Origin of the sequence: Methylobacterium sp. Leaf123, assembly GCF_001423405.1 — a bacterium.
Lineage (GTDB): Bacteria > Pseudomonadota > Alphaproteobacteria > Rhizobiales > Beijerinckiaceae > Methylobacterium.
Genome location: NZ_LMNS01000004.1, coordinates 1 through 110,339, shown reverse-complemented (window position 1 = coordinate 110,339; position 110,339 = coordinate 1). Strand labels below are relative to the sequence as shown.

Below are 110,339 nucleotides of genomic sequence, written 5' to 3'. Positions count from 1 at the left end.
GGGCGCGACGAAGCCGTTGGCGGATTTGACGATGCGGATGCGCTCGCCGTCGCTCTCGATCAGCGCCACGTCGATCCCGTCGAGAGACGTGCCGCTCATCAGGCCGATCGCGCGCTTCATCGCCATGGCCGCCCCTATCCCCAAAAATCCGGGCTCGTGCCTTTCGCGGCCTGCCCTGCTAAGAGCCCGCGCGAGCGCTTCCCCTCACGGGATAGCATTCCGGCCGCGCCCCTGTCGCGCCGCCAAACCATCCGAGACCGATCACGATGACCGCCGAGAGCTTCGCGCCGAAATCCGACTTCATCCGGGTGCTGCAGGAGCGCGGCTATATCCATCAGGCCTCGGACCTCGCCGGCATTGATGCGCTGGCGGCGGAAGGGGGGCTGACGACCTATACCGGCTACGATTGCACGGCGGCCTCGCTCCATGTCGGCCACCTGCTCTCGATCATGATGCTGCACTGGCTTCAGAAGACCGGCGGCAAGCCGGTCGTGCTGATGGGCGGCGGCACCACCCGCGTCGGCGACCCGTCCGGCCGCGACGAGGCGCGCAAGATCCTGACGCTGGAGCAGATCGAGGCCAACAAGGAAGGCATCAAGCAAACCTTCTCGCGCTTCCTTTCCTTCGATGAAGGCGGAAACGGCGCGGTGATGGTCGACAACGCCGAGTGGCTGACGAAGCTCAACTACATCGAGATGCTGCGCGACATCGGCCGGCATTTCTCGGTCAACCGCATGATGTCGATGGACAGCGTGCGGATGCGGCTGGAGCGCGACCAGGAACTCTCGTTCCTGGAATTCAACTACATGATCCTGCAGTCCTACGACTTCGTGGAGCTGAATCGCCGCCTCGGCACCCGCCTGCAGATGGGCGGCTCGGACCAATGGGGCAACATCGTCAACGGCATCGATCTCGGCCGCCGCATGGGCACGCCGCAGCTCTACGCCCTGACCTGCCCGCTCCTGACCACGTCGTCGGGCGCCAAGATGGGCAAGACCGCGGCCGGGGCCGTCTGGCTCGATGCCGGGATGCTCTCGCCGTACGATTACTGGCAGTTCTGGCGCAACACCGAGGACGCCGATGTCGGCCGCTTCCTCAAGCTGTTCACGCTGCTGCCGCTGCCCGAGATCGCGCGCCTCGCCGCACTTCAGGGGGCCGAGATCAACGAGGCCAAGACGATCCTCGCCACCGAGGCGACGGCGCTGATGCACGGCGCGGAGGCCGCGTCGGCCGCCGCCGAGACCGCCCGCAAAACCTTCGTCGAGGGCACGCTGGCGCAATCCCTGCCGACGATTCCCGTGCCGTCCGCGGTGCTGGAAGCGGGCCTCGGCGTGCTCACCGCCTTCGGGCCGGACTACGCCAAGCTCGTCCCCTCGACCAGCGAGGCGCGCCGCCAGATCAAGGGCGGCGGCCTGCGGGTCAACGACGTGCAGGTGAGCGACGAGAAGGCGGTGCTCCGCTCGTCCGACCTGACGGCGGAGGGCGTGATCAAGCTCTCCTTCGGACGCAAGAAGCACGTGCTGCTGCGGCCGGAATAGCCGTTCCACCCGGCCGGTCAGGGGGCTGCGTCGCTCGCGGCCCCCGATCGCTCCGCGTCACGGATCGGCAATTCGGATCACGCTCACGCATGTCCGAGCTGCCGACCGCGTCCCGCGCGCCTCAGGCGGCCTGAAGCCCGCGCACGCGTGCGAAGCCGACCATCTTGCGGGCCTCTTCGTCCCAGAGCGCCAGCTTCAGGCAGCGCAGGCTGTCGCGCAGGGTCAGGCGGCCCACCCGCCCGAGAACCTCGTGGCCGTCGAGGCATTCCTGCAAGCGGTAATTCGGGATGCGGCTGTTGAGGTGGTGGACGTGGTGCAAGCCGACATTGCCGGTGAACCACTGAAGCACCCGTGGCAGCGCGTAGTAGGAACTGCCGCCGAGCGCTACGCGGTGGAAGTCCCAGGCTTCGGCCTCCTCCCAGACGGTCTCCTCGTACTGGTGCTGGACATAGAATAACCAGCCGCCGACCCAGGCGGCGACGGCGATCACCGGCAGGAACACCCAGAGCACCGGCCCGATGCCGCCGACGGCCAGCGCCAGTACCGCAAAGGCCGCAAGGAGCACGGCGTCGAGCGCCAGCACATCGCGCCATGCCGTCCGCCACGGCAGCCCGACGCCGTTGGGCAGGCGCTGCAGGATGAGGAAGTTGATCGGCGAGCCAAGCACAATCAGGATGAGCGGATTGCGGTAGAGGCGGTAGCGCAGCCGGCCCCAGCGCGGCAGCGCGAGGTATTCGCGCACGGTCAAGGTGTGGACGTCGCCCGTGCCGCGGCGGCTGAGATCGCCGGTCGTGGCGTGATGCAGGGCATGCGCGCGCTTCCAGCTGTCGTAGGGCGTCACCGTCAGCAGACTGAGGGCGCGGCCGAGCCCATCGTTGCCCCGGCGTGACGGCAGGAACGAGCCGTGCCCGCAATCGTGCTGGATGATGAAGAGCCTCACAAGGAGGCCGCCCGCGGGCACCGCCAGCGGCAGGGCGAGAAGCGCGTAGCCGTTCGCCGCCGCGACGAGCATCACCGTGCAGAGGATCAGGTAGGGCAGCAGCGTGTCGGCCACCTGCCGAAGGGCCAGCCGGGGAATCGGTTCGCGGAACGCGGCGCAGTGCCGGGCCACTTCCCGCGCCAGCCGCGCGTCGTCGGTTCGGGAGGCCTCGTCCGCGAGCCGGCCCGTCGCGGTCGGATTCGATGGTGTGGCGATCACGTTGGCCGGCAATCCTGTTCGTCGGGCGCCTTGCGAGGCGGGATAGGCGTCAAAAGGAGCCGTTCGCGTGATGCGACCGGGCCGCTGCCGTCGGTCCCGCTTTTACGGGTCGAACGGGTCTTCATTGAGGTGAAGGCCAAGCCGGTTCGAGGGTGCGACCCGCTCAGCCGCGCCGTGACCATGCAAGGATTTGCGTCGGAAAGATCGCTTCCCGCCCTTCGATGTCGCTGCGATGAGCGCCAAGCTCGGACGCGGGAGCGGTCAACGGTCAGGCTATTCAAACCGGTTGGCCTCAAGGCCGTATGCGAAAGGCCGATCCTTGGAAAGGCGCGACTTGAAGCACCGTCCCGACGCCGATCCGCCCCGTGCGGGTTTTCGATATGGGCTCCTTGCGGGCTCTTGCGCATGCATCATGAGGCTCAACGCGTTCACCATGCACGCGGCCCCGTCCAGCGCTGTTGTGCCGCGTCGCGCCCGATCAAAGCCGGCCCCCGGCGCAGTCCGGATGTCGTCCGCCCCCACCCCGACCAGTCCCTCCATAGGGTTGGAGGGCTTGCGTTCTGAACCCTACCGCTCCGGTCCGTCCTGCGTGGTGCCAGTGGCGAAGGCGTCGCCGCTGCCGGCGCCGAAGAGCTTGCGCAGGAAGCCGGGGGCGACCGCCGAGAGCGGGTTCACATTGACCGTCGGTTTGGCGATCGGCCCCGAGACGTTGAAGTTCACCGCGAACAGGCCCTCGTTGCTGCCGCCCGCCAGCAGCGGCCCGAACAACGGCACCTGCGCCACCACGTTGTTGAGCCCGTAGAGCGGCACGAAGGTGCCGTCGATCTGCGTGCGCTCCCTGGCCGTGTCGAGCCAGCCGCTGGCCGTGAAGCCCATCGCCGCGTTCGAGATCGCCGCGTCGGAGAAGCTCACCCGCGGGCCGTTGCGGGTGAAGTTCGCGCGCATCTTGTCGAAGCCGACATCGTTGGCGTTCGGGGCCGCGCGCCGTCCGTCCGAGGGCGGCGGCGCCTGGGCGACGATGCTCGACAGGGCGGGCTCGTTGCGCAGGGCAAAGTCCTTGATCTGGACCACGCCGGCCTGCGGGCCGTCGTTGAGATAGATGTTGAGCCCGAGCCGCCCGCCATACATCCGCTTGTAGATGTCGAGGAAGCGCAGGGTCGCGCCGGAATCGGCGGAGTCGAGGGTGAGCAGCGGTGCACCGCGCTCGCTCCGGACCACGGCGCTGACCGGGGCGCCGCCGAAACGGCCCTTGAACTGGGCGGCGCGCAGGTCGCCGCCCTTGAAGCTCGCCTTCAGCGCCGCGTTGGTGAGCGATTCGCCGTTGAAGCCCGAGACGATGTTGGCGGTGACATCCGCCTCGATGTCCTTGCCGGGATCCTTGCTGCCCTTGTCGTCGCCGCTCGTCATGCCCTTGAGGAAGGGCCGGGCATCGACGACGGCGCCCTTCACCGCGACCTTGTAGGTCGAGCCGGACCGGTCGAGGCTGACGCGCATGTCGTCGCCCGGCGAGAGCTTGAGCGCGGTCAGGTCCGCCCGTTCCAGATTGCCCTCCGCCGAGATCGTGGCGCTGCCGCGGGCGAGCGCGGGGGCGGCGTCGAGGGCGATGTCGCGCAGCTCCATCCCGCCGCCCGCCGCCTCCACCAGGGTGAAGCTGAGCCGCCCGGCCTTGCCCGCGGGCTTGCTCCAGCCGGGTACCAGACCGTTGATCGAAGCGCGGGTCAGATCCGCCTCGACCCGGGCCGGCGGCTTGCCGGCGGAGGCGGGGCGCCCCACTGGCAAGACGATGCGGGCCGGGATGACGCCGCCGAGCTGCGGCGCGGTCGGCAGGCCGCGCTTAGCCCGGAAGGCGTCGTCGAGGCTCAGGCTCACCACCGCCTCGCCGGGGGCGCCGGGCTTGGGTTGCTTCAGATCGATGGCGACGGCGGCGCCGAGCACCCGCCCGTCGCCCTTGAGGGCGAAGCCGCTGCGGTCGAAGGAGAGCGTGAAGCGGCCCGCCTCGAAGCGGTCCTTGCCGACCGCCTTCTCCATGCTGAACTCGGTGATCGAGCCCGTGAGCGTCACCGGCATCTCGGCGAGATCGGGCACGTGTTTGAGGTTGATCGGCACGTCGAGGCGCAGGTCCGCCTTGCCCTTCAGTATGGTCGGGTCGATGTCGACGCCGGTGAACCCCTTGAACATCGGGGTTTCGAGGAGCGCGGCCAGCGAATCGACGGAGCCGGACAGGCGCAGGCCAAGCTGGGCGACGATCTTGTCCGGCTGCGGATCGCGGATCAGGAAGGAGGCGTCCGAGATCGTCAGGGCCCGCGTGTCGGAGAGGCGGATCTCGGCGGTGGCGTTCTGGATCGTCGTGCTGCGGCCGGTGATCGTGCCGGTGACCCGGCCATGGCTCAGCGGCGGCGCGTCCGGGGAGATGGTCAGGCCGGCATCCGAGACCGCGAAGGTCACGTTGAGCGCGGCATCCGGCATCGGGTCGCCATGGGTCGCGGCGGCGAGTTCCGAGCCGCTCATGTCGATCTTGATGTCCGCCTGATCGAGCCGGCCGCCGCGCAGCTCGTCCACGAGGTAGTTGCGCACGCCGGGCGCGATGTTCTCGGGCCAGAGCCGCATGGCCTTGCGGCCGTCGGTGTCGCTGGCGACGATATGCAGGGTGATGCCCTCGTCGTCGGCTCGCGTGCCCACCGTGCCGCTCAGGCGGCCATTCAGGCCGTCGCCGGTGAGCGCGAGCGACTCGATGTTCACACCCCCGGCCCGGCCGGTGATCCTCCCACTGATCTCGCCGATGCGGAAGGACGGGTCGCTGCGGGCGGCGCCGCGCAGGAGCGCGTCCTTGCCGGCAAAATCGAGGGTCCAGGCATCCTCGGCACCGGGCGGGCCGATGGCGAAGGCGCCGGTCAGATGCGCGTCGTTGCCGCCGCCCTTGTAGTCGATGGCGGAGATGGCCAGCGCCCGCCGCGCCTCGTCCCAGCTCGCCTCGGCGCGCAGCTCGTCGATGACGACCGGGTTGAAGTCCTTCTCGTCGATGAGGAGCGTGCCGCCGCCGGTCTTCACCTCGGCCTTCATCGTCTCGATGCGGCCGCCCGACAGCGCCACGTCGGCCCGGGCCGAGAGCTTGAGGTCGGTCTCCACCGGCATCTTCGAATGGCCGGACAGCAGCAGGAGATCGGTGACGGGAAGGTCGTCCAGGGTGATGACGCCCGCGCGCCGCCCCTCCCCCACCTCGTGGACGCGCCCGCCGAAGCGCCACTCGCCGTGGGGCCCGTCGATGCGCAGCTCGAACACCCGCGAATCGTCGCTGGTGCCGCGGCGGAACAGGCCGTTCACCCGCTCGAAGGTCGCCTGATGCCGGGCGTCGTCGACGAGGTTCAGGCGTCCGTTGGTGATCCGCGCCCGGTCGAGGGCGCCGATGACGCCGGCTGGATCGAGCACCACGCCGAAGATCGAGGCGACCGCCGCCGAGACCGGCGAGACGGTGCCGCGGGCCGCATCCACGCTCGGCAGGGTGTGAGGCTTGGCCGCCTCACCTTGTGTCGGCGAGGAGGCCGCGAAGGCGATGGAGCCGTCGTCATGGACGAGGGCGGTCATCTCGATGTCGCGGAACTCGATGGAGCGCGGCTGGACCGAGAGCCGCAGCAGGCTCCACGTATCGAGGCTGACCACCGCGAGCGGGGCGCGCACCACCAGCGCGCCCTCCGGGTTGAAGATGTCGAGCCCGCCGACCCGGAGGGCCAGCGAAGATTCGCTGTCGAGTTCGAGCGCGCTGTCGCGCAGCGCCACGCGCCAGCCCGGCCCGAAGCGGCCCGCCACCGCCTCGGCGACCTGATTCGTCAGCCCGTCGATGCGCAGCGGCCCCTGCGACAGCCGCAGGGCGACGAGCCCGCCGCCGAGCCCGAGCAGGAAGACGAGGAGCAGCGCGCACCAGAGAACCGGCCGCCGCCGACGGCGGCGCGCCTTGCGCGGCGCAGGCGCCTCGACCGCCTCCTGGAGCAGGGTCCTGGCCGTTTCCTGATCCATCACTCGTTCGCTGCTGCACCCGTAGGTTCGGGCGAAGGTCGGTTTGCCGCGGCGGCTTTCCTCAGGATTCAAGCCACTCCGGCATGGCGTCCCGCGAGGTCTGCGTGCATGGGGTCAGGCACACCATCAATCGGCCGAAAGGAAGGCGAGATGCCGCTAGAGACCGGCAATGCCGCGCCCCTGTTCTCGTTACCCGGAGCGGGCGGCGAGACCATCTCTCTCGAAAGCCTGCGCGGTCACAAGATCGTGCTCTATTTCTACCCCAAGGATGACACGAGCGGTTGCACCCTCGAGGCGCAGAACTTCAACGCTCAGAGCGAGGCGTTGGCCGCCGCCGGGGCGAAGGTGGTCGGGGTCTCGCCGGATTCAGTCAAGAGCCACGATAAGTTCAGGACGAAGTACGGCCTGACCTTTCCACTCGCCTCCGACGAAGCGAAGACGATGCTGGAAGCTTACGGCGTCTGGGTCGAGAAGAGCATGTACGGACGCAAATACATGGGCGTCGAGCGCACGACCCTGCTCATCGACCGCGAGGGACGGATCGCGCGGATCTGGCACAAGGTGAAGGTGCCGGGCCATGTCGAGGAGGTTCTGGACGCCGTGAAGGCGCTGGACTGACGACGGATCACTTGCCGGCATCATCCCGAAAGACTCTGATTTCGGGATGATGCGATGTCGAGAGGTCGCGTCCCGTGTCTCGATGCAGGCGCAGGATCGCTAACAAACGCTAGGCTTCCTTAACCTTAATCGTCTGTGATCGGGCCCGTCTCCGAACGTCCGACGTGCCATGCCATCGACTGCTCAGGCCCGCCGCAAAGCCGGCCTTTCCCCTCTCTCCCAGCGCCGTCTCGTCCGGGCGCTCGGCATCGGGCTCGCCGTCTCGACGCTCTGGGCGGCCGCCGCGAGCTACTATCTCGTCTTCCACGACGAGATGCTGGCCCGCTTCGTCTCGCGCCAGAGCGCGATGCAGTTCACCTACGAGGAGCGGATCGGCACCCTCCAGCGCGCCCTCGACCGCGCGGCGGCCGAGCGCAATGCCGAGCGCGGCAGCGTCGAGAACCGGCTCTCCGCCCTGACCGAGCGGCAGTCCCTGATCGAGAAGCGCCAGGGGCTGCTTTCCGGTCTGGGTGGCGCCGCCGCGCCCATCGATATGCCACCGCCCGCGCCGATCCCGGTCGCGGAGCCCGCCGCGCGTGTCCAGAAGCCGTTCCCGACGCCGGAACTGCGCATGGGTGGCGAGGACCGGGCCGAGGCCGCCGGCGGCGCCTCTTCCACGCGCCTGTCGCGCCTGGAGGAGGCGCTCCATCGCGTCGCCGAGGCGCAGTCGCGCGCCGCGGCCGGCATCGCCCAACAGGCCGGGCGCAGCGCCGAGCGCTTCCGCGACCTGATCGCCCGCACGGGTCTCTCCCCGGCCCGGTTCGATCCACCTCCCGGCGGCGTCGGCGGTCCCCTCGTTCCGCTCGGGCTCGATGCCTTCGAGCAGGCGCTGGCCGAGGCCCGCCGCCAGATCGAGGAGGAGACGCATCTGCGCCGAGTCACCGCCGCCCTCCCCTTCCGCCAGCCGCTTCCGGGCGAGCTTGCCTTCACCAGCAGCTTCGGCGCCCGGCTCGATCCGTTCACCCGCGGCTACGCGCTCCATACGGGCGTGGATATGCGGGCCGAGACCGGCGCTCCGGTCCGTGCCACCGCGGCCGGGCGGATCACGGCGGCCGAGTATGCCGGCGGCTACGGCAACATGGTCGAGGTCGATCACGGCCGTGGGCTCGTCACCCGCTACGCGCACCTCTCCGGCACGGCAGTCTCGGTCGGCCAGCGGGTCGAGGCGGGGAATGTGGTCGGGTTTGCCGGCTCGACCGGCCGCTCCACCGGCAGCCACCTGCATTACGAGACCCGCATCGACGGCGAGCCGGTCGATCCGCAGCGGTTCCTGCGGGCCGGGGCGCAGCTCGTCTTCGCCGATTGAGGCCGGATGTCCCCTCCCCGCGCGGGGAGGAGACTAGAGCATCGTCCCGAAAGGTGGTTGCCGGCTTTCGGAAAAGATGATGCAAAAACAAGTACTTAGAGCATTGTCCTGGATCTGATGTCCAGGACGATGCTCTAAGGGGCGTCAGTCGATGTCGGCGACGTCTTCGCTGCCGCCGAACACGCGTTGGGCCAGCGAGGCTTCCATGAACGGGTCGAGGGCACCGTCGAGCACCTCGTCCGGATCGGTCGATTGCGTGCCGGTGCGCAGGTCCTTCACGAGCTGATACGGCTGAAGCACGTAGGATCGGATCTGGTGGCCCCAGCCGATATCGGTCTTCGAGGCCGCCTCGGCGTTGGCCTTCTCCTCGCGCTTCTTCAGCTCGGCCTCGTAGAGGCGGGCGCGCAGCATGTTCCAGGCGGTGGCCCGGTTCTTGTGCTGTGAACGCTCCTGCTGACAGGCCACGACGATGCCGGTCGGGTTGTGCGTGATGCGCACCGCCGAATCGGTCGTGTTGACGTGCTGGCCGCCCGCGCCCGACGACCGGTAGGTGTCGATGCGGCAGTCCGATTCCTTGATCTCGATCTCGATCCGGTCATCGACGACCGGATAGACCCAGACGCTCGCGAAGCTGGTATGCCGCCGCGCGTTCGAGTCGTAGGGCGAGATCCGCACGAGGCGGTGCACGCCGGATTCGGTCTTGAGCCAGCCATAGGCGTTGTGGCCCTTGATCAGGAGCGTGGCGCCCTTGATCCCGGCCTCTTCGCCGTCGGTCATCTCGACGATCTCGACCTTGAACTTCCGGCGCTCGGCCCAGCGGGCATACATGCGCTGAAGCATGTTGGCCCAGTCCTGGCTCTCGGTGCCGCCCGCGCCCGCATGGACTTCGAGATAGGTGTCGAAGCCGTCGGCCTCGCCCGAGAGGAGGGTCTCGACCTGCCGGCTTGCGGCCTCCTTCTCGACCGCCTTGATCGTGGCTTCGCCCTCGTTGATGGAGGCTTGGTCGCCCTCCATCTCGCCGAGTTCGATCAGCGTCGCGCCATCGTCGAGATCGCGTTCGAGCTTCTTGATCGCGGTGACGGCCTCGTCGAGCTCCTGGCGCTCGCGCATGACCTTCTGTGCGGCCTCCGGATCGTTCCAGAGGTCGGGGTTCTCGGACGCTGCGTTCAGCTCCGCGAGACGTTTATCGACGGTGTCCCAGTCAAAGATGCCTCCTCAGCAGCCCTATAGACTGCTTGGCGGCATCCGAGGCCTGTTCGATCTCGGCGCGCATCTGGTGTGAAACTCGTATGTCGGTGTGGCCCGGGGTGATACCGGGCGCCTCCCGCCCTGTAAACCGCCGCGATGCCGAGCCCTCGATCCCGCCGCCCCTACCTCTTCACCGCCATCGTCGCCGTGATCGCCGCGGGCGTCGGCCTGCGCCTGGTGCCGCTCGGCCTGCCGAAGGCGGTCGTGAAGTATGGAGGCTCGGTCCTGTGGGGCGCGATGGTCTACGGGCTCGTCGCCTTCCCCCGCCCGAAGGCCGCGACCGGCCGGCTGGCCGCCGTGGCCTTGGCCCTCGCGGTGCTGGTCGAGCTGTTTCGCCTCGTCCACACGCCGGGGCTCGATGCGTTCCGCCTGACGCTGGCGGGGCAGTTGCTGCTGGGCCGCGTCTTCTCACCGTGGAACGTCGTGGCCTACGCCGTCGGCATCGGGCTGGCGGCGGCACTCGACAGGTGGACGTGGAAGGGATGACGGGCCTCGCCGGACACGTCCCTTTCGCGGGACATGACAAGCCATCATGCAAGGAACGGTTGTTTCCGTCGCGGCAATGTAGTAACTAACCTACAAACCGCTCCATCATTCTTCCGGTGTCCTCATGACCCATACGACCCTGACGAGTCGGGAGCTGAATCAGGACGTCACCCGAGCCAAGCGGGCGGCCGAAGACGGCCCCGTCTTCATCACCGACCGCGGCAAGCCGGCTCATGTCCTGCTGAGCATCGAGGCGTATCGGCGCCTCACCGGGCAGCGGCGGAACATCGCCGAGGCCCTGGCAATGCCGGGTGCGGCGGAGATCGATTTCGAGCCCCCGCGCGTGGACGTCGGAATTCGGCCCGTCGATTTCTCCTGATGTACCTCCTCGACACCTGCCTCGTGTCCGAACTGCGCAAGGCGAGTTTCGGCCGGGCCGATCCCGGCGTCATCGCATTCGCCGATACCATGGATGCCTCTGACCTGTTCATCTCGGCGGTGACGGTCTTGGAACTCGAAGTCGGCATCCTGTCGCTCGAACGAAGGGACGCGGCGCAAGGGGCCACGCTTCGCGCTTGGCTCGAACGGTCCGTCCTGCCCGAATTCTCCGGCCGCACGTTGGCCGTTGACACCGCTGTGGCCCGCCGTTGCGCCCGGCTGCACGTTCCCGACAAACGCAGCGAGCGCGACGCTTTGATCGCCGCCACGGCGCTCGTGCACGGAATGGCGGTCGTGACCCGCAACGCCGCCGACTTCGCGCCGACCGGCGTGTCCGTCGTCAATCCCTGGAAGGGGTAGGGTCCGAGCACCCGTGAAGGTGCGGCTCAGTGCCCGGAGATCGCCCGCACCACCGCCCGTTTCGGTGCGATGTAGCGCTGGAAATACGTCTTCCCCCGCGCTTGCGCTTCCTGGATCTGTGCGCTGTCCAGCATGCCCGCCGCCTGGATCGCGTTGGCCATGGCGGAGGGGTCCATGATCGAGGCGTGGGTCGCCGGGTAGATCCAGGCCATGCCCTCGACGGGGTCGCGCGGCACGCCCTTGCCTTCGAGGGTGAGGAGACCGAGTTCGTTGCCCGCCTTGTAATGGCCGCCCTTGGCCGCCTGCTCGTACCAGCGCGCGGCCTGCGCCGGGTCGGCGGCAACGCCCTGGCCCTTGCGATAGGCTTGGCCCAGGTTGAAGGCGGCGAGCACGCTGCCGCCCTCTGCCGCCTGCCGGTAATAAGCGAGGGCGCGGGCCGGGTCGGCCGGCACGGCGCGCCCTTCGGCATAGGCGACACCGAGATTGTAGAGGGCTTGGGGCTCGCCCTTCGCCGCACCCGCCTCGAAGGCGCGCATCGCCGCCGGAAAATCGCCCCGCGCATAGGCCTTGATGCCTTGCGCGACCTGCGCCGAGGCCGAAGTGCCGAACAGGGCGGCGAGAAGGCCGAGTAGGCCTGCCACCGCCCTCATTCTCCGTATCTGCCCCGTCCCCGGCTCACGCCGCCGCAGCCTTGCGGCTCTCGAGGAAAGCCGCGTGCTCGGCCACCAGCGCGCCGCTCAGCGCCTTCTCGATCAGTGCCCGCGTGCCCGCCACGCCGTAGAGCGCGATGAACGAGCCGAAGCGCGGGCCCTGCGCCTCGCCGAACAGCACGTTGTAGATCGAGGCGAACCACGTCTTCGAGACGCCGGGCCGACCGTCCGGGCTCTTGGCCTTGCCCGACAGGTCGGGGAAGTGACGCCGGCCGACCTCGTAGACGATGGCCTGCAACGCCTCGGGGTCGGTCGAGTTCTCGTGTTCGGCGAGGGTGTCCGCGAGGTCGCGCAGGGCCGCGGCCTCTTCCTCGGTCGGGGCGCGGTACTGCTTTTCCGGGCGCACGAAGTCCCGGTAATAGGCGAGCGCCCGCGTCACGAGGCCGGCCAGCCGCGGATGCGTCTCCGGTCCGACATTCGGCGCGTAGCGGCGGATGAAGCCCCACAAAACCGCCTCGTCCTCGGCATTGGCCACCGCCACGAGGTTCAAGAGCATGCCGAAGGAAAGCGTGGTGCCGGCCTCGTCGATGGTCTCGACGGCCGGCGGCGCGCCCGCGTGCAGGTGCCAGACCGGGTTGCCGAGGCGGTGCTTGGCTTCCTGGCCGGCAAAGCGGCCGAGGAAGTTGTCGTACTCATCGACGTTGCGCGGAATCACGTCGAAGAACAGGCGCTTGGCCTCGCGCGGCTTGTTGTACATGAACAAAGCCAGCGACTCAGGGGGCGCGTAGGTCAGCCACTCGTCGATCGTCAGGCCGTTGCCCTTCGACTTCGAGATCTTCTGGCCCTTCTCGTCGAGGAAGAGTTCGTAGTTGAACCCTTCGGGCGGCTCCGCGCCGAGCGCGCGCGCGATCTGGCCCGAGAGCTTGACCGAATCGATCAGATCCTTGCCGGCCATCTCGTAATCGACGCCGAGCGCGACCCAGCGCATCGCCCAATCGGGCTTCCACTGCAGCTTGACGTGGCCGCCGGTCACCGGGGTCTCGTAGGCTTCGTTCGTCGCCGGGTCGCGCCAGACGATGGTGCCGGCGCTCGGGCGCACCTCGTCGATCGACACCTGCATCACATGGCCGGTGACGGGGTGGATCGGCAGGAACGGCGAGTAGCTTGCCGAGCGCTCGGCCCGCAGCGAGGGCAGCATGATCGCCATCACCGCCTCGTAGCGCTCCAGCACGAGGCGGAGCGTGTCGTCGAAGAGGCCGGCCTTGTAGCACTCGGTGGCCGAGCGGAACTCGTAGTCGAAGCCGAAGGCGTCGAGGAAGCGGCGCAGCTCGGCGTTGTTGTGCGCGCCGAAGCTGTCATGCGTGCCGAAGGGATCGGGTACCTGGGTCAGCGGCAGGTTGAGCGCGTCGCGCAGCCGCTCGCGGTTCGGCACGTTGTCCGGAACCTTGCGCAGGCCGTCCATGTCGTCGGAGAAGGCGATCAGCCGGGTCGGCACCGTGTCCTTGGTCAGCACGCGGAAGGCGTGGCGCACCATGGAGGTGCGGGCGACTTCGCCGAAGGTGCCGATATGCGGCAGGCCCGAGGGACCGTAGCCGGTCTCGAACAGCACCTCGCTCTTGGGCTTGCGCTCCAGCCGCGCCACGAGCTTGCGCGCCTCCTCGAACGGCCAGGCGGCGGCGGAGGCAGCGGCCTCCAGAATGTCGGGGTCGAGACGGAGGGGCGCGGACATCACAAGCAAGCTTTTCGGGGTCTGGACAAGCGCCGCACCGGCCGAGCGGGCCGGGGCGCAAGAGCCGGCAACCTATGGAGCGAGGGGGCCGGGGTCAACGCAGCCATCCTGTCCGAGGCTGCGAGATCTGGCCTGAGAGCGGGTTCCTCTCCACCGCCCTCATCCTGCGCTGCGCTCCGGCACCTCAGGATGAGGGCGAGAGTGGGACTGCGCAAAGTCCGAAACGCTATCCGCGCCCGAGCAGCATCAACCAGCCCACCGTCGTGGCGGTCGCGGCCAGCGTCGAGACCAGCACGGCGGCAGCGACCAAGCCCTGCTCGCTCTTGTAGCGCACGGCCAGCAGGTAGGCGTTGATGCCCACCGGCATCGCCGCGAACAGCACCGCGACCCCGGCATAGGCCGGCGGCATGGTGAAGACGTGGAAGGCGAGAACGTAGACCGCGAGCGGGTGCAGGCCGAGCTTCAAGGCGGCGACGATGCTGGCGCCGCGCAGGTCGTGCAGCACCTTGTAGCGGGTGAGGCCGGCGCCCAGCGCGATCAGCGCACAGGTCGAGGCGGTGCCGGCCAGCGAATCGACCAGCGCCTTGGGAATGCCCGAGAAGGACAGGCCCGCGGCCTTCATCGCCATGCCGACGGCGAGCGCCAGGAAGATTGGATTCTTGCCCAGCGCGAGGCCCAGCGCCTTCAGCCGCTGGCCCATGGGGCGCCCGCCCTCCGATTCGATCAGGAAGGTCGCGGCGCCCATCATCAGCGGCAGGTGGACGGCGAGCAGCATGAACAGTGGGAAGGCGCCCGATTCGCCGTAAGCCTGGAGAATCATCGGCACGCCGACGAAGACGGTGTTCGACTGGCTCGCGGCAAAACCGTGCAGCACGGCCCCGCGCCGGTCCACGCCCGCGGTGCGGCGCCCGATCAGCGAGCCGGTGGCCCAGGCGATGGCGGCCCCGCCGAAATAGCTCGCCCAGTAGCCCCAGGCGATCTCGCCCGTCAGGCCCGGCCGCGTCAGCGTCGAGACGATGAGGGCCGGCACCGCCAGCGCGAAGACGTATTCGGACAGGCCGTCGCCGACCCGCTCCGAGATGATCTTGGTGAGCGAGGCGAGCCAGCCGACCAGCACGAGGCCGAAAATCGGGATGATGAGGGTGAGCGCCGTCATCGGCCGGGGTGAGCCTGTCGAACGGAAAAGGCCACCGGGCGCGATTCGCGCATCCGATGGCCTTTGATTCGGTTGGACAGTCGTTCGGGCCGTGAGCCGGCCCGACGCGACTTACGCGGCGACGGGCGTGGCCGGCTCGGCGATCTTCTTCTCGATCTCGCGCTTGAGCAGGCGGGCCGTCTGCGACAGCTCGATCTCGCGGGCCTTCACGAGGAAGGCGTCGAGGCCGCCGCGATGCTCGACCGAGCGGAGCGCGTGGGCGGTCACCCGCAGGCGGACGCGGCGGTTGAGGGTGTCCGACTGCAGCGTGACATTGCAGAGGTTCGGCAGGAACCGGCACTTGGTCTTCCGGTTCGAGTGGCTCACGAGGTGACCGACCTGAACGGCCTTGCCCGTGAGTTCGCAGCGACGCGACATCGTTACAGTCCTGTCAACGTTAGGCCGGGTCTCGGCGCTGAAGCGTTTCGGCAATGCCACACGGCTCTTGCGCCGAGGGCGTCGAACCCTCGCGACAATCGATACCGGCGGAGTCCTATGGAAGTGGCGAGCCTATAGGGGAGATGCGCCGGTTTCGTCAAGGTCGGCGGGCAAAGATGACGGCTTTACTGGATCGACGACCGTGCGAGCTGCCGCCCCGGCGTCGCAGCGGAGGCCTGGGCCGTCTTCGGCGCCGCGCGACGGGCCGCCATGGCGCGCATCTCGCGCATGTTGGCCGCCGCTTCCGCCGGGCCGAGATCCTGGGCCAGCACCTGCTCGGCCTCGTCGTAGCGGCCCTTGAGGCCGAGCACCAGAGCGAGGTTCTGACGCACGCGGGCATCGGCCTTCGGCTGGGCCACGGCGAGGCGCAGGGTGGTCTCGGCCTCGTCGAGCCGGCGGGAGAGTGCGTAGGACAGGCCGAGATTCGACAGGATCCGCGGCTCGTTCGGCGCGATCTTGAGGGCGGTGTCGTAGAGATTCTGTGCCCGAACGTGGTCGCCGGTCTCGTCGGCCACCATCCCCTGCGCCGAGAGCACCCGCCAATCGGGCTGGGCCGGGCTGTGGGCGTTCTGAAGGACCTCGTTGGCCTCCTGGTAGCGGCCGGCATCGGCGAGGCTCTTGCCGTAGGCGGCGAGCACCACCTTGTCCTTCGGGTTGCGCAGGGCGATCTGCTGCAGCACTGCCACGGCCTGTGATTTCTGGTCGGTCGCCCGCAGGGCCGCGGCGTAGCGCATGGCGGAGCGCACGTCGTTCGGGTCCGCGTTGTAGCGCGCTGCCAGGGCATCGACTTCGGCGCGGGGCGAGCGTTCGGGACGGTTCGCGCCGAGCAGGTTGAGGCCGCCGATCGAGCCGGTCGTCTCGGGCGAGCGGCTCTGGCAGCCGGCCAGCCCGAGGCCGACGAGGGCCAAGGCGAGGAGACGGCGTGTCCGGACCATTCCAGGCTGGCTCGGAGCCGCGCTGCCAATGCCGGTCATGGTGTCCTCTCCCCCCAATGCCACGGCCGGCGCTTGCGCCGTACCGATGGCGGGGTGATAGAGCGTTAACCCTAATGGCCGGTTAAGCTTATTTTCCATGTCCGAACCTCAGACCCCGCACGGCCCCTCCCTCCTCGAAGCAGGCGCGGACGCGGTCCCGATCCGCTGCGTGACGCAGGCAGGATGGGACGAAGTCGCGGCCGGATTGCCGCCGCTCCAGCGCAGCTTTGCCGAGGCCACCGGCTTTGCCCCAAAGGCCGGCCGCGTCGCCCTCCTGCCGGGCGAGGACGGGAGGCTCGGCCGCGTGCTGTTCGGCCTGGGCGACGCGAAAGCGGCCGGCCGCGACCGCTTTCTCGCCGGCAAGCTGCCGGGCGCCCTGCCCCCCGGCGATTACCGATTCGAGCCGTGCGATGGTCTCGATGAGCGGGAGGCGGCGCTGGCCTGGCTGCTCGGCAGCTACCGGTTCGAGCGCTACCGCAAGCCGGGCGAGCCGCGTCCGCGCCTCGTCGCCCCGGACGGAACCGACGCGGCGGCGATCGAACGGCTCGCGGCTGCGGTCGCGGCCGGACGCGACCTCATCAACACCCCGGCGAACGATCTCGGACCGGCCGAGGTCGAGACGGCCGTGGGGGCTCTGGGCGAGCGGTTCGGTGCGGCGGTCTCCGTCACCGTCGGCGCGGATCTCGAGAAGGAATTTCCTCTCGTCCATGCCGTGGGCGTCGCCTCGCCGCGGGCGCCCCGCCTCATCGATCTGACCTGGGGGGCCGAGGATGCACCGCGGGTGACGCTGGTCGGCAAGGGTGTCGTGTTCGACACCGGCGGGCTCGACATCAAGCCGGCCTCCAACATGCTGCTGATGAAGAAGGATATGGGCGGCGCCGCCGCGGCCCTGGCGGCGGCCGAGATGATCATGGGCGCCGGCCTGCCCATCCGGCTGCGGCTGATCGTGCCGAGCGTCGAGAACGCCATTGCCGGTGATGCCTTCCGCCCCGGCGACGTGATCCGCTCCCGCGCCGGCCTCACCGTCGAGATCGGCAACACCGATGCGGAGGGGCGGCTGATCCTCGCCGACGCGCTGGCGTTGGCCGATGCCGAGGAGCCGGACCTCCTCCTCGATTTCGCGACGCTGACCGGCGCCGCCCGCGTGGCGCTGGGCCCGGATCTGCCAGCCTTTTTCACCGAGGACGAGGGGCTGGCAACGGCGGTCGCGGAAGCGGGCCTGCGCGTCAACGATCCGGTCTGGCGCCTGCCCCTGCACCCGCCCTATGCCAGCCTGCTCGATTCGAAGGTCGCCGACCTCAACAACGCGCCGGGCGGCGGCTTTGCCGGGGCGATCACGGCCGCCCTGTTCCTGCGCCGCTTCGTGCGCCGGACCCAGGCGCACGTGCATTTCGACCTCTACGGCTGGAATCCCTCGACCAAGCCCGGCCGGCCGGAGGGCGGCGAGGTCCAGACCGCCCGCCTCGCCTATGCCCTGGTGGCCGAGCGCTACGGCCGCGACGTCTGACGGCTTCCCAAGTGGGGCGGCGGCCATCGCCGCTCCGGTCGTGTTCTGCGCTTGCGGGTGATCGCGGCTCAGCGCCGTCCGGTCGGATGCGCGGGGGTCGGCAACTGCCGCTCCTGAACCCGCGCCACGCTCGGCGGGAGCCCCTCCTCCGGCTTGGCCGCGCCCGGTGCCCCCGGCACGGACGGATCCCGGCCGCCGCGCTCGAACGCCCAGCCGGCATTCACGCCCGCGTAGAAGCCGGAGAAATCCTCCGCAGCGGCAGATGCCGTGCACAGGAGGAACAAGCCGAGCGCGCTGGCGCATCGTCCTGGATATCGGATCCACGACGATGCTCCAGCCTCTTGTTCTCGCATCATCTTTTTCCGAAAGCCGGCAACCACCTTTCGGGACGATGCTCTCACGGTCCGACGCATCGTGTTTTCCCTCATCGTCATCGTCGTTGACGGCCAGCCCGACAAACGAAAACGGCGGCCCTGAGGCCGCCGCTTCGTAAGCTTCCGTTCGGGCCGCTGCGCGACCCGCGTCGATTAGTATTCGACGGTGATGCTCGAGGCCTCGCGGCCCTTCTGGCCCTCGACGACTCCGAGGGTGACCTGCTGGCCTTCGGCCAGCGAGTCGAGGCCGGCGCGCGAGAGCGCAGAACGGTGGACGAACACGTCCTTGCCGCCGTCGTTCACCGAGACGAAACCGAAGCCCTTGGCCGGGTCGTACCACTTCACGGTGCCGGTCATCTCGACCGACGGGCCGGAGGCGAAGCGTCCACCGCCGCCGCCAGCACCCGCGCCGCCGAAGCGATCACGGCTGCCGCCACCGAAACGGTCGCCGCCGCCGCCGCCGAAGCGGTCACCACCGCCACCGCCGCCGAAGCGATCACCACCGCCGCCGAAGCGCGGGGCCTCGCGCCGGGGCGGAGCCGCCTCGGCCGTGGAGGTGTCGACGCTGTTCACTGCGGTGACCTGCGGGCCCTTCTGGCCCTGCGCGGTCTGGACCGTCAGGCGTGTGCCGGGAAGGAGGTCGTCGTGACCGGCGGCCTCGACCGCGCGGATGTGGAGGAAGGCATCGCCCGAGCCGTCGCCGAGCTCCACGAAGCCGAAGCCCTTCTCCTTGTTGAACCACTTGACCGTCGCATCACGCTCCGGTCCCGTCGGTGCAGCTGCCGCGCGGGCCGGGCCGCGGTCGAAGCCGCCACCACCGCCGCCGAAACCACCACCGCCGCCGCCGAAGCGGTTGCCGCCGGCGCTACCGCCGCCGCCGAAGCGGTCACCACCGCCCGGGGGCAGTTCGTCGGGCCAACGCGGCTCGGAACCACCCTCGTCGAAGCCGCGCTTCTGCGGCCCCCTGAAATCACGACCACGTCCCATTGAAAGCTCGCAAAAACCGTCCGCCCGCCAAGTCTCGAATACCGCGTGCGCGCTATCTCGAGACAGCCGACGCGCCGCACTATCATCCCCCCGGCTGCGGCTACCGGGAGCGATGCCTCAGGTCTGACGCAATCCCGCCCATACCGCAAGGTTCTTCTAACCGATCCATGCTGCGGGCTCCGCATTTTCGCGGTGAAACGGCGTAGCTACCCCCTTTGGGATACAATCCGTTCCCGATCCCGCATGCACCCAAGGGAAGCGGAGGGGACGATTGTTGCCGATGATTCCCGCGTACCGGGCTGCGCTTTAGGAAAACGCAAACCCAACGGGGCTAGTCTGGCCGCGAAACCGCCCGGATTCGAGCCGGGCGCCGGCTGCCGATGATCGCAACTCCGACCTTCCCGGATCTCTCCGCCCTCGTCGTGGACGAGAGCCTCTACATCCGCCGCATCGTGCGCGACATGCTGATGCGCGTCGGCATCAAGCGCGTGCTGGAGGCGCCCGACGGCGCGGAGGCGCTCGGCGTGCTCGCCGAGAGCAAGCCCGATCTCACGATCATCGATTGGGACTTGGCGATTCTGTCGGGCGAGGAGTTCATCCGGCTCGCCAGAACCCCGGCCACCTCGCCCTCGCCGACGGTGCCGATCATCCTCATGCTGGCCCAGCCGCGCCGCAACGTGGTCGATCGGGCGATCGCGCTGGGCGTCAACGAGATCATCTCCAAGCCGTTCTCGCCCAAGACCCTGTGGTCGCGGCTCGACGAAGTGATCAACCGGCCGCGGCCGTTCTCGCAGGTCAAAAGCCTGCTGCGCCCCCTGCCCCGGGCCAACGGCCTCTCGAAGATGGGCGCGCTCTGACCCGACCGGGTCGGCTCAGATGTGGCGCGGTCGCCGCCGATGGATCAGCCCGATCCGGTCCGCGGGCGGCGTCTCGATGTCGAAGCCCGACAGCTCGCCGATCCCGCCCACCTCGTCGAGGCCGCGCTCGGTCACCGCGATTCGGAAGCCGTTCTCGCCCGGCGTGACCGTGTAGAGGTAGTAGGAGGCGCGCCGGTTGGTGAGCAGGGTGCGCGCCGAGGCCGAAGGCGCGCCGACCACCGGCACCGGCCGCCCGTCGGGCCCGGTGATCTGAGCCACGGTGCCGACATGGTTGTGCCCGTGCAGGATCAGGTCCGCCCCGGCCCGGCCGATCATCGCGGCGAAGGCGGCTGCGTCCTTCAGCTCGCGTCCCGAGGCCGCCCCGCCCGGATGGGGTGGGTGGTGGATCATCACCACGCGGCAGGGCCGATCCGGCGCTGTGGCGAGGTCGCGCAGCACGCGCTCGGCCGCCTCGATCTGCACCGGCCCAAGCCGGCCGCTGGCGACGAACGGCTTGGTCGGGATCGCCGAGGACAGCCCCACCAGGGCGAGCGGCCCGCGCCGCCGCAGATACGGAAACAGGCGGATCTGCCCGTCATCGGCTTCGGTCCAGCCACCGCAGGCGGCGAGCAGCCCCTCCAGCGAGCCGCGGACATAGGCGTCGTGGTTGCCCGGCACGAAGCTCACGCGATCCGCCGGACCCAGCGCTTCGAGAAACACCCGGGCGCTCTCCCACTCGTCCGGAAGGCCGAGATTGCACAGGTCGCCGGTGCAGGCGACGTGGTCGACGCCCTGGCCGTGCAGGTCGGCCACGAGGGCGCCGAGCAGGTCCATGTCGTGGTGGCGTCCGCGGCCCCGGCGCCAGTTCACGTAGCCGGTCGCCCGCTTGCTGAGAAGCTGGCGCAGCCGCGGCCGCGGCAGCGGTCCGACATGGGGATCGGTGAGATGAGCAAGACGGAACATACGCCACCCCGCATCGCGGCAACGCGCGCCGGCGTCAATATCGGGCATCCTGTTCCTCGCCCAGCCTCAAGCGCCGGCGGCCGCGGCCTTGGCTTTACGCTCCGCTCCGTGTTCGAGCGACCGTTCCGGTCCTCGAACCCGCGCCGCGGAGCACTCTTCGCGCCCGGCATGCGGTGCCATCACGCTTCGCGCGATGGCCCTGTTCTGCCGCATCGCGCCCCTGGCGCGGACTTCGCTTCCTGTTTTTGGCCTCCTATCACACAGGTTACGATGTGAGGCCCGCTCCGTTGCGTCCGTCATACGGTCGGGTCTAGACAGCCGCCGACCCCGCATCTCAGCGCGGGAGGCCGACGGTCGGTCGATTGAGCGAATCGGGACAGAGCGGTCGGAACCCATGGGCCTGATCAAGACCATCGGCCGCAAGCCGAGCGTCCAATGGGTGCTCAGCCATCTGGCCTCGGGCTATCTCCGGCTCGTCCGGCGCACCAACCGCTTCACCCTGGAGCCGGCCGACGCCTATGCCCGGCTCGATGCGTACGGCCCCTTCATCGCGGCGATGTGGCATGGCCAGCACATCATGATCTCGTTCATGAGCCGCCCGCAGGACCGTGTCGCCACGATCATCTCCCGCTCGCCCGACGGCAACATCAACTCCATGGCCCTGACGCGGATGGGGGTGCGGGTGATGCGCGCCTCCGGGGCCCGCGGTCGCGCGGTCAAGGACGCCCGCGCCAAGGGCGGCGCCGAGGGCCTGCGGGCCATGGTCAAGGCGCTGAAGGGCGGCGAGACCGTCGCGTTCTCGGCCGACGTGCCCAAGGTCTCGCGGGTTTGCGACGCCGGCATCATCCTGCTAGCGCGCTTTTCCGGCGCGCCCATCGTCCCGGTGGCGGTGGTGACGAGCCGGCACATCCGCTTCAATTCCTGGGACCGGGCCTGCCTCGGCCTGCCCTTCGGCCGCGGCGCCATGGTGTTCGGCGAAGCCACCTTCGTCCCCCGTGAGGTCACGCCCGAGGAGGTCGATGCCCTGCGGCAGCGGGTGCAGGCCGAGCTGAACCGCGTCCATGATCGGGCCTACACCCTCGTCGGCCGGCCGGACCGGGTCGGCGTGTCCGCGCCCGCATCCCAGGGCAGCCCGGCGTGAGGGTCCCGAAGCTTCCCGTCGCCCTGCGCGCCTACCGCTACGGACTCTATCTCGGCGAACCCGCCGTGGCCGGGCTGCTGGCTTGGCGCTCGCGCCGGGGTAAGGAGGATCCGGTCCGGCTCGCCGAGCGCCGCGGCCTGCCCGGCCGGGCGCGGCCGGTGGGCCACCTCGTCTGGATGCACGGGGCGAGCATCGGCGAGGCGCTCTCCCTCGTCGGGCTGATTGAGGGCATGATCGCCCGTGGCTGCTCGGTTCTCGTCACCACCGGCACCCGCAGCGCCGCCGACCTGCTGAGCAAGCGCCTGCCCCCCGGCGCCGTGCATCAATACATGCCGCTCGACGCGCCGCGCTGGATCGAGCGTTTCCTGGCGCATTGGCAGCCCGATCTGGCCATCGTCGCCGAATCCGAGATCTGGCCCAACACCATCGTGTCGCTGCACCGACGGGGCATCCCGCTGGTGCTCGTCAACGGCCGGATGTCGGAGCGCTCGTTCAAGGCCTGGACCCGCTCGCCCGACACCGCGCGGGCGCTGCTGGCGCGGATCGCGGTCTGCCTCGTCCAGACCCGCGAGGACGGCGAGCGCTTCGCCCGGCTCGGCGCCCCGCGCATCAATGTCGTCGGCAATCTCAAATACGATTCGGCCGTGCCACCCGCCGATTCCCAGCAGCTCGCCTATCTCGGCGACATGATCGGGGATCGGCCCGTCTGGGTCGCGGCCAGCACCCATTCCGGTGAGGACGAGGTCGTCGCCCGTGTCCATGCCGGCCTGAAGCAGCGTTTCCCGCGCCTGCTGACGGTGATCGTGCCGCGCCATCCGCGCCGGGGCGAGGAGGTGGCGCGGATCGCCGCCGCCGCCGGCCTGCGGGTGAGCCGGCGCGCCAAGGGCGGACGCCCGCTGCCCTCCATCGACCTCTACGTGGCCGACACGATCGGCGAACTCGGCCTGTTCTACCGGCTTTGTCCGCTCGTCTTCCTCGGCGGCTCGCTGGTGCCGCATGGGGGGCAGAACCCGATCGAGCCGGTGCGCCTGGACAGCGCGATCCTGCACGGGCCGTATATCCACAACTTCCACGAACCCTACGGCGCGCTCGACACCAGGGGCGGCGCGCGCACGGTCACGGACGAGGCCGAGCTTCAGAAGGCCGTCGGCGAATTGGTCGCCGACCCGCGCGCGCTGGCGGCGATGTGGGCCAAGGGGCAGGCCGCACTCCTGCCGTTCGAGGGCGCGGTGGGGCGCACCTTCGCGGTGCTCGAACCCTATGTCGCGCAGATGAAGCTCTCCGCGCGCGAGCGCGACTGAGGCCGCGATGCGCCCGCCCGGCTTCTGGTCCCGGCCGCCCACGCATCCGCTCGCCCGGCTGCTGGCCCCCGCCGGTCGGGTCTATGGCGGGCTGACCGCGAACCGCATGGACAGGCCCGGCGCGGCACCGCCCTGCCCGGTCCTGTGCGTGGGCAACTTCACCCTCGGCGGCGCCGGCAAGACGCCGACGGCCCTCGCCCTCGTCCGCCTGCTGCGCGATCTCGGCCGAACGCCCGCCCTGCTCAGCCGGGGCTATGGCGGGCGGCTCGCCGGGCCGCTGGTCGTCGATCCCGCCCGGCACGGGGCGGCGGAGGTCGGCGACGAACCGCTGCTTCTGGCGCGGGCTGCGCACACCATCATCGCCCGCGACCGCCCGGCCGGCGCTCGCCTCTGCGCCGCCTCCGGCGCCGACGTGATCGTCATGGATGATGGCCTTCAGAATCCGAGCCTGACCAAGACGCTCGCGCTCGCCGTGGTCGATGGTGGTGCCGGTTTCGGCAACGGCCTGCCCTTCCCCGCCGGGCCGCTGCGCGCGCCGCTGGCCCGGCAATGGCCCCATATCGCCGGCCTCGTGCTGGTCGGCGAGGGCGCCCCCGGTGAGGCGACGGCGATAGAGGCGGAGAACCGCGGCCTACCGGTCCACCGCGCCCGTCTCATGCCCGAGGCCGAGCCGGACTGGGCCGGCCGCCGCGTCGTCGCCTTTGCCGGAATCGGCCGTCCGCAAAAATTCTTCGAGACGCTGCGGGGCCTGGGCGCCGAGATCGTAGCGGAACGGGCCTTTGCCGACCATCACCCCTACCGGCCGGGGGATTGGGCGGCTTTGTCGGCGCTCGCCGCGCGCGAGGGCGCCCGCCTCGTCACGACGGAGAAGGACGCGGTGCGCCTGCCGGCCGAGGCCCGCGCGGCGGTGGCGGTGCTGCGGGTCGCCCTCGTTTTCGCAGATGAAACGCGTCTCAGCCGTCAGCTCGCAGCAGCGTTCCCACGCGCCTGAAGCGGGCGCCCCTCAGGGACACGGACCGAAATCGGTCCGACTCCAGCGGTCCACGGTGCGCCGGCCGGCGATGGCCGTGTCGCATTGCGTGTAGCCGCGATCGGTTAGGATGGCCCGCCACGTCATCAGGTACGGGATGGGCAGGAGGAGCATCAGCGGAATGCTGCTGAACGCCGCCATCATGAGACGCCCGTCGCCGCGTGCCGTCCCATTCGGCCGCAGCAGCATGGCCGCGAAGGCGCCGAGCCCGATCGCCCCCGGCAGGGCTGCGGGCGCGTGGCTCGACACCTCGATCCACGCGTCGCCGGCCGAAAGACCGGTGAGGATCGCGCTGAAATCGCTGACGGCGATGAAGAGCAGGCCCGCCGCCCCCGCGAGGAGGCCGAGTCCGACCCAGTCGGTCGAGGTCGGGCATCGGAACGCCCGTCGTGCCCTCAACGCGCCGCGCCGATCTCCTTGAGGCGCTGCATCGCCGCCTCCGGGGTGGCATAGGCCTCCTGGCGATCGACGTTCCAATAGCGCAGGGCGTCGAGGGCGATCGGCTCGCCGGTCACGGCGCAGCGCACATAGGTGCCGGGCTTGACCACCCGCATGGTGCCGTCGCCATACTCGACCTTGGCTTCGCCGCTGGTCGATCCCCGATCGTAGCGTCCGAGCATTGTGTGGGCTCCCGGTGCCGCGCCCGCGCGCTTGGCCTACCTTACTTGGCCTGCCTTAGAAGCCGTGCGCGCCGCTGTCGACCGTTGCCCCCTCGACAGGGCCCCTTTCCTCGGGCCAAACCGCAGGATGCACCGCGAACCGCTCAGGCCCCATCCGTGACCGAGCCCGATTTCGACGCCCTGTTCGCGGCCGCCGCTGCCGTGCGCGCACAGGCGCATGCGCCCTATTCGGGTTTCGCCGTCGGCGCTGCTTTGGTGGACGATGCCGGCCGCCTCCATGCCGGCTGCAACGTCGAGAACGCCGCCTACCCGGTCGGCACCTGCGCCGAGGCCGGTGCCATCGCCGCGATGATCGCGGCCGGCGGCCGGCAGATCCGGGCGATTCTCGTCCTGGCCGACAGTCCCACCCCGGTGACGCCCTGCGGCGCCTGCCGCCAGCGCATCCGGGAATTCGCGCATCCCGACACGCCGATTCTCTCGGCCGGTCTCGACGGCGTGCGGGCGCGCTACACGCTGGAGCAGTTGCTGCCCGCCTCCTTCGGCCCGGAGCATTTCGTCCATGGCGCCTGAAGACGCGGCCATCGCCCATCTGCGCGCGGAAGGCTTCTCCGGCCCCTATGCCCTGACGATCGTCACGGGGACCGGGCTCGGCGCCCTGGTCGAGGCGGTCGAGGATCGTGTCAGCCTCGATTACGGGGCGATTCCCGGCTTTCCCGCGCCCGGCGTCAGCGGCCATGGTGGGCGGCTGCATCGCGGGCGCCTCGCGGGGCGGCCGGTGCTGGTGTTCGAGGGGCGGACCCACGCCTACGAGACCGGCAACGCCGCCGCCATGCGCGTGCCGCTCGCCGCCGCGCGGGCGCTCGGCGCGGCGCGGCTGCTGCTCACCAACGCCGCCGGTTCGCTGCGCCCGGAGATCGGCCCCGGCCGCCTCGTGATGCTGGCGGACCATATCAACCTGTCCGGCCTCAACCCCCTGATCGGCGAGCCGAGCGACGGCCGCTTCGTGCCGATGACGGAGGCCTATGATGCGGGCTTGCGCGCTCACTTGAGCGCGGCGGCCGAGGCGATCGGCCTGCCGCTGCCGTCGGGCGTCTACGCGTGGTTCTCCGGCCCGAGTTTCGAGACGCCGGCCGAGGTGCGCATGGCCGGGATTCTCGGCGCCGACCTCGTCGGCATGTCCACGGTGCCCGAGACGATCCTCGCCCGGTTCCTCGGCCTGCCGGTGGCGGCGATCTCCGTGGTGACGAACCTTGCGGCGGGGATCGCGGGCGGCGACCCGCACCACGCCGAGACCAAAGTGGTGGCCGCTCGCGCCGGGGTGGATCTCGCCCGCCTCGCTGCGGTCTTCGCCGGCCGGCTGCCCGAAGCGTAGGGAACACGGATGACCGCTTCAGCCCCCCTTCCCCCGCAGGATGCGATTCATGTGGCGCGCCGCGCCCTGCCGTTGCTCGATCTCACCGATCTCGGCGACGCCTGCACCGCCGCCGCCATCGAAGACCTGTGCGGCAAGGCCCGCGCGAGCCGGGTCGCGGCCGTCTGCGTCTGGCCGCTTTTTGTTGCCGACTCGGTCCGCGGCCTTCGCGGCAGCGGTGTGCGGGTCGCCACTGTCGTCAACTTCCCCGAAGGTGGCGAGGCGGTGGAGCGCACGGTCGCGGAGACCCGGGCCACGCTCGCGGACGGCGCCGATGAGATCGATCTCGTCCTGCCCTATCGCGCGCTGATGCGCGGCGATGCGGCGAGCGCCCGCGCCATGGTCGAGGCCGTGCGCGCAGCCTGCGTAGGCCTGCTTCTCAAGGTGATCCTGGAGACCGGTGAACTCGGAGACCCGGCGCTGATCGCGCAGGCGAGCCGCCTGTCGCTCGAAGCCGGGGCCGATTTCATCAAGACCTCCACCGGCAAGACGGCGGTCTCCGCGACGCTGCCGGCCGCCGAGATCATGTTGGACGCGATTCGCGCGCATGGGGGCGAGCGGCCGGCAGGGCTCAAGGTCTCGGGCGGCCTGCGCCGGGTTGAGGACGCCGCCGCGTATCTGGCGCTCGCCGACCGGATCATGGGGCCGGACTGGGTAAGCCCGAACACCTTCCGCATCGGAGCCAGCGCGCTCCACGCCGAACTCGTGCGCGCCGAGGAGGCCGCCCGATGAGGCTTCCCCAGGAGATCATCCGCGACAAGCGCGACGGACGCGCCCTGTCGGAGGCCGACATCACCGGCTTTATCGAGGGGCTGACGCGGGATCAGGTCACCGAGGGGCAGGCCGCGGCGTTTGCCATGGCGGTGTTCTTCCGCGGCCTCTCCCTCGACGAGCGCGTGGCGCTGACCCGCGCCATGACGCATTCGGGCACGGTGCTCGCGTGGGATCTGCCCGGCCCCGTCCTCGACAAGCACTCCACCGGCGGCGTCGGCGACACCGTGAGTCTTCCGCTTGCCGCCATGGTCGCGGCCTGCGGCGGCTACGTGCCGATGATCTCCGGGCGCGGCCTCGGGCATACCGGCGGCACGCTGGACAAGCTCGCGAGCATCCCCGGCTACGATGTGACGCCGGGCCTCGACCGCTTCCGCACGGTCACGGCCGAGGTCGGTTGCGCCATCATCGGCCAGACCGCCGACCTCGCACCCGCCGACCGGCGCCTCTACGCGATCCGCGATGTGACCGGGACGGTGGAATCGCTCGACCTCATCACCGCGTCGATCCTGTCGAAGAAGCTCGCGGCGGGGCTCCAGGGTCTCGTCATGGACGTGAAGACCGGCTCCGGCGCCTTCATGGCCCGCCGCGAGGAGGCGCGGGCGCTCGCCGAGAGCATCGTGACGGTCGCCAACGCGGCGGGTCTCCGCACGCGCGCGCTCATCACCGATATGGATGCCCCGCTCGCCTCCTGCGCTGGCAACGCGGTCGAGGTGGCCTATGCCGTCGATTACCTCACCGGTCGCGCCCGCGAACCGCGCTTCCACGCCGTGACCCTGGCGCTGGCCGCCGAGATGTTGGTGATCGGAGGCTTGGCCGCGGATGTCGCGGAGGCCGAGGGGCGGCTGACGGCGGCGCTCGAATCAGGCCGGGCCTGCGAAGCCTTCGCGCGGATGGTGACGGCGCTGGGCGGCCCCGGCGATTTCGTCGAGGCGGCAGACCGGCACCTGCCCCCAGCACCGGTCGTGCGGCCGGTGCCGGCGCAGGAAGCGGGCGTGGTGGGGGCGGTGGAGACCCGCGCCATCGGCCTCGCGGTGATCGCCCTCGGCGGCGGGCGCACCCGGCCGCAGGATGCGATCGACGCCCGCGTCGGCTTCACCGGCCTCGCGCGGCCGGGGGACCGGCTGGCACCGAACGATCCGATCGGCATCGTCCACGCCGCGGACGAGGCGGCCGCCGAGCGGGCCGCGGTATCGCTGCGGGCGGCCTATCGAATCGGCGCAACTCCGGAGCCGCGCGAGGCCGTGCAGGAACGGCTGGGCTGAGCAGTTTCAGCCCAGCTCACGCGCTACCAGTGGTGGCGGTGGCCCCAGTGCCGGCGATGATGGCCCCAGTGGCCGTGATGGTGATGGCGGTGGCCCCAGTGGCGGCGGTGATGCCCCCAATGGCCGTGATGATGGTGGCGGTGGCCCCAATGGCGGGGATGGTGACGGTGGCCGAAATGGTGGTGGTGCCTCTGCACGGTCTCGACCGTCGCGTCCGAGGCGAGGGCCGCTTCCGGCGCCGGTGCGAGCGGGGTGGCTTGGGCGGTGCTGCCGCCGAACAGGCCGCCGGCCATCAGGGCCAGTGCGGCGAAGGCGAAGCGGGTTCGACGCGCCGAGGATGTGTCCGACATCGTGTGACCTCCGTTCATCCGGCCGTTCCAACGGCCTTGAGGACGAAGCTAGGAGCCGGCGGATGAACGGGTACTGAGCACGATCCGAACAATCGGAAACAAGTCCGCTCGAACCCACCGGACACATTTTGAAGGCGAGGCCGCGTCGTCCGGATCGCGCCGGAGATCGCCCGACACCATTCGGGTCAGGTCAGCCGCTGTTCAAAGAAGTTCGGGGGCGGCAGAGCCGGCTGTCCGCGGCTCGGCTTGGCGTTCAGGATCAGACCGTGCCGGCCTTCGGCTCGGGACGCCGATAGACCCAGACGCGGGCCGGGGGCAGGTTGAGCCAGACGCGGTTGGAGCGGCTCGCGGTGTAGCTGCCCGCTTCGCATTTCGCCGGGATCGGCGGGACCACGGCGTAGGTGAACTGCACGAACGGCGCGCCGGGATGCATCAGGTCGTGGGCGCCCTGCAGCAATTCGAAGCGCTGCTCCAGCGGCTTGGTGAACAGGGGCAGGCTGGAGATCGTCGCGGCGCAGGGGCTGCTGAGCCGGTCGCGCAAAGTCTCGCGGATCCGGTAGGCGTCGCCGCAGATCACGGTCACGCCGGGGAAGCGGCGGCGGAGCAGCGTGCAGAAATCGGGATTGAACTCGACGAGGACGAGCCGGTCCTGATCGAAGCCGCGGCGAATCAGGGCTTCGGTCACCGGGCCGGTGCCCGGTCCGAGCTCGATCACGGGGCCGCTGACATTCGGGTCGGCATAGGCGGCCATGGTGCGCGCCAGCATCCGCCCCGAGGGGGTCACCGCGCCCGTGACGAGCGGGCGCTCGAACCAGGAGCGCAGAAAGCGCGCCTCGTCCTCCAAGGGGTCCTTGCGCTCACGGACGACGCGCGCAGCGGAGACGGCTCGGGCACTGGAACGGCGAAGCGGCGGCACGTCCGAAGGTCCTCGGCTCATCATGGATCGAACAGGCTAGACGACGAAAACCCGTAGGCAGTCAAGCTTCGCCGTACGATGCTGGGCGTGGGACCGCAGCTTTAAGCCGCGGTCATAACCGGTGGAACAGGGGGTTTGATCCCGTGCGCCGTGAGCGATCACGCCCGCGTCGCGCCGCTCACGAAGAAGTCACGCACCTTCGAGAAAAACCCGGCGCTTTCCGGGTGATTCTCGTCCGAAGCGCTCTGGTCGAACTCCTGCAACAGCTCGCGCTGGCGTTTGGTGAGATTCTGCGGCGTTTCCACAGAGACCTGGATGTAGAGGTCGCCGACCTCCCGCGAGCGCAGCACCGGCATGCCCTTGCTCTTGATGCGGAACTGCTTGCCCGTCTGGGTGCCCGCTGGGATCCGCACTTGGGTCTGCGAGCCGTCGATCACCGGCACGGTGATTTCGCCCGAAAGCGCCGCCGTCACCATCGAGATCGGCACGCGGCAGAACAGGTCGGCTCCGTCGCGCTGGAAGAACGCGTGCGGCTTGATCGAGAGGAACACGTAGAGGTCGCCCGAAGGCCCGCCACGCATGCCGCTCTCGCCCTCGCCCGCCAAGCGGATGCGCAGCCCGTCATCGACACCGGCCGGGACGTTGATCGACAGCGTGCGCTCGCGGTTGACCCGGCCCGCACCGGAACAGGCCGTGCAGGGATCGTCCACGACCTCGCCGCGGCCGTGGCAGTTCGGGCAGGTCCGCTCGATGGCGAAGAAGCCCTGCGCCGCCCGCACCCGGCCGTAGCCGCCGCAGGTCGAGCAGGTGCGCGGCTTCGAGCCGGCCTTGGCGCCCGTCCCCGAACAGGTCTCGCAGGCGATCGAGGTCGGGATGCGGATGGTCTCGGTCTTGCCCGCAAACGCCTCTTCGAGGCTGATTTCGAGGTTGTAGCGCAGGTCCGAACCGCGCTCGCGGCCCGGCGCACCGCCGCGCCCGCGTCCCGCCGCGCCGCCGGGTGCGGCGCGCCCATCCCCGAAGAAATTCTCGAAGATGTCCGACATGAAGTCGCCGAACTCGTTGCCGAATCCGGGGCCGCCTGCGCCGCCCTGGCTGAAGGCGGCGTGACCGAACCGGTCATAGGCCGCGCGCTTCTGGCCGTCGGAGAGGCACTGATAGGCCTCGTTGACTTCCTTGAACTTGATCTCGGCTTCCTTGTCGCCGGGATTGCGGTCCGGGTGATGCACCATGGCCAGCTTGCGGAAGGCGATCTTCAGCTCGCTCTCCGAGGCCGTCTTCGCGACGCCCAAGACCTCGTAATAGTCCCGCTTCGACATTCCCGGCCTCTGGAGCCTCTCGTTCGCGTCGGCTGCCGGCTCGCTGACCGGCATTCCTGCCGGATTTTGGCCGCGCCGCGATCCGCCTCCCGACTCGAACGGGACTGGCCGGATCGACCTTCGCTTCTATCGGAGCCCGGCATGGTTGATCCCCGAGCCTTGCCCGAGGATCAAGCCGTCCGCGCTAATGACGATGAAAATATTGTCGGGAGCGGCGCTGGCGCACCGCTCCCGAACCGTCCCTGCGGACTTACGCGCGCTTCTTGCGCTCGTTCTCATCCACTTCCTGGAAGTCGGCGTCGATGACGTCGTCCTTCTTCTCATCCGCGGACGCGGCACCTTCGGCGCCGGGCGCACCCTCGGTCTGCGAGGCGGCGTACATCGCCTCGCCGAGCTTCATCGAGGCCTGCATCAGGTCGTTGGTCTTGGCCTTGATGCCCTCGGCGTCCTCACCTTCCAGCGCAGCGCGCAGGGCGGTGATGGCGGACTCGATGGCGCCCTTGTCGGCGGCCGAGACCTTGTCGCCGTATTCCGACACCGATTTCTCGGTGGCGTGGATCAGGCTCTCGCCCTGGTTCTTCACCTCGACCAGCTCACGCCGCTTCTTGTCCGCCTCGGCATTGGCCTCGGCGTCCTTGACCATCTTCTCGATGTCGGCGTCCGACAGGCCGCCGGAGGCCTGAATCCGGATCTGGTGCTCCTTGTTCGTCGCCTTGTCCTTGGCCGTCACGTTGACGATGCCGTTGGCGTCGATGTCGAAGGTCACCTCGATCTGCGGCATGCCGCGGGGCGCCGGCGGGATGCCGACGAGATCGAACTGGCCGAGCAGCTTGTTGTCCGCCGCCATCTCGCGCTCACCCTGGAAGACCCGGATGGTGACCGCGTTCTGGTTGTCCTCGGCCGTGGAGAAGACCTGGGACTTCTTGGTCGGGATCGTGGTGTTGCGGTCGATCAGGCGGGTGAACACGCCGCCCAGCGTCTCGATGCCGAGCGAGAGCGGGGTCACGTCGAGGAGCAGCACGTCCTTCACGTCGCCCTGGAGCACGCCGGCCTGGACCGCGGCGCCGATGGCGACGACCTCATCCGGGTTGACGCCCTTGTGGGGCTCCTTGCCGAAGAACGCCTTCACGACCTCCTGCACCTTGGGCATGCGGGTCTGGCCGCCGACGAGCACGACCTCGTCGATCTCGGAGGCCGAGACGCCGGCATCCTTGAGCGCCTTGCGGCACGGCTCGATCGTGCGCTGCACGAGGTCATCGACCAGCGACTCGAACTTCGCGCGGCTGAGCTTGAGCGCGAGGTGCTTCGGGCCGGAGGCGTCGGCGGTGATGTAGGGCAGGTTGATCTCGGTCTGGGTCGCCGAGGACAGCTCGATCTTCGCCTTCTCGGCGGCCTCCTTGAGGCGCTGGAGGGCGAGCTTGTCCTTGGTCAGGTCGATGCCCTGCTCCTTCTTGAACTCGGCGGTCAGGTATTCGACCACGCGGTTGTCGAAGTCCTCGCCGCCGAGGAAGGTGTCGCCGTTGGTGGACTTCACCTCGAACACGCCGTCGCCGATCTCGAGGATCGACACGTCGAAGGTGCCGCCGCCGAGGTCGTAGACCGCGATGGTGCCGGCCTTCTTCTTGTCGAGACCGTAGGCGAGCGCCGCCGCCGTCGGCTCGTTGATGATGCGCAGCACCTCGAGGCCGGCGATCTTGCCGGCATCCTTGGTGGCCTGACGCTGGGCGTCGTTGAAGTAGGCGGGCACCGTGATGACGGCCTGCGTCACCGGCTGGCCGAGATGCGACTCGGCCGTCTCCTTCATCTTCTGAAGGGTGAAGGCGGAGATCTGCGAGGGCGAGTACTTCTTGCCGTCGGCCTCGACCCAGGCGTCGCCGTTGTCGCCGCGGGCGATCTTGTAGGGCACGAGGCCCTTGTCCTTCTGCGTCAGCGGATCGTCGTAGGTCCGGCCGATCAGACGCTTGATCGCAAAGAACGTGCGCTCAGGATTGGTCACGGCCTGCCGCTTGGCGGGCTGGCCGACGAGGCGCTCCCCGTCATCCGTGAAGGCGACGATGGACGGGGTGGTGCGGGCGCCTTCCGCATTCTCGATGACCCGCGGCTGCGTGCCTTCCATGACGGCCACGCAGGAATTGGTGGTGCCGAGGTCGATACCGATCACTTTACCCATGGTGGGATCCCTCTGTTGGATTTTTCAAGCAGACCGCCGAGCCCCGAAGCAGCTCGACCCATGGCGGTTCAAAACATCAGGTTTGAGAACGGGATGGATCCGAAGCGCATCGCCCTGGCGGGCTGTGCTTCCCAGGCCTCGTCCCGTGTCCCGCCGCATATAAGAAGACGGCTACGCCGCCGCAAGAACGCGTCCGACGCTTGAGCGGCCAGCATCATCCTCCGGCGTGTCGGAGCCGATTTCCGAGGCCGATCCCGAGAGGAAGGCTTGTTTGTTGCCAGGCTGCCACGTCCGCGCCACGGGGGACGTGTTAGGACACCGGCATATGGCCCATGCATACCGCCCGTGAAGTGGCGTCAAACCGGGAGGCCGACCGCCTGATGATCCTGCCCGTCTCTGAGAGGGTTTTCGCGAAGAAGGCTTGCCCGTTGCGCGTCGCGACGGGGGCGTGGCTCGTGCTCGCCGGCCTGGCCGTGGTCCCGGCCACCCCCGCGCGGGCGCAGAACTTCTTCGAGGAGCTGTTCGGCATCGGGCGGGCGGCCCGTCCCCCGCAGCCGCCGCGCAACGTGCCGGTCCAGCCCGCGCCCCAACCGGTGGAGCCGGGCGCTCCGGCGCCGGGCGAAGGCGCGGAGACGCGGCCAAGCGTGCCGGCCCCGCCCCGCCAGCCCGTGGTGCTGCGGGTGCCGGCCGAGGATAATGTCGCGGGGCATGATCTGCTGCTGAACGGGCTGAATGGGTCGCTGAAGATCGAGCGGAGCGGCTCGGCCTACACCGCCCAGATGACGCTGCCGGGCACCAAGATCTCGCAGCCGACCGAGAACTGCACGGTCAAGCTCGATGGCGGCAAGCCGATGCCCCTGAGCGCCGAGGGCCGCGCCCAGGGCGTTTCCCGCTTCACGACGGCGAGCGCCGAATGCCCGCTGCGCTTCGAGATCCTCGACGGAAGCGTGCTCGCCACGCGGCTCGGCTCGGGCTCGGCCTGCACCTTCACGGCGGCGGATTGCGAGACGACACCCTCCGGCCTCTGGGGACCGAACGCCGCCGCGTTGCTGCCGCAGGCAGGCGAGTTCGACACCGCCCGCGGCATCGCCGACAAGGCGGTGCGGGACAATTACAAGATCATGACCCAGCGGGCGCGGGGCGGCGACATCCGCCCGATCGTGCAGGAGCAGGCGGCCTTCTCCTCCGATCGCGAGCAGGCCTGCCGGACCTATGCCCGCGAGGGCGCGCACGGCTATTGCCACCTACGCTTCACCGAGGCGCGGGCGATCGCGCTCGCGACCCGGCTCGGCGCCAACACCGCGACGCCGACAGCGTCGAATGCGCCGGCGCGGCCCCGCCGCAGCCGCGCACCGGTGGAGGGGATGAACCCGGACGCCCAAGGCGCAGAGCCCTTCGCCGACCAATAGACCGCGTGGCGCTTCCCGTAGCACCGTAGGCATCGTCGCACGGGAGGAACCCTGCGTTTGGCGCGACTGTTGGCCGGAGGTTCACGCGCAGCGAGCCCGGCCATGCCCGACGAGAAGATCGAAGCCTATACCGACCCGGCCGGCGGATGGGGCTCGGCCCGGTCGCTCATCGACATCCTGACCCGCGAGGAGATCCCGGCCTCCGGCGCGGCGATGCTGATGAAGCAGAACAAGCCGGGCGGCTTCATGTGCGTGTCCTGCGCATGGTCGAAGCCGGCCAAGCCCGCGACGTTCGAATATTGCGAGAACGGCGCCAAGGCGACCGCCTGGGAGCAGACCCGCAAGCGGATCGGCCCCGACTTCTTCGAGCGCCATTCGGTCACCGAATTGCTGACCTGGCCCGACTACGACCTCGAGGAGAAGGGCCGGCTCACGCACCCGCTGCGCTACGATCCGCAGCGGGACCGCTACGTGTCCGTTTCTTGGGAAGAGGCCTTCGCGGAGATCGGCCACGAGCTGAAGGCGTTGCGCGAGACCGATCCGAAATCGGCGGTGTTCTACTCGTCGGGCCGCGCATCGCTGGAGACGAGCTACATGTACGCGCTGTTCGCGCGGATGTACGGCAACAACAACCTGCCCGACTCCTCGAACATGTGCCACGAATCGACCTCGAAGGCCCTGCCGCAATCGATCGGCGTGCCCGTTGGCACCACGGTCTTGGAGGATTTCGAGACGACCGACCTGATCCTGTTCTTTGGACAGAATGTCGGTTCGAACGCGCCGCGGATGCTCCACCCGCTGCAGGACGCCCGGCGCCGGGGCGTGCCCATCATCACCTTCAACCCCCTGCGGGAGCGCGGGCTGGAGCGCTTCACCAACCCGCAATCACCCGTCGAGATGCTGACCCATTCCTCGACGCAGATCTCGACGCAGTACCATCAGGTGAAGGCCGGCGGCGACATCGCGGCGCTCGGCGGCATCTGCAAGGCACTCTTCGCCATGGACCGGCAGGCGCAAGCCGAAGGGCGCCCGTGCATCCTCGACATCGATTTCATCGCCGAACATACCCACGGCTTCGACAAGTTCGAAAAGTTCTGCGACCGGCTCGAATGGCCGGCGCTGGAGACGAAGTCCGGCCTGCGGCGCGAGGGGATGGAGGCGGCGGCTGCCGTCTATGCCCGCGCGCGGGCGGTGATCGGCATCTACGGGATGGGCCTGACCCAGCACCGTCGCGGCACCGAGACGGTGCAGATGTTCGTCAACCTTCTGCTTCTGCGCGGCAATATCGGCCGGCCCGGCGCCGGCATCTGCCCCGTGCGCGGCCACTCGAACGTGCAGGGCCAGCGCACGGTCGGCATCGCCGACGAGCCGTCGCTGGTGCCGCTCGATAAGCTCAAGGAGATGTACGACTTCGAGCCGCCCCGCGAGAAGGGGATGAACACGATCGAGACCTGCGAGGGCGTTCTCTCCGGCCACGTGAAGGCCTTCGTCGGGCTCGGCGGCAACTTCATCCGCGCGATCCCCGATACGAAGCGGATGGAGGAGGCGTGGCGCTCGCTGCGTCTCACGGTTCAGGTCTCGACCAAGCTCAACCGCTCGCACCTCGTGCATGGTGAGGTCGCCTACATCCTGCCCTGCCTCGGCCGGATCGAGGTGGACGAGCAGGCGAGCGGGCCGCAGGCCGTGTCGATGGAGGATTCGACCTCCTGCTTTCACGGCTCGCGCGGCGTCGCCCGGCCCGTGAGCGACCATGTGCGCTCCGAGCCCTGGATCGTGGCGCAGCTCGCCAAGGCGACGCTGCCGGCCAACCCCAAGGTCGATTGGAACGCCTGGGTCGGCGATTACGCACGGGTGCGCGACGCCATCGAGGCGACCTATCCCGACAAGTTCAAGAACTTCAACGCACGCCTGTTCGAGCCCGGCGGCCAGCACAAGCCGATCGCCGCCCGCGAGCGCAAATGGGAGACGCCGACCGGCAAGGCGAACTTCATCGTGCCGCCGGACGGGCTCGACATGGACCCGGACATGAAGAGCGACCGGCGCGACGTGCTCGACCTCATCACCCTGCGCTCGAACGACCAGTTCAACACCACGATCTACGGCTATCACGACCGCTTCCGCGGGGTGAAAGGCACCCGCCAAGTCCTGTTCATGAACGAGAACGACATCGAGCGGCTGCAACTTGCCGATGGCGAGACCGTCGATGTCGTGACCGAGGCCGCGGACGAGTTCGCCCGTGAGGTGAAAGGCCTGCGGATCGTCAAATACGACATCCCCGCGGGCAATTGCGCCGGCTACTATCCGGAGCTGAACGTGCTGATCCCGCTCTGGCACCACGATGCCCAGGCCAAGGTGCCGGCGGCCAAGGCGATTCCCGTGCGGATCGCCAAGGCAGCGGTGTTGGCTGTGAGGGATTGAGCCGGGGCTCAGCCGGCTCCGGCCGGTAGCCCCGAGCAGTCATACCAATTGTACAACGTGCAAAACATCAATTGCACGCTGTGCAAACAAGGCTCATCCATGAGGGCGTGACGACGCGGTCACGCCCTCGGAGTGATGCCATGTTGACGCTGTTGCGAACCCTCGCCCGCGGCGCTGCCGCCCAAGCCTGCGAGGAGGCCCACGACCGCCACGCCCTCCTCGTGCTCGATCAGCAGATCCGCGAGACCGCCGCCGACCTCGAGCGCGGCCGGCGGATGCTGGCTGCCGCCATGGCCGGGGACAGCGCGGAGGCGCGGCGTCTGGCACAGGTCGAGGCCCGTGCCGCCGACTTGGAGACCCGCGCCGTGGCGGCACTTGCAGCGGGCCGCGAGGATCTGGCCCGTGAAGCCGCCGAGGCGATCACAGGCCTCGAAGCCGAGCGGGACGCCTTTCGCGCCGCACGGGCGACGTTCGCGGCGGAGATGACACGGATGCGCGCCGTGCTCGCCGATGCGACGAGGCGGCAGGCGGCCCTGGAGCGCGGGCGGCGGGTGGCAGCGGCCTCCGAAGCGGTCCGGCGTCTGCGCCGGACGGAGAGCGTGCCGGATCGCGCGACGTTGCGGCAGGCCGAGGCGACGCTGGCCCGCCTTCAGCGGATTCAGGCCGAGGCAACGGATACCGACGACGCGCTGGCCGCGATCGAGACGCCCGAGGAGACCCTTGCCGAGCGTCTGGAACGCGAGGGCTTCGGGCCCCGCACACGCCCCTCCTCCGACGACGTGCTCGCCCGCCTGCGACGCCGCGTCGAGACCGACCGCGCCGCCTCCGCCTGATCCGCCCTCTCTCGTCCCAAGGAATCGCACCATGTCCCAAGACACTGCGCAGCATACCGGCGCCTGGGTCGTCTTCACCCAAGCCTCGTTCGTCGCCTCCGCCGCGCTGGTCGGCTTCGGCATCCTGTTCATGCCCCTCGACTTCTGGATGAAGGGCTATCTCGCCATGGGGACGGTGATGCTGATCCAGTCCTGCATCACCGCCACCAAGACGCTCCGCGACGTCCATGAGGGCCGCCGCATGGTCAACCGCCTGGAGGATGCCCGCACCGAGCGCCTGCTGATGTCGGTCGGCAAGGAGTGACGCGAGGAGACATGTAAGACGGTGGCCTCGGGAGACTCGACGCGCGCCCGCGGCGGTCCATATTCCGTGGTATGGACAGTTCGGACGGAGCTCACGCGCGACGGCAGGCGATCATCGATCGTCTGCTCAGCGACGCCCTGCGCCCGGCCGGCGGGATCGTGCTGCCGAGCCACGATGCCTTGCCGGCCGACATTCGCATGACGGTCGATCGCCTGCTCGCCAAGGCGGATGCGGAGCGCCGGCGCTCGCTGACCTATGACGATCTCGAAGAGGCGTTGCCGCCGCGCGACGTGACCGCCGACGATCTCGAAGCGATCTTCTGGGTGTTGGCGGAATACGGGATCGAGCTCGACGAGGGCGATTAGCCCTCGGCGCCCAGCAGGAGCCGGGCCGCCGCCGCACGCGCCTCGTCGGTGACGGTGGCGCCGGCCAGCATCCGGGCGATCTCTTCCCGGCGTGCATCCGCCGCGAGCCCGACGACGCGCGTCGTGACCCGGTCGGCGCTCTTCTCCCCGCCCTTGGCCGCTTTCCCTTTCGCGCCGTCCTTCACGCTGTCCTTGGCGATGCGGAAATGCGTCACGGCGCGAGCGGCGACCTGCGGTGCGTGAGTCACGGCCACCACCTGAACCTGTTCCGAGAGCCGGCCGAGCCGCGCGCCGATGGCGTCGGCCACGGCGCCGCCGAGGCCGGTATCGATCTCGTCGAAGATCAGCGTCGGTGCCGAGCCCTTGCCGGCGAGCACGACCTTGAGCGCCAGCATGAACCGGGACAGCTCGCCGCCGGAGGCGACTTTCATCATCGGACCGGCGCGGGTGCCGGGATTGGTCTGGGCCCAGAACTCGACCCGCTCGGTGCCGGCGGCATCGCGCGAGGCTTCGTCCACGGTGATCTGCGTGATGAAGCGGGCGCCCTCCAGCTTCAGCGGCGGCAACTCGGCCTGCACCGCCGCATCGAGCGCCTTGGCCGCCTTGCGGCGCCCGTCGCCGAGCCGCTTGGCCGCCTGGGCATAGGCCGTTTCCGCCGCCGCGAGTTCGGCCTCGAGCCCGGCCAGTGCCTGCTCGCCGGCATCGAGGGCGGCCACGTCCGCGTCGTAGCGGCTGCGCAGATCGGCAAGGTCGTCGGCTGGAACCGAATATTTCCGCGAGGCAGCGCGCAGGGCGAATAGGCGCTCCTCGACCCGCTCCAGCTCGCGCGGATCGAACTCGGCGGCGAGCACCGCGGCATCGAGGGCAGCCCGCGCTTCGTCCAGCGCGACGAGGGCCGCATCGAGGGCGGCGATGCTCGGATCGACGAGGGACGGCACCGTGCCGCTGCGCCGCTCGAGGCGGCGCACGGCGGAGGAGAGATGCGGCACGAGCGAGCCGGAGCCGCCGACGAGGTCGAGCGCCTCGTTCAACTCGCGGGCGACCTTCTCGCCCTGCTGCATCAGCGTACGGCGCTCGGCGAGCTTGGCCTCTTCGCCCGCCTGCGGATCGAGGGTGCCGAGTTCTTCCACCGCGTGGCGGAGGAAATCGGCCTCCTTCTGCGCGGCCTCGACCCGCTCGCGCTGCTCGGCGAGCGTCGAGCGGGCGGCGCGCACGCGTTTGGCGGCGGACGCCACCTGCGCAAGCGGGCCCTGAAGTCCGCCGAACGCGTCGAGGATGCTGCGATGGGTGGTGGGGTCAGCCAACGCCCGGTCGTCGTGCTGGCCGTGGATCTCGACGAGTGCCGTGCCGATCGCCCGCATGGTCTGCACGCCGACGGGCTGATCGTTGACGAAGGCGCGGGTGCGCCCGTCGGCGAACTGCGTGCGGCGCAGGATCAGGTCGCCGTCGGTGTCGATCTCGGCCGCGGCCGCGACGGCGCGGGCGGGGTGGTCGAGGGCCACGTCGAACACGGCGGTGACGCCGCCCTGCGCCTCCCCCTGCCGCACGAGACCGCCATCGCCGCGCCCCCCGAGCGCCAGGGCGAACGCGTCAAGCAGGATCGATTTGCCCGCACCGGTCTCGCCCGTGAGAACGGTGAGCCCCCCGGAGAAGGTCAATTCGAGCTTGTCGATCAGAACGATGTCGCGGATCGCGAGCTGGACGAGCATGAAGCGGCGCCAGAGCCCCTTTTGGATTGTGCGCGGGTGTAGCCGCAAGCCACGGAGACTTCACCCGGAAAGTGCGGGGTCCCGGCCGAGGAGGGCACAGAGTCGCCGGTATTCGGCCTCGAACGGCGCGTCGAACGCGCGGATGGCATGGTCCTCCGCTTCGTTGCGGTCGAGCACCTCGAAGCGCGCGAGCGTCTCGTCGCGCCGGCGGCCGGGGTGGCCGTTGGGGAAGTTCGCATCGCCGCGCCGCATCCGCGCCTGGAATTCCGGCAGCGTCTTGCACTGATAGTGGTTGATCTGCACGCCGTCATAGACGACGCGGTCCGACGTTCCGTCCGAGGTGTTGGCAAAGCCCCTTCCGTCCGACAACACCCGCCGGCCGCGATGGTGGCGCACGTCATGGATGCGCACGGCCGAGATGTCTCGGGCGCGGGCCAGCGTCTTGAAGTGATAGTGGTTGCCCCAGCCGTGCGGCGCGCAGCGGGTGAAGGCGCGGGTGATCAACCCGTAGCCCGGTTCCGTATGGCCGGAGGAGCCGAAGCCGCGCCAGTTCACGTGCAGGCTCGATACGTCTTCGGGCAGCGAGCGGATCAGGCCGGCCATGTCGGCATGGCCGAACGGCACGAGGAACTCGTCGAGGTCGAGATACATCACCCAGGGCGTCACGAGACCCGTCAGGGCGTGGTGATAGGCCAGCACCTGTGCCGAATCGTCGAGGGGTGACGGCCAGGGAATACGCCGCAGCCGCAGATCGCGGGGGCCCAGCGCCTTGAAGAGGGCGCGGGTGTCGTCCTGGCTCTCGTTGTCATAGACGACGATGCGGTCGAAGCCGATCGCGAGGTGATGAGCGAGCCACTCGACGAGATAGGGACCCTCGTTGCGGGCAATCGCCACCAGGGTCACCGCGTCGGGCTTCTTGCGCAGGCTATGGTCGGCGAGGGCTCTGCGCCAGCGCAGAAGGGCCTTCATGGCAGGCAGCGAATCCTGAAATCTGCCGACGGGTCGGGGGTGGAAACGGGTGGGGCAGCTTCATCGCAAGCCTGCGAGCCCCCTGCCCTCTCCGTCACGGTGAACTCGCGTTCGAGGCCGCTCATACGGAGTTTGGACGCTCGCTTCGGGTCCCGCCGCGCCGCCGCCGGGAACGCCAGAGCATCGCCCTGGATACAGGATCCGGGACGATGCGCTAGGCTCTGACCTTTGCATCAGCGTTGTCCGAAAGCCGGAAGCGGCCGTTCGGAACGACGCTCCAGCGCCGTCAGTCCGCAGCGGCGGTCTTGCCGATCACGCCGCGATAGACCTTGCTGAGCCAGGAGGACTTCTCCTCGCGCGGCTCCAGGCCGCCCGTCTGCAGGAGCTTGTAGGCATCCTGGTACCAGGGGCTGTCGGGGAAGTTGTGGCCGAGCACGGCCGCGGCGGTCTGCGCCTCGCCGGTGAGGCCGAGCGCCATGTACGCCTCGACCAGACGCTCCAGCGCCTCTTCGGCGTGGCGGGTCGTCTGGTACTTGCTGACCACGTCGCGGAACCGGTTGATCGCCGCCGGGAAGGCGCGCTTCTCGAGGTAGAAGCGGCCGACTTCCATCTCCTTGCCGGCGAGCTGGTCGCGGGTGATCTGGATCTTGGCCTTGGCGTCGGCGGCGTATTCGGAGGTCGGGTACTTCTGCACCAGCTCCTGGAGGGCGATGAGGGCGCGCTCGGAGCGCTCCTGATCGCGGGTCACGTCCGGGATCTGCTTATATTGCGACATCGCCATCAGGTACTGGGCGTAGGCCGCGTCCTTGCTCGCCGGGTGACGCTGGAGGTAGCGCTTCGAGGCGTTGATGGCGTCGTCGTATTTCGCGCCCTCGTAGTTCGCGTAGGCCGTCATCAGCAGCCCTTTCCGCGACCAGTCGGAATAGGTGTACTGCTTGTCGAGCTGATCGAACTGCTTGGCGGCGTTCTCGTAATCCCTGTCTTCCATCTTCGCCAAGCCCTCGCTGTAGAGCTTGTCCGCGGGCGTATCCGGGACCGCCTCGGGCTTGTACTTTTCGGCGAAGAGGTTGGTCGGATCGAGGGCATCGCAGCCGCCGAGCCCGAGGCCCAGGCTGAGGAGCACGGCCGCCATCGCGCCACGGGTCGGGAAGGTCACAGGCATTGCGGTCAATTTCCCTGTCAGGCCCGGCCGCTTGAAGGGCGGCGCGCGACCTACGCGCAGGCTTTTACGGTTGGCGGTCGATTCGGGCGTCAAAACGGCAGGGCGTAGGGAACCTTTAAGATATTCCGCCTGCGACGTGGATCGAGGGCCGATGTGGCGTCCGGGTTACAGGTCGGCGGCGAAGGCGGCGAGCCCCAGGCCGGCCCCGAATTCGGCGCGGGCAGCCTCGCGGCGGGTGCCCTGGCCCTCGACGATGGCGTAGTTCGCGCGGTCCGCGAACAGGGCTTCGAGGATGCCGACATTCATGCGGTGGCCGCCGCAATAGGAGCGGTAGGCGCCCTGAAGCGGCAGGCCGGCCAGCGCCAGATCGCCGACCGCGTCGAGGAACTTGTGCCGGACGAACTCGTCCGAGAAGCGCAGGCCCTCCGGGTTGACGACGGCGGTCTCGCCGACGGCGACCGTGTTGTCGAGGGAGGCGCCCAGCGCGAAGCCCGCCTTCCAGTAGCGCTCGACGTCCTTCATCATGCCGAAGGTGCGGGCGGGGGCGATCTCGCGGCGGTAGGCGGCCGGGGTCAGGTCCATCGCCTTGCGCGAGCGGCCGATCACCGGGGATTCGAAGTCGATCTCCACGTCGAGGCGGAAGCCGCGATCGATCGGGCGGAGTTCGGCGAAGGCGCGGCCGGCCTCGATGCGGACGGGCTGGAGCACCTTGATCCAGCGGCGCGGCGCGCCGCATTGGGCAAGGCCGACGCTGTCGATGGCTTGGACGAAAAGGCGGGCGCTGCCGTCGAGGATCGGCATCTCGGGGCCGTCGATCTCGACCAGAGCGTTATCGACACCGAGCCCGTAGAGGGCCGACATCAGGTGCTCGATGGTGGCGACGGCACCGGTCTCGACGTCACCGATGACGGTGCACAGCTCGGTGGCGGAGACGCAGGCGAAGTGGGCCTTGATGATCCGGTCGTTGCCGGTGGTCGTGCCCGTCCGGAGGAAGGCGATACCGTGGTTGGCTTTGGCGGGATGGAGCGTGATCTCCGCCGGGTTACCGGAGTGGACTCCGATTCCGGTCAGGGTCACGGACGTTTTGAGTGTTGTCTGTTGGTTCGTCCGCATACCTTAGCCCTCGGCCAGGATCCTTCCCGCGCACCCCGTTTCGGGGGGCGGTATGAGAAAGTCCGTCCGCTGCTTGAAGCCCCTGCGAGCGCTGGCAGTCGATCGACCAGCCGCGCCTTCTGTCGTTCCGGAAGCGTGTATAGCTGTGGCAATCAGGCCGGCCAAATCACGGATTCTTACGATCTGTTACAGCCACGGTTTCGCCACGATCTTTGAAAAGCATTTTCTGATCAGTGTCTTAACAAGTAGCTAAACCCGGAACCTTGCGGTTCCGGGTCTGTGGCCGAAATACCCCAGTGAGGGTCGATGGAGGCCAAGTTGCCCCCATCGATCCACAGGCAATCCGTACTTCCGTTCGCGGCCTAGTTCGCTTGGCGGCGAAGGAAGGCCGGGATTTCGAGCTGGTCGTCTTCCATCATCCGGGGCGGCAGGGCACGGCCCTGGGCGTCCAGATTGCCCTGAGCGGGGCGGTACTGCGGAGCCTGGGGCGCGGGCGCCCGCAGGGCCGGCTCGACGCGGGGCGCGGCGACCGGGGCCGGAGCGGCGGCGCGGGGTGCCGGCACCGGAGCGGCCTCGGCTTCCTCGCGGCGACCGCCGAAACCGACCGTGGCGAGCCGGCGCAGCAGGGTCATGCGCTTGGAATCCTGGTTCGCCTCCGGCTGGGGCTCCTCGCCGCGGCTCTTGAGGATCTGCGCCTGGGTGTGGGGCGGCAGGTCCGAGATCTGCGGCATGCGCGGCGGACGGGCGAGCTGCGGACGCGGCGGCACGTAGGGGCCGTTCGCGGCCGGGACGGGCTCCTGGGCCTGGGCGGGGGCCGGCGGCTCGTAGGCCGGGGCGGCGGCGCGGGCCGGCGCCTGGGTCAGCACGACATCGTGGTGGTGCATCGCCGGGGCGGGCTCGGCGCGCATCGGCTCCGGGGCCACCGGCTCCGACAGCATGGCCCGCGGGCCGGCGTTCGGGGCGAGCAGCGGCTCGGGGCCCGGACGGTGCGACGGCTGGTGGCCGCCCTGCTGCGCCGGCTGGTGCGTCGAGGCGGGGCTCAGGGCGGCGGAGGCGCGGGCGCGGGCCTCGGAGCGCAGACGCTCGGCGACCTCGGCGATGCGCTGCTCGGTCTGGGCGATTTCCGGGTTGTTCGGGGAATCGGCCGAGATCAGCGCCGGCTCGATGCCGGTGGCGACCACCGAGACGCGGATGATGCCGTCGAGGCTCTCGTCGAAGGTGGCGCCCAGGATGATGTTGGCATCCGAATCGACCTCCTCGCGGATGCGGGTGGCGGCTTCGTCGAGCTCGTACAGGGTCAGGTCGGAGCCGCCGGTGATCGAGATCAGCAGGCCGCGGGCGCCCTTCATCGACACGTCGTCGAGGAGCGGGTTGGCGATGGCGGCTTCCGCCGCGCGGTTGGCGCGGTTCTCGCCGGACGCCTCGCCGGTGCCCATCATCGCCTTGCCCATGCCGCGCATGATCGCGCGCACGTCGGCGAAGTCGAGGTTGATCAGGCCTTCCTTGACCATGAGGTCGGTGATGCAGGCGACACCGGAGTAGAGCACCTGGTCGGCCATCGCGAAGGCGTCGGCGAAGGTGGTCTTCTCGTTGGCGACCCGGAACAGGTTCTGGTTCGGGATGACGATCAGGGTATCGACCGCCGCCTGAAGCTCCTGGATGCCGGCCTCGGCGGTGCGCATCCGGCGCATGCCCTCGAACTGGAAGGGCTTCGTCACGACGCCGACCGTCAGGATGCCCATGTCACGCGCCGCGCGGGCGATGACCGGAGCCGCGCCGGTGCCGGTGCCGCCGCCCATGCCGGCGGTGATGAAGGCCATGTGCGCGCCCGAGAGCTGATCGCGGATCTCGTCGATCACCTCCTCGGCGGCGGCGGAGCCGACCTCGGGGTGCGAGCCGGCGCCGAGGCCCTGCGTGACGCCGATGCCCATCTGGATCACCCGCTCGGCCTTCGAGGAGGTGAGCGCCTGGGCGTCGGTGTTGGCGACGACGAATTCGCAGCCGAGCAGCCCCGACTCGATCATGTTGTTGACGGCGTTACCGCCCGCGCCGCCGACGCCGAACACCGTGATGCGGGGCTTGAGTTCCCGGATGTCCGGAGCCTGAAGAGAGATGGCCATGTGGTCGAACCCTTCGTGACTTTCGATTGCCTGAACGACGCCTTGTGACGCCTGCCCTGTCTTGCTTGTCCCACGCTGGCCTCGCGGCGGCGCGGGGTCGTTCTTTTGGAGCCGTTCCCCGTCCCGTCAGGTCGGGGACGCCTCCAAGTCGTTGTTTTCTCGCGATGTCTTCACGCGAACCGGAAGCCGGTCGCGCGACATCGCGCTAGAAACTTTCCCGGATCCAGCGACCGACCCGCGAGAAGTAGCCGTCCGTTCCCGTGCCGGCGAAGGCGCCCTGCCCCCGCGGCTCGAAATGCTCCGCATGCGCCACCTGCGGGTAGACCAGCAGGCCGACCGAGGCCGAGAAGGCGGGCCCCTTGGCGGCTTCCGGCAGGCCGCGGATGCCGAGCGGGCGCCCGATCCGGACCTGTCCTTGAAGGATGCGGCGGGCCGTCTCCGGCAGGCCGACGAGCTGGCTCGCGCCGCCCGTGAGCACCACCCGGCGACCGGCCTGGGCGCCGAAGCCCGCGTTGCGCAGGCGGTCGCGCACCAGTTCGAGCACTTCCTCGACCCGCGGCTTGACGATGCGCACGAGCTGGGAGCGCGGCACGTGGCCGGGCGCCTCGCCCTCGTCCTCGCCGACGCCGTGCACGGCGATCATGTCCCGCTCGTCGGAGGCCGTGGCGATGGCCGAGCCGTAGAGGGTCTTCAGACGCTCGGCGACGGAGACCCGGGTCGAGAGCCCGCGGGCGATGTCCATGGTGACGTGGTGGCCGCCGACCGCGACCGCGTCGCAATGGACGAGGTGGCCGCCCATGAAGACGCCGACGCTGGTGGTGCCGCCGCCCATATCCACGACGGCGCAGCCGAGTTCGGCCTCGTCGTCCACCAGCGCCGAGAGGCCGGCGGCGTAGGGCGTGGCGATCACCGCATCGACGCCGAGATGGCAATGCTCGACCGCCAGCATCAGGTTGCGCGCGGCGGCCGCCTCGGCGGTGACGACGTGGAGATCGACGCCGAGCGCGTTGCCGATCATGCCCGACGGGTCGATCACCGCGCCCTGCCCGTCCAGCGCGTAGCCGGTCGGCAGGGCGTGCAGCACGGCCCGGCCGGGGCTGACGCCGTGGGCGCTCGCAGTCTCCAGCACCCGCTCGACATCGGAGCCGGTGACGGTGCCGGAGCGGACATTCACCCGCGCCTCGAAATGCTGTGAGGCGATGCGCCCGCCGGAAATGTTGACGATGACCGACTGGACCTCGGCCTTGGCCATCCGCTCGGCGGCGTGGACCGCCTGACGGATCGCGCCCTCGGCGGCTTCCAGATCGACGATGGCGCCGCCCTTGAGCCCGACCGAGCGCTGGTGGCCGATGCCGATGATGCGGGCGAGATGGGTGCGCCCCCGCAGCGTCGACATCGCCTCGGCCGGCTGCAGCTCGGCGATGAGGCAGACGACCTTGCTGGTGCCGATGTCGAGCACCGACATCGTCGCGCTCCGACGGGCGGAAAGCGGTTTCAGGCGCGGCGTGAGGCCGTGATGGGTCTGCATCGGACGCTACTCGGCGGATACGCGACAGGGCACGGAGGAGAGTGCGGCGGGGTGGAACGCGCTCATGTCGCGGTCCCCTTCTTCGGCTTCTTGCGGCTCTCGGCCCGGGCGGCCGCAGCCTCCTCGGTCAGGCGCACCACGACGCGGTCGGCCATGCGCAGGTCCACCGCGATGATGTCCTTCTCCAGAATCTTGCTCTCCCGCTCGAGCCGCACCAGCCGGGCGAGCGCCTCGGCGGGCTCGGCCTCGGGCAGGCGAATGTCGACGCCGTCGAGTTTGAGCGTCCAGCGCCGGCCGGAGACGTAGGTGCCGGCGCGGATGCGTGATCCGAGCGGACCCGCCGCCTCGATCAGCGCGAGATATTCCTTGAGGCGCTCGTTGGCGCCCGCACCGACGACGAGCGGCAGGTTGACGTAGCGCTCGTCGCGCAGGTCATCGATCACCTTGCCGTCGGCGGCGATCACTTGGATCTCGCCGTTCTGCTGCCAGAGCGCGGCGGGCTCGCGCTCGACCTGATTGATGACGATCTCGTTGGGGTAGAGCTTGCGCACCGAGGCGCTGGCGATCAGCTTCTCGGCGAGCAGACGATCGCGCACGCCATCGACGTCGAGGAACGGCACGGAGGAGCGCCAGTCGATGCCGGCGGTGCTCAGCACCTCGCGCTCATACATCCGCGACAGGCCGGTAATGGTCACCCGCTCGACGCCGAAGCCGGCGATCCGCGCGAGGATGTCGAGCGGCCGGCCATTCTCGGCGACGAAGCTATCGTAGCGCCCGCTCATGACGAAGCCGGTCAGCGCGACGCTGCCGGCAAGCCCGGCGACCAGCGCCGTGCCCGCGAGCCGCGGCACGCGTGCCTCGATCGGCACCGCCGGCCGGAGCCGACGCGCCGACGAGAACCGCCTGAGGATCTTCGGGAGCCGTAAGCCCGCAAAGATCCCGCCGCTGCCGGGGGTACCGGCTGCGTTCAGCGGTTGAGAGAAGCGTCCTCCACCATCCATCGGACGAGTTCACCGAAACTCTGGCCTGCGTGGGCCGCGATCTCCGGCACAAGGCTCGTCTGGGTCATCCCTGGCTGCGTGTTGACCTCGAGGACGACGAGAGCGCCGGTTCCACCCGGCGTGTCGTCGTAACGAAGGTCGGCACGGCTGACGCCACGACATCCCAGTGCTTGATGCGCCGTTAACGCCAACTCTTGGACACGCTGGTAAATATTTAGTTTAAGATCGGCGGGGAGGACGTGGATCGACCCCCCTCCGGCGTACTTCGCATCGAAGTCGTACCACTCCCCCGAAACGGGCTTGATCTCGGTGACGCCCAGCGCCCGATCGCCCAGCACCGCGCAGGTCAGCTCGCGGCCCGCAACGTAAGTCTCTACAAGGACTTCCTCGCCGTAGACCCACGCGTCGGAGGCGAGAATCTGGGGCGGATGCGAGCGCTCGTCGCGCACGATGATGACCCCCATGGAGGAGCCCTCGGCGATCGGCTTCACGACATAGGGAGGGGTTAACGAGTGTGACTTCGCCGCATCATGACGGTTAACGACCCGGCCCTCCGGAACGCTCACACCGGCCGCGCGCATGACCGTTTTGGCACGTTCCTTGTGCATGGCGAGTGCCGAGGCCAGCACGCCGGAATGGGTGTAGGGGATCTTCAGGATCTCCAGGAGGCCCTGAATCGTGCCGTCCTCGCCGGCCGGACCATGCAGGGCGTTGAGCGCCGCGTCGGGCCGCAGCTCGGTCAGCACCGTCGCGATGTCGGGCCCGACATCGACGCGGGTGACGCGATACCCCTCCCCTTCCAGCGCCCCGGCGCAGGCATTGCCGGAGCGAAGCGAGATTTCCCGCTCGGAAGACCAGCCGCCCATCAGGACGGCGACGTGCTTGGACATCGGCTAGAGCCTTTCAGGGCTGATGAGGCGCCACGGGCGCCTGAGGGTGTGGGCGAGACATTCAGGCCTCCTCGCCGAGGAGCCGGTTTCCGCGCATCGCGATGCCGTCCTCGACGGTGATGCCGTGCCGCCGCAGACCGGCGAAGAAGCGCGCGAAGTCGGGGCGGCGGAAGGTGATGCGGCCGGGGCGATCCGGCGCGATCGCGTCGAACAGGACCACCGACGGTTCAGGCGCCGCATCCGCATAGTCGAGGCAGAGCCAGAGATCGGAGCCGTGATTGCTGAGCGCGATCAGGCGATCGATCTCGGGCAGCGCGGTGCGCCAAGAGTCTTCGTCGCTGCCAAAATCGATGCCGTCACTGATCGCGCCGAGGCTCTCCAGCCGCTCCAGGGCGGCCAAATCGAAGCCGGGCAGCACCGTCAACCAGAGGTCGTCGGCCCCGCGTAAAGCTTCGTCGCCCTCGAATTCGAGGGGGGCATCGGGGGAATCCGTGGCGAGAAAGTAATCCGTCACCCCGCCGTTCCGCTGCCGGTAGAGCGCCTTGAGCGTTTCGGGCAGCCTCACCCCGAGGCGGGCTTCCGCCGCCCCGATCGCCGCCTCGGCCCGGCCGGTCCAATCCCCGGCTAACGTCTCCGCTTCAAAGAAGGAATCCACCGTCGGGCCGTCGGGATCGATGACAAGGCGCGGTTCCGGCTGCGGGGTCGAATCCCTCAGGCTGACGAAGCGCTCGGTGAGGCGGGTCTGCGCGGCCTCGCAGCGAAGCCGAAGGGCCGCGTAGGCTTCCGGGGAAAGATGGGCACCGGGCTTCGCGCCGTCCCACGCGCGGTTGAGCCGGTCGCGCAGGCGCAGGATGTCGCCACCCGTCCGGGCCTGATCGGCCCCGGCGGCGATGTCCTCGACGAGCCTGCCGAGATGCTCCGTCAAGGCTGTGGGGTCGGTCGAAGCCATGGGCGATGCGTCCTCCGATCTCGACGCGGGTGGTCTGTCAGGCGGGCGACGCCTCGATGCCGATGCGCTTGATCTCCCAGTGCAGCTCGAAGCCCGAATGGTCGCGCACCCGGCGGCGCACCTCCTCGCCGAGCCCCTCGATGTCGGCCGCTGTGGCGCCGCCGCGGTTGATCAGGAAGTTGCAGTGCATCTCCGAGACCTGGGCCCCACCCCGGATCAATCCGCGGCAGCCGGCGGCGTCGATGAGCTGCCACGCCTTGCCGCCCTCCGGATTCTTGAAGGTCGAGCCGCCGGTGCGCTCGCGGATCGGCTGGGCGGCCTCGCGCGCGGCGGTGACCCGCTCCATCTCCGCCTCGATCTCGGCGCGGTTGCCGGGGCGGCCCCGGAAGGTCGCGCCCGTGAAGATCACGTCGTCCGGCGCCGAGGAGTGGCGATAGCGGAACCCCATCTCGGCATGGGTGAAGCGGCGGACCTCGCCCTTCCGGTCGACGCCGCGGACCTCGAGCAGCACGTCGGTGGTCTCGCCGCCATGGGCCCCGGCATTCATGCGCAGGGCACCGCCGACGGAGCCGGGGATGCCGCGGAAGAAGGCAAGCCCGTCGAGGCTGGCTTCCGCCGCGGCCTTGGCGAGCCGCATGTCGGGCACGGCGGTGCCGGAGCGGATGGTCTCGCCGTCGATCTCGACCGAGCCGAAGGCCTTGCCGCCGAGCCGGATCGTCACGCCGGGAATGCCGCCGTCGCGCACGATCAGGTTTGAGCCAAGCCCGATCACCGTGACCGGCACGGCCGGATCGAGGGCCGCGAGGAAGGCGGACAGATCCGCCTCATCGCCCGGGCTGAACAGCACCTGCGCCGGCCCGCCGACGCGGAACCATGTCAGGTCGGCCAGCGACTGGTTTTCGAGAAGGCGGCCGCGGAGATCGGGCGCGGCGGCGCGGATCGCGTCGATAAGGGAGTGCGCGGTCATGCTAACCTGTCGCTCGTATCTGTCGATTCTGGCGGAGGACCGCGGTGGGACGGAGCTTGGTTTTCACACGCGCCGCCGCTCGCACCTTGAATCGGATGCCGCGGAATACCGAGGAATTGATTCGCGGCAAACTTCGTCAATTCGCTGACGATCCGTCGGCTCTCTCCAACAACGTCAAGGCCCTCAAGGGTGGCGACGACCGATACCGCCTGCGGGTCGGCGATTGGCGGGTGCTCTTCACCATCGAAGCGGATCGGATCATTGTCCACGAGGTCGGACCCAGGGGCTCGATCTACGGGTAGGAGAGGCACCATGACCATCGTGCGGACCCGCACGCCCTCCGGCGAGGCCATCGTGATCCTGCCCGAGGCCGAGTTCGAGCGGCTGAGGGAATTGGCCGAGGACGTGCTCGATACGCGCACGCTCGATAATTCCGAGCGCCGGTTGGCGACCGGCGACGAGGAACTGCTGAGCGAGGACGATTTGGATGCCTTGCGCCGGGCGCCGAGCGCCCTCGCCTTCTGGCGGGGCCGGCGCGGCATTGCCGCCGACGCGCTCGCGCAACTTTGCGCGGTCGAGCCGAGCCTGCTGGCTGGGATCGAGCGGGGTGAGGTCACGGCCGAGCCCGCCCTCTACCAGCGACTCGCGCGCGCCCTCGACGTCGATGTCGAGGATCTGGCACCCGAGTCGGCTGGTGCGTGAGGCGGGCGTACCCGCGTCATCCCTGCAACGCCGCCAGCTCGCCCGGCAGCGCGTAGGCCCACTGGGTGATCGTGCCGGCGCCCAGGCACACCACATAGTCGTTGGCGCCGGCGCGGCCGGCGACGAGGCGGGCCAGATCCTCCGGGCGCTCCAGGGCGACGGCGTCGCGGTGGCCGCGGGCCTTCAGCCCAGCGATCAGCGAATCGCGGTCGATGCCCTCGATCGGTGCTTCGCCCGCCGCGTAGACGGGGGCGACGATCACCGTGTCGGCGTCGTTGAAGCAGGTGCAGAAATCCTCGAACAGCGACTGGAGCCGGGTGTAGCGGTGGGGCTGCACGATCGCGATGACCCGGCCGTCGGTCGAGGCGCGGGCCGCGCGCAGCACCGCCTGGATCTCCACCGGGTGGTGGCCATAATCGTCGAAGATCGTCGCGCCGTTCCACTCGCCCGTGCGGGTGAAGCGGCGCTTGACGCCGCCGAAGCCGGCCAGCGCCTTGCGGATCGCGTCCGACGGCACGCCGAGTTCATGGGCCACCGCCAAAGCCGCGGTAGCGTTGAGCGCGTTGTGGCGGCCGGGCATCGGCAGGACGAGATCCTCGATCTCCATGCGGAAGCCGGGCCGGCGGTCGCGGATCATGACCCGGAAGCGGCTCTGGCCGCCCTTCAGGTCGATGTCGATGAGGCGCACATCGGCCTGCGGGTTCTCGCCGTAGGTGATGATGCGCCGGTCCTCGATATGGCCGACCAGATCCTGCACGATCGGGTGATCGATGCACATCACGGCAAAGCCGTAGAACGGGATGTTGTCGATGAAGCGCCGGAAGGCGTCCTTGATCGCCTCGAACGAGCCGAAATGGTCGAGATGCTCCGGGTCGATGTTGGTGACGATGGCGACATCCGCCGGCAGCTTGAGGAAGGTGCCGTCGGATTCATCGGCCTCCACCACCATCCAGTCGCCGGCGCCCATGCGGGCATTGGTGCCATAGGCGTTGATGATGCCGCCATTGATGACGGTGGGATCGAGGTTGCCGGCATCGAGCAGGGTGGCGACGAGCGAGGTCGTCGTGGTCTTGCCGTGGGTGCCGGCCACCGCGACGCAGGACTTGAAGCGCATCAGCTCGGCCAACATTTCGGCGCGGCGCACCACCGGCAGGCGGCGCTCGCGGGCCTCGATCAACTCCGGGTTGTCGCGGCGAATCGCGGTGGAGACCACCACGAGGGCCGCGTTCTCGACATTCTCGGCCCGGTGGCCGACGAAGGTGCGGATGCCGTTCTCGGCCAGCCGCCGGACGTTGGCGTTGTCGTTCGCGTCTGAGCCCTGCACCGTATAGCCGAGATTGGCCATGACCTCGGCAATGCCGGACATGCCGATGCCGCCGATGCCGATGAAGTGGATGGGGCCGAGCTTTTCGGGCAGCTTCATATCGAAAACCTTTTGAGTCCGGGGCACTGACGAGCCCCGGCCGTCTCGTTCCGGAATCCGACGATCACGGATCGTCGGATTCCGCCCCTGCGAATGCAGGGCGGCCGTCCGCCGAGCGCGGCAAGCCTTTCGGGCTTGCCGCAGATTTCAGGTCGCGGCCGCGGTCTCGGCGACGAGTGCGGCGAGGCGGTCGGCCGCGTCGAGGATGCGGGCGGTTTTGGCCGCAGCGGCGGCCTGGGTCAATTTCCGTGGCGCCTCGAACAGGTCCACGAGTTCGGCGGCGAGCCGATCGGGGGTGAAGGCGGTCTGCGGAATCGAGAGCGCGGCGCCGATCTGGGCCAGGGTCGCGGCGTTGGCCGCCTGATCCTGATCGAGCGCGCCGGGCAGCGGCACGAGGATGGCGGGCCGGCCGATGGCGGCGAGTTCGGAGACCGTCGAGGCGCCGGAGCGGGCCACCACGAGATGGGCGGCGGCCATGCGGCCGGGCAGATCCTTGAAGAACGGCGCCGCCTCGATCCCGCCGAGCCCCATGGCGAGGTAGCGGTTCTGGGTCGCGGTCAGATCCTCGGGCCGCGCCTGCTGCACGAGGTGGAGGCGGGCGCGCAGGTCCTGCGGCAGGCGCTCGATTGCCGCCGGCACCACTTCGCTCATCACGCGGGCGCCCTGGCTGCCGCCGAATACGAGAAGCCGGAGCGGCGCGTCCGCGTCGAGGGAGGGATAGGGCGTCTCGGCTACGGCCAGCACCGCGGGGCGGATCGGGTTGCCGGTATGGACGCGGCGCGCGGTCGCCTTTTCGGGAACGCCGCGCACCTCCTTGAAACCGGTGGCGATGACGCGCGCACCCTTGGCAAGGAAACCGTTGGCCCGGCCCATCACTGCGTTCTGCTCGTGCAGGATGGTCGGCACCCGCAGCAACTGCGCCGCCAGCATCGGTGGCACGGTCGGGTAGCCGCCGAAACCGACGACCGCCGCCGGGTTGAGCCGCCTCACGGCGCGGGCGGCCTGACCGAAGCCGCGCCCGAGCGTGACGACGGCGCCGGCCCGGCGCAGCACCGAGCGGCCCGAGGGCGTGGCCGAGGCGATGGTGACGATCTCTTCCGCCGGGAAATCGCCCGCGATCGAATCGACGCGGGCATCGGTGGCCAGCGCCACGCGGATGCCCCGCGCCTTCAGGGCGTAGGCGAGGCTCTGCGCGGGAAAAAGATGTCCGCCGGTGCCACCGGCGCACACCAGAATCAGGGGCGTGAAAACGGTCACTGCATCAATCCCGGAACGGCCGAGGGCATAGTGCCGGGCGGGCGCTGGTTGACCGCCGTGGTGCGGGGGCGCTTGCGGGTGAGCGCCACGAGGAAGCCCATGCCGAGCGCCAGGGAGATCAGCGACGAGCCGCCATAGGAGACGAACGGCAGGGTCATGCCCTTGGCCGGCATGAGCTGCGTGTTCACCGCCATGTTGATGCAGGCCTGCAGGCCGAAGAGCGTGGTCAGACCGGTGATGGCGAGCCTCGTGAAGGTGTCGTCGGTGCGGCGCGCGAGCTTCAGCCCGCGGATGACGATGTAGGCGAAGAGGGCCACGAGGCCCAGACAGACCAGCACGCCGAATTCCTCGCCGGTCACCGAGAAGATGAAGTCGGTATGCGCGTCGGGCAGGTGGCGCTTGGCCACGCCCTCGCCGGGACCGGTGCCGAACCAGCCGCCGGAATTGAACGATTCGCGCGACCAGACCTCCTGGAAGCTGTCGCCCGATTCGGGATCCATGAAGCGGTTGATGCGCTCGCGGACGTGGTGGAGGAAGGTGTAGGCGGTGAAGACACCGACGATGCCGGCAAATCCGAGACCCGCCACCCAGAACCAGTGCAGCCCGGCGACGAAGAACAGGGTGCACCACACCATCGTGATCAGCATGGTCTGGCCGAAATCCGGCTGAAGGATCAGCGGGACGATGGTCATCGGCAGCAGCATGAACGCGAAGATGACGCCGGGCATGTCGCGGCGGTTGGCGCCCTCCGAGAAGGCCCAGGCGGTGACGACCACGAAGGCGGGCTTCACGAATTCCGAGGGCTGGAGGCCGAAGGAGCCGAACTGGATCCAGCGATGCGCGCCCTTGATCTCGGGGCCGAACTTGCCGGCCAGGATGCAGAGCGTCACGCCGAGCAGCCACGTCACCAGGGCGAAGCGCCGGATGTGGCGCACCGATAAGAACGACACGGCGATGATGAGCAGGATGGTGGGGGCGAGATACATCGCCTGCCGGTTGAGGAAGTAGAAGGTCGGCAGGCCGATGCGCTCGGCCACCGGCGGGCCACCGCCCATCAGGAAGACGAGTCCGGCCACCATCAGGCAGCCGAGGCCTGCAAGCAGGCCGCGATCGACCGTCCACCACCAATCCGCGAGGGGGCTGCGTTCGGCGCGCGACATCATGGCGAGGGGCTCGTCTCCAGCCGGCCGGTCCCGCGAAGAGACGCGGACGGCCAGCCCGGATGGTGGAACGTAAGGGTTAACGGTGTGTTGCCGTTCGCGCCGAGATCGGCCGGGCGTTGCCGATTGCCGGTCAGTCATGCACCGCGAAACGATGCGGCGGCTTTGCGTGTGCCGGGCGCCCATGATACTGGCCCCTGCCAACCCGATCCCGCTGGCCGAGACCTTCCGGCCCGGCGCAACACTCGTCTCCGGAGTTGGTTTCCATGGCCCGTATCAGCGCTGACTCGATCATTGAGGGCCTGACCTTCGACGACGTGCTGCTGCGCCCCGCCGCCTCTTCGGTGATGCCGGGCGAGGTCGACATCGCCAGCCGCCTCACCCGCACGATCCGGCTCAATATGCCGATCATCGCCTCGGCGATGGACACCGTCACCGAAGCGCCGATGGCCATCGCCATGGCGCAGAACGGCGGTCTCGGCGTCATCCACCGCAATCTCGAGCCGGCCGAGCAGGCCGAGCAGGTCCGCCTCGTCAAGAAGTACGAGTCGGGCATGGTGCTCAACCCGATCACCATTCACCCCGACGAGACGTTGGCCGACGCCTTCGAGGTGATGAAGAAGAACCGGATCTCCGGCATCCCGGTGGTCGAGCGCGGCCCCAACGGCTCGCGCGGCAAGCTCGTCGGCATCCTGACCAACCGCGACGTGCGCTTCGCCACCAATGCCGGCCAGCCCGTGGCCGAACTGATGACCCGCGACCGGCTCATCACCGTGCGCGAGGGCGTGACGCAGGACGAGGCCAAGCGGCTCCTGCACCAATTCCGCATCGAGAAGCTGCTCGTGGTCGATGACCACTATCGCTGCATCGGCCTCATCACCGTCAAGGACATCGAGAAGCAGGTCACCTACCCCCACGCCGTCAAGGACGAGCAGGGCCGGCTGCGGGTCGCGGCGGCGACCACCACGGGTGATGCCGGCTTCGAGCGGGCCGAGCGCCTGATCGATGCGGGCTGCGACGTGGTGGTGGTCGATACCGCCCACGGCCATTCCCGCAAGGTGCTCGACAGCGTGGCGCGGGTGAAGCAGCTCTCCAACGCCGTGCAGATCATCGCCGGTAACGTCGCCACCGCCGAGGGCGCCCGAGCCCTGATCGATGCCGGTGCCGACGCGATCAAGGTCGGCATCGGGCCGGGCTCGATCTGCACCACGCGCATCGTCGCCGGTGTCGGCGTGCCCCAACTCACGGCGCTCATGGAAGCAGTCGAGGCGGCGCACGGCGCGGACGTGCCGGTGATCGCCGACGGCGGCATCAAGTTCTCGGGTGATCTCGCCAAGGCGATCGCGGCGGGTGCCTCGGTGGCGATGCTGGGATCGCTTCTGGCGGGCACCGACGAGGCGCCGGGCGAGGTGTTCCTCTACCAGGGCCGCTCCTACAAGAGCTACCGCGGCATGGGTTCGGTCGGCGCGATGGCGCGCGGCTCGGCCGACCGCTACTTCCAGGCCGAGGTCAATGACACCCACAAGCTTGTGCCCGAGGGGATCGAGGGGCAGGTGCCCTACAAGGGCCCGGTCGCGGCAGTGCTGCACCAGCTCGCCGGCGGCCTGCGGGCGGCGATGGGCTATGTCGGCGCCCCGACGGTGCCGGAGTTTCAGGAGCGGGCGCAGTTCGTGCGCATCACCAATGCGGGTCTTCGCGAGAGCCACGTCCACGACGTGACGATCACCCGCGAGAGCCCGAACTATCCCAGTCGCGCCTGAGGACCGGGCCGCGAGGTTCCGTTCGGGAATCTCGCGGCGCCAGTTTCAAAGCGCCTCACGAAACGCCCGCTCACCGATGGTCCCCATTCTGGGCACGGCGGCGAAGCGGGCATGTTTCGAGAGACACTTAGAGCCAGATAAGGCTCGCGATCAGCGTCAAACATTCGAGGAAGACCAGCACACAGAGCGTCGCTGCGACGGCGCGGTCCTGCGCTGCCGTCGGGTCCGGAGAACGGATGCGCCGCATGGTCGGTCTCCGCGAGACGCCAAGCGTAGGGCAATCCAGGGTTTGCCGGTTTAATAAAGATTAGCCTCGGCAGAGAAAGTCACGCTTGCCGCAAAAAGTCTCCGCAGGCCGAGTATGGCCGCGGAGAGAAAGTCTTGGGAGGAATGCAGCCGGCCGCGATGGGGGGTCGACGCTCCGGAACGCGAGCGGTGACTTCGACCGGTGCAGCCAAAGCCTCTCACGACCGGATCTGCACGCTCAATGATGTAGATCAAACCGCGTGAAGACGCTCGGGCAACACGCTACGGTTTCACGGTCGAGACCGAAGGGGCGGCCTCGGCCTGCTGGTCGATCACCGTGGCGAACTCGTCCGGACTCAAGGTGATGAACCGACGCAGCGCCTCCTGAAACTCGGCATCCTTGTCGGCGGTGGGGCAGGTAAAGCCGCGGGATTGCGTGACCTGCGCCCGCATCGCCGCCTCGTAGGGCGCCATTTCGGGCTGGAGCGCGGACATCCTCATATCGACGGCGGCGCGCTGCGCATCGGTTGCCGACACGTCGCAGGTCCGCAGCACCCCCTGCAAGGCGAGCCCGACCGTATAGGTGGCCATCCGTGCCCGAGGCGGCAGCGGCGGTTCGGCCGCGACCGTCGGCCCGTTCGGGGAGGCGGTGGCGCAGCGTCGTAGCGCGGCGACGGCAGCGGCGAGATCGGGCGCCACGAGTACCTTGTCGCCATCGGCAAAGCGCAGGGACAGCGCCCGCGCCGCCAGCAGGGCCGGCACGATCGTCTCCGGAAGCGCCGTGCGCAGGATCTGGCCGTCACCGGTCCAGATCAGCGTCGAGCCGGCCGGCTTCCCGTCGAGGAGAAGCGGCACGCTGAACCGGTCGCCCGCCGCGAAATCCCAGTTCCGGTCGGCGATCGCGAGCGTCAGCCCGCCCCGATCGATCGAGACGATCACGAGGCCGGCGAGTTCGCCCTGCGCATCCTTTTCGCTGCGGGTCATCCGGCAGGCGGGTGAACCGGTTTCGCCGCCCCGGCGCTCCACAGCCCAGCCGCGCACGGTCTCGAACGGCGCGCGATCCGCGGCGGCAAGCGGGCCGCCGAGGAGCGTCGCCAGCATCGCTGCCGTGACGGGTGAGAGGCGCACGCGACATCTCCGCGGAGGACGGCCGGCCCCACCGCCCGCGAAATGCGGGATGGCCAGCCGGTGGGGCAAGCCTAGCCGCAGCCCGCCAGTGCAACCAGCCTCGAAGCGGGCGTCTCTCACAGCGTTTTATAGGCAGAAGTGAAGAAGGGCCTCGCCCGACCCGCGGGTTCGGCCCTCCCTCATCCTGAACCCCGCACCGTATTCGCGGCCGCCAAGCCTCACGCCAAATCCGATTGATCCCTTTGGGACGGCGGATCTGGCTTCGCTCACGGGCTGCGCGGTTCAGTCCCCGGTTCGATCGAGCGGAATCCGCATCACAGCTTCGGATCGGCGGGGGCGTTCGGGGTCTTCTCCAGCGCCGGCTGTTTTTCCAGGGCGGCGACCAGCTCTTCGGGGCTCAGCTCGACGAACTTCCGCATGATCTCCTGGAAGTCCGCCTGCTTGTCCGCCGCCGGGCAGGACTCGCCGTTGCGCTTCAATTCGCTGCGCACCTGGGCTTCGATCGGCGCCATCTCCGGCTGGAGCGCGGCCATCCTGGCTTCGACCCCGGCGCGCTGCTTGCCGGTGGTGGGGATGTCGCACTCCTTCAGAACGCGCTGCACGGACAGGCCGATCACATAGGCCGCGATCCGCTGCTCCGACGGCGCGGGGGGCTGGGCCGGCGTCGGCGCCGCCTGCGGTGCCGCCGCAGCAGCCTTGGCCGGCGTGGCATCGCAGCGCCGCAGGGACTCGTAGCCCGCCGCGAAATCCGGGATCCGGAAATCCGCGTCGCTGTCCTCGAAGCGCAGGATCACGGTCTTGGCCGCGAGCAGATCGGGAACGACGCTGTCCGGCAACTGGGTGCGCAGGGTCTTCCCGTCGCCGATCCAGTTCGTCTTCACCTTGATCGGCTTCTTGTCGAGGAAGAGCGGCACCTTGATCGACTCCTCCTTGTCGAAGTCCCAACCCTGATAGACCAGCACAAGCGCGGCCGAGGAGCCCCGGAGAGCGAAGACGACGGCATTGGTCGCGTTGTTGTCGTCCTTGTCCTCGTAAGCATGGGTCATGATGCAAGGATTGGCACTGGTATCGCCGACCGTCCGCTCGACTTCCCAACCCTTCACGACTTCGAAAGGCTGACGTTCGGCGGCCGAGACCGATTGTGCGACGAGGGCGGGAAGTAGTCCGGCCGCCAGAACGGCGAGGGTCGGCAGGGTGCGCATGGGTGAAATCCGCAAAAGCCAGCAATCGCCGGTGCGGAATGCAGGGGCCGTCTGGTGGATTCAAGCTTTGCCGCGGGAATGTTACGATTCCATCGTGGCGCGCGGCGCGTCCCCGTCTCGAAAATCATCAGCCGCATCACGTTTGCGGCGGGGTGCGGGCGGCGAGGCTTCGGCGTATGGGAGGAAGCAACAGGAAAGGGAGGACGATGCGGATTCTCGTGGTCGGAGCCGGCGCGACGGGCGGCTATTTCGGGGCGCGGCTCGTGGAGGCCGGGCGGGACGTGACGTTTCTGGTGCGCCCGGCGCGTGCCGAGAAGCTGGCGGCGCGGGGCCTCTCGGTTCGTAGCCCGGTTGGCGACATCCGCATCGACGCGCCGAAGACCGTGACGGCGGACGCGCTCGCCGGGGCCGGGCCGTTCGACCTCGTCCTCCTCTCCGCCAAGGCCTACGACCTCGACTCGGTGGTCGCGGACGTGGCGCCCGCCGTCGGCGCCGATACGGCGGTGCTGCCGATCCTCAACGGCCTGCGCCATCTCGACGTGCTGGATCAGGCCTTCGGCGCCGACCGGGTGCTCGGGGGAAGCTGCGCCATCGTCGCGACGCTGACGGGGGACGGCGAGATCCGGCAGATGACCGATCTGCACACCCTCACCTACGGCGAGCGCGACGGGACGCGCTCCGAGCGGATCGCACGCATCGAGGCGCAGATGGAGGGCGTGCGGTTCCAGCCGCGGGCCAGCGACAAGATCCTGCTGGAGATGTGGGAGAAGTGGGTCTTCCTCGCGACGCTCGCGGGATCGACGACCCTGATGCGCTCGGCGCTCGGCGACATCGTCGCCGCACCCGGCGGCCTTGCCTTCATCGAGGCGCTGCACGACGAGTGTCAGGCGGTGGCCGCCGCCAACGGAAACGCCGCCCGCGAGAAGGTCTTTGCCGGTGCCCGCAAGATGCTGACGACGGAAGGCTCGGCGATGACCGCCTCGATGCTGCGTGACATCGAGGGCGGCGCCCGCATCGAGGCCGACCACATCATCGGCGACCTGATCGCGCGCGGACAGTCCAAGGGCGTGGAGACGCCGGTGCTCGCCCGGGTGCTGACGCACCTCAAGGCCTACGAGCACCGGCGCGCCCGCGAGGCGGCCTGAACCGCCCCGCCTACGCTGCCGTCAGTAGCGGCCGGGCGGCGGCGGGGGCGGGTTGCCGTATTCGAGCTGCGTCTTGGCGTCGGGCCGGCGGGCGGGCGGCGGCACCGGATCGAGGCTGGGCGCGGCCGGCGCGGTGGAGCAGGCGGCAAGCGTGAGCGCGAGCAGACTCGCGCCCAACAACGGCTTCAAACGCAGGCGTACGGACGGCATCCCAAGGGTCCTTTCCTCACTTGTCCTTGACGGACAGGGCCATCGTGCCGTTCTGAAGGTCCAAAGCGCCGGAAGCTCGGCCTTATCGTGTCGGGTTGCAGGTCCAAGCGTGGCCGCACGACGGCAAGTTTAACGAAACGTTTCCGGAGCCGACCCTGACCCCCTCCGCCCGCCTCTCCGCCGCCATCGAGATCCTCGACGATATCGCCGAGCGCCGCCGTCCGGCCGCCGACGCCCTCAAAGATTGGGGTCTCGCCCACCGTTACGCCGGCTCCGGCGACCGCGCGGCGATCGCCAGCCTCGTCTATGACGGGCTGCGGCGCCGGGCCTCCGCCGCCTGGATCATGGGCGCGGAGACCGGCCGCGCCATCGTCATCGGCATGCTGCGCCTCCAGCGCGGTCTGGCCGAGCCCAGCATCGCCTCGCTGTTCGACGGCGCGCGCTTCGCACCTCCTCCCCTCACCGCGGACGAGCGCAAGCGGCTGACGGAGGGAAGCCTCGCCGACGCGCCCCCCGAAGTCGCGGGCGATGCGCCGGCCTTCGTGCTGCCCTCGCTCGCCGCGCTGCTCGGCGAGGCATTGCTGCCCGAGCTGCGGGCGCTCGGCCGCCGGGCGCCGCTCGATATCCGCGTCAACACCCTGAAGCAGAGCCGCGACGAGGCTTTCGCGGCTCTGGCCGACCTCTCGCCCGAGACGACGCCGCTCTCCGCTCTCGGCCTGCGTGTCCCGCTCGGCGAGGACGGGCGCGGCCCGGCGCTCCATGTCGATCCGCTGTTCCTGGAGGGCGGGTTCGAGATCCAGGACGAGGGTTCGCAGATCGCGAGCCTGCTTGCCGGGGCCAAGCCGGGCGAGACCATCGTCGATCTCTGCGCGGGCGGGGGCGGCAAGTCGCTGGCGCTCGCCGCGATCACCGGCAACGCCGCCCACATCATCGCCACCGATGCCGATCCGCGCCGGCTCGCGCCGATCCACGAGCGCCTGCGCCGCTCGGGCGCGCAGGTCGAGGTGCGCACGCCCCGCACCGGCAAGGCCCGCTCCGACGTGCTGGCGCCTCTCGACGGCACGGTCGACCGGGTGCTGGTCGATGCGCCCTGCACCGGCACCGGCACATGGCGCCGCAACCCCGACGCCAAGTGGCGGCTGCGGCCCGGCAGCCTATCCGGCCGGATCGCCGAGCAGGCCGAGGTGCTCGACCGGGCCGCCCGTCTGCTGCGCCCCGGTGGAACCCTCGTCTACGTCACCTGCTCGCTCCTGCCGGAGGAGAACGACGCCGCCGTGGACGGATTGCTTCAGCGCAGCCGGGCGATCCGGCCGGTGGCGACCGATCTCACGGCTATTCCCGGTCTCGACGAGAAGGTCCGCAAGACGACCCGCGGCATCCAGATGAGCCCGGCGCTCACCGGCACCGATGGTTTCTATGTCGCGACAATGACACGCAAAAGCTGATCCGAGTCCGGATCGGTTGCGTGCTTGTTCCGTTGTCCACGGAACGGCGCGGGGGATAGGCCGGGGCAGCCGCCACGGACGTGATTCCTGCGCATTGCCGCGGCGGGAGTTTCGATGACGGCGAGGCCGAGACCATGACGTTGCACCGGCGAGCCCTGCTTACGGGGACGGCGGCGGTGCTGACCGGGGCCGAGGCGCGGGCGCAACCGTCGGACGTCCCTCCGGCCGTGCGTCTTCCGGTGCGACCGCAGACCGGTGACGTCGTCCAGCCCCTGCCGAAATCCGCCCCCGGCTCCGACCTCGAAATCATCGATCTGTGGCCGGACCTGCCGCCGGGCGGCGGCGGGCCGTTCCGCTCGGAATACCGGTTCGACGAGACCCTGACCGGCGTCATCACCGGCGTGGTGCGGCCCTGCCTGCTCGTGATCCGGCCGCAGCGCCCGAACGGTGCCGGCGTGCTGATCGCGGCGGGTGGCGGTTATCTGCGCATCGATATCGGCAATGAGGGCCTGCCGGTCGGGCAATGGCTGGCGCGCGCCGGCATCACCGCCTTCGTGCTGGTCTACCGGCTACCGAGCGAGGAATGGCGCGACGGCCCCGACGCGCCGCGCCAGGATGCGCAGCGGGCCATGCGCCTCGTGCGCTGGCGGGCGGAGGAATACGGCCTCGATCCCGACCGGATCGGCGCGCTCGGCTTCTCCGCCGGCGGCCACCTGATGGGCGTGACCGCCACCGATGCCGAGCAGGATCTCTACGACGACACCGACGAGGCGGACGGCCTCAGCGCCCGCCCCTCCTTCGCCGGGCTGATCTACCCGATCGTCACCATGCGGGCGCCGTTCGACCGGACCATGTCGAGCCGCCGGGTGCTCGTCGGCGACGACCCGCCCGATGCGCGGCGGCGGGCCTACTCGGTGGAGGTGCAGGTCAACGAGCGCACGCCGCCCGTCTTCATGGTCCAGGCCGCCGACGACCGGATCGCGGTGACCGACCATCCCCTCCTGATGTACGCGGCCCTGCGGGCGGCGAAGGTGCCCGCCGAGATGCACCTGTTCGAGCGCGGCGGCCACGGCTTCGGGCTCGGCGTGCCGGGCAGTCCCGCGGCGGCATGGCCCGCCCTGTTCATGGCCTGGATGCGCGGCCACGGCCTGCTGAAGTCGTAGCGGCCCGCTGCGATCGCTCCCAAACCGACATCCTTCGGCGCGAGCGCGTCTCAGGCCGCGAACGATTGCCGGATCTTGAGCGTTGAGGGCGATGCTTGCGAAGACACCGAGACATGCGATCCGCGCCCGAGCCACGCGATGGGCCGTTGGCATCGAGGCGGCCGACGTCGCATCCGGCCTCTCGCTCGCGCAGGCGAAGGATCGTCCGGCTATCCAGGCCATGGGATCGGCCAGCGAAATCGGCAGTTGGCAGGCTCTGTTCGCGTTATCGGCGACCGCCCTGGCTCTTGGCATGGTCGCCCGTGACCGCCGTCTCGCGCATGCGGGGCAAAACATGCTCAAGGCGGGCATTCTGGCCAGCCTCGTGAAGACGACGATCAAGCGGACGGTCCACCGCACCCGTCCCAACGTGTTCATGGACGAGGGGCATTACGCCCGCGGTCGGCCTGGGACCGGCTATGGCCCCTGGCAATCCTTCCCTTCGGGGCACGCCGCCCTGAGCGTGGCCGTGGCGCGATCGGTGGCGCGCGCCTATCCTGAGGCTGCGGCCCCGGCCTACTGCGCCGCGGCCGCCATCGCGACCGTCCAAGTGATACGCGGCGCGCATTATCCGGTCGATGTCCTGGCCGGGGCCGTGATCGGGATCGCCGCCGAAGCCGTGAGCCATCACCCCTTCACGGATGAAGCACGGCGACACGGTTGAAGGGACCACGGTTTGTCGGGGCAAAGCCCTGTTCCGCAGCCGCTCTCGGGCTGAAGGGCCGCGTCGGCGACGTCCCGTTTGATGCGGGCCCTCCACATGAAAACGGCCCCCGTCTCCGAGGGCCGCTCATCATGGTCCGTGAGGCGTTGCGATTAGAAGCAGCGACGCTCGCGGGTGATGACCACGCGGCCGAACCGGCCACGACGCTTGGTGACGACGGTCTTGCAGCGCGGGCCGCGGACGACGCGGCGGCTGTACTGAGCCTGCTGGAACAGTCCGTCCGTCAGCGGAGCGGCGCCGGAAAGGGGAAGGGCCTGGGCCGGCGCGGCGGCGCCGAAACCTGCGATCGTGACGGCGATTCCGAAGAGGGCAGCTCTCATGGTCGGATGACTCCTGTCCGTTTCGAGGGGCGTGCCGTGTCGCCCCGAAACCGTGAACGTAAGATTAACGGCAGCGACCTGAGAGCCGCTGCCTGTGCCTCCTAACCCCATGCGCGTTGCGCCGTTCCGAGGCCTCGTCTAACCGGTATCGCAGAAGGCCCGAGGCAGCATGACCATCGATACCTCCCACCACGACAAGATCCTGATCGTCGATTTCGGCTCCCAGGTGACGCAGCTCATCGCCCGCCGCGTGCGCGAGGAGGGCGTCTATTGCGAGATCGTCCCGTTCACGAAGGCGGAATCGGCTTTCGACGCGCACCGGCCCAAGGGCGTGATCCTCTCCGGCGGCCCGGAATCGGTCACGACGGACCTGTCGCCGCGCGCGCCGCAAAAGATCTTCGAATCCGGCGTACCGGTCTTCGGCATCTGCTACGGCCAGCAGACCATGGCGGCCCAGCTCGGCGGCGAGGTCGAGGGCGGGCACCATGCCGAGTTCGGCCGCGCCGAGGTCGAGATCGTGTCAGATTCGCCGCTGTTCCGGGGCGTCTGGAACACGGGTGAGAAATACCCGGTCTGGATGAGCCACGGCGACCGGGTGACGAAGCTGCCGGACGGCTTTGCCACCATCGCGATGTCGCGCAACGCGCCCTTCGCCGCGGTGGCGGATGAGGGCCGCCACTACTACGCCGTCCAGTTCCACCCGGAGGTTCACCACACCCCCCACGGCGCACTGCTGATCCGCAACTTCGTGCGCGACATCGCCGGCTGCTCCGGCGACTGGACCATGGGCACCTACCGCGAGGAGGCGATCGCCAAGATCCGCGAGCAGGTCGGCAAGGAAAAGGTGATCTGCGGCCTCTCCGGCGGCGTCGATTCCTCGGTCGCGGCGGTGCTGATCCACGAGGCGATCGGCGATCAGCTCACCTGCGTCTTCGTCGATCACGGCCTGATGCGCCTCGGCGAGGGCGACGAGGTCGTCCGCCTGTTCCGCGACCACTACAACATCCCCCTGGTCCACGTTCAGGCGCAGGATCTGTTCATCGGCGCGCTCGAGGGCGTCGACGACCCCGAGGTGAAGCGCAAGACGATCGGCCGGCTGTTCATCGACGTGTTCGAGGCCGAGGCCGGCAAGATCGGCGGCGCCGCCTTCCTCGCCCAAGGCACGCTCTATCCGGACGTGATCGAGAGCGTGTCGTTCTCCGGCGGTCCCTCCGTGACGATCAAGAGCCACCACAACGTTGGCGGCCTGCCCGAGCGGATGAACATGAAGCTCGTGGAGCCCCTGCGCGAGCTGTTCAAGGACGAAGTTCGCCTGCTGGGCAAGGAACTCGGCCTGCCCGAGAGCTTCGTCGGCCGCCACCCCTTCCCTGGGCCGGGCCTCGCAATTCGCTGCCCTGGGGTGATCACGCGCGAGAAGCTGGAAGCCCTGCGCAAGGCCGACGCGATCTATCTCGACGAGATCCGGCAGGCCGGCCTCTACGACACGATCTGGCAGGCCTTCGCGGTGATCCTGCCGGTGAAGACGGTGGGCGTGATGGGTGACGGGCGCACCTACGACCACGTCTGCGCCCTGCGCGCCGTGACTTCGGTCGATGGCATGACCGCCGACTTCTACCCCTTCGACATGGCCTTCCTCGGCCGCGTCGCGACGCGGATCATCAACGAGGTGAAGGGCATCAATCGGGTGACCTACGACATCACCTCGAAGCCGCCCGGCACGATCGAGTGGGAGTGAGAACAGACCGCTGAGAGGCTTGGTTCGGGTCGACCGACGCAGGCGGCTTTATGCCAGCAACTGCGTCGGGACGCCGAGAGCCGGGCCGGCTTCGGCGAGGCGGCGGTCGAGCGTGTAGACGGCTGCGCCGTGTATCGACGCGGTTGCGAGATGCAAGGCATCCCCGGCACGAAGCCCGAGCGTGTGCTGATCCACGAAGGCTACCAGAACCTATTCCGCTTCCTCGAGCCGGGGCCCGCGGTCTATGGCGGCGTTCCACTGACCGCGCTCTGAGCCCGTGATGCGGCTGCGATATGCTCTCGCCCTCCTGCTGACCCTTTGGTCTACGCCGCCCTTCGCCGCGGCGATGCCGGCGCGCGTCGTCTCGATGAACCTGTGCGCGGACGAACTGGTCCTGCGGCTCGCCGACCGGGCGCAGGTGGCGGGAATCACCGTTTTCGCGCGTGATCCCCGCGGCTCGCTGGTGGCGGATAGGGCCGAGGGGCTGCCGGTGATCCGCGGCCTCGCGGAGGAGATCGTGGCCTTGCGCCCCAGCCTCGTGGTGGCGGGCGCGTTCACCACGCGGACGACCGTGGCCCTGCTGAAGCGCACCGGTTTTCCCGTGCTCGAACTCGGCGTGCCGGCCGATCTCGACGGCGTGCGCGCGCAGATCCGCACCGTGGCCGCCGCTCTGGGCCATGCGGGGCGCGGCGCGGCGATGGTTGCGGATCTCGATGCGCGGCTTGCTGCGGTCACGCCTTCGCAAAAGCCTCTGCGCGCCCTGGTGATGCGCCCGAACGCCTTCACCGTGGCGCCCGGCGGTCTCGGCGATGCGCTGATCCGCGCCGCCGGGCTCGTCAACGTCGCCGCCGAGATCGGCCGTGACCGTTTCGGGCAGGTGCCGCTGGAGGCGGCGGCGCTGGCGAGCGCGGACATCATCGTTCTGGACGAAGGCGAGCCCGGCACCCCCTCGCTCGCCGACACGCTGCTGCAGCATCCGATTCTCGTGGCGCTCCGGCGCCGGGGCCGCGTCGTCTCGATCTCGAACCGATTGTGGACCTGCCCCGGCCCGCAGGTCGCCGAGGTGGTCGCGCGCCTTGCCGAGGCCGCCCGGCAGAGGGCGGAGCCGCCGTGAACGCGCCCCTCCTCCGCACCGAGCGTGCGGCACGTCCGGCCCCTCTCACGCTTGCCCTCGCGCTCGCGGCGATGCTCCTCACGCTCGCCTCCGTCGCGGTCGGCTACGCGCGGATCGATCTCGTCGCGGCCGTGGGCGACCTGATCGCCGGCCGAGAAACTCTGGCCGCGCTGGTGCTGTGGGAGCTGCGCATCCCCCGCGCTTTGCTCGGCGGTCTCGTCGGCTTCAGCCTCGGCCTGACCGGGGCGGTGATGCAGGGCTTCCTGCGCAATCCGCTGGCCGATCCCGGCATCCTCGGCATCTCCTCGGCGGCGGCCTTCGGCGCGGTGATCGTGTTTTATGGCGGCCTTGCCGGCAGCGTGAGCCTCGCGCTGCCCCTCGGCGGCATTGCCGGGGCGGCCTGCGCCGCGCTTTTGCTGATCGGCCTCGCCGCCCGCGGCGGCGGCACGCTCGGCCTGATCCTCGCCGGCGTGGGGCTTTCCAGCTTTACGGGCGCGCTCACCGCGCTCGCCCTTAACCTGTCGCCGAACCCCTATGCGGCCCTGGAGATCGTGTTCTGGCTGATGGGATCGCTGGCCGACCGCAGCCTCGACCACGTCCTGCTCTGCCTGCCGCTGATGGCGTTGGGCTGGGCGCTGATGCTCTCCACGGCCGCCGCCCTTGACGCCCTGGCGCTCGGCGAGGACACCGCCGCGAGCCTCGGCTTCGATCTCGCCTCGGTCCGGCTGCGGATGATCGCGGGGGCGGCGCTCGCCGTCGGCAGCGGTGTCGCGGTGAGTGGCGCCATCGGGTTCGTCGGGCTCGTGGTCCCGCACCTCGTGCGACCGTGGGTCGGCGGCCGGCCGGGGGCGAGCCTGTGGCCGAGCGGCTTTGCCGGCGCGGTGCTGGTGCTCGAGGCCGATCTCGGCATCCGGCTGCTCGCCACCCGGCCCGAGCTGAAGCTCGGCGTCGTCACCGCCCTCGTCGGTGCGCCGTTCCTAGTCGTCCTGCTGTTGCGGAATCGGGGGCGGCCCGCATGAGCCTTTCCGCCCACGCCATCGATTTGACCGTCGACGGCCGCGCCCTCCTGTCCGGCGTGGACCTCGCGCTCGAACCCGGCCGCCTCGTCGGCCTCGTCGGCCCGAACGGAGCCGGCAAGACGACGCTGCTGCGGGTTTTGGCTGGCCTCCTTCCCCCGACGAAGGGGGGCGTGACCCTCGATGGTGCGCCGCTCGACCGGCTCTCGCGCGAGATCCGCGCCCGCCGGATCGCCGCCCTGTTCCAGGGCGCGGGCGTCGGCTGGCCCATGCGGGTCCGCGAGATCGTGGCACTGGGCCGCCTGCCCCACCGCCGCGCCTTTGCCGGCCCTTCAAGCGCCGACACGGCGGCCGTCGCCCGCGCCATGGCGGCGACCGGGATCGCCGACCTCGCCGAGCGCCTTGAGCCGACCCTCTCCTCCGGCGAGCGGATGCGGGTGCTGCTCGCCCGCGCGGTCGCGGTGGAGGCCGCATGGTTGCTCGCCGACGAGCCGATCACCGCCCTCGACCCGGCCCACCAGCTCGACGCCATGGCCCTGCTTCGCGCCATTGCCCGGAGCGGGACGGGCGTGGTGGCGGTGCTGCACGATCTCACGCTGGCCGCGCGTTGCTGCGATCGGATCGTGGTGATGGAGGCTGGGCAGATCGTCGCCGACGGGCGGCCCGCGGACGCGCTCACCGATGCGCGGCTGGCCGCGACCTTCGGCGTCACGGTCCGGCGCGGACTGGCACCCGATGGCACGCCCTACATCCTGCCCTGGGCCCGCGCGACCGCGATGGAGACGAGAGATGCCGCCGACCCCCGCCCCCGCTGAGGTCGAAGCTCTGCTGCGTGCGGCACTGAACGACGCCGGCACCGCCTGGAGCCTCGGCAGCTTCGGCGCCATCGCCGAGTTCTTGCGCGACGCGGACGAGCCGGTGCGGCCCTTGCCGGACGCGCGGATGGGCCTCGCCACCGATCGCGGCGCTATCGCGCTGACGCTCAGCCCCAGCCTCAGGCCCGTCGCCTACGAGACCGGATTCTCCGGAGGCTACAACCACTCGGTGGCCCTGTGCCTGCCCGACTCCGCCTGCGCCATGAGCGGGCGAACGATCGTTACCGAACTCGGTCCCGACCGGGAGGCGGCACGGGAGCAGGACCGCGCGGCGATCCTGTTCGATCTCGGGCTCGGGCTGCGGGCTGTCGATGCCTGCGTGCGCACGAGCGACCCGGACGTCCTCGCCTGCCTTCGCTCGGGTGTCGGAAAGCCGGCCTTCGCTACCGACAACCCGATCGGCCCGCGCCTCGTGGCGATGAGCCCGCACCGGATCTTCTGCGCCCGCATCGGGCGGATCGAGGTCTTCGCGCCGATCCCCGGTCCCGGCGAAATCAGCCCGGAGGGACCGCACACCCACGTTCTGCCGAAGCTGCTGCGGGCCGGGCGCACCCACGCGGCGACGACGCCGATTCCCGACGGCTTCGTGCCCTGCGGCGGGCTTCACCCGCCCCACCCCTACAAGGACGGGATGGGCCGCCGCATTCCCTTCGATCCCACCCGCCACGCCGCCTTCCAGAGCCTGCTCGAGCGCTGGGGCGACCCCGGCCTCCTGGCGATCAAGCGGGGGCTGGCCCCGCTGGAACCCGTCTCGCCCAGACACGCGCAATCGGTCCGCCGCGCCGCCGATCTCCAGGCGCGCTTCCTGCGCGGCGAGGATGGCGACGCGCAGGCCTGAGGCCGCTCCCGGTTCAGGCCCCGCGCCGGTCGTCGGCCCGTCAGAACGACAGCTTCATCCCCGCCACGAAGGTCCGCGGCGGGCCGGCGAAGATCGAGCCCGTCGTGCCGGCGAGCGTAGCGCGGCCATTCTGGGCGCCCGTTGCCGCGTTGAGCGTGTTCGCCAGCGGGTTGGCCGAGCCGACATAGGTCGTATCGAGCACGTTGCGCAGCTCGCCGTACAGGTCGATCCGCCGGGCGTAGCCGTTCGGCAGCAGGGCCGCGTAGTGGATGTTGAGGTTCAGGATCGCGAAGCCCGGCACCTTCACGAAATTGGCGTTGTCGATGAAGTAGCCGTCCTGGGCCACCACCTCGGCGAAGCCGCCGAGCCCAGCCAACGCGCCGGCCGGCACGTCGTAGCCGATCCGTGCGAGAAGCTGATGCGCCGGCACGCCGGGAATGCGGTTGCCGGCCCGGTCGAAGCGGGCGGTGAGCGCGGCGGCGCTGAGCTGCTCGACGTAATCGGTGTAGACCTGATCGTCGAAGGTGTAGGCCAGCACTCCGCGCCAGCCCGGAGCGAAGGCCCAATCGGCGCCGACCTCAATGCCGCGATGCTCGGAAGCCGGCGCGTTGAAGGTGTAGTTCAACAGGCCCGCCCCCGGTGACTGCGTGACGAACTCGTTGCGGAAGAACTCGTAGAAGCCGGTGAAGCTGAGCCGCATCCCTTCGAAGGGCATGACATCGGTGCCGAGATCGAAGCCGAGATTCTCCTGCGTCTTCAGGTCGGTGTTGTTGCCCGGCAGGCCGGTCGCGTTCACGAACATGCTCGAGAAGGACGGCGTCGCGTAGCCCGTGGCCACCCGGCCGCGCAGGGCCCAGTCGGGATCCGGCCGGTAGACCAGGGCCAACTCCGGCGCGACGTTGAGGAAGCGGCGGTCGGCCTGCGCCAGGTTCGATGCGGTGCCGGCAGCCGTCGTCGCGAAGGTGCGGTTGCGCCCGACGATGCTTGATTCCTCTGCGCCGAGGCCGGCCACCGCCGTCCATTGCGGTGCGAGTTCGAGTTCGAGCCGTGCGCGTCCGCCGAGATTCGATTGCAGCGCCTCCTGCAATCCGATCACGGCGCCGAGGCGGGCGCCGCCAAAGGGCGCACGGTTGTAGACGGATGTCCCGATATCGACCGCGCTGTAGGCGAGCGCCACGCTGCCGACGGCCGGCAGGCCGAACAGCGCGCCGCGGCGGGTCAGGTCGGTCTGCACGAAGTAAGAGGGTAGGCTGCCGCGTCCCGCGGTCGTGTAGAATGGCTGGTTGTAGTTGCGCTCATCGAAGCCGACCTGCACCCGCCACGCGGTCTGCGCGTCGATATCGTGCTCCCAGCGCCCGGCGATGATCGTGCGCCGGTCGTTGCGGCGGAACGCGCCCTCGCTTGCCGTCACCGGCACCCGCGGGCCGAAGGCGCCGTTCGCTAGGAGGCCGAGGGTGGTGCATCCGGGGGCAGCCGTCGCCGCCGCGTCGCAGCCGCGCTGGTACGGGTTGATGCGGAACTGGTCGAGCGAGGACCGGGCGGGAAGGTTGGTCGTGACCTCGTTGTTGATGACCTTGAGGGTGAAGCGGTTGTCGGGGCTTGGCGTATAGCTCGCGAGCAGGTTGATCGTCTGGGTGTCGTAGGAGGAATGGCCCTGATAGCCGTTGGCGCGCACGTCGCTCGCGAACAGGCTGATCTCGAACGGGCCGCTCACGCCGCCGACGCTGAAATAGTTGCTGAGGTAGCCGAAGCTCCCGGCATCGACGCCGATCTCGTAGCCATTGATTTCGCGGCCGGCGCGGGTGCGGAAGGCCAGGGCGCCGCCGGTGGCGAAATTGCCGAACAGGGCCGATTGCGGCCCGCGGAACACGTCGATGTGCGAATAGGCCCGGGGATCGACCAGATCGAAACGCGAGGCGCCGTCCGGCTGGGTGACGGGGAAGCCGTCCTCCAGCACCACCATGTTGCGGGTGACGCCGGTGGCGCGGGCGTTGTTGCCGCGGATCGAGATCACCACGTCGCGTCCGCCATTGCCCTGGCGCAGGGTCACGCCGGGGCTGTCGAGCAGCACCGTGCCGATGGAGGTGGCGGGGCGGTTGGCGATCGTCCCCTCGCGCCCGATGGCGGTGACGACTTGCCCGGTCGGGCGCTCGATGACGAGGGGGGCCGCGCCCGGCGGGCCTGAGACGCCGAAGCCCGACGCACCGGCCCCGGCCGCCGCTTGGTTTTGCGGCGCGCCCTCACCGGTGACGGCGAGTTCCTCCAGGGTGACGGACTCGCCGACGGCCTGGGCCGCGGCCGCCCCCGACAGGGCCAGCGGCGCGGCGGCGAGGAGCCAGGCGGCTCGGCGCGCGGCGGGGTGGGAACGCATGGGGCGGCTCGTGGCGACGAGAGAGCGGGGCGGGCCGCAGGGGCCCGCGACGGGCAGGCGTCAGGTGCGCGCGGCGGAGCGCAGGCCTTGGGTGGCAAGGTCGAGGCCGAGAAGGGCCAGGATTGCGAGGCCGGTCAGGGGAAACAGGGCGCCGAGGCCGAGCATCAGGCCGGTGACGGTGGCGACGACGCGCCGGTCCCGCGGCCAGGGCGGCGTGCCCAGGCGTCCGGCCGGGCGGCGCTTCCACCACATCACCGCGGCGGTGACCGAGAGCAGGATCGTCGCGAGGCAGAAGGCGAGCATGGCGAGCTGGTTCGCCCGCCCCCAGAACTCACCCTTGTGGATGCCGATCCCGTACTGGATCGCCCGCGCCACGGGGCCGAGATCGACGAAGCGCACGTCGAGGATCGGCTGCCCGCTATAGCGGTCCAGGGAGACCATGCGTTGGCTCGTGACGTCGCGGGGATAGGCGGAGGCGGCGTAGACGCCGGTCTCGCCCAGCGGCAGTGCCAGTTCGAAGCCGCCGGGCAGAGCCATGTCGCGCAGGGTCGCGACTGCGCGGTCGATGCCGAGGGTGGGCGTGCCGGATGGGGCCGAGCGCGGCATCTTTGCGTCTTCGAGCGCCCAGCCGGCGCTGTCCAGCCGCGCGCCCATCGGCACGGTGGAGACGGCCTTGCCGGCCCAGAGCTGGGTCGGTTGGCCGAGCCCGGCCCGGTTCGACCACGCCCGCAACTCCTGCCCCCACCAGACCGACCAGGGCAGGCCGGTGAGTGCGAGAAACAGCAGGCCCGCTCCCGCGAACAAGCCGGTGGTGGCGTGAAGATCGCGCCACCAGACCCGGCGTCGCGGCGTCGCGCGCAGGCTCACGGCAGGCGCTTGGCCTCGCGGCCACCAGAGATAGGCGCCGGTCACGACAAGGATGATCGCGAACCCGGCGATGATCTCGATGAGGGCGTTCGCCGCCGTCCCGAACAGGGTGAGGCTGTGCAGGCCGCGCACGATCCCGAAGAACTCGCGATCCGCGGCGACCCGATCGAGAACGTCGCCCGTGTAGGGGTCGAGGTAGACGAGGATCTTGGCCCCGCCCTCGGCCAGGGTGACAAGGGCCGAGGCCGTCGGACCGGCGGGCTCGGTGTAGGAGAGCGGGTTGCCGTCCGGCACCGCCTGCATGGCGTTGAAGATCAGGCGGTCGGGCCCGAGCGGAGGGCGGTCCGAGGGCGCGACCACCATGCGGTGGGCGAACACGTTCGCGTTGATCTCGGTCTTGAACAGGTAGAGCGCGCCGGTGGTCGAGAGCAGGACCAGGAATGGCAGGCAGAGCAGGCCAGCATAGAAGTGCCAGCGCCAGACGGCACGATAGACCGCATCACGCGAGACGCGCAGGGCCGCCGCGGTGAAGCCGGCGGTGCCCGACAGGGTGGGAGGCATGGGTTCGAAATCCGCGTCTGAGGGATCGGGGCGATCGTCTCAGGCGGCGGGCGGACCTCGGGGACTGGTGCCCTGGTCGGGCGGTGCACGGGCGCGAATCGTCCCGGCGGCGCGCCACGGGACGGGGGCGGCGCGCGGCGGCCAGATCGCGAGGGCGGAGGCGGCCTGCGTCGGCGACAGGAGATGGACCGCCTGGACCTGCGTGCAGCAGGCGTGATGGCCGCAAGACGGCTCGTCGTCGGCCGGCGTGCCGGAGGGGGCAAGATGTTCGGCGCAGAGGACGCTGCCGTCAAAGCGCGGCAGGGTGGGCGCGAGAACCGTCAGGAAGGCTTGGAAGACAAGCGCGTAGAGCGCGATCACCCCGATGATCGCACGGCCGTGCACGGATCGGTGCGGGCGCTCGCGCATGGCCATGCTTCTAGAGCATCATCCGGAAAGGTGGCTACCGGCTTTCGAAACGATGATGCTGTCGGCGGTGCCGGCCCGGCCGGTCAACGCGGACGCGCGCGGGTGGCGCGCGTCCAGCGAGGGTGAAATCAGGCCGGCATGCCGGCCGGCTCGAACAGGAAGTCGTCGACGGTGGGGATCGTCACCGCGAGGTTCGCGCCGTAGCTCGCCTTCGACAGACGCCACGGCCGCTCGGAGCGAGCACGGATCGCCTCGGAGGGGCGCAGGCGGCGCAGCGCGCCGTCCTCGCCCATCTCCTCGATCGTCAGGAAGCCGTAGACCTGCAGACGCGAGGCAATGAGCTTGGTCTCGCGGTCGCCCGCCGGAACCCGCAGGCTGCCCGTGGCATAGACCGCATCCATCAGGCTGCGCTGGTCGCTCCTCGACCGGCTGCGGGGAGGCTCGCCCGCTCCGAATGCCGCATTGATGGCGCCCTGCCGTGCGGCCGCAGGCCGACGGAAGGGGATGACGTTGTCCGTTCCCGGAACGCTACGCATACACAGGTACCTTCGTATCGCGGAAAGCTCCCCGACCGGCGCGCTCTCACGGCGCCGTCCGGTCGATGCGAAGCTTTCGACGATCCCGATTAATGCCTGCTTAGCCATGCCCGTCCGAGGGGCGCGGAAGGCGTCCCGAAACGGGCCGCCTTCCCTGCCAGCCCCTGCCGCTCAGTTCAGCGCGACGGTGAATTCCCCTTCGGTCTTGGCGCGGATCTCATCCTCGGTGACGCCGTCGGCGAGTTCGACCAGGGTCATCCCGCCATCGCCCTTCTTGTCGATGGTGAAGACGCCCAGATCGGTGATGACCATGTCGACCACGGCGGTGCCGGTCAGAGGCAGGTCGCAGGCCTTCAGGAGCTTGGGCGACTCCGAACCGTCCTTGCCCTTGGCGACGTGCTCCATCACCACGACGACTTTCTTGACGCCGGCCACGAGGTCCATCGCCCCGCCCATCCCCTTCACCATCTTGCCGGGGATCATCCAGTTGGCGAGGTCGCCGTTCTGGGCCACCTGCATCGCGCCGAGGATCGACAGGTCGATATGCCCGCCGCGGATCATTCCGAACGAGTCGGCCGAGGAGAAGTAGCTCGTGGTCGGCAACGCGGTGATCGTCTGCTTGCCGGCATTGATGAGGTCGGGATCTTCCTCGCCCTCGTAGGGGAACGGCCCCATGCCGAGCATGCCGTTCTCGGATTGCAACTGCACCGACATGCCCTCGGGGATGTAGTTCGACACCAGCGTCGGAATGCCGATGCCGAGATTCACGTAGAAGCCGTCTTCCAGCTCCCGGGCGGCGCGCTCCGCCATCTGCTCACGGGTCCAGGCCATTGTCTTGACGTTCCCTCGTTTGGCGCATCCTCGGAGCGACGATGCGCCGTCCGCCGCAGGGGCGGCGACGCGCCGTCGCGCTCATAGCCTCTCGGCCGATGGTCGAATCAGATCTGGCCGCCGCCGGCCGCCGCCGCGTCCGGCTGCTTGCGCTTGCGCACGGTGCGCTGCTCGATGCGCTTCTCGCGCGCCGGCACGTGGAGGATGCGGCTGATGAAAATGCCCGGCGTGTGGATGTGGTCGGGGTCGATCTCGCCCGGCTCGACGAGGTGCTCGACCTGCGCGACCGTCACCTCCGCGGCGGTGGCCATCATCGGATTGAAGTTACGCGCGGTCTTCCGGTAGACGAGGTTGCCCTCGGTATCGCCCTTCCAGGCATGGACGATGGCCAGATCCGCGAACAGCCCGCGCTCCATCACGTAGCTTTCGCCGTCGAACTCGCGCACTTCTTTGCCCTCGGCGACCTTGGTGCCGACGCCGGTCTTGGTGAAGAAGGCCGGGATGCCGGCGCCGCCGGCGCGGATGCGCTCGGCCAGCGTGCCCTGCGGGTTGAACTCGATCTCGAGTTCGCCGCCAAGATACTGGCGGGCAAATTCCTTGTTCTCGCCGACATAGGACGAGATCATCTTCTTCACCTGACGGGTGTCGAGCAGCTTGCCCAGGCCGACGCCGTCGATGCCGGCATTGTTGGAGATGATGGTCAGGTCCTTCACGCCCGCGGCCTGGATCGCGTCGATCAGCTCGTCCGGGATGCCGCACAGGCCGAAACCGCCGGCCATGATCGTCATGCCGTCGCGCAGGAGGCCGGCGAGCGCCGCCTTCGGATCCGGGTAGACCTTCTTCATCGACAGCGTCCCTTCCTCGTCTTCCGCCAGGGCGGGCCATGATTCGTTGGCCACGATACAATGTCCGAGAATCGGCGGCCGGCCGCGCTCCCGATCGATGGCGATCGGGTGTGCAACGCGAAGCGGGCCCCGTCAAACCGGCGACGCATTTGCGCGCAATGCAAAAACCCCGCGCCGTAACCGCTCGCCCGGCGGGCGAGGCCGCGGCCGATCCCTCATCGCGGGTCGGCCCGCCCCGTCCACTGCATTGCGGGCCGGTCATCCCCCGGTCGCGAGACAGAAGAACGGGAACCGGCTAAGGAGTCGGATCGCACGGCTCGCCACGCCGACGCGGTTCGGCCGAACCCGATCCGCGTCGCCCGCCCACGGAGTGCAATGTCGCTGCGCCGCACCCTTTCCGCCCTCGCACTCGGACTTGTTGCTGCGGGGTTGGTATCTGCCTGCCTGCCGTGGTCGATCGAGGCTCCCGGCGCCGCCCGGTTCGTCAGCCGCGGCTTGCAGCAGGGATGGGGCGTGGCGCTCGCCGCCCGGGGACGCACGGAGGTCGTGCTGCTGCCCCTCCCCCGGATCGTGTTCGAGGATATCCGCCTGACCGAGGGCGATGCCGCCGGGCCGGTGCTGGCCGCAGGCGGGAACCTGTCGCTTCAGCTCGGTCTGGCCGCCCTGCTCACCGGCCGGGTCGAGGTCGATTCCCTGACGCTCGACGGGTCGGAGCTGCTGCTGCCGCAGGAGGCGGGGGATACCCGCTGGTCCGCGGCGGCCGAGCGCCTGACCCACAGCATCGCCGGCGAGGACGATGACCGGCCCCGGCGGATCATTCTCGCCCGCTGCGCGCTCAAGGGCCGCGACCCGCGGGACGGAACGCTGCAGACGGCCCGCGACGTCGATCTCACGATCTCCTGGCCGGCCTGGAGCGAGAGTCTCGCGGTGAATGGGGGACTGCGCTGGGGCGACGGCAGCGCCCGGATCACGCTGGCGGGACTGCGGCCCTACGCGCTCTTCTCCGGCGGCGAGAGCCCGTTCACCGCCGCCCTGACATGGCCGGCGGGTTCACTGAACGCACAAGGCAATGGCAGCCTGCGCGACGGCCTCAAGGCCTCGGGCACCGGCAGCCTCCAGACCCGATCCCTGCACAAGACGCTGGCCCTGACCGGCGGCGGCCTCGCCCTGTCGCCCTTCGTCGAGGATTTCGCCGTGGAGGGCAGCTTCGAGGCGGCCTCCGGCCAGATCCAGTTTCCGAGTGTCACCGTGCGAAGCGACGGGAACGTGCTCGAAGGGGCCGGCTCGGCCACCTTCGGCCCGCAACGCAACGCGGTGCAAGCCACGCTCGCCGCCGAAAACCTCAATCTCTCGCCGCTGCTCGCCGGCCTCCTGCGCCTGACGGGCTTCGATCGCGGGGCCGACGATGCGGCCAAGCACAGCCGGTCCCTCGACCTGCGGCCCTTCACCGGGGGCGACCTCGATCTGCGGATCTCCGCCGGCAATGCCCGGATCGGGCCGGTGCAACTGACGGATCTCGCCTCCAGCGTTCTCGTGCGCGAGGACGGCATCGAGGCGTCGCTCGGCCGTGCCAACGTGCGCGGCGGTATGGTCAAGGGCCGGGTTTCCTTCGCCGCCGACGGGGGCGAGGCGGCCCCCACCCGCGTGAAGGCGCAGGGCAGTTTCGACGGGCTCGATCTCGGTGCCCTGCTCGACGATCTCGGCCAGTCTCGCTGGGTGCTCGGGGCGACGCGGGGCAGTCTCGCGCTGGAGGGAGCCGGCCACGATGTCGATGCCCTGGCCCGTTCTGTATCGGGCCGGGTCGCTCTGGAAAGCGCGGACGGTGCCCTGTCCGGGCTCGACCTCGCCGACGTGGTTCATCGCGGCGGCGCGGTGGCGCCGGGGGCGTTGGCCCGGCGTAACGGCCGGACGCCCTTCGAGCATGCCGCCGTGACCCTGCTGTTCGCCGATGGCGTCGGCGAGATCGTCGAGGGAAGGCTCGCCTCCCGCACCCTCGGCGCGTCCCTGAACGGGCGCGTCGCCCTGGCCGACCGCCGCTTCCAGGCCCGAGCCGAGATCCTGTCGCGGGCGACTGCCTCCGCCGACGGGTCATCGCCGCCGGCGACGCTGTTTGAGATCGCCGGTCCGTGGGATGCCGTGAGCGTTCGGGCCAGCGCCGGCCCGCGTCCGGCCGGGGACGAGGCGCGCCAGCGGGTTGCCCCCGATTCGTTTCAGCGACCCGGCGCGGACCTACCGCTCGGCATCCGCGCCTACGTGCCCGCGACCGCCCCCTGACATCCGGACCGGTGAGGTCCGAGCCAGGGAGACGATCTCAGGAGTTGCCGCTCGCCGCGCCGGCCGTGGAGGTGCTGCCGGAGCCGTTTCCGCCCTTGGCCTTCTCGAAGGCACGGCGGACGAGGTCGGTGCCGACTTCCAACGCCGCATCGAGCGCCCGCTGCGACAGGGTGCCGGCCTCCACCGTCTCCCCGGCATAGACCGGCTGCTCCAGGGCGAGGGTGTCGCCGCGGGTGACGCGTAGGCGGCCGACCTCGCGGCCCTGCGCCACCGGTGCGACGAGCGGCCCCTGATAGACCACCTTGGCCGTCACCCGATCCGAGGTGCCGCGCGGCAGCAGCAGGCGCACCGGCTTGTTGGCCACCACCGGCACCGAGCCCTTCTCGCCGCCGAAGACCGAGACCTCGGCGACCGTCTCGTTCGCGGCGAAGACCTGCCGCGGCTCGAAGGCGCGGAACCCCCATTCCATCATCTTGCGGGCCTCGGCCGCGCGGTCGCGGGCGGTCTTCAGGCCCGAGACCACCATGATCAGCCGCTGGCCGTTCTGCACGGCCGAGCCGGTGAGCGCGTAGCCCGATTCTTCGAGATAGCCGGTCTTCAGGCCGTCGGCACCGATATCGAGGGTCAGGAGCGGGTTGCGGTTCTGCTGCTTGATCTTGTTCCAGGTGAACTCGCGCTCGGAATAGATCTTGTAGAACTCGGGGTAGGTGTCGATCAGGTATTGGGCGATCCGCGCCATGTCGCGGGCGGTCACCTTCTGGTCGGGAGCCGAGTAGCCGGTCGCGTTGCGGAAGGTCGAGCGCGTCAGCCCGATCTCCTTGGCACGCTGGTTCATCATCCCGGCGAAGGCGTCTTCGGTGCCCGCCATGTTCTCGGCAATGGTGATCGCCGCGTCGTTGCCCGACTGCACGATCAGGCCGCGCAGCAGGTCGGAGAGCTTGATGCGGCTGTTGACCTGCGCGAACATCGAGGAGCCGCCGCCCCCGGCCCCGCCGCGGCGCCACGCGTCCTCGGTCACCGTGAATTCGGTGTCCATGGAGAGGCGCCCCTCCTTGATCGAGCGGAACACGATTTCCGCCGTCATCAGCTTGGCCATGCTCGCCGGGGAGAAGGGCTCGTCGGCCGACTTCTCGAACAGCACCGAGCCGGAATCGGCATCGATCAGGATCGCGTGCGCCGCCGCCGTCTGGAACGTCTGGGCGCGCGCGGGCGCCGGAGGGAGGAACGCACTGACGATTGCGGCCAGCATTCCCGCGAGCGCCCAGCGCGCCGCTCGGAACCGTCTTTCACTCATCCTGGCCTCTCCCACGATTCCGTTTGCCGCCCGCCCAGATCAAGCGTGACCTTAGCCCGGATACAATTCGATTTCGAAGGCAAAGTTCGATCCCGCAGCGCGTCATGACCGCGCCGGAGGGTCGTGGATATCCTTGTGGAAAACCAGGGCAAATCCCATATCAAGCCTATGGAATTTCGACGCTTTCACCCCAGCAACGCGCCTTCCTCCCGCACCCGCCGCACACCTGCGCCGGCTTCGGACGAGGGGGTGCAGGGCGCGTGGCGCACGCTGCCGCTCGAAGGCCGCTTCGAGGTCGTCTACGAGGACGCCCGCGGTGCCTGGACGACCCGCACCCTCGACGCGCGCGAGCTGAAGCTCGGGCCCGGCCGCACCCTGCTCGGCGGCACCGACCGGGCGCATGGGCTCTATCGCGGCCTGCGCGCCGACCGCATCCGACGGCTCACCGAGGCCGCCTCGGGCACACGGATCGAGACCGGTATCCTCGACTGGTTACTCGCCCGCGCCGAGGCGCAGCGGAAGGCCCGCAGCCCGCGCATCTCCCGCCGGGCGGCCTGAATCGGCGAAGTTTTCGCCGCGAACCGCAATCGCGTGGGGACAAGAGGCCCCTCGTCGTCTCGCGGTGACGCACGTCCTTCGGTATAGCCGGTTCTATGGAACTGATCTCCGCAACGCAGGCTCTGTCCGAAGCCTGCACCCAGCTCGCCGCGCAGCCGTTCGTGACCGTCGATACGGAGTTCATGCGCGAGACGACCTATTATCCGAAGCTCTGCCTGATTCAGATGGCCGGGCCCGACGGATTCGCCTGCCTCGTCGATCCGCTGGCGAAAGATCTCGATCTCAAGCCGTTCTTCGAGTTGATGGCCGATGAAAGCACCGTGAAGGTGTTCCACTCGGCCCGGCAGGATCTGGAGATCATCTGGCTGCTCGGCGGGCTTCTGCCGCAGCCCTTCTTCGACACGCAGGTCGCGGCCATGGTCTGCGGCTACGGCGACTCGGTCTCCTACGAGCAGTTGGTCAACGATGTCGCCAAGGCGCGCATCGACAAATCCTCCCGCTTCACCGACTGGTCGCGGCGCCCCCTGTCCGAGGCGCAGCTCGCCTACGCCCTGTCGGACGTGACCCATCTCGTGACGATCTATCAGGTGCTCGCCGCCGAGCTGCTGAGCACCGACCGCGGCCTCTGGCTCGACGAGGAGATGGCGGTCCTGACCTCGCCGGAGACCTATCAGGCCGAGCCCGCCCAGGCGTGGCGCCGGCTGTCGGGGCGGATGCGCAAGCCGCGCGAGATCGCCGTCCTGATGGAAGTCGCCGCGTGGCGCGAGGCGGAGGCCCAGAGCCGCAACGTGCCCCGCGGGCGCATCCTCAAGGACGAGGCGGTGATCGACATCGCCACCGCCGGGCCCCGCAGTGTCGAGGCCCTGGGGCGCCTGCGCACCATCCCGGCCGGGTTCGAGCGCTCGCGCACCGGCACCGAGATCCTCGCGGCGGTCGAGCGGGGCTTTGCCCGCGATCCGTCGCAGATCGCCGTGCCCGAGCGCAGCCGTTCCCGCGGCGGTGGCAGCGGCGCCCTGGTCGATCTGCTCAAGGTGCTGCTCAAGGCGGTGGCCGAGGCCGAGGGCGTGGCGCCCAAGATCATCGCCACCGTCGATGACCTCGAAGCCCTCGCTGAGGACGACGCGGCCGATGTGGCCGTGCTTCAGGGCTGGCGCCGCTCCCTGTTCGGCGACAAGGCCCTGGCGCTCAAGCACGGGCGCATGGCGCTCTCGGTCGAGCGCGGCCGGGTCACCGTGCGCGAGCTGCCGTAGCGGTTCACCGCCCCGGCGGGGCGTGCCCGCCCGCGTTCAACCCACCGCCCCGTCTCGGCGCGGCCTGGGAGAAGCGGGGAACTGTCATCGCAGCATCTTGGCGTGGGAACGCAGGTGCCGTAGTTCGGGATTAAGTGGCAAAACCTTTTGCCTCTCATTCCCGGCTGCTGACCCCTCCCCATGTTCGAGCCGAACGAAGTCCTTCAGGTTCTGAGCGGACGCGGTGCCCTGTCCGCTCAGGGGATCGAGCCGGTCGCGGTCCGCTACAAGGTCGTCATCGAGCGCCGTGACGGCCTCGTGGTCGCCCATGGCAGCCTCACCGGCCGGCACGCGGCCCTGCACCCGCTCTGGATCACGCCCGATTCCACGCTTCACCTGAAGGATTCCCGGCGCCTGGCCGTGTCCCTCACCGATCTCGTGGGTGACACGGCGGAGTTCGAGAGCACCGAACCGGTTGCGCCGGGCTGACGCCGGCCCAACAGTGGCGCCGACGTTCTGCCACGCTCATCCACCGGTCTATGACGCGCACCCCTTCGCCTGCGACCCGAGAGGATGGGGCCCGTTTCACGCTGGCCTGCCGCCCGCCCTACGATTGGGCGCATCTCGAACGCTTCTTCGCCGACCATGCGAGCCCCGGCGTCGAAACCTTCACGGCCGGCCGCTATGCCCGCACGTTCGCCCTCGATGGGCGCCGCGGCACCCTCGCCGTCACGCTCGAGGCGGAGGCTCTGTCGGTTCGGATCTGCGGTCTCGGCTCGGAGGACGACCACCAAAACATCCTCGCGCGGGTGCGGGCGATGTTCGATCTCGACGCCGACCCGCGAGCGATCGCCGCCGGCCTCGGCTGCGATCCGTTCACGGCGGCCCTCGTGGCCCATCGGCCGGGTCTGCGGATGCCTGGCGCCTTCGATGGGTTCGAACTCGCTGTTCGGGCAATCCTGGGCCAGCAGGTCTCGGTCGCGGCCGCGACCCGTCTCGCCGGCCGCCTCGTCGCGGGTTTCGGCACGCCCCTCGACGGGGAGACGTGCGGGAACGAGCCCGGCCTCACCCACCTGTTTCCGACGCCAGAGCAGCTCGTGGACGCCGAGATCTCGCTCGTGCTCAACATGCCCCGTGCCCGCGGCCGGGCGATCCAGGGCCTTGCCGCGGCGATGCTCGCCACGCCGGATCTGTTCGCACCCGGCGGCGAGCTCGACGCGACGGTCGCCCGGCTCAAAGCCCTGCCCGGCATCGGGGATTGGACCGCGCATTACATCGCTATGCGCGCCCTGGCGCAGGCCGATGCCTTCCCGTCGGGGGATGTCGGGCTGATGCGCGCCCTCGATACCGGCGCCGGGCGGCCGAGCCGGCTGGCACTTCTCGACCGCGCGGCAGCTTGGCGGCCCTGGCGGGCCTATGCGGCGATCCATCTCTGGGCCGAGGATGCCGCGCGGAGGATGCCATGACGATCCGTGATCCCGCCGCCGAAGACGAGGCCGGATGGCGCCGGCTCTGGGCGGGCTACCTCGCCTTCTACGACGAGACGCTGCCCGACGCGGTCACCGCCGCGACCTGGGCGCGCATTCTCGATCCGGCCTCGTCGGTCTTCGCACGGCTGGCGGAGCGGGACGGGGCGCTCGTCGGCATGACGGTCAACGTCCTGCACGACGGGACGTGGAGCACGGCGCCGATCTGCTACCTGGAGGATCTGTTCGTCGCGCCCGAGGCGCGCGGCGGTGGGATCGGCCGAGCGCTGATCGCCGACCTTGTCGATCGGGGCAAGGCGCGGGGCTGGTCGCGGCTCTACTGCCACACGCGGGCCGGGAACGCGCAGGCCCGGCGACTCTATGAGCGCTTTGTCGCGGCCGACGACTTCTGCCGCTACCGCCTCGTGCTGTAAGCGTTAACGCCGCGTTTACCATGCCGGCGTCACGGTTGGGCTCAGCGGAGAGAGCGATGAACCGACGAGTCGGCCGTACTTTCGATGTCCTCAGCGAGGCGCAGCTCGTAGCCGGGCGCACCGTCGCCCGCCGGGTCGCACCGGACGCCCTGGCGCCCCATGCCGGGCCGCGCCCGATCGCCCAGCTTCTCGACACCATCCAGCACGTCGCGGAAGCGGCGACCGGCGAGCGCAGCTTCCTGCATGTCGGCGCGACCTCGCGTCGGAAGGGCTGAGAGGCGCGCTACACCCTCAGGCGGCAGGCGGTGCGTCGCCGAGTTCGATCAGGACGATTTCCGGCGGCACCCCGACGCGGATGCCGACTTGGCTGACGCCGAGGCCGCCGGAAACGATGAGGTGGCGCCCGTCCTCGACCACATGGCCGTAGGCGAAGCGCTGGCCGTAGCGCGAGGGCAGCACCGGCGAGTAGCCCAGCACGCGGATCTGGCCGCCATGGGTATGGCCTGAGAGCGTGAGCGAGACGCGAGCGGGCACTTTCACGAAGATGTCGGGCTCGTGCGCCATCAGGATCACTGGCGCCGCATCGGTCACTTGTGCCAGCGTGGCCGGAAGGTCGGCGAGGCTCTGGCGGCTGCCGAGCGGGCGGAACGGCTCCTGATCCGCGAGCCCGGCGATCCAGAACGGCTGGCCGTCATGCGTCAGACGAACCGCGTCGTTCTCCAGAACCGGGATGCCGCGGGCTTCGAGCAGGCGCCGGATCTCGACGGGACCCTTGCCCGCCCGCATCGCCTCAAGGTCGTCCCACCAATCGTGATTGCCGAGGACGGCGTAGGTGCCGAGCGGTGCGCGCAGACCCTCGGCGAGCCGCGCGAAATCGGATAGCGGCACCCGGTGCCACGTCACCTTCCGGCCGGCCGGGTAATCGCCGAGCAGGAGGATCAGGTCGGGGGCGAGCGCGTTCGTCGCCTCCACGATCTCCGCCACCCGGTCGAGCGGCATGTAAGGCTCGCAGACATGGATGTCGGCGAGCACCGCGATGCGCAGCCGGTGGCGGGAATCCCACCCCGGCGGCGTCAGGCCGTAGCGGGTGAGCGCGAGCCGGAAACGCGGCTCGACGACGAAGGCGTAGGCCCCCCCGGAGCCGAGCGTCAGCGCCGAGGCGCCGAATCCGCCGAGAACCTTCCTGCGGGTCGGGAGAATGAGCATGCCGCCAGTGCCGATGGCGCGGCGGCAGCGTCAAGCCTCAATCGACGGGCTCGTCCTCGTGGACGAAGCGGACGGCCTTCCGGGCCTCGGCCTTGGCGCGGGCCGCTTTCATGGCGGCGCTGCTGACATGGACCGCGGCGGCGAGCGCCGGCAGGGCGACGGGGCGGAAATTCTCCCGATCCCCGGCCACGGTCACCGAGGGGGCCATGCCCGGCTCGGCCGCGAAGGTCGGGGTTCGGCTGGGGGCGTACATGGATCCTGTCCTGTTAGCGTGTCGGGACGGCCGGTGGGCGTCCGCGGCAGCTCGATCAGTGGCATCGCGACCATCGCGAGGACGACCCTTCAACACTCCGCTCGTGGCGAGATCGCGAAGATGCCGTCCTCCCTTTGATCGACCCGACAACATGAACGGAAGCTTAAGGCTGCGGATGAGCCTGAATTTCGCGCAAGGCGACAAATCGGGCATGGCCTATGGTCGCTTTTCGGCCACGCGATAGTGCATTGCAACGCGGCCCATCTTGCAATGCCCTCCCTGGATTTACACCTGAAGAGCCGGCGACTTGATCCGCCGTTTGGATGCGCTGCTCATGGGGCCGGCATGGGCTCCAGGCCCTCCTGCGCGATCCAGGCTGCGGTGCGATCCAGGGCGCGGCCCAGGCGCTCGAACAAGGTGTCGATCTCGTCGGGCTCGATCACCAGGGGCGGGCAGACGGCGATGCGGTCGCCTGCCAGGAAACGCACGATCAGCCCCTCATCCTGCGCGAAGGCGACACAGCGCGCCGCCACTGCCGCCTTCGGCTCGAACTGCCGCTTGGAGGGCTTGTCGGCCACGATCTCGATGCCGCCGATCAGCCCCATGCCCCGCGCCTCGCCGACGAGGGGATGGTCGGCCAGGCGCGCCAACGCCGCCTGGAAATGCGGCGCGCGCTCCCCGGCGCGCTCGACGATGCGGTCGCGCCGGTAGATGTGCAGCGCGCGGTTGGCGACGGCGCAGGCGACGGGATGCCCGGAATAGGTGGTGCCGTGGCCGAAACCGCCGAGCTTGACGCTCTCCTCGAGCATCGCCCGGTAGAGCGGCTCGTCGATGCTGATGCCGCCGAGGGGCAAGTAGCCGGAGGTCAGCGCCTTGGCGAAGGAGAGGGTGTTCGGGCGCATGCCGAGCGCCTCGCTGCCGAACCACGTCCCAAGCCGGCCGAAGCCGCAGATCACCTCGTCGGCGACGAGGCGCACGTCGTAGCGGTCGAGTACGGCCTGAATCGCCGCGAAATAGCCGGCCGGCGGCACGATGGCCCCGCCCGCCCCCATCACCGGCTCGGCGAAGAAGGCGGCCACCGTGTCGGGATCCTCGGCAAGGATCTGCGCCTCGAGTTCCGCCGCGAGACGCTGCGAATAGGCTTCCTCGGTCTCGCCGGCCTCGGCGCCGCGGTAATGGTGCGGGCAGGCGGCGTGGAGGAAGCCGTCGATCGGCAGGTCCCAGTCGGCGTGGTTGGCGGGCAGACCGGTGAGCGAAGCGGTCGCCACGGTGACGCCGTGATAGCCCTTCTTGCGGGCGATGATCTTCTTCTTGCGCGGGCGCCCGAGCGCATTGTTCATGTACCACAGAAGCTTGACCTGCGCGTCGTTGGCCTCAGAGCCCGACGAGGTGAAGAAGATCTTCGAGGTCGGGACCGGCATCAGCTCCTTGAGCGTCTCGGCCAGCTCGATCGCCGGATCGTGGCTGCGGCCCGAGAACAGATGCGCGAAGGGGAGCCTGCCCATCTGCTCGGCGGCGGCCTCGACCAGCTCCTCGTTGCCGTAGCCCAGGGCCGTGCACCACAGCCCGGCCATGCCTTCGAGATAGGGGCGCCCATCCGTGTCATAGACCCAGACGCCGTGGCCTCGCTCCAGCACCAGCGGGCCCGTTTCCCGGAAGGTGGACAGATTGGTGTAGGGGTGGATCAGGGTCTCGACGTCGCGGGCGGCGATGTTCGACAGCATGATGCGGCAGCCGGAAGTCTTCGCCGACGGGGCGCGCCGGCAACCCCGCCACACTAACGGCCGCAATCTCCCTCAGGAAGGCGCCGTTCGCCTCATCGATAGACACAACCGACCCGCTCGCGATGCTCGATCCGGCCACCATCGTCGCCGTGCCCGCTCCGGGCCGCGCCTGCGGTCCCTGCACCCTGTGCTGCAAGGTCTACGAAGTGCCCGCGGTCGAGAGCCCGGCGGGGCGGTGGTGCCGGCATGTCCGCGCCGGCGGCGGCTGCGGCATCCATGAAGACCGGCCCGACCATTGCCGGGCCTTCCACTGCCTCTGGATGACGGAAACCTGGATCGGCCCGGAATGGCGCCCGGATCGGGCCAAGATGGTGCTCAGCCTCGACCCCGTGACCCGTTTCCTCAACGTTCAGGTCGATCCGGGTCAGGCGGGGGCCTGGAAGCGCGCGCCCTATCACGATCAATTACGCCGCTGGGCTGCGGCCTCGCTGCCGTTGCAGCGTTACGTGCTCGTCCACGTCAACCGGGTGACGACGGTCGTCCTGCCGGATCGGGACGTGGCGCTCGGCACCTTTGCGCCCGGCGACCGGCTGGTTGGCCGGGAGCGGATGGGACCGGCGGGGATGACGGCCGATGTGGAGAAAGTTTCGCAGCCGGCTTGAAGCAGGCCGTAGCGACAACTCCGATCACCGTGCATCGCCGCTACGATTTGGTTTGATCCGCGCGTGACGCGTCAGGTCATGCAGCGGCCGGGCACCATGCGCCGCGCCTCCGGCCCGACGAGCGAGCTGAGGGGAGTCTCGCAGCCCTCCCGCGTCAGGCGGCGGGGCTTGGCCGGCAACTCTTCCTGAGCCGAGCGGGTCGGCATCGATTCCGAACGCGCGGAGGGGCGGGGCGCCGAAGCCACATGGATCGGGGTGAGCGCCGTGGAATAGGGGCGCATGCCCGGCAGGGGCGTGGCCGGCGCCTCGTAGGCGACGCGCGGGGCCGCCGGAGCCCCCATCGCATCCGCTTCCTGCCGAACCACCGGCAGAAGCAGCAGCGTCATGATCGCAGCGGGAACACTCACACCGAGGGCGAAGCCGGTCCGAAGCATCTTTGCGATCTCCGATGGGAGCTTGACAGGTTGTCAGCACAACGCTGGTTTCAGATCTTCGGTTCCTTCACTGTCCCGCTTCGGATCACATCAGTATTTTAAACTTAATCGGCGCGCCCGCTCCCGCGGTGCAGCGGGCAGGTGGAAGCCGAGAGCCCCGAGGGTTCGTGATAAAAAAGCACCTGTGGATGAAAAATCTGTGGGGTTCGGCGCTAGGTTCGGAACCCGGCCAATGGTCATTCGTTAGAGAATCACCCGGCCACTCTGGTCCTCCCCGCATTCCCCTTGTGCATCGGCCGGAACCTCTTCACGGGTCGGACAATGGTCCGGCCCGTTTTTTCGTGCGCGTATCCCTTCGGATAGGCAGCCCGCGGGTGATGCCCTTTGGGCGCCCTCGCCACGCACGAAAAAGGCGCCGACCTTGCCGGCCGGCGCCTTCGATTTCCGCCCTGACGCTCAGAGGTCTAGGCGTTGTGCGCCTCGCGGCGGCGCGCGCTCTGCTGGAAGAACAGCGCCTGGCTAATGACCGCCGACACGTTCGCGGGCTGGAACGGCTTGGCGATGAGGAAGGCCGGCTCAGGGCGCTCGCCGGTGAGGAAGCGCTCGGGATAGGCGGTGATGAAGATCACCGGCACTTCGAAGGTCTTCAGCAGATCGTTGACCGCATCTAGGCCCGAAGACCCGTCGGCGAGCTGGATGTCGGCGAGGATCAGGCCGGGGCGCTTGCTCTCGGAGGCGATCTTCACTGCCTCGGTGCGGGTGCGCGCCACCCCGATGACGTTGTGGCCCAGGCCCTCGACCAGGGCTTCCAGATCCATGGCGATCAGCGGCTCGTCCTCGATGATGAGGATTTCCGTGGCCATGTCGGCGGCGAGCTCACGGCCCGCCTCGTCGACGAGATCGCGCACCTTGGAGACGTCCACGTCGAGGATCACGCCCGCATCTTCCTCCGAGAAGCCTTCGAGGCACGAGAGCAGGAACGCCTGCCGCGGAAGCGGCGTGATCTGACCGAGCCGGACTTCGGCCGGCAGGTCGTGCTGCACCTGATCGCTGTGGCCGTTCACGGACAGCGAGTTCCAGATCCGCGTGAAGACGCGGAAGAGGTCGGCCTTGACGTTCGTGCTGCGGCCGAGGGTCTCGGGCTCGTTGACCAGCGTTTCGAGGGTGGCCGCGACATAGGCGTCGCCCGCCACCTGACTGCCCGTGAGCGCGCGCGCATAACGGCGCAGATACGGAAGGTGCTGCACGACCAGTTGTGCTGTGGACATGAGTTCCCCTGAGCCTCTTCGCTCTTCGTTTGTCGCTGCGCCCCTAACGCGGGGGCTCGACGTCCGTTCCTGGCGCATGCGGAACCCTCGCCGCATGTCGGCGTTGCTGCTGCAGCCATGACTCATGTCAAGCTGCAAGACAATCGCGGCAGATATGGCGCCAAGGGGAACTTGAAAGCATGAACGAGGACGAGCCGGCCGGCGCGTTCCCCTCCAGGGACCGGCCCACTCGAGGGCGTGGCGAGAATGGTTTGAATGACCAGACGCAGAGGCGCATCGGAACTCACCTGCGCACCCTCTACGATTCCGTCGTGCAGCAGCCGATCCCGGATCGCTTTCGGGATCTGATCGCACGTCTTGAGGACGATGCGCCTAAGCCGGAGGATCCGGCGAGCGCTTGAATCGTCATCGTCTTTCGTCCGTGGCGCGAGCCGCCCCCGCTGCCGGGTGCGGCTCGTTTGTCGTGAGTGCGAACGGCTATAAGGTCGACGAACGACCGCGCATCAGACCGATGACGGCCGAGATCGCGAACAGGACGATCGCAACGAAGAAGACGAGCTTTGCGGCCTCCATGGCCGTACCGGCGATGCCGCCGAAGCCCAGCAGGGCCGCGACGAGGGCAACCACCAAGAACGTAACAGCCCACCCGAGCATGTCGAACTTCCTTCCAAAGAACTGGCGCGGCCCGTGCCGTGGCCTCTTGGAAGCAATAACGCCAAGTTTTCGTCGCAGGTTCCTTTTACGTTTCCAAGCCTGTGAACAGTTTGTTACGGTCTGCCTGCGACCGTGCTACGCCCCTGGAACCGACTGGCAAATTCGGCCGTTCGTCACCATCTCAGCCCTAGACGATCAGACGACACTCAGACTTGATGATGTGAAGGAGGCCTCCGGCGTGCCCGCACAGAAAAAGACCCTCGTTCCCGGTATCGCCCAAGCGAAAGCCGTTCTGGAGGCCGCTGCACGGCTGATTTCGGCGCTCGCACCGCAACCGGTGCTCCAGCCCATTCCCGTTCGCGTGAAGTCCAATCACCGCCGTTGAGGCGGCCGGCTTGTCGTCGACCCGCACGCGGTCGCTTTCAGCGCGATCATTCCAAGCGCCGTCCCTTCGGGCGGCGCTTTTTTCATGGCGTCGGGCTGTCCACAGATGCCGTGCCTGCCGGCCTGCGGTAACATTCGCCATACGGATCGAATGATGATGGCGCCGCAATGCTTTGCGATCCGGCGGCATCGGAACTGACCAAGGCGGTCGCTCCTGCGTGGTTTGCCGACATTGTCCTCACTACCAAGGGCCGATCTAGCTGCGTCCCAGGTGAAGTATCCGCCCGGTCTCGTCACGAGGGCTAGGGTGCCGGATCGACGGGGGCGGCAACAATGGGGTTCGGCAAGCGTGCGCCCGGCGCATGGGTGGCCCGGAGCAAGGCCGGTATAGCAGGAGTGCGGCCGCGTCGCGGCCTCGTAGCCACCGCGCTTCTGGGCCTGCTGATCGGCCTCGGAACGATGAGCGCGACGACGATGGTGCGCGCCTCGGAGCGCGGTCTCCTCAACGGGTTGTTCGAGACGATCTTCGGGGCGGCACCCCCTGCGCCCGCGACGATCGCAAAGCCGGCGCCGAGAGCGCCCCGGCGCTACGCGTCACTCCCCGACACACGGCGCCCTGCCGGACCTCGCTTCGTTCAGCGAACGCCGCGCCTCGATGCGCGTTCGACGCCCGTTCGCGCACGAACGAGTGCGGCATCTTCGGCCTCGATCGCAGCCGGGACGCGGACCGTCTGCATGCGCCGCTGCGACGGATACGTCTTTCCCCTCGGCCGCCTGCATGCGCGGGCCGAGCTTCCCGTTCATGCGGCGGCCTGCGCTGCGGCCTGTCCCAACGCAGCGACCGAATTGCTCACCCTGGCACCGGGGCGGGCCGAACTCGATCAGTCCGTCGCCCTCGACGGCCGGCCCTATCGGCGAACGGCCACGGCCAATCTCTACCGCCGCACCCGCGTCGAGAACTGCTCCTGTCAGCCGCCGGGTGCCGCGGCCCTGTTGATGCCCCTGGCCGAGGATCGAACCCTGCGCCCCGGTGACGTCATCGCGTCGGAGGAGGGAGCGGATCTCGTTGCAAGCCTGTCCCGCACGGGGCCGGCGCTCGTCGATTACCGCGTCGCCGCCGTGAGCCGGCACCAGCGCAACGCCATCGAGGAGCGGGTCGGCGCCCTGCGCCGCGATGCGGCGAATGCGGCGTTCCGCGAGGCCCTGCACGCCAAGGGGAATGGATCGCGGCGCCTGCGGGTCGCCGAAGCGCAGATCCCGACGCTATCGACCGACAGGGCGTCGGCCGGTTTTGCGCCGGTCGTTTCGCGCGGCGAAGGGTTCGCGGCAATCCGCCTAGTGTCGCCGTCACCGTTCGGGCATTGATCACCCGGCCCGATGAGTTGGCGAAAGCGCTGGGCTGTCGTAGGCGGGCGGTATCCTCGTCGTATCGAAGCCGTCGTCTATGAGTGAATCGTCCGCGGACGCGCAGGCCCCCGCCCCCGGTTTCGAGAGCACCCTGCCCGTCTCGGGGCGGACGGAGGCGCTGAGCCCCCTCGTGCGGCGGCGGATCTGCCCCAATGGCGGTCCGTTCACCGCGAGCGGAACCTGCTCCTACATCGTCGGGCACGGCCGGGTCGCCGTGATCGATCCGGGACCGGCGGATGCCGGACATGTCGAAGGCCTGTTGGCCTCGCTCGACGGCGAGGAGGTGGCGGCCATCGTCGTCACCCATACCCACCGCGACCACTCTCCGGGTGCGCGTCTGCTGAAGGCGCGGACGGGCGCGCCGATCGTCGGCTGCGGTCCGCACCGGGCCGCGCGGCAGCTTGCCGAGAACGAGCTACCTATCCTCGATGCCAGCGCCGACCGCGAGCACCGGCCCGACCGGGAATTGGCGGATGGGGAGAGCCTGACCGGCGAGGGCTGGACGCTGACCGCCGTCGCGACGCCCGGCCACACCATGAACCATCTCGCCTTCGCCCTGCCCGAAGAGAACGTGCTGTTCTCCGGCGATCACGTCATGGCGTGGTCAACCTCGATCGTCGCCCCGCCCGACGGGTCGATGCGGGCCTATATGGACTCGCTGGAGCGGCTGCGGGAGCGGGGCGAGACGCTGTATTGGCCGGGCCATGGCGGGCCCGTGCGCGATCCGCGCCGCTTCGTCCGTGGCCTCGCCGCCCACCGACGCCAGCGCGAAGCGGCGATCCGTGCCCGGTTGGCCGCGGGCGATCACGACATCGCCGCCATCGTCGGTACGGTCTATCAAGGGCTCGCACCGCAGCTGCGGGGTGCCGCGGCCCTCTCGGTCTTCGCCCATCTCGAGGATCTGGTGGAGCGGGGCCTTGCGGTCACCGACGGCCCGCCCCTGCTCAATGGAACATTCCGCCCCGCCTGAGCCCCGATTCGTCGAAGCGCTACTTCAGGGCGATGGCGAGGTTGGCGACTTCGTCCAGATACGAGCGGATGCGGTCGGCATTGTCGCCGAAGTCGCGGTCGCCGATCCTGGAGGCCGAGCGCACGTCGATGCGCGCGCCGTCGGCCCGCGGATGCACCCGTACGGTGATGTCGGCGGGCAGGTTCAGAATCCGGGTGCGGGCCACCGCTTCGATGCGGCCGTTGCCGATCCGCCCGCCGGGCCGGATCGCCTCGACGATCTGCCACTTGCGGTTCACCGCGGCCTTGCGCGCGAGTTCGAAGGCTTCGTCAGCCTCCACGTCGAGGGTGAGCGGCGCGATCTGCGGATAAGCCGCCCGCTGTGCTTCTCGGGCCGCCGGGCCGGGCTCGGTCGGGTAGCGGCCCTCGCGGGCGGCGAAGGCGAGGCGCGAGCGGGAGAAGGCGGGCGGGCGCTCGGTATCCGTCGTCACATCGGTCAGTGCCGGCAGGCGCACGCCTTTGAGCGCGGCATAGGCCGGATAGGCCAGGACGAGGCTCGCCACGAATAACCCGCCGACGGCGGCGCCGAGCCCGCCCGCCCCTTCCCGCCAGACCCGCGCCATCGCAAACAGGGCGAGCGCCACCGCGATGACCGAGAGCGCGACCCCGCTTCCCAGCACGGCAAGGGCCGCTGTCGGCTCCGCCGAAGGGCTGCGCACGATCAGAATCGCCATGCCGGTGACGATCAGGGAGAACAGGGCGAGCGTTCGCGCGTAGCGGCCGGCCCGGGTCACCGGTTCATCGAGAAGCTGACGGCGCATGGCCCCGGAAATGAATGAGGTGACGAAAGAAGGCGAGGATAACCCGTCGCGTAGTCTACAGGCTGGGGGTGGGGCGCGCCACTCGGCTGTCCGGGGTGCATCCCTCTGCTACAAGCTGGACGGACATGTCCGAGCGTCAAGACCGTCCCGCATCGAACGCCGAACCTGTCGATCCGCTTCGGGTCTGGTTTCGCTTCATCCGTCTCAGCCGGCGCGTGACCGCCGCGGTCGCCGCGGAACTGCGGGAACTCGGCCTGTCGATCCCCCAATTCGATGTGCTGTCGACGTTGAGCGAGCGTGAAGGGCTGACCCAGCAGGACCTGGCTGCCCGGCTTTACGTCACGAAGGGCAACGTCTCCGGATTGATCGACCGCCTCGTCGAGGCCGGTCTCGTCGAGCGCCGTCCGATCCCCGGCGACCGCCGTTCCTACGCCCTTCACCTCACGGAAGCCGGCGCGCAGGTCGCGGCCCGCGGAATCGCGGCGCAAGCCGAATATGTCGCACGCACCCTGGGCGGACTCGGTGCGGACGACCTTCGCACGTTCGAGGATCTCGTCGTCAAATGGCGTGAGCTGGCGCGCGCCGACGCCGCGTCCTGAATGCCCGGCGACCGCACAAAAAAACAGACGCCCTCAGCGCCTGTCGAAGAAGTATAGTTCTTGTTTTGAGAAGGCTGGGCGGTCGGGCGCGGAGTCCGCGCCCGTCACCGCCTCAGCCGGGTTAAGCCTCGCCCGTGCGACCGGTCGACTGACCACCCTTGCGACCGGCCGACGAGGCCAGTTCACGATCTTGCGAGAACGACCGCTTATCCGCCGGGACGGAACGACCGCCCTTACTGGCGATCTCGCGCTGCCGTTCGATATTCATGGAAGCGAAACCTCGCTTCGAGGTGGAATTACCAGATGCCACTAGCGCCTCCTCGGGCTAACTCTTCACATCCCTCTCAACCATCATCCCAATCGATTGTTCCTTGGCTGTATCGACCGCCGCGTCCGGGGAAACCCCTGTTTCGTCCAGACGTTAGCTGGGCTCACGCCAGCGACTTGCGCGGACTCGTGAACAGATCTCCACAGGCCATCCACAGCCGAGAGGAACCGGGATGACGAACCGACATATGGTGAAGCCTTCGCTTGCAGCCAAGTCTGCTGCGGCGTCGGGAAGCGCGGGCTTGCCCGAGCCGAACCGGACGCCGATGCCAGCGATGCCGGCTCCGGAAGACAGCCCGACGCCGACGACCCATGAGGAGCCTGTGGATTCGCCGCAGCCGAACGCGAGCGTAAAACGTGAGGCGCCGGATGCCGGCGAGATCGGGCTTTCGACCCGGCGTTGATCGCGCCTGCGGCATTATGATGCCGATCGCTCGGGACGACAGCGCGGTCGTGCCGGATCTCGTTTCCAAGGACTTCAGAAGGGCAAGCGGACCGTGGCTTTGACACGGTTCGCAGGTGGGTCTACCGGCGGCGCTTTCCGCCTGCCGCCCAGGGGGCGCATCGGAGTAAGTCCATGACCCTCGACACCGAGGTGATGTCCCTACGGCAGGTGCCGTTGTTCCGCGAGGTGGAGCCGTCCCGCCTCAAGCTTCTCGCCTTCACCAGCGAGCGGGTGCATTTCGAGGCGGGGCAGGCCTTCTTCGCGCGCGGCGAGGCGGCCGACGCGGCCTATCTCATCCTCGAAGGGTCGGCTGCGGTCTCCATCGACGGCCCGTTCGGTCCGGTCCGTCTCGCGCTGCTCGGCCCCAACGCCCTTGTCGGTGAGATGGGGATTCTGGCCGATCAGCCGCGCTCGGCGACCGTCACCGCGGATACGGCGACCACGGCTTTGCGGATCGACCGTGACGTGTTCATCGAGTTGCTCGCGCAGTTTCCGCAGATCAGCATCGCCGTGATGCGCGAACTCGCCGTGCGTCTGGAGCAGACCAATCAGCGGCTGGCCGAGCGTGTGGGGAACGCCTGAGGCAATCGAAGACGGGAACTTCCGACGCCGCTGCTCGAGAGAGAGCGGCGCGGGCGTTCAGCGATACTTCCAGCCCCACTGGCCGTAGATCGGATACCCCCGTCGGCGCGCCTCGTACTCCGCGCCCGGATCGTTCGGCCGGTAACCGTTGCGATAGGCGTAGGGGCTCGGCTCGATGTAGCTAGGGTTCTGGAGTTCCTGCCGCAGGTAGCCGTCGCCCTCGCCCGATGACCCGCCGCCGGGTCCGAAGGCCCAGACCGGACCGGCCGAGAGGATCGACGCGGACAGGGCCAGCGTCGTGATCGTCAGGCGTCTCATCGCGCGCTCCATCGTTCCTCGCCGCCCGTCACGACTGTTCAACGATTGGCCGTCGTCGCCGGTTGCGCGATCCTGAGTGCCCCTGACGCGATAGCGGTGCTCTCACGGTGTCGGATAGGTGATGAACTCCATGAGCGAGCCGTCCGGATCCCGGAAATAGACGCTCACGCCCGGCCCCGCCGCGCCGTTGCGCTCTACCGGACCGAGTTCGACCGCAACGCCCTGGGCCGCGAGATGCGCCATCGCGTCCTCGATCGAGCCGGACCAGCGGAAGCACAGGTCGCTGCCTCCGGGCATCACCGGTTCGCGCGCCCGCGGCGAACCGATCTGGCCGGGGCCGTGCACGTTGAGCTGCACGCCGCCGAACCGGAACACGACGCCTTTGCCGAACGGGATCACCTCGGCCCGCAGCACGTCCCGGTAGAAGGCGGTCGAGCGCTCCCAGTCGGAGACGTGGATGACGCAATGGTCGAGATGGATCGCCGGTGCGAGCGTCGTGACGTCGGTGCCCGCGTCCGCAACGAGTTCGGTCTCGGTCTCAGGCATGGTGCCCCTCCTTCTCACGCGATCTTGCGCGGCAATTAGCGCGTCCTGCGGCCGAGGCGAGGCGACCTCACGGCAACGTTCCTCCGCCGATGCGGCCTCGAAGTCACACCCGTTCCGCTCAAGGACGGGTAGTCATGGCGCATGATCCGCAACGCCAACCCGCCCCCGCCGGCGGCGACAGGAGCCGCTATGGCAGCCCCCCGAACCGCCGACAGGACGACGCGCAGCAGCACCCGCCGGGTCCTGCTCGCCGCGTTCTGCCTCATTCCTCTGGCGGCCTGCCAATCCTCGAAGCCGGGCCGGATGGCCGGGGGCGACGACGATGCGGCCTGGTACATCGGCACGATGCCCGACAAGCCGTTCGACGTGCCGCTGGTCGACCGGTCGCGCATCGACCCGAAATACCGCCGCCAGGAAGTCGCCTATAGCGGTCCCGAGGCGCCGGGCACGATCGTCGTCGATATCGACAAGCGTCATCTCGCCCTGGTGCAGGAGGGCGGCACGGCCCTCCAATACGGCGTCGGCGTCGGCAAGGCCGGCTTCTCCTGGAAGGGCGATGCCCGCATCGGCCGCAAGGGCGTTTGGCCGGATTGGAGCCCGACCACGACGATGGTCTCGCTCAATCCCGGCATCGAGCGCTCGCGAAAGGGCGGCATCGACAACCCGCTCGGCGCCCGCGCCCTGTACCTCTACCAGGGCAGCCGCGACACGATGTTCCGCATCCACGGCACCAACGAGCCGTGGAGCATCGGCGAGCAGATGTCCTCGGGCTGCGTGCGCATGCTCAACGAGGACATCGTCGATCTCTACGAGCGCGTCCCCGTCGGCGCCCGCGTGGTGGTGAAGCGCAGCAGCAAGTATCGCAGCTGAGGAAGCCCTCGCGTCGGGGAACTGGTGCTTGCATCCTGCCTAAGCCGGTCGCCCTCCTTGTGGGGAGCGGTCGCTCGGGTGCGGGGCGGCTGATCCGGCGGCGCAACGGAGTCGAACAGCAAGGGGCCGTCGCGTGCTGATCGGTGTGCATTACCCGAAGGCGGGCGGTTCATCCGTGGGAACCGCCCTTACGGAAGCCTATGGCCCGACGCTGTTGCGTGATTACGACGAGGCGCCGCCTCGCGTCGACTCACCGGTTACGTTCGATCCTGTTGGCTATTTCGCACGCGACTTCACGATTCCGCACGGCATCGAGTGCGTTTACGGACATCTTCACATTAACAAATATCGGCGCATCCGTAACGCGCGGCGGTTCGTAATGCTTCGTCATCCCGTCGATGCATTGATTTCGACGTATTTCTATTTTCAATCAGTTTCAGACAATGTCGGCGGCGTACTATTGCAGCATATCAAAAAAAACAAGCTGACTGTGTTGGAAATGGCACGTATTCCGACCTATACGCATTTGATGTCGAGAACGTATTTCGGTGGCGTCGATATGTCCTGCTTCGACGTCATCGGGCGGCACGATCGGAGGGACGTGTTCTTCACATCGCTTTCGGCGCTGGCGGAGCGGCCGATCAGTCCCGACCACAGGGTCAACGTCACGCCGCGATACGACGAGCGATCGGAGATGCTCGACGACCCGCAGTTGTTGTCACGGCTGACCGATATCTTGAGGGACGACGTTCGGTTCTACGAGCGGCACGCCTACAGGGACTGACGGTCGAGATGCGCGGCCCGGAGGGCTGCAATGGCCTGGGTGCGAGCCGTCGAGCACTGTCCCGCCCGATCTTCCAGGCAGGGAACTGGTACCGGGGCCGGAACGTCTTCATGATGCGGTCAAGCTTGGCCGTGGAGTGTGCTCATGACCGTCACCGTGTCGAACCTGCAGCCGATCATCGCGATCCTGGCGGGCATCCTCATCCTGATTGCGCCGCGGCTCCTCAACTATATCGTGGCAATCTACCTGATCGTCGTTGGATTGATCGGCCTGGGCGTCTTGCGTCATTTTTCCTGAATTGCGCACCGCAATGCTCGACGCGGCTCCGACGAGACGCGATACATGGGGCTGTGCGCGTTCGCGCCGGGGCCCTGCCCTTCGCGCTGCGTAGTTTAGTTCCTGACAGCCCCCTCACATCGTCACTCCCTGCCGCGGAGCGACGCGAAGCTAATCCTTGCACTGCGACATGAGATGCGCCACGCCCGCGTGAACGGCGCTACGGTCGCCAAATCCGTCCAGCGGAGAGCCTGATGACGAAATGGGTCTATTCCTTCGGTGACGGCAAGGCCGAAGGTGAGGCAGCGATGCGCAACCTCCTCGGCGGCAAGGGCGCGAACCTCGCCGAGATGTCAAATCTCGGCCTTCCGGTTCCCCCCGGCTTCACCATCACGACCGAAGTCTGCACCTATTACTACCAGCATGGCGAGACCTACCCGGCCGAGCTCAAGGACGCTGTGAAGGAAGCCCTCGACAAGGTCGGCACGCTCACCGGCCGCCGCTTCGGCGATGCGGAAAAGCCGCTGCTCGTCTCGGTCCGCTCCGGCGCGCGGGCCTCGATGCCGGGCATGATGGATACGGTGCTCAACCTCGGCCTCAACGACGCCACCGTCGAGGCCCTGGCCAAGGACGCCGACGACCAGCGCTTCGCCTACGATTCCTACCGCCGCTTCATCACGATGTACTCGAACGTCGTGCTCGGCGTGGAGCACCACGCCTTCGAGGAGGCGCTGGAACACTACAAGGAGCAGAAGGGCCTCACCCTCGACACCGACCTGAAGGCCGACGACTGGAAGCACCTGATCGGCGTCTACAAGAAGATCGTCCGCGACGAGCACGGCTCCGAATTCCCGCAGGGGGCGGAGGACCAGCTCTGGGGCGCGATTGGCGCGGTGTTCGATTCCTGGATGATCCCGCGGGCCAAGAAGTACCGTGAGCTGAACCAGATCCCCGAGAGCTGGGGCACGGCCGTCAACGTCCAGGCCATGGTGTTCGGCAATATGGGCGACACCTCGGCCACCGGGGTCGCCTTCACCCGCAACCCCTCGACCGGCGAGAGCGCGCTCTATGGCGAGTTCCTCATCAACGCCCAGGGCGAAGACGTGGTGGCGGGCATCCGCACCCCGCAGGACATCACCGAGAAGGCCCGCATCGAGGCGAAGTCCGACAAGCCGTCGATGGAAAAGGCGATGCCCGAGAGCTTCGCCGAGCTGACGCGGATCTACGGGATCCTCGAAAAGCACTACCGCGACATGCAGGACATGGAGTTCACCATCGAGCGGGGTAAGCTCTGGATGCTCCAGACCCGCAACGGCAAGCGCACCGCCAAGGCGGCCCTGCGCATCGCCGTCGAACTCGCGGCCGAGGGTCTGATCACGAAGGAAGAGGCGATCAAGCGCATCGAGCCCGGCGCGCTCGACCAGCTTCTGCACCCGACCATCGACCCGGATGCCGAGCGCAAGGTCATCGCCACCGGCCTGCCGGCCTCGCCCGGCGCCGCCGTCGGCGAGATCGTGTTCAACTCGGAAGCCGCCGAGATCGCCAAGAAGGCCGAGCGCCGCTGCATCCTCGTGCGCATCGAGACCTCGCCGGAGGACATCCACGGCATGCACGCGGCCGAGGGCATCCTCACGACGCGCGGCGGCATGACCAGCCACGCGGCGGTGGTGGCCCGCGGCATGGGCAAGCCCTGCGTCTCCGGCGTCGGCTCGATCCGAATCGACTACAACGCGGAGACGCTCACCGTCGGCGGCGTCACCCTGAAGGCGGGCGACGTCATCACCATCGACGGCTCGACCGGCCAGGTGATCCAGGGCGAGGTCAAGATGCTCCAGCCGGAGCTGTCGGGTGACTTCGCCGCCCTGATGGAATGGGCCGACGCGGTCCGCACCATGAAGGTGCGCACCAACGCCGACACCCCGGCCGACGCCCGCGCCGCCCGCAAATTCGGTGCGGAAGGGATCGGCCTGTGCCGGACCGAGCACATGTTCTTCGAGGGCGACCGGATCGTCGCCGTTCGTGAGATGATCCTCGCCGACGACACCGAAGGCCGTCGCGCCGCGCTCGCGAAGATCCTGCCTTACCAGCGCCAGGACTTCGTCGAGTTGTTCACGATCATGTCGGGCCTGCCCGTCACGATCCGCCTGCTCGATCCGCCGCTGCACGAGTTCCTGCCGCACACGGATGATGAGATCCAAGAGGTGATGTCGGCCACCGGCATCAGCGAGGACAAAATCCGCAACCGCATCCGCGAACTCTCCGAGCACAACCCGATGCTCGGCTTCCGCGGCTGCCGCCTCGCCATCGCCTTCCCCGAGATCGCCGAGATGCAGGCCCGCGCGATCTTCGAGGCCGCAGTGCAGGCCGCCAAGGATACCGGCGCCCCGGTGACCTCGGAGGTGATGGTGCCGCTGGTGTTCACGCGGATGGAGTTCGACATCGTCAAGGCCCGCATCGACGCCATGGCCGAGGCCGTGTCGGCGGAGACGGGCGAAAAGCTCGACTATCAAGTCGGCACGATGATCGAGCTGCCGCGCGCCGCACTGAAGGCCGGTGAGATCGCCGAGACGGCGGAGTTCTTCTCCTTCGGCACCAACGATCTCACACAGACGGCTCTCGGCATCTCCCGCGACGACGCCTCGACCTTCCTCGGCCCCTACACCCAGAAGGGGATCCTCTCGGTCGATCCGTTCGTGTCGATCGATCAGGAGGGCGTGGGCGAGTTGGTGAAGATCGGCGCCGAGCGCGGTCGCGCGACCCGTCCCGGGCTCAAGCTCGGCATCTGCGGCGAGCATGGCGGTGATCCGGCCTCGATCGCCTTCTGTCAGGAAGTCGGGCTCGATTACGTCTCGTGTTCGCCCTTCCGCGTGCCGATCGCCCGCCTCGCCGCGGCGCAGGCGGCCCTCGACAAGGACGCCTGAGACGACGATTGACGGCCCCGCGGGCGTGACCCGCGGGGCCTTTCCGGGAGGCGGGTCAAGCTTCGCAATAATTTTGCGGACAGCCCGCTGAACCCGTGTCGCGTGGGCACGTTACCTGCTAGCGGGAGTCCATAGCGCGGAGAGCGCCGATCGGTCTTCCGACCAGGGCATCCGCGGGACTTCCAGCCATGTCGCATCCCGACTCCCCCTCTGCCCTCCTCGATCATCGCGCCATCGTTCCCGGTCACCGGGCGATGCAGGCGGCCTATCTCTGGATCATCGCGACGCTGACCGCGGCGGTCGGTGTCACCGGGCTCGTCTACTGGGAAGCCGACCGCAACGGCCGCGAGGCGGGCCGGATGATCGTCGCCGCCCAGAACGGCAGCGGCTACGCCGCGATCCTCGTCAACGGCCTGATCCAGCGACACGGCCGTCCGAACCCTTAACCGTCCGGCAACCACGTTCGCCATTAAACTCCGCTCATGAGGAACGGTCGCCCCGGCTTGGTCTAAGCTGAGGCCTCCGGCGGCTCGTGAGTGTGGAGTGTCGGCGTTGCGTACGAGGCGCGTTCGAGGCCTGGGGATCGGCCCCCGCTGGATCGTCTCGGCCGTGGTGCCGTGGATGCTGGCGAGCGGCTTGCTGGTTTCCTTCACCGCCACCGCGGGCACCGATGCCACGCTTCGGCCGGCCCAGCTCTCGGAGCGGGATGTCACGGCGACGGGCGCGCTCGCGGCGTCCACCGCATGGAGCCCGGACGTCATCGATGCGGGGCTCGTGGCCCCCGGCGCCTCCCATGAATCCGAGCCGGGCGAGGACGGCCTGCCCGTGCTCGCCGACTCGGATGGCGCCACCCCGGCCACGCCCCGCGCCGTCGCCCTGTCCTCGGTGACGCCCGCCCCCGCCGACGCCACCCCGATCGAGGTCGCCGCGGCGAACCTCTCTCTGCCCGGCTTCTCGGCCCGCCTCGATCGCGGCTCCTCGGTCCTCGATCCGCAGATGACGGCGCCGGAAGCCAAATCCCATTATGCCGAACTGATCGATCCCAATGCGATGGACCGCGAGCAGCGCTGCCTCGCCGAGGCCGTCTACTTCGAGGCGCGCAGCGAGCCGGAAGAGGGGCAGGCCGCCGTCGCGCAGGTCATTCTGAACCGCGTCAAGAGCGGGCTCTATCCGTCCTCGGTCTGCGGGGTCGTCTACCAGAACCGCCACCGCTTCATGGGCTGCCAGTTCTCCTTCGCCTGCGAGGGCAAGTCGCTCCGCATCACCGACGCGGAATCCTGGCACAGCGCGACCCGCGTCGCGACCGCCGTGATCGAGGGCCGGACCTATGTCAGCGAGGTCGGCGGCGCGACCCACTATCACGCCGATTACGTCCGCCCCGGCTGGTCACGCCGCCTCAAGCGCAAGGACATGATCGGCCGGCACATTTTTTATCAGCTGAAGCCGAACCAGACGTGATGGTGCCTCAAAACGTCATCCCATCGACGACCTCATCCTGAGGTGCCGCGTGAGCGGCCTCGAAGGGTGTTCCAAAGGTCGTCGCGCGAATGCTGGAGGATCCTTCGAGGCTCCGCTTCGCTCTGCACCTCAGGATGAGGGGTGGATTGGAAAGAGGTGATCAGGCCAAGATTGGCTCACCGCCCCTGCTTGAGATAGTTGGCGCCGCCGATCACCAGCAGCGTGTCCGAATCCCAGTCGGGCGCGAACAGGCTCAGCGTCTCGCTGGCCCCGGCATCGTCGGTCAGCGTCAGCCGGTAGCCTGAGACCGCATAGCGCCCGCTGCGCACCGGCCGTTGGCTGTGACCGGCCACGACGGTGCCGCCGCCCGTCGCACCGCCGGTCGAGGAGAAGCCGACACCGCCCTCGCGGGTGAATCGGCCGTCGGGCGTGAGGGCGAGGTTGTGCGTGCCGCCGACCGAGCCCGTCGCGCCGCTCGATCCGAAGCTGTGGTTCCACATGCCGTCGAAGCGGTGCCCGTCGGCGAAGGGCGGCACCGCGAAGTAGGTGTTGCCGCCGATGGTCAGCCCGCCTTTCGTGCGGGAGAAGGCTTCGCTGGAGCGGGTGATGCGTCCGAACCCGTCCTCCACCGCGACCCGCTCGATGCGGTTGGCGGAGAACCAGCCGCCCTTCAGCGCATAGGTGCCGCAGCTCTGCGGCTCGGACCGGCAATGGGCGGTCATGTCGCCGTCGCGCGGAAGCTCCGTGGTGTAGAGGCCGCCCTTGTCGAACAGCAGCGTGTCTTGGTCGGCAGTGAAGTCCATCCCGCCGAAGGCGTTGGGGCGGAGCTGCGTCTTGGTGCGCGTGTAGAGCCCGTCGAGACCGCCATCATTCCGAGCGGGTGCCAGGACAAGGCCGCGGTCGTCCTTGGCCGGGCGGTAGGAGCCTACCAGCGCCTCGAACCCCTCGCGGATTGGGTTCTGCTGCTCGCGTTCGAGCTGGAGGGTGAGGAGCATCAGGAAATGCTCGCTCGTCTGGGTGGCGATCCCGATATGCCACGCCGTCATGCGCAGGCCGTCGGTCGTGCGGCAGCAGCGCTGCTCGACGCGGATGCGGTGCCCGTCGAGGGTTTCGCCCGTCCTCGCCGTGAGCGGCTTCTCGCCGGGCGGGATCTGCTTGAAGCTGCGGATGAAGGCGCTGAACGTATCGTCGAACCGGCCCGAGGCCGGCTTCGCTTTGGCGACGATCAAGAGCGCGGCGCCTTTGCGCCCGCGCGAGGTGGTGGGCTCGAAGACGCGCTCGAACACGAGGCCGTCGCCGGCCTCCCGGCGCGTCCAGCCCTCGAACAGCGCGGGCAGCTCGAAGCGGGACGAGCCGAGCGTCACCTCGGCGGCGCGGGCGGGGAGCCCTGCCGCGAGCAGCAGGGTGAGGCCGAGCCCCGCCCCGCCGGCACAGCCGCGTCGTGTCACGTCACGACGCTCGGCTCCGCGCGGCCGGTGATCGCCGCGATATCAGCCAGTTCCCGCGCCACCGCGACGACGGGCCCGAGCACCTCGGCCACCAACAGCTCCAGCCGGTCGGGGGCGGCTTCGTAGCGCTCGAGATAGACGCGCAGGGTCGCCCCGGCGGTGCCGGTGCCCGAGAGCCGGTAGACGATGCGCGCATCCTCCGCGAAGGTCACGCGCACGCCCTGCGCCTCGGTCACCGAGCCATCGACCGGATCAACGTAGCGGAAATCGTCCGCGGCCTTCACCGTGAGGCCGCCGATCCGAGTGCCCGGCAGAGAGCCGATCTTGGCGCGAAGCCCGTCCATCAGCCGGTTGGCGGCGCCGGAATCGATCTCCTCGTAATCGTGGCGAGTGTAGTAGTCGCGGCCGAACTCGGCCCAATGCGCCCGCACCAACTCCTGCGCCGGCTTCCCGGTCGCGGCCAGGATGTTGAGCCAGAGCAGAACCGCCCACAGCCCGTCTTTCTCGCGCACGTGATTCGAGCCGGTGCCGGCACTTTCCTCGCCGCAGAGGGTGATGCGGCCGGCATCCAAGAGGTTGCCGAAGAACTTCCAGCCCGTCGGCGTCTCGAACGCTTCGATCTTGAGCCTGGCGGCGACCCGGTCCACGGCGCGGCTCGTCGGCATCGAGCGCGCGACGCCCGCGAGACCGGCCGCGTAGCCCGGTGCGCGGTGGGCATGCGCGGCGAGGATCGCGAGGCTGTCGCTCGGCGTGACGAAGAGGTTGGGCGCCACGATCATGTTGCGGTCGCCGTCGCCGTCGGAGGCCGCACCGAAATCCGGCGCGTCCGGCCCGTGCATGAGGTCGAACAGCTCGTGGGCGTGGACCGGGTTCGGGTCGGGATGGTGCCCGCCGAAATCGGGCTTGGGCTCGCCGTTGACGACCGTGCCCGGTGCTGCGCCCAACGCCCCCTCCAGGATCGCTTTGGCGTAGGGGCCGGTCACCGCCGAGAGCGCGTCGAAGCGCATCCGGAAGCCCGAGGCGAACATCTTGCCGAGCGCCTCGAAGTCGAACAGCGTGCGCATCAGTTCGGCGTAATCGGCGACCGGATCGATCACCTCCACCGTCATCCCGTCGATCTCGCTCGTGCCGATCCGGCCGAGGTCGAGATCGGGCGCGTCGGAGATGCGGTAATCGCCGATCGCCTTGGTGCGCTCGAAGATCGCCGCGGTGACGCTTTCGGGCGCGGGACCGCCGTTGCTGCCGTTGAACTTGATGCCGAAATCGCCCTCCGGTCCGCCCGGATTGTGGCTCGCCGAGAGCACGATGCCGCCGACCGCCCCGTGCTTGCGGATGACGCAGGAGGCGGCCGGCGTCGAGAGCAGGCCGTTCTGCCCGACCAGCACCCGTCCGAAGCCGTTGGCGGCGGCGATCTTGAGGGCGATCTGGACGACCTGCTCGTTGAAGAAGCGCCCGTCGCCGCCGATCACCAGGGTCGCGCCCTTGCGGTCGGGGATGCAGTCGATGATCGCCTGGACGAAGTTCTGGACGTAGTGCGGCTGCCGGAAGACGGGCACCTTCTTGCGTAGGCCCGAGGTGCCGGGCTTCTGGTCCGGATAGGGGCTGGTGGGAACCCGCTTCGACGCCATGGTTCGCTCGATTCTCGCGAAGGATACACTCCCGCACGTCGTAGTGCGGTTTGCCGCTTCGTATAGGGTTGCGGGGCCGATTTGGGTATCGTCGGATGCGGCGATCAGCGGTCTGAACCGAGGCGGACGCTCACCACGGCCGGATTCTGCCGCAGGCGCTCGGCAATGGCCGCGACGCTGGTCTGCGAGAGCCGGACGAAGGCGATCGTCACCTCCTCCAGCCCCTCTTCCCCGCCGGGGCGCACCATGAACTGGCGCACCCGCGAGGCCCGCTCGCCGGTGGCATCCTGAAGCGTGTCGATGGAGAGGCTGCCGGCCTTCACGGTGAGGTGGAGCGTGTTGGTCTGCATCCGGTCGCGCCAGCTCTCCTCGATCGGCTTCACGCCCGCGAGGATGCCGACGACGAGGATCGTCGCTGCGATGCCCGCCACGTAGAGGCCGCCGCCGACCGCGAGGCCGATCGCCGCCACTGCCCAGAGGCTCGCGGCGGTGGTGAGCCCCTTCACCACCTCGCCCCGCAGGAGGATCGTGCCCGCGCCGAGAAAGCCGATGCCGGAGACGACCTGCGCCGCGATACGCGAGGGATCGAGGGTCACGTTCTTCTGCCCGAGCACGTCGGAGAAGCCGAAGGCCGAGACGATCATGAACAGGCAGGCACCGACGCAGACGAGCATGTGCGTGCGCAGGCCCGCAGCCCAGAGCAGCCGCTCCCGCTCGAAGCCGACCACGCTGCCCAAGGCGCCCGCGAGCACGAGGCGCGCCACCATCTCCGCGTTGCCGAGCATCGCTCCTCCCGATTCGGGCGTGCCGCAAAGATTGCGCCCGGTGCTTCCATCGCGCAACGACGGCTCCGCCTTGACGCCTCGCCGGGCGCGGGTCCAATGCGGCGCGCCTTCCAGAACCGTCAGCCGCTCGTGGGCCGTCGATGCCGCCGCTTCTCGCCCTCCCCTTCCCGGCCATCGATCCGGTCGCGGTCTCGATCGGACCGGTCGAGATCAAGTGGTACGCCCTGTCCTACATCGCGGGGCTCGTCGGCGGCTGGTTCTACGCGCGCCGGCTGGTCGCGGCGGATTCGCTCTGGGGCGTGGTCCGGCGCCCGACGCTCGCCGATATCGACGACCTCATCGTCTGGGTGGCGCTCGGCGTCGTGCTCGGCGGGCGGATCGGCTACGTGCTGTTCTACAACCTGCCGCTCTATCTCGATCACCCGATGGAGATCCTGGCGATCCGCAACGGCGGCATGTCGTTCCATGGCGGGTTCCTCGGGGCGGTCCTGGCGCTGCTGCTCTTCGCGCGAGCGCGCGGCCTCAACGGCTACACCATGCTCGACATCGCCGCGGTGGTGGTGCCGGTGGGCCTGTTCTTCGGGCGCATCGCCAACTTCGTGAACGGCGAGCTGTGGGGCCGCGCCGCGCCGGACTTCCCCTACGCCGTCGTCTTCCCCACCGGGGGCGACGTGCCGCGCTACCCGAGCCAGCTCTTCGAAGCGGCCACGGAAGGCTTGCTGCTGTTCGTCGTCATGGCGCTTGCCGTGCGCCGCTTCGGCTTCCGCCGGCCGGGGCTGCTCGGCGGCATCTTCGTCCTCGGCTACGCGCTGGCGCGGACCTTCTGCGAGTTCTTCCGCGAGCCGGACCGGCAGCTCGGCTTCCTGTTCGGGCAGGACGTCAACGCGCTCGGCGGTGGCGTGACCATGGGGATGCTGCTCTGCGTGCCGATGGCGCTGGTCGGGCTCGTCTACATCGTGCTGGCCGCCCGCGGGGTGACGCGGCCCCGGAAGACGGAGCCGGAGATCCAGGCCGAAGCGGGACAGATCTGAGCGTGAGCCCCGAGGCGACGCCGCTTCTGGCGATCCTGGCGCGGGAGATCCGCGCGAGCGGGCCGCTCGGCCTCGACCGCTACATGGCGCTCTGCCTCGGGCATCCGCGGCACGGCTACTACGCCACGCGCGACCCCTTCGGCCGGGGCGGCGACTTCGTCACCGCGCCCGAGATCAGCCAGATGTTCGGCGAGCTGGTCGGCGCCTGGGCCGCCGCGGTGCTGGCAATGATGCCGGCGACGGGCATGCGTCCCTGCCTCGTCGAACTCGGGCCCGGCCGCGGCACCTTGATGGCCGACGCGCTGCGGGCCCTGCGCGCGGCCGGCAGCGATGTCGAGCTGCACCTCGTCGAGACCAGCCCGGTTCTGCGCCGGCTCCAAGCGGAACGGCTCGCCGAGGCCGCGCCGGTCTTCCACGACTCGGTGGCGAGCCTGCCGGATGCGCCGCTTCTCGTCATCGCCAACGAGTTCTTCGACGCCCTCCCCGCCCGGCAGTTCGTCCGGACGGAGCTTGGATGGTGCGAGCGCCGCGTGGGCCTCACGCCGGAGGGCGATGCGCTAGCCTTCGGCCTCGATCCGGAGCCCGATCCGCGTCTTACGGCGGAGGCGCCGGAGAGCGCGGTGCTGACCCTGCCGAGCCAGGGGCTGGCCGTGATGCGCGATCTCGGCCGCCGTCTCGTCGCGCGGGGCGGCGCCCTCCTCGCGATCGATTACGGGCACGATCGTCCCGGCTTCGGCGACACGTTCCAAGCGGTCGCCGGTCACCGCTTTGCCGACCCCCTCGCCCGGCCCGGCGAGGCCGACCTGACGCTGCACGTCGATTTCGGGGCGCTAGCGCGCGCGGCGGCCGCGGAAGGCGCCGCCCTGCACGGCCCCGTGACACAGCGCGAATTCCTATTGGAGCTCGGCCTCGCCATGCGCGCCGAGCGGCTGAAGGCCCGCGCCACGCCGGATCAGGCACGGGCGATCGACGCCGCCGCCCTCCGCCTGACCGACCCGGACCCGCGCGGCATGGGCGCCCTGTTCAAGGTGCTCTGCGCCAGCCACCCCGCGCTCGGGCCGCTTCCAGCGCTCCCGCCCCCTGCCTGAGCCTTTCAGAGAGCCTGCGAGACCATGTTCATCGAAGCGCCCGAGCTCAGCTCGCACTCTTACATCCGGCACGCCTTCTTCACCCGGCAGGGCGGCGTCTCGGAAGGGCTCTACGCCTCGCTGAACGGTGGGATCGGCTCGAACGACGATCCGGCAAGGGTCGCCGAGAACCGGGCGCGGATGTGCGCGCAGCTCGGGCTCCCGCGCGAGAACCTCGTCAGCCTCTATCAAGTGCATTCGGCCGAGGTCGTGACCGTCGAAGCGCCCTTCCCCCTGGCCGAGCGTCCGAAGGCGGACGCCATGGTCACGCGGGTGCCCGGCCTCGCGCTCGGCATCGCCACGGCCGATTGTGGCCCGATCCTGTTCGCCGATCCGGAGAATCGCGTCGTCGGCGCGGCCCATGCCGGCTGGAAGGGGGCGCTCGGCGGCGTCGTCGAGGCGACGGTCGCGGCCATGGAGGCGCTCGGTGCCGAACGCCGAAGCATCGTCGCCGTCCTCGGCCCGACGATCGCGCAAGCCTCCTACGAGGTCGGCCTGGACTTCATGGAACGCTTCCGGGCCGAGCTGCCGGAGTGCGAGACCTTCTTCAAAAAAGGGCGGCCCGGCCACGCGCAGTTCGATCTGCCGGGCTTCATTCTCGAGCGTCTGGCCCAGGCCGGGATCGGCGAGGCGACAGCGCTCGGCCTGTGCACCTACGCGGACCCCGATCGCTTCTACAGTTTCCGCCGCACGACGCACCGCAACGAGCCGGATTACGGGCGCCTGATCTCGGCGATCGCGTTGACGCCATAGGCTTTTTTCCCGTTTCCTCACAAAAGTCGTTGCATCCGTGCAACGCCGGCCGCGAGGGTGCCTGCGGCCGGGCTTTTGTGCGCTGAAGCACTCGCATCCCGCACCGCATCCATCGTAAGCCTCTGCCTGTCGCGGAACGCCGTGGTTGCATCCCTGCGACAATCTGTCCGGAAGCGTCACCAGAAAAAGCTCGGCCGTATGTGAACCTTGGCCGTTCGGTTGCGTTTCCCGGGTGGAACGACGGCGGACGAAGACCACCGCCACAAAGGGGCCGCCTTCGAGACGGTCGGCGTGGTCAAGCCGCAACAGCATCTTCCGAGATGCTGGCATAGATACGGGGCACCGTGCCGCCTCGCTTCTTCGGAAGCATCGGTACAGTCAGAGAGGACCAGAGTAATGAAATCCTTCCTTCGCGCCGGCACGGCCATCGCCGGCATCGCCTTCGCCGGTTCGGCGCTCGCTGCCGACCTCCCGCGCCGCGCGGCTCCCCCGCCGGTGTTCCAGCCGGTGCCGGTGTTCACCTGGACGGGCTTCTACGCCGGTTTCAACGCCGGTTACGG

General features: G+C 69.3%; 111 protein-coding genes and 1 pseudogene (1 of these 112 running past the window's edge). 56 read left to right on the top strand and 56 right to left on the bottom strand.

The annotated features are described in order from the left end of the window. Positions 1-126 carry the 5' end (the start) of an anhydro-N-acetylmuramic acid kinase gene (locus tag ASF53_RS05640; protein WP_056195207.1) on the bottom strand. The gene continues 1,008 nt to the left of window position 1, outside the view, so 126 of the gene's 1,134 nt are visible here — the first part of the coding sequence; it begins with the start codon at positions 124-126; its stop codon lies beyond the left edge, outside the window. 140 nt (positions 127-266) lie between these two features. On the opposite strand from ASF53_RS05640, the gene tyrS reads away from it, so the two are divergent. Beyond that, on the top strand, positions 267-1,538 hold the full coding sequence (gene tyrS / locus ASF53_RS05635; RefSeq protein ID WP_056195204.1) for a tyrosine--tRNA ligase: 1,272 nt from the start codon (positions 267-269) through the stop codon (positions 1,536-1,538). 121 nt (positions 1,539-1,659) lie between these two features. On the opposite strand, the gene ASF53_RS05630 is transcribed toward tyrS, so the two are convergent. Together ASF53_RS05630 and ASF53_RS05625 are read right to left on the bottom strand one after the other, a co-directional pair. After that, a complete protein-coding gene (locus tag ASF53_RS05630; RefSeq protein WP_056195561.1) occupies positions 1,660-2,736 on the bottom strand; it encodes a fatty acid desaturase in 1,077 nt (358 codons plus the stop codon). 567 nt (positions 2,737-3,303) lie between these two features. Continuing rightward, the gene (locus tag ASF53_RS05625) at positions 3,304-6,747 is read right to left on the bottom strand and encodes a YhdP family protein (RefSeq protein ID WP_056195201.1); all 3,444 of its coding nucleotides are present in this window, start codon (positions 6,745-6,747) and stop codon (positions 3,304-3,306) included. Positions 6,748-6,897: 150 nt separating this feature from the next. Here ASF53_RS05625 and ASF53_RS05620 point away from each other — a divergent pair, with 150 nt between their 5' ends. Next, positions 6,898-7,365: a peroxiredoxin gene (locus ASF53_RS05620; protein ID WP_056195198.1), complete on the top strand. Its 468-nt coding sequence runs from the start codon at positions 6,898-6,900 to the stop codon at positions 7,363-7,365. Positions 7,366-7,534: 169 nt separating this feature from the next. After that, positions 7,535-8,710, top strand: coding sequence for a M23 family metallopeptidase (locus tag ASF53_RS05615; RefSeq protein WP_056195196.1), 1,176 nt, complete (start codon positions 7,535-7,537; stop codon positions 8,708-8,710). Between the two features lie 144 nt (positions 8,711-8,854). On the opposite strand, the gene prfB is transcribed toward ASF53_RS05615, so the two are convergent. Next, positions 8,855-9,983, bottom strand: a protein-coding gene (gene prfB / locus ASF53_RS05610; RefSeq protein WP_156635379.1) for a peptide chain release factor 2 whose coding sequence is annotated in 2 segments (ribosomal slippage) — positions 8,855-9,913 and positions 9,915-9,983 — 1,128 coding nt in all. Because the reading frame shifts where the segments join, the coding sequence is not laid out codon by codon here. Positions 9,984-10,054: 71 nt separating this feature from the next. Between prfB and ASF53_RS05605 the strand changes: the two genes are divergently transcribed. The 3 genes from ASF53_RS05605 to ASF53_RS05595 all read left to right on the top strand — a co-directional run bounded on the left by ASF53_RS05605 (position 10,055) and on the right by ASF53_RS05595 (position 11,242). Next, positions 10,055-10,444, top strand: a complete 390-nt coding sequence (locus tag ASF53_RS05605) for a ribosomal maturation YjgA family protein (RefSeq protein WP_056195192.1) — start codon at positions 10,055-10,057, stop codon at positions 10,442-10,444. Between the two features lie 124 nt (positions 10,445-10,568). Next, a complete protein-coding gene (locus tag ASF53_RS05600; protein ID WP_056195188.1) occupies positions 10,569-10,823 on the top strand; it encodes a type II toxin-antitoxin system Phd/YefM family antitoxin in 255 nt (84 codons plus the stop codon). Next, on the top strand, positions 10,820-11,242 hold the full coding sequence (locus tag ASF53_RS05595; RefSeq protein ID WP_200943168.1) for a type II toxin-antitoxin system VapC family toxin: 423 nt from the start codon (positions 10,820-10,822) through the stop codon (positions 11,240-11,242). The genes ASF53_RS05600 and ASF53_RS05595 overlap by 4 nt, the downstream gene beginning before the upstream one ends. Positions 11,243-11,268: 26 nt before the next feature. On the opposite strand, the gene ASF53_RS05590 is transcribed toward ASF53_RS05595, so the two are convergent. The 5 genes from ASF53_RS05590 to ASF53_RS05570 all read right to left on the bottom strand — a co-directional run bounded on the left by ASF53_RS05590 (position 11,269) and on the right by ASF53_RS05570 (position 16,228). Continuing rightward, a complete protein-coding gene (locus ASF53_RS05590) occupies positions 11,269-11,883 on the bottom strand; it encodes a tetratricopeptide repeat protein (RefSeq protein WP_056195182.1) in 615 nt (204 codons plus the stop codon). 34 nt (positions 11,884-11,917) lie between these two features. After that, positions 11,918-13,621: a lysine--tRNA ligase gene (locus ASF53_RS05585; RefSeq protein WP_056195179.1), complete on the bottom strand. Its 1,704-nt coding sequence runs from the start codon at positions 13,619-13,621 to the stop codon at positions 11,918-11,920. Between the two features lie 226 nt (positions 13,622-13,847). After that, the gene (locus ASF53_RS05580; protein WP_056195176.1) at positions 13,848-14,777 is read right to left on the bottom strand and encodes an AEC family transporter; all 930 of its coding nucleotides are present in this window, start codon (positions 14,775-14,777) and stop codon (positions 13,848-13,850) included. A gap of 111 nt (positions 14,778-14,888) precedes the next feature. After that, complete coding sequence (gene rpmB / locus ASF53_RS05575; RefSeq protein WP_056195174.1) at positions 14,889-15,194, bottom strand: 50S ribosomal protein L28; 306 nt, start codon at positions 15,192-15,194, stop codon at positions 14,889-14,891. Between the two features lie 185 nt (positions 15,195-15,379). Continuing rightward, a complete protein-coding gene (locus ASF53_RS05570; RefSeq protein WP_056195171.1) occupies positions 15,380-16,228 on the bottom strand; it encodes a tetratricopeptide repeat protein in 849 nt (282 codons plus the stop codon). 97 nt (positions 16,229-16,325) lie between these two features. Here ASF53_RS05570 and ASF53_RS05565 point away from each other — a divergent pair, with 97 nt between their 5' ends. Continuing rightward, positions 16,326-17,735: a leucyl aminopeptidase family protein gene (locus ASF53_RS05565; protein WP_056195168.1), complete on the top strand. Its 1,410-nt coding sequence runs from the start codon at positions 16,326-16,328 to the stop codon at positions 17,733-17,735. 68 nt (positions 17,736-17,803) lie between these two features. Here the strand turns inward: ASF53_RS05565 and ASF53_RS05560 are convergent, their stop codons facing one another. Next, positions 17,804-18,088, bottom strand: coding sequence for a hypothetical protein (locus ASF53_RS05560; RefSeq protein ID WP_056195557.1), 285 nt, complete (start codon positions 18,086-18,088; stop codon positions 17,804-17,806). Positions 18,089-18,262: 174 nt separating this feature from the next. Continuing rightward, a complete protein-coding gene (locus ASF53_RS05555) occupies positions 18,263-19,096 on the bottom strand; it encodes a cold-shock protein (protein WP_056195164.1) in 834 nt (277 codons plus the stop codon). Between the two features lie 380 nt (positions 19,097-19,476). Here ASF53_RS05555 and ASF53_RS05550 point away from each other — a divergent pair, with 380 nt between their 5' ends. Beyond that, entirely contained in the window at positions 19,477-19,953 is a 477-nt protein-coding gene (locus ASF53_RS05550; protein ID WP_003606671.1) for a response regulator, read from the top strand. Positions 19,954-19,968: 15 nt separating this feature from the next. Here ASF53_RS05550 and ASF53_RS05545 read toward each other — a convergent pair whose 3' ends face one another. After that, the gene (locus tag ASF53_RS05545; RefSeq protein WP_056195161.1) at positions 19,969-20,916 is read right to left on the bottom strand and encodes a metallophosphoesterase family protein; all 948 of its coding nucleotides are present in this window, start codon (positions 20,914-20,916) and stop codon (positions 19,969-19,971) included. Between the two features lie 394 nt (positions 20,917-21,310). Here ASF53_RS05545 and ASF53_RS05540 point away from each other — a divergent pair, with 394 nt between their 5' ends. Genes ASF53_RS05540 through lpxK form a run of 3 tightly spaced genes read left to right on the top strand, consistent with a single transcriptional unit; the run spans position 21,311 to position 24,349 of the window. Then, positions 21,311-22,057, top strand: coding sequence for a lysophospholipid acyltransferase family protein (locus tag ASF53_RS05540; RefSeq protein ID WP_056195159.1), 747 nt, complete (start codon positions 21,311-21,313; stop codon positions 22,055-22,057). Further along, positions 22,054-23,358 (top strand): 3-deoxy-D-manno-octulosonic acid transferase, encoded by a 1,305-nt coding sequence (locus ASF53_RS05535; RefSeq protein ID WP_056195156.1) that lies wholly within the window; start codon positions 22,054-22,056, stop codon positions 23,356-23,358. The genes ASF53_RS05540 and ASF53_RS05535 overlap by 4 nt, the downstream gene beginning before the upstream one ends. Before the next feature lie 7 nt (positions 23,359-23,365). Then, positions 23,366-24,349: a tetraacyldisaccharide 4'-kinase gene (gene lpxK / locus ASF53_RS05530; protein WP_056195153.1), complete on the top strand. Its 984-nt coding sequence runs from the start codon at positions 23,366-23,368 to the stop codon at positions 24,347-24,349. Positions 24,350-24,361: 12 nt separating this feature from the next. On the opposite strand, the gene ASF53_RS05525 is transcribed toward lpxK, so the two are convergent. Further along, a complete protein-coding gene (locus tag ASF53_RS05525; RefSeq protein ID WP_056195150.1) occupies positions 24,362-24,787 on the bottom strand; it encodes a hypothetical protein in 426 nt (141 codons plus the stop codon). Then, complete coding sequence (locus tag ASF53_RS05520) at positions 24,784-25,008, bottom strand: DUF2093 domain-containing protein (RefSeq protein WP_056195146.1); 225 nt, start codon at positions 25,006-25,008, stop codon at positions 24,784-24,786. The genes ASF53_RS05525 and ASF53_RS05520 overlap by 4 nt, the downstream gene beginning before the upstream one ends. Before the next feature lie 156 nt (positions 25,009-25,164). Between ASF53_RS05520 and cdd the strand changes: the two genes are divergently transcribed. The 4 genes from cdd to deoA are packed head-to-tail and all read left to right on the top strand — an operon-like array spanning position 25,165 to position 28,455. Then, positions 25,165-25,578 carry a cytidine deaminase gene (gene cdd / locus ASF53_RS05515; RefSeq protein ID WP_056195143.1) on the top strand — a complete coding sequence of 138 codons (414 nt, stop codon included), beginning with the start codon at positions 25,165-25,167 and terminating at the stop codon, positions 25,576-25,578. Continuing rightward, positions 25,568-26,380: a purine-nucleoside phosphorylase gene (locus tag ASF53_RS05510; RefSeq protein ID WP_056195140.1), complete on the top strand. Its 813-nt coding sequence runs from the start codon at positions 25,568-25,570 to the stop codon at positions 26,378-26,380. The genes cdd and ASF53_RS05510 overlap by 11 nt, the downstream gene beginning before the upstream one ends. 9 nt (positions 26,381-26,389) lie before the next feature. After that, positions 26,390-27,151, top strand: a complete 762-nt coding sequence (deoC, locus tag ASF53_RS05505) for a deoxyribose-phosphate aldolase (protein ID WP_056195133.1) — start codon at positions 26,390-26,392, stop codon at positions 27,149-27,151. Then, complete coding sequence (deoA, locus tag ASF53_RS05500; RefSeq protein WP_056195130.1) at positions 27,148-28,455, top strand: thymidine phosphorylase; 1,308 nt, start codon at positions 27,148-27,150, stop codon at positions 28,453-28,455. The genes deoC and deoA overlap by 4 nt, the downstream gene beginning before the upstream one ends. A gap of 23 nt (positions 28,456-28,478) precedes the next feature. Here the strand turns inward: deoA and ASF53_RS05495 are convergent, their stop codons facing one another. The 4 genes from ASF53_RS05495 to dnaK form a co-directional block, all read right to left on the bottom strand. Next, positions 28,479-28,805 (bottom strand): hypothetical protein, encoded by a 327-nt coding sequence (locus tag ASF53_RS05495; protein WP_056195127.1) that lies wholly within the window; start codon positions 28,803-28,805, stop codon positions 28,479-28,481. 259 nt (positions 28,806-29,064) lie between these two features. After that, positions 29,065-29,721: a class I SAM-dependent methyltransferase gene (locus ASF53_RS05490; RefSeq protein WP_056195124.1), complete on the bottom strand. Its 657-nt coding sequence runs from the start codon at positions 29,719-29,721 to the stop codon at positions 29,065-29,067. A gap of 158 nt (positions 29,722-29,879) precedes the next feature. Continuing rightward, positions 29,880-31,037 carry a molecular chaperone DnaJ gene (gene dnaJ, locus ASF53_RS05485; RefSeq protein WP_056195122.1) on the bottom strand — a complete coding sequence of 386 codons (1,158 nt, stop codon included), beginning with the start codon at positions 31,035-31,037 and terminating at the stop codon, positions 29,880-29,882. Between the two features lie 250 nt (positions 31,038-31,287). Then, positions 31,288-33,207 (bottom strand): molecular chaperone DnaK, encoded by a 1,920-nt coding sequence (dnaK, locus tag ASF53_RS05480; protein ID WP_056195119.1) that lies wholly within the window; start codon positions 33,205-33,207, stop codon positions 31,288-31,290. Positions 33,208-33,539: 332 nt separating this feature from the next. On the opposite strand from dnaK, the gene ASF53_RS05475 reads away from it, so the two are divergent. The 5 genes from ASF53_RS05475 to ASF53_RS05455 all read left to right on the top strand — a co-directional run bounded on the left by ASF53_RS05475 (position 33,540) and on the right by ASF53_RS05455 (position 38,536). After that, a complete protein-coding gene (locus tag ASF53_RS05475; protein WP_056195117.1) occupies positions 33,540-34,616 on the top strand; it encodes a hypothetical protein in 1,077 nt (358 codons plus the stop codon). A 102-nt stretch (positions 34,617-34,718) separates the two neighbouring features. Then, complete coding sequence (locus tag ASF53_RS05470; protein WP_056195115.1) at positions 34,719-37,034, top strand: FdhF/YdeP family oxidoreductase; 2,316 nt, start codon at positions 34,719-34,721, stop codon at positions 37,032-37,034. A gap of 140 nt (positions 37,035-37,174) precedes the next feature. After that, positions 37,175-37,867 carry a PspA/IM30 family protein gene (locus ASF53_RS05465; protein ID WP_056195112.1) on the top strand — a complete coding sequence of 231 codons (693 nt, stop codon included), beginning with the start codon at positions 37,175-37,177 and terminating at the stop codon, positions 37,865-37,867. 31 nt (positions 37,868-37,898) lie between these two features. Continuing rightward, positions 37,899-38,171: a YiaA/YiaB family inner membrane protein gene (locus ASF53_RS05460; RefSeq protein WP_056195109.1), complete on the top strand. Its 273-nt coding sequence runs from the start codon at positions 37,899-37,901 to the stop codon at positions 38,169-38,171. Between the two features lie 71 nt (positions 38,172-38,242). Next, positions 38,243-38,536, top strand: a complete 294-nt coding sequence (locus ASF53_RS05455; protein WP_012254285.1) for an RNA polymerase sigma factor region1.1 domain-containing protein — start codon at positions 38,243-38,245, stop codon at positions 38,534-38,536. On the opposite strand, the gene recN is transcribed toward ASF53_RS05455, so the two are convergent. The 10 genes from recN to murB form a co-directional block, all read right to left on the bottom strand. Further along, positions 38,533-40,245 (bottom strand): DNA repair protein RecN, encoded by a 1,713-nt coding sequence (gene recN / locus ASF53_RS05450; protein WP_056195106.1) that lies wholly within the window; start codon positions 40,243-40,245, stop codon positions 38,533-38,535. The two genes, ASF53_RS05455 and recN, sit on opposite strands and share 4 nt — an antisense overlap. Before the next feature lie 60 nt (positions 40,246-40,305). After that, positions 40,306-41,214 carry a glycosyltransferase family 2 protein gene (locus tag ASF53_RS05445; RefSeq protein ID WP_056195104.1) on the bottom strand — a complete coding sequence of 303 codons (909 nt, stop codon included), beginning with the start codon at positions 41,212-41,214 and terminating at the stop codon, positions 40,306-40,308. A gap of 286 nt (positions 41,215-41,500) precedes the next feature. Further along, positions 41,501-42,376: an outer membrane protein assembly factor BamD gene (locus ASF53_RS05440; RefSeq protein ID WP_056195102.1), complete on the bottom strand. Its 876-nt coding sequence runs from the start codon at positions 42,374-42,376 to the stop codon at positions 41,501-41,503. Between the two features lie 165 nt (positions 42,377-42,541). After that, positions 42,542-43,489 carry a UDP-3-O-acyl-N-acetylglucosamine deacetylase gene (gene lpxC / locus ASF53_RS05435; RefSeq protein ID WP_056195100.1) on the bottom strand — a complete coding sequence of 316 codons (948 nt, stop codon included), beginning with the start codon at positions 43,487-43,489 and terminating at the stop codon, positions 42,542-42,544. 362 nt (positions 43,490-43,851) lie between these two features. Then, positions 43,852-45,609, bottom strand: a complete 1,758-nt coding sequence (gene ftsZ, locus ASF53_RS05430) for a cell division protein FtsZ (RefSeq protein WP_056195097.1) — start codon at positions 45,607-45,609, stop codon at positions 43,852-43,854. A 205-nt stretch (positions 45,610-45,814) separates the two neighbouring features. Next, positions 45,815-47,137 carry a cell division protein FtsA gene (gene ftsA, locus ASF53_RS05425; protein ID WP_056195095.1) on the bottom strand — a complete coding sequence of 441 codons (1,323 nt, stop codon included), beginning with the start codon at positions 47,135-47,137 and terminating at the stop codon, positions 45,815-45,817. 62 nt (positions 47,138-47,199) lie between these two features. After that, the gene (locus tag ASF53_RS05420) at positions 47,200-48,138 is read right to left on the bottom strand and encodes a cell division protein FtsQ/DivIB (RefSeq protein ID WP_056195092.1); all 939 of its coding nucleotides are present in this window, start codon (positions 48,136-48,138) and stop codon (positions 47,200-47,202) included. Next, positions 48,105-49,028, bottom strand: a complete 924-nt coding sequence (locus ASF53_RS05415; protein WP_056195088.1) for a D-alanine--D-alanine ligase — start codon at positions 49,026-49,028, stop codon at positions 48,105-48,107. The genes ASF53_RS05420 and ASF53_RS05415 overlap by 34 nt, the downstream gene beginning before the upstream one ends. Before the next feature lie 61 nt (positions 49,029-49,089). Beyond that, on the bottom strand, positions 49,090-49,977 hold the full coding sequence (locus ASF53_RS05410) for an SMI1/KNR4 family protein (RefSeq protein WP_056195084.1): 888 nt from the start codon (positions 49,975-49,977) through the stop codon (positions 49,090-49,092). Positions 49,978-50,014: 37 nt separating this feature from the next. Further along, positions 50,015-50,944 carry a UDP-N-acetylmuramate dehydrogenase gene (murB, locus tag ASF53_RS05405; RefSeq protein WP_056195082.1) on the bottom strand — a complete coding sequence of 310 codons (930 nt, stop codon included), beginning with the start codon at positions 50,942-50,944 and terminating at the stop codon, positions 50,015-50,017. Positions 50,945-51,000: 56 nt separating this feature from the next. Between murB and ASF53_RS05400 the strand changes: the two genes are divergently transcribed. After that, positions 51,001-51,246: a type II toxin-antitoxin system RelE family toxin gene (locus tag ASF53_RS05400; RefSeq protein WP_286134149.1), complete on the top strand. Its 246-nt coding sequence runs from the start codon at positions 51,001-51,003 to the stop codon at positions 51,244-51,246. 10 nt (positions 51,247-51,256) lie between these two features. After that, the gene (locus tag ASF53_RS05395; protein WP_056195076.1) at positions 51,257-51,646 is read left to right on the top strand and encodes a helix-turn-helix domain-containing protein; all 390 of its coding nucleotides are present in this window, start codon (positions 51,257-51,259) and stop codon (positions 51,644-51,646) included. A gap of 16 nt (positions 51,647-51,662) precedes the next feature. Here the strand turns inward: ASF53_RS05395 and murC are convergent, their stop codons facing one another. The 3 genes from murC to ASF53_RS05380 all read right to left on the bottom strand — a co-directional run bounded on the left by murC (position 51,663) and on the right by ASF53_RS05380 (position 55,489). Then, positions 51,663-53,069 carry a UDP-N-acetylmuramate--L-alanine ligase gene (gene murC / locus ASF53_RS05390; protein WP_056195073.1) on the bottom strand — a complete coding sequence of 469 codons (1,407 nt, stop codon included), beginning with the start codon at positions 53,067-53,069 and terminating at the stop codon, positions 51,663-51,665. Between the two features lie 147 nt (positions 53,070-53,216). Continuing rightward, positions 53,217-54,326: an undecaprenyldiphospho-muramoylpentapeptide beta-N-acetylglucosaminyltransferase gene (gene murG, locus ASF53_RS05385; RefSeq protein ID WP_056195070.1), complete on the bottom strand. Its 1,110-nt coding sequence runs from the start codon at positions 54,324-54,326 to the stop codon at positions 53,217-53,219. After that, positions 54,323-55,489: an FtsW/RodA/SpoVE family cell cycle protein gene (locus ASF53_RS05380; RefSeq protein WP_056195067.1), complete on the bottom strand. Its 1,167-nt coding sequence runs from the start codon at positions 55,487-55,489 to the stop codon at positions 54,323-54,325. Before ASF53_RS05380 ends, murG begins: the two co-directional genes overlap by 4 nt. 263 nt (positions 55,490-55,752) lie before the next feature. On the opposite strand from ASF53_RS05380, the gene guaB reads away from it, so the two are divergent. Continuing rightward, a complete protein-coding gene (gene guaB, locus ASF53_RS05375; RefSeq protein ID WP_056195064.1) occupies positions 55,753-57,246 on the top strand; it encodes an IMP dehydrogenase in 1,494 nt (497 codons plus the stop codon). A 528-nt stretch (positions 57,247-57,774) separates the two neighbouring features. Here the strand turns inward: guaB and ASF53_RS05370 are convergent. Continuing rightward, positions 57,775-58,620 carry a hypothetical protein gene (locus ASF53_RS05370; protein WP_056195061.1) on the bottom strand — a complete coding sequence of 282 codons (846 nt, stop codon included), beginning with the start codon at positions 58,618-58,620 and terminating at the stop codon, positions 57,775-57,777. A gap of 314 nt (positions 58,621-58,934) precedes the next feature. Continuing rightward, entirely contained in the window at positions 58,935-59,822 is an 888-nt protein-coding gene (locus ASF53_RS05365) for a hypothetical protein (protein ID WP_056195058.1), read from the bottom strand. A 206-nt stretch (positions 59,823-60,028) separates the two neighbouring features. On the opposite strand from ASF53_RS05365, the gene panE reads away from it, so the two are divergent. After that, positions 60,029-60,967: a 2-dehydropantoate 2-reductase gene (gene panE, locus ASF53_RS05360; RefSeq protein ID WP_056195055.1), complete on the top strand. Its 939-nt coding sequence runs from the start codon at positions 60,029-60,031 to the stop codon at positions 60,965-60,967. Between the two features lie 21 nt (positions 60,968-60,988). On the opposite strand, the gene ASF53_RS05355 is transcribed toward panE, so the two are convergent. Further along, positions 60,989-61,177, bottom strand: a complete 189-nt coding sequence (locus tag ASF53_RS05355) for a hypothetical protein (protein ID WP_056195051.1) — start codon at positions 61,175-61,177, stop codon at positions 60,989-60,991. Positions 61,178-61,272: 95 nt separating this feature from the next. On the opposite strand from ASF53_RS05355, the gene ASF53_RS05350 reads away from it, so the two are divergent. The 3 genes from ASF53_RS05350 (at position 61,273) to ASF53_RS05340 (ending at position 64,488) form a co-directional block, all read left to right on the top strand. Then, a complete protein-coding gene (locus ASF53_RS05350) occupies positions 61,273-62,622 on the top strand; it encodes an RsmB/NOP family class I SAM-dependent RNA methyltransferase (protein ID WP_056195048.1) in 1,350 nt (449 codons plus the stop codon). A gap of 134 nt (positions 62,623-62,756) precedes the next feature. Beyond that, positions 62,757-63,785: an alpha/beta hydrolase gene (locus tag ASF53_RS05345; protein ID WP_056195555.1), complete on the top strand. Its 1,029-nt coding sequence runs from the start codon at positions 62,757-62,759 to the stop codon at positions 63,783-63,785. Positions 63,786-64,005: 220 nt separating this feature from the next. Next, complete coding sequence (locus ASF53_RS05340; protein ID WP_286134148.1) at positions 64,006-64,488, top strand: phosphatase PAP2 family protein; 483 nt, start codon at positions 64,006-64,008, stop codon at positions 64,486-64,488. A gap of 152 nt (positions 64,489-64,640) precedes the next feature. Here the strand turns inward: ASF53_RS05340 and ASF53_RS05335 are convergent, their stop codons facing one another. After that, complete coding sequence (locus ASF53_RS05335) at positions 64,641-64,868, bottom strand: hypothetical protein (RefSeq protein ID WP_056195039.1); 228 nt, start codon at positions 64,866-64,868, stop codon at positions 64,641-64,643. A 169-nt stretch (positions 64,869-65,037) separates the two neighbouring features. Here ASF53_RS05335 and guaA point away from each other — a divergent pair, with 169 nt between their 5' ends. Continuing rightward, positions 65,038-66,603, top strand: coding sequence for a glutamine-hydrolyzing GMP synthase (gene guaA, locus ASF53_RS05330; protein ID WP_056195036.1), 1,566 nt, complete (start codon positions 65,038-65,040; stop codon positions 66,601-66,603). 48 nt (positions 66,604-66,651) lie between these two features. On the opposite strand, the pseudogene ASF53_RS24725 reads toward guaA, so the two are convergent. Continuing rightward, positions 66,652-66,801: pseudogene (locus ASF53_RS24725) on the bottom strand (VapC toxin family PIN domain ribonuclease); the annotation flags it as partial. Here ASF53_RS24725 and ASF53_RS26525 point away from each other — a divergent pair. The 5 genes from ASF53_RS26525 to ASF53_RS05310 are packed head-to-tail and all read left to right on the top strand — an operon-like array spanning position 66,754 to position 70,446. Then, positions 66,754-66,876, top strand: a complete 123-nt coding sequence (locus tag ASF53_RS26525) for a hypothetical protein (protein ID WP_286134145.1) — start codon at positions 66,754-66,756, stop codon at positions 66,874-66,876. The pseudogene ASF53_RS24725 and the gene ASF53_RS26525 sit on opposite strands and share 48 nt — an antisense overlap. 7 nt (positions 66,877-66,883) lie before the next feature. Beyond that, entirely contained in the window at positions 66,884-67,717 is an 834-nt protein-coding gene (locus tag ASF53_RS05325; RefSeq protein WP_056195032.1) for an ABC transporter substrate-binding protein, read from the top strand. Beyond that, on the top strand, positions 67,714-68,736 hold the full coding sequence (locus ASF53_RS05320; RefSeq protein WP_056195029.1) for a FecCD family ABC transporter permease: 1,023 nt from the start codon (positions 67,714-67,716) through the stop codon (positions 68,734-68,736). The genes ASF53_RS05325 and ASF53_RS05320 overlap by 4 nt, the downstream gene beginning before the upstream one ends. Next, entirely contained in the window at positions 68,733-69,548 is an 816-nt protein-coding gene (locus tag ASF53_RS05315) for an ABC transporter ATP-binding protein (protein ID WP_056195025.1), read from the top strand. Before ASF53_RS05320 ends, ASF53_RS05315 begins: the two co-directional genes overlap by 4 nt. Continuing rightward, positions 69,523-70,446, top strand: a complete 924-nt coding sequence (locus ASF53_RS05310; protein ID WP_056195020.1) for a DUF6925 family protein — start codon at positions 69,523-69,525, stop codon at positions 70,444-70,446. The genes ASF53_RS05315 and ASF53_RS05310 overlap by 26 nt, the downstream gene beginning before the upstream one ends. 40 nt (positions 70,447-70,486) lie before the next feature. On the opposite strand, the gene ASF53_RS05305 is transcribed toward ASF53_RS05310, so the two are convergent. The 6 genes from ASF53_RS05305 to ASF53_RS05280 all read right to left on the bottom strand — a co-directional run bounded on the left by ASF53_RS05305 (position 70,487) and on the right by ASF53_RS05280 (position 76,865). Beyond that, positions 70,487-72,817 (bottom strand): TonB-dependent receptor family protein, encoded by a 2,331-nt coding sequence (locus ASF53_RS05305; RefSeq protein WP_056195017.1) that lies wholly within the window; start codon positions 72,815-72,817, stop codon positions 70,487-70,489. A 60-nt stretch (positions 72,818-72,877) separates the two neighbouring features. Continuing rightward, on the bottom strand, positions 72,878-74,245 hold the full coding sequence (locus ASF53_RS05300; protein ID WP_056195015.1) for a PepSY-associated TM helix domain-containing protein: 1,368 nt from the start codon (positions 74,243-74,245) through the stop codon (positions 72,878-72,880). Positions 74,246-74,284: 39 nt separating this feature from the next. Next, positions 74,285-74,653 (bottom strand): hypothetical protein, encoded by a 369-nt coding sequence (locus ASF53_RS05295; RefSeq protein ID WP_056195013.1) that lies wholly within the window; start codon positions 74,651-74,653, stop codon positions 74,285-74,287. A gap of 128 nt (positions 74,654-74,781) precedes the next feature. Beyond that, positions 74,782-75,189, bottom strand: coding sequence for a hypothetical protein (locus ASF53_RS05290; protein WP_056195009.1), 408 nt, complete (start codon positions 75,187-75,189; stop codon positions 74,782-74,784). 171 nt (positions 75,190-75,360) lie between these two features. After that, complete coding sequence (locus tag ASF53_RS05285) at positions 75,361-76,020, bottom strand: 3-oxoacid CoA-transferase subunit B (RefSeq protein ID WP_056195006.1); 660 nt, start codon at positions 76,018-76,020, stop codon at positions 75,361-75,363. A 107-nt stretch (positions 76,021-76,127) separates the two neighbouring features. Continuing rightward, the gene (locus tag ASF53_RS05280; protein ID WP_056195552.1) at positions 76,128-76,865 is read right to left on the bottom strand and encodes a CoA transferase subunit A; all 738 of its coding nucleotides are present in this window, start codon (positions 76,863-76,865) and stop codon (positions 76,128-76,130) included. A 375-nt stretch (positions 76,866-77,240) separates the two neighbouring features. Between ASF53_RS05280 and ASF53_RS05275 the strand changes: the two genes are divergently transcribed. Next, complete coding sequence (locus tag ASF53_RS05275) at positions 77,241-79,139, top strand: AsmA family protein (protein ID WP_056195003.1); 1,899 nt, start codon at positions 77,241-77,243, stop codon at positions 79,137-79,139. A gap of 37 nt (positions 79,140-79,176) precedes the next feature. Here ASF53_RS05275 and ASF53_RS05270 read toward each other — a convergent pair whose 3' ends face one another. Then, the gene (locus ASF53_RS05270) at positions 79,177-80,433 is read right to left on the bottom strand and encodes a D-alanyl-D-alanine carboxypeptidase family protein (RefSeq protein ID WP_056194998.1); all 1,257 of its coding nucleotides are present in this window, start codon (positions 80,431-80,433) and stop codon (positions 79,177-79,179) included. Positions 80,434-80,601: 168 nt separating this feature from the next. Here ASF53_RS05270 and ASF53_RS05265 point away from each other — a divergent pair, with 168 nt between their 5' ends. From ASF53_RS05265 to ASF53_RS05240, 6 genes are all read left to right on the top strand, one after another. Further along, a complete protein-coding gene (locus ASF53_RS05265) occupies positions 80,602-80,991 on the top strand; it encodes a hypothetical protein (RefSeq protein WP_056194995.1) in 390 nt (129 codons plus the stop codon). Between the two features lie 95 nt (positions 80,992-81,086). Continuing rightward, the gene (rnd, locus tag ASF53_RS05260; protein ID WP_056194990.1) at positions 81,087-82,241 is read left to right on the top strand and encodes a ribonuclease D; all 1,155 of its coding nucleotides are present in this window, start codon (positions 81,087-81,089) and stop codon (positions 82,239-82,241) included. 180 nt (positions 82,242-82,421) lie between these two features. Next, positions 82,422-82,709, top strand: coding sequence for a hypothetical protein (locus tag ASF53_RS05255; RefSeq protein ID WP_056194987.1), 288 nt, complete (start codon positions 82,422-82,424; stop codon positions 82,707-82,709). A gap of 50 nt (positions 82,710-82,759) precedes the next feature. Next, on the top strand, positions 82,760-83,686 hold the full coding sequence (locus tag ASF53_RS05250) for a DNA-3-methyladenine glycosylase family protein (protein WP_056194984.1): 927 nt from the start codon (positions 82,760-82,762) through the stop codon (positions 83,684-83,686). Next, entirely contained in the window at positions 83,683-84,120 is a 438-nt protein-coding gene (locus ASF53_RS05245; protein WP_056194982.1) for a GNAT family N-acetyltransferase, read from the top strand. Before ASF53_RS05250 ends, ASF53_RS05245 begins: the two co-directional genes overlap by 4 nt. A gap of 56 nt (positions 84,121-84,176) precedes the next feature. Then, the gene (locus tag ASF53_RS05240) at positions 84,177-84,395 is read left to right on the top strand and encodes a hypothetical protein (RefSeq protein WP_056194979.1); all 219 of its coding nucleotides are present in this window, start codon (positions 84,177-84,179) and stop codon (positions 84,393-84,395) included. A 16-nt stretch (positions 84,396-84,411) separates the two neighbouring features. Here the strand turns inward: ASF53_RS05240 and ASF53_RS05235 are convergent, their stop codons facing one another. The 3 genes from ASF53_RS05235 to ASF53_RS05225 all read right to left on the bottom strand — a co-directional run bounded on the left by ASF53_RS05235 (position 84,412) and on the right by ASF53_RS05225 (position 87,303). Beyond that, positions 84,412-85,326 carry a metallophosphoesterase gene (locus ASF53_RS05235; protein ID WP_056194975.1) on the bottom strand — a complete coding sequence of 305 codons (915 nt, stop codon included), beginning with the start codon at positions 85,324-85,326 and terminating at the stop codon, positions 84,412-84,414. A gap of 37 nt (positions 85,327-85,363) precedes the next feature. Continuing rightward, positions 85,364-85,579: a hypothetical protein gene (locus ASF53_RS05230; protein ID WP_056194971.1), complete on the bottom strand. Its 216-nt coding sequence runs from the start codon at positions 85,577-85,579 to the stop codon at positions 85,364-85,366. A 332-nt stretch (positions 85,580-85,911) separates the two neighbouring features. Further along, positions 85,912-87,303 (bottom strand): aminotransferase, encoded by a 1,392-nt coding sequence (locus tag ASF53_RS05225; protein ID WP_056194966.1) that lies wholly within the window; start codon positions 87,301-87,303, stop codon positions 85,912-85,914. Positions 87,304-87,425: 122 nt separating this feature from the next. On the opposite strand from ASF53_RS05225, the gene ASF53_RS05220 reads away from it, so the two are divergent. Further along, the gene (locus tag ASF53_RS05220; RefSeq protein ID WP_056194963.1) at positions 87,426-87,965 is read left to right on the top strand and encodes a CxxCxxCC domain-containing protein; all 540 of its coding nucleotides are present in this window, start codon (positions 87,426-87,428) and stop codon (positions 87,963-87,965) included. Positions 87,966-88,036: 71 nt separating this feature from the next. Here the strand turns inward: ASF53_RS05220 and ASF53_RS05215 are convergent, their stop codons facing one another. Beyond that, positions 88,037-88,399, bottom strand: a complete 363-nt coding sequence (locus ASF53_RS05215; protein ID WP_056194961.1) for a hypothetical protein — start codon at positions 88,397-88,399, stop codon at positions 88,037-88,039. 464 nt (positions 88,400-88,863) lie between these two features. Next, positions 88,864-89,667, bottom strand: coding sequence for a response regulator (locus tag ASF53_RS05210; RefSeq protein WP_003599470.1), 804 nt, complete (start codon positions 89,665-89,667; stop codon positions 88,864-88,866). A gap of 179 nt (positions 89,668-89,846) precedes the next feature. Between ASF53_RS05210 and ASF53_RS05205 the strand changes: the two genes are divergently transcribed. After that, positions 89,847-90,068 carry a NepR family anti-sigma factor gene (locus ASF53_RS05205; RefSeq protein WP_056194957.1) on the top strand — a complete coding sequence of 74 codons (222 nt, stop codon included), beginning with the start codon at positions 89,847-89,849 and terminating at the stop codon, positions 90,066-90,068. A gap of 76 nt (positions 90,069-90,144) precedes the next feature. Here ASF53_RS05205 and ASF53_RS24720 read toward each other — a convergent pair whose 3' ends face one another. Continuing rightward, the gene (locus ASF53_RS24720) at positions 90,145-90,321 is read right to left on the bottom strand and encodes a DUF1328 domain-containing protein (RefSeq protein ID WP_017486158.1); all 177 of its coding nucleotides are present in this window, start codon (positions 90,319-90,321) and stop codon (positions 90,145-90,147) included. Between ASF53_RS24720 and ASF53_RS25555 the strand changes: the two genes are divergently transcribed. The 3 genes from ASF53_RS25555 (at position 90,320) to ASF53_RS05195 (ending at position 93,082) form a co-directional block, all read left to right on the top strand. Then, complete coding sequence (locus ASF53_RS25555; RefSeq protein WP_156635377.1) at positions 90,320-90,706, top strand: hypothetical protein; 387 nt, start codon at positions 90,320-90,322, stop codon at positions 90,704-90,706. The genes ASF53_RS24720 and ASF53_RS25555 overlap by 2 nt on opposite strands. A gap of 332 nt (positions 90,707-91,038) precedes the next feature. Continuing rightward, positions 91,039-92,070 (top strand): DUF2865 domain-containing protein, encoded by a 1,032-nt coding sequence (locus tag ASF53_RS05200; protein ID WP_056194954.1) that lies wholly within the window; start codon positions 91,039-91,041, stop codon positions 92,068-92,070. A gap of 79 nt (positions 92,071-92,149) precedes the next feature. Then, complete coding sequence (locus tag ASF53_RS05195) at positions 92,150-93,082, top strand: MBL fold metallo-hydrolase (RefSeq protein WP_056194953.1); 933 nt, start codon at positions 92,150-92,152, stop codon at positions 93,080-93,082. A gap of 19 nt (positions 93,083-93,101) precedes the next feature. Here ASF53_RS05195 and ASF53_RS05190 read toward each other — a convergent pair whose 3' ends face one another. Next, complete coding sequence (locus ASF53_RS05190) at positions 93,102-93,881, bottom strand: DUF1499 domain-containing protein (RefSeq protein ID WP_056194950.1); 780 nt, start codon at positions 93,879-93,881, stop codon at positions 93,102-93,104. 125 nt (positions 93,882-94,006) lie between these two features. Here ASF53_RS05190 and ASF53_RS05185 point away from each other — a divergent pair, with 125 nt between their 5' ends. Then, entirely contained in the window at positions 94,007-94,480 is a 474-nt protein-coding gene (locus ASF53_RS05185; RefSeq protein ID WP_056194947.1) for a MarR family winged helix-turn-helix transcriptional regulator, read from the top strand. A 121-nt stretch (positions 94,481-94,601) separates the two neighbouring features. On the opposite strand, the gene ASF53_RS24715 is transcribed toward ASF53_RS05185, so the two are convergent. Further along, complete coding sequence (locus ASF53_RS24715) at positions 94,602-94,790, bottom strand: con-10 family general stress protein (RefSeq protein WP_012254235.1); 189 nt, start codon at positions 94,788-94,790, stop codon at positions 94,602-94,604. Between the two features lie 594 nt (positions 94,791-95,384). Between ASF53_RS24715 and ASF53_RS05180 the strand changes: the two genes are divergently transcribed. Then, positions 95,385-95,834 (top strand): Crp/Fnr family transcriptional regulator, encoded by a 450-nt coding sequence (locus ASF53_RS05180; protein WP_056194945.1) that lies wholly within the window; start codon positions 95,385-95,387, stop codon positions 95,832-95,834. Positions 95,835-95,891: 57 nt separating this feature from the next. On the opposite strand, the gene ASF53_RS05175 is transcribed toward ASF53_RS05180, so the two are convergent. Both ASF53_RS05175 and ASF53_RS05170 read right to left on the bottom strand, forming a co-directional pair. Further along, positions 95,892-96,152 carry a hypothetical protein gene (locus ASF53_RS05175; RefSeq protein ID WP_056195549.1) on the bottom strand — a complete coding sequence of 87 codons (261 nt, stop codon included), beginning with the start codon at positions 96,150-96,152 and terminating at the stop codon, positions 95,892-95,894. A 102-nt stretch (positions 96,153-96,254) separates the two neighbouring features. Further along, a complete protein-coding gene (locus ASF53_RS05170; RefSeq protein ID WP_056194942.1) occupies positions 96,255-96,698 on the bottom strand; it encodes a VOC family protein in 444 nt (147 codons plus the stop codon). A 189-nt stretch (positions 96,699-96,887) separates the two neighbouring features. Here ASF53_RS05170 and ASF53_RS05165 point away from each other — a divergent pair, with 189 nt between their 5' ends. The 6 genes from ASF53_RS05165 to ASF53_RS05145 all read left to right on the top strand — a co-directional run bounded on the left by ASF53_RS05165 (position 96,888) and on the right by ASF53_RS05145 (position 103,007). After that, positions 96,888-97,568, top strand: a complete 681-nt coding sequence (locus ASF53_RS05165) for a L,D-transpeptidase (RefSeq protein WP_056194939.1) — start codon at positions 96,888-96,890, stop codon at positions 97,566-97,568. Between the two features lie 133 nt (positions 97,569-97,701). Next, the gene (locus tag ASF53_RS25550; protein WP_156635375.1) at positions 97,702-98,352 is read left to right on the top strand and encodes a hypothetical protein; all 651 of its coding nucleotides are present in this window, start codon (positions 97,702-97,704) and stop codon (positions 98,350-98,352) included. 144 nt (positions 98,353-98,496) lie between these two features. Continuing rightward, entirely contained in the window at positions 98,497-98,649 is a 153-nt protein-coding gene (locus ASF53_RS24705) for a DUF3096 domain-containing protein (RefSeq protein ID WP_082482316.1), read from the top strand. A 233-nt stretch (positions 98,650-98,882) separates the two neighbouring features. Then, on the top strand, positions 98,883-101,549 hold the full coding sequence (ppdK, locus tag ASF53_RS05155; RefSeq protein WP_056194932.1) for a pyruvate, phosphate dikinase: 2,667 nt from the start codon (positions 98,883-98,885) through the stop codon (positions 101,547-101,549). Positions 101,550-101,737: 188 nt separating this feature from the next. Further along, positions 101,738-101,995 carry a hypothetical protein gene (locus ASF53_RS05150; protein ID WP_056194929.1) on the top strand — a complete coding sequence of 86 codons (258 nt, stop codon included), beginning with the start codon at positions 101,738-101,740 and terminating at the stop codon, positions 101,993-101,995. Positions 101,996-102,101: 106 nt separating this feature from the next. Then, the gene (locus ASF53_RS05145; protein WP_056194925.1) at positions 102,102-103,007 is read left to right on the top strand and encodes a cell wall hydrolase; all 906 of its coding nucleotides are present in this window, start codon (positions 102,102-102,104) and stop codon (positions 103,005-103,007) included. Between the two features lie 176 nt (positions 103,008-103,183). On the opposite strand, the gene ASF53_RS05140 is transcribed toward ASF53_RS05145, so the two are convergent. From ASF53_RS05140 to ASF53_RS05130, 3 genes are all read right to left on the bottom strand, one after another. After that, a complete protein-coding gene (locus ASF53_RS05140; protein WP_056194921.1) occupies positions 103,184-104,455 on the bottom strand; it encodes a hypothetical protein in 1,272 nt (423 codons plus the stop codon). Continuing rightward, complete coding sequence (locus ASF53_RS05135) at positions 104,452-106,083, bottom strand: alpha-D-glucose phosphate-specific phosphoglucomutase (protein ID WP_056194918.1); 1,632 nt, start codon at positions 106,081-106,083, stop codon at positions 104,452-104,454. The genes ASF53_RS05140 and ASF53_RS05135 overlap by 4 nt, the downstream gene beginning before the upstream one ends. A gap of 104 nt (positions 106,084-106,187) precedes the next feature. Further along, positions 106,188-106,868 carry an MgtC/SapB family protein gene (locus ASF53_RS05130; protein WP_056194914.1) on the bottom strand — a complete coding sequence of 227 codons (681 nt, stop codon included), beginning with the start codon at positions 106,866-106,868 and terminating at the stop codon, positions 106,188-106,190. Positions 106,869-107,008: 140 nt separating this feature from the next. Here ASF53_RS05130 and lgt point away from each other — a divergent pair, with 140 nt between their 5' ends. The 3 genes from lgt to pgeF are packed head-to-tail and all read left to right on the top strand — an operon-like array spanning position 107,009 to position 109,779. Further along, positions 107,009-107,899: a prolipoprotein diacylglyceryl transferase gene (gene lgt / locus ASF53_RS05125; RefSeq protein WP_056194911.1), complete on the top strand. Its 891-nt coding sequence runs from the start codon at positions 107,009-107,011 to the stop codon at positions 107,897-107,899. Positions 107,900-107,901: 2 nt separating this feature from the next. After that, the gene (locus ASF53_RS05120) at positions 107,902-108,987 is read left to right on the top strand and encodes a class I SAM-dependent methyltransferase (RefSeq protein ID WP_056194908.1); all 1,086 of its coding nucleotides are present in this window, start codon (positions 107,902-107,904) and stop codon (positions 108,985-108,987) included. Between the two features lie 24 nt (positions 108,988-109,011). Next, positions 109,012-109,779, top strand: coding sequence for a peptidoglycan editing factor PgeF (pgeF, locus tag ASF53_RS05115; protein WP_056194905.1), 768 nt, complete (start codon positions 109,012-109,014; stop codon positions 109,777-109,779). Positions 109,780-110,339 lie beyond the last annotated feature (560 nt).

Coding starts and splice junctions, on each gene's coding strand:
- ASF53_RS05600 (WP_056195188.1), top strand. CDS start 10,569: ATGACCCATACGACCCTGACGAGTCGGGAGCTGAATCAGGACGTCACC.
- dnaJ (WP_056195122.1), bottom strand. CDS start 31,037: ATGTCGAAGCGGGACTATTACGAGGTCTTGGGCGTCGCGAAGACGGCC.
- ASF53_RS05340 (WP_286134148.1), top strand. CDS start 64,006: ATGGGATCGGCCAGCGAAATCGGCAGTTGGCAGGCTCTGTTCGCGTTA.
- lpxK (WP_056195153.1), top strand. CDS start 23,366: ATGCGCCCGCCCGGCTTCTGGTCCCGGCCGCCCACGCATCCGCTCGCC.
- ASF53_RS05270 (WP_056194998.1), bottom strand. CDS start 80,433: ATGAGTGAAAGACGGTTCCGAGCGGCGCGCTGGGCGCTCGCGGGAATG.
- ASF53_RS05570 (WP_056195171.1), bottom strand. CDS start 16,228: ATGACCGGCATTGGCAGCGCGGCTCCGAGCCAGCCTGGAATGGTCCGG.
- ASF53_RS05245 (WP_056194982.1), top strand. CDS start 83,683: ATGACGATCCGTGATCCCGCCGCCGAAGACGAGGCCGGATGGCGCCGG.
- ASF53_RS05230 (WP_056194971.1), bottom strand. CDS start 85,579: ATGTACGCCCCCAGCCGAACCCCGACCTTCGCGGCCGAGCCGGGCATG.
- ASF53_RS24720 (WP_017486158.1), bottom strand. CDS start 90,321: ATGCTCGGGTGGGCTGTTACGTTCTTGGTGGTTGCCCTCGTCGCGGCC.
- ASF53_RS05200 (WP_056194954.1), top strand. CDS start 91,039: ATGGGGTTCGGCAAGCGTGCGCCCGGCGCATGGGTGGCCCGGAGCAAG.
- ASF53_RS24705 (WP_082482316.1), top strand. CDS start 98,497: ATGACCGTCACCGTGTCGAACCTGCAGCCGATCATCGCGATCCTGGCG.
- ASF53_RS05550 (WP_003606671.1), top strand. CDS start 19,477: ATGATCGCAACTCCGACCTTCCCGGATCTCTCCGCCCTCGTCGTGGAC.
- ASF53_RS05440 (WP_056195102.1), bottom strand. CDS start 42,376: ATGCCTGTGACCTTCCCGACCCGTGGCGCGATGGCGGCCGTGCTCCTC.
- ASF53_RS05545 (WP_056195161.1), bottom strand. CDS start 20,916: ATGTTCCGTCTTGCTCATCTCACCGATCCCCATGTCGGACCGCTGCCG.
- recN (WP_056195106.1), bottom strand. CDS start 40,245: ATGCTCGTCCAGCTCGCGATCCGCGACATCGTTCTGATCGACAAGCTC.
- ASF53_RS05585 (WP_056195179.1), bottom strand. CDS start 13,621: ATGTCCGCGCCCCTCCGTCTCGACCCCGACATTCTGGAGGCCGCTGCC.
- ASF53_RS05620 (WP_056195198.1), top strand. CDS start 6,898: ATGCCGCTAGAGACCGGCAATGCCGCGCCCCTGTTCTCGTTACCCGGA.
- ASF53_RS05460 (WP_056195109.1), top strand. CDS start 37,899: ATGTCCCAAGACACTGCGCAGCATACCGGCGCCTGGGTCGTCTTCACC.
- ASF53_RS05240 (WP_056194979.1), top strand. CDS start 84,177: ATGAACCGACGAGTCGGCCGTACTTTCGATGTCCTCAGCGAGGCGCAG.
- ASF53_RS05180 (WP_056194945.1), top strand. CDS start 95,385: ATGACCCTCGACACCGAGGTGATGTCCCTACGGCAGGTGCCGTTGTTC.
- ppdK (WP_056194932.1), top strand. CDS start 98,883: ATGACGAAATGGGTCTATTCCTTCGGTGACGGCAAGGCCGAAGGTGAG.
- ASF53_RS05365 (WP_056195058.1), bottom strand. CDS start 59,822: ATGCGCACCCTGCCGACCCTCGCCGTTCTGGCGGCCGGACTACTTCCC.
- guaB (WP_056195064.1), top strand. CDS start 55,753: ATGGCCCGTATCAGCGCTGACTCGATCATTGAGGGCCTGACCTTCGAC.
- panE (WP_056195055.1), top strand. CDS start 60,029: ATGCGGATTCTCGTGGTCGGAGCCGGCGCGACGGGCGGCTATTTCGGG.
- ASF53_RS05255 (WP_056194987.1), top strand. CDS start 82,422: ATGTTCGAGCCGAACGAAGTCCTTCAGGTTCTGAGCGGACGCGGTGCC.
- ASF53_RS05555 (WP_056195164.1), bottom strand. CDS start 19,096: ATGGGACGTGGTCGTGATTTCAGGGGGCCGCAGAAGCGCGGCTTCGAC.
- rnd (WP_056194990.1), top strand. CDS start 81,087: ATGGAACTGATCTCCGCAACGCAGGCTCTGTCCGAAGCCTGCACCCAG.
- ASF53_RS05540 (WP_056195159.1), top strand. CDS start 21,311: ATGGGCCTGATCAAGACCATCGGCCGCAAGCCGAGCGTCCAATGGGTG.
- ASF53_RS05265 (WP_056194995.1), top strand. CDS start 80,602: ATGGAATTTCGACGCTTTCACCCCAGCAACGCGCCTTCCTCCCGCACC.
- rpmB (WP_056195174.1), bottom strand. CDS start 15,194: ATGTCGCGTCGCTGCGAACTCACGGGCAAGGCCGTTCAGGTCGGTCAC.
- ASF53_RS05280 (WP_056195552.1), bottom strand. CDS start 76,865: ATGAAGAAGGTCTACCCGGATCCGAAGGCGGCGCTCGCCGGCCTCCTG.
- ftsA (WP_056195095.1), bottom strand. CDS start 47,137: ATGCAGACCCATCACGGCCTCACGCCGCGCCTGAAACCGCTTTCCGCC.
- ASF53_RS05335 (WP_056195039.1), bottom strand. CDS start 64,868: ATGAGAGCTGCCCTCTTCGGAATCGCCGTCACGATCGCAGGTTTCGGC.
- ASF53_RS05235 (WP_056194975.1), bottom strand. CDS start 85,326: ATGCTCATTCTCCCGACCCGCAGGAAGGTTCTCGGCGGATTCGGCGCC.
- ASF53_RS05190 (WP_056194950.1), bottom strand. CDS start 93,881: ATGCGCCGTCAGCTTCTCGATGAACCGGTGACCCGGGCCGGCCGCTAC.
- ASF53_RS05580 (WP_056195176.1), bottom strand. CDS start 14,777: ATGACGGCGCTCACCCTCATCATCCCGATTTTCGGCCTCGTGCTGGTC.
- ASF53_RS05605 (WP_056195192.1), top strand. CDS start 10,055: ATGCCGAGCCCTCGATCCCGCCGCCCCTACCTCTTCACCGCCATCGTC.
- tyrS (WP_056195204.1), top strand. CDS start 267: ATGACCGCCGAGAGCTTCGCGCCGAAATCCGACTTCATCCGGGTGCTG.
- ASF53_RS05520 (WP_056195146.1), bottom strand. CDS start 25,008: ATGCTCGGACGCTACGATCGGGGATCGACCAGCGGCGAAGCCAAGGTC.
- ASF53_RS26525 (WP_286134145.1), top strand. CDS start 66,754: ATGCAAGGCATCCCCGGCACGAAGCCCGAGCGTGTGCTGATCCACGAA.
- lgt (WP_056194911.1), top strand. CDS start 107,009: ATGCCGCCGCTTCTCGCCCTCCCCTTCCCGGCCATCGATCCGGTCGCG.
- ASF53_RS05470 (WP_056195115.1), top strand. CDS start 34,719: ATGCCCGACGAGAAGATCGAAGCCTATACCGACCCGGCCGGCGGATGG.
- ASF53_RS05135 (WP_056194918.1), bottom strand. CDS start 106,083: ATGGCGTCGAAGCGGGTTCCCACCAGCCCCTATCCGGACCAGAAGCCC.
- ASF53_RS05250 (WP_056194984.1), top strand. CDS start 82,760: ATGACGCGCACCCCTTCGCCTGCGACCCGAGAGGATGGGGCCCGTTTC.
- ASF53_RS05275 (WP_056195003.1), top strand. CDS start 77,241: ATGTCGCTGCGCCGCACCCTTTCCGCCCTCGCACTCGGACTTGTTGCT.
- dnaK (WP_056195119.1), bottom strand. CDS start 33,207: ATGGGTAAAGTGATCGGTATCGACCTCGGCACCACCAATTCCTGCGTG.
- ASF53_RS05475 (WP_056195117.1), top strand. CDS start 33,540: ATGCATACCGCCCGTGAAGTGGCGTCAAACCGGGAGGCCGACCGCCTG.
- ASF53_RS05345 (WP_056195555.1), top strand. CDS start 62,757: ATGACGTTGCACCGGCGAGCCCTGCTTACGGGGACGGCGGCGGTGCTG.
- ASF53_RS05325 (WP_056195032.1), top strand. CDS start 66,884: ATGCGGCTGCGATATGCTCTCGCCCTCCTGCTGACCCTTTGGTCTACG.
- ASF53_RS05410 (WP_056195084.1), bottom strand. CDS start 49,977: ATGGCTTCGACCGACCCCACAGCCTTGACGGAGCATCTCGGCAGGCTC.
- ftsZ (WP_056195097.1), bottom strand. CDS start 45,609: ATGGCCATCTCTCTTCAGGCTCCGGACATCCGGGAACTCAAGCCCCGC.
- ASF53_RS05465 (WP_056195112.1), top strand. CDS start 37,175: ATGTTGACGCTGTTGCGAACCCTCGCCCGCGGCGCTGCCGCCCAAGCC.
- ASF53_RS05300 (WP_056195015.1), bottom strand. CDS start 74,245: ATGCCTCCCACCCTGTCGGGCACCGCCGGCTTCACCGCGGCGGCCCTG.
- ASF53_RS05420 (WP_056195092.1), bottom strand. CDS start 48,138: ATGGATGGTGGAGGACGCTTCTCTCAACCGCTGAACGCAGCCGGTACC.
- ASF53_RS05130 (WP_056194914.1), bottom strand. CDS start 106,868: ATGCTCGGCAACGCGGAGATGGTGGCGCGCCTCGTGCTCGCGGGCGCC.
- ASF53_RS05565 (WP_056195168.1), top strand. CDS start 16,326: ATGTCCGAACCTCAGACCCCGCACGGCCCCTCCCTCCTCGAAGCAGGC.
- ASF53_RS05305 (WP_056195017.1), bottom strand. CDS start 72,817: ATGCGTTCCCACCCCGCCGCGCGCCGAGCCGCCTGGCTCCTCGCCGCC.
- ASF53_RS05495 (WP_056195127.1), bottom strand. CDS start 28,805: ATGTCGGACACATCCTCGGCGCGTCGAACCCGCTTCGCCTTCGCCGCA.
- ASF53_RS05380 (WP_056195067.1), bottom strand. CDS start 55,489: ATGATGTCGCGCGCCGAACGCAGCCCCCTCGCGGATTGGTGGTGGACG.
- ASF53_RS05170 (WP_056194942.1), bottom strand. CDS start 96,698: ATGCCTGAGACCGAGACCGAACTCGTTGCGGACGCGGGCACCGACGTC.
- ASF53_RS05205 (WP_056194957.1), top strand. CDS start 89,847: ATGAACGAGGACGAGCCGGCCGGCGCGTTCCCCTCCAGGGACCGGCCC.
- ASF53_RS05285 (WP_056195006.1), bottom strand. CDS start 76,020: ATGGCCTGGACCCGTGAGCAGATGGCGGAGCGCGCCGCCCGGGAGCTG.
- ASF53_RS05415 (WP_056195088.1), bottom strand. CDS start 49,028: ATGTCCAAGCACGTCGCCGTCCTGATGGGCGGCTGGTCTTCCGAGCGG.
- ASF53_RS05165 (WP_056194939.1), top strand. CDS start 96,888: ATGGCAGCCCCCCGAACCGCCGACAGGACGACGCGCAGCAGCACCCGC.
- ASF53_RS05295 (WP_056195013.1), bottom strand. CDS start 74,653: ATGCGCGAGCGCCCGCACCGATCCGTGCACGGCCGTGCGATCATCGGG.
- ASF53_RS05560 (WP_056195557.1), bottom strand. CDS start 18,088: ATGCGAGAACAAGAGGCTGGAGCATCGTCGTGGATCCGATATCCAGGA.
- murB (WP_056195082.1), bottom strand. CDS start 50,944: ATGACCGCGCACTCCCTTATCGACGCGATCCGCGCCGCCGCGCCCGAT.
- ASF53_RS05615 (WP_056195196.1), top strand. CDS start 7,535: ATGCCATCGACTGCTCAGGCCCGCCGCAAAGCCGGCCTTTCCCCTCTC.
- lpxC (WP_056195100.1), bottom strand. CDS start 43,489: ATGCGGACGAACCAACAGACAACACTCAAAACGTCCGTGACCCTGACC.
- deoA (WP_056195130.1), top strand. CDS start 27,148: ATGAGGCTTCCCCAGGAGATCATCCGCGACAAGCGCGACGGACGCGCC.
- ASF53_RS05220 (WP_056194963.1), top strand. CDS start 87,426: ATGCTCGATCCGGCCACCATCGTCGCCGTGCCCGCTCCGGGCCGCGCC.
- pgeF (WP_056194905.1), top strand. CDS start 109,012: ATGTTCATCGAAGCGCCCGAGCTCAGCTCGCACTCTTACATCCGGCAC.
- ASF53_RS05510 (WP_056195140.1), top strand. CDS start 25,568: ATGGCGCCTGAAGACGCGGCCATCGCCCATCTGCGCGCGGAAGGCTTC.
- ASF53_RS05315 (WP_056195025.1), top strand. CDS start 68,733: ATGAGCCTTTCCGCCCACGCCATCGATTTGACCGTCGACGGCCGCGCC.
- guaA (WP_056195036.1), top strand. CDS start 65,038: ATGACCATCGATACCTCCCACCACGACAAGATCCTGATCGTCGATTTC.
- ASF53_RS05355 (WP_056195051.1), bottom strand. CDS start 61,177: ATGCCGTCCGTACGCCTGCGTTTGAAGCCGTTGTTGGGCGCGAGTCTG.
- ASF53_RS05310 (WP_056195020.1), top strand. CDS start 69,523: ATGCCGCCGACCCCCGCCCCCGCTGAGGTCGAAGCTCTGCTGCGTGCG.
- ASF53_RS05195 (WP_056194953.1), top strand. CDS start 92,150: ATGAGTGAATCGTCCGCGGACGCGCAGGCCCCCGCCCCCGGTTTCGAG.
- ASF53_RS05290 (WP_056195009.1), bottom strand. CDS start 75,189: ATGCGTAGCGTTCCGGGAACGGACAACGTCATCCCCTTCCGTCGGCCT.
- ASF53_RS05175 (WP_056195549.1), bottom strand. CDS start 96,152: ATGAGACGCCTGACGATCACGACGCTGGCCCTGTCCGCGTCGATCCTC.
- ASF53_RS25555 (WP_156635377.1), top strand. CDS start 90,320: ATGTCGAACTTCCTTCCAAAGAACTGGCGCGGCCCGTGCCGTGGCCTC.
- deoC (WP_056195133.1), top strand. CDS start 26,390: ATGACCGCTTCAGCCCCCCTTCCCCCGCAGGATGCGATTCATGTGGCG.
- ASF53_RS05185 (WP_056194947.1), top strand. CDS start 94,007: ATGTCCGAGCGTCAAGACCGTCCCGCATCGAACGCCGAACCTGTCGAT.
- ASF53_RS05150 (WP_056194929.1), top strand. CDS start 101,738: ATGTCGCATCCCGACTCCCCCTCTGCCCTCCTCGATCATCGCGCCATC.
- ASF53_RS05625 (WP_056195201.1), bottom strand. CDS start 6,747: ATGGATCAGGAAACGGCCAGGACCCTGCTCCAGGAGGCGGTCGAGGCG.
- murC (WP_056195073.1), bottom strand. CDS start 53,069: ATGAAGCTGCCCGAAAAGCTCGGCCCCATCCACTTCATCGGCATCGGC.
- ASF53_RS05395 (WP_056195076.1), top strand. CDS start 51,257: ATGACCATCGTGCGGACCCGCACGCCCTCCGGCGAGGCCATCGTGATC.
- ASF53_RS05215 (WP_056194961.1), bottom strand. CDS start 88,399: ATGCTTCGGACCGGCTTCGCCCTCGGTGTGAGTGTTCCCGCTGCGATC.
- ASF53_RS05455 (WP_012254285.1), top strand. CDS start 38,243: ATGGACAGTTCGGACGGAGCTCACGCGCGACGGCAGGCGATCATCGAT.
- ASF53_RS05225 (WP_056194966.1), bottom strand. CDS start 87,303: ATGCTGTCGAACATCGCCGCCCGCGACGTCGAGACCCTGATCCACCCC.
- ASF53_RS05210 (WP_003599470.1), bottom strand. CDS start 89,667: ATGTCCACAGCACAACTGGTCGTGCAGCACCTTCCGTATCTGCGCCGT.
- ASF53_RS05445 (WP_056195104.1), bottom strand. CDS start 41,214: ATGAAGGCCCTTCTGCGCTGGCGCAGAGCCCTCGCCGACCATAGCCTG.